The organism is uncultured Tenacibaculum sp. (genome assembly GCF_947498805.1).
In the GTDB taxonomy this organism is placed as follows: Bacteria; Bacteroidota; Bacteroidia; order Flavobacteriales; family Flavobacteriaceae; genus Polaribacter.
Genome location: NZ_CANMLT010000007.1, coordinates 115,344 through 223,129, shown reverse-complemented (window position 1 = coordinate 223,129; position 107,786 = coordinate 115,344). Strand labels below are relative to the sequence as shown.

Annotated in this window: 66 protein-coding genes (1 of these 66 only partly in view); 17 read left to right on the top strand and 49 right to left on the bottom strand. The window is 31.5% G+C overall.

Features of this window, described 5'->3' with window-relative positions; translation table 11 throughout:
• The 3 genes from Q0873_RS15225 to Q0873_RS15215 all read right to left on the bottom strand — a co-directional run.
• The coding region (locus Q0873_RS15225) for an MBG domain-containing protein (RefSeq protein ID WP_299108855.1) at nucleotides 1–5,699 on the bottom strand (5,699 nt) is incomplete at its 3' end.
• Between the two features lie 190 nt (nucleotides 5,700–5,889).
• On the bottom strand, nucleotides 5,890–6,630 hold the full coding sequence (locus tag Q0873_RS15220) for a hypothetical protein (protein ID WP_299108853.1): 741 nt from the start codon (nucleotides 6,628–6,630) through the stop codon (nucleotides 5,890–5,892).
• 107 nt (nucleotides 6,631–6,737) lie between these two features.
• Nucleotides 6,738–8,585: a tetratricopeptide repeat protein gene (locus tag Q0873_RS15215; RefSeq protein WP_299108851.1), complete on the bottom strand. Its 1,848-nt coding sequence runs from the start codon at nucleotides 8,583–8,585 to the stop codon at nucleotides 6,738–6,740.
• A 117-nt stretch (nucleotides 8,586–8,702) separates the two neighbouring features.
• On the opposite strand from Q0873_RS15215, the gene Q0873_RS15210 reads away from it, so the two are divergent.
• Genes Q0873_RS15210 through Q0873_RS15200 form a run of 3 tightly spaced genes read left to right on the top strand, consistent with a single transcriptional unit; the run spans nucleotide 8,703 to nucleotide 12,874 of the window.
• Nucleotides 8,703–9,224: an RNA polymerase sigma factor gene (locus Q0873_RS15210; RefSeq protein WP_299108849.1), complete on the top strand. Its 522-nt coding sequence runs from the start codon at nucleotides 8,703–8,705 to the stop codon at nucleotides 9,222–9,224.
• A gap of 53 nt (nucleotides 9,225–9,277) precedes the next feature.
• The gene (locus Q0873_RS15205; RefSeq protein ID WP_299108847.1) at nucleotides 9,278–10,189 is read left to right on the top strand and encodes a FecR family protein; all 912 of its coding nucleotides are present in this window, start codon (nucleotides 9,278–9,280) and stop codon (nucleotides 10,187–10,189) included.
• Between the two features lie 15 nt (nucleotides 10,190–10,204).
• Nucleotides 10,205–12,874, top strand: coding sequence for a TonB-dependent receptor (locus Q0873_RS15200; RefSeq protein WP_299108845.1), 2,670 nt, complete (start codon nucleotides 10,205–10,207; stop codon nucleotides 12,872–12,874).
• A 65-nt stretch (nucleotides 12,875–12,939) separates the two neighbouring features.
• On the opposite strand, the gene Q0873_RS15195 is transcribed toward Q0873_RS15200, so the two are convergent.
• The 10 genes from Q0873_RS15195 to Q0873_RS15150 all read right to left on the bottom strand — a co-directional run bounded on the left by Q0873_RS15195 (nucleotide 12,940) and on the right by Q0873_RS15150 (nucleotide 30,807).
• A complete protein-coding gene (locus tag Q0873_RS15195) occupies nucleotides 12,940–13,104 on the bottom strand; it encodes a hypothetical protein (RefSeq protein WP_299108843.1) in 165 nt (54 codons plus the stop codon).
• A 5-nt stretch (nucleotides 13,105–13,109) separates the two neighbouring features.
• Entirely contained in the window at nucleotides 13,110–22,580 is a 9,471-nt protein-coding gene (locus Q0873_RS15190; protein WP_299108841.1) for a T9SS type A sorting domain-containing protein, read from the bottom strand.
• A 356-nt stretch (nucleotides 22,581–22,936) separates the two neighbouring features.
• On the bottom strand, nucleotides 22,937–24,679 hold the full coding sequence (locus Q0873_RS15185) for a hypothetical protein (RefSeq protein ID WP_299108839.1): 1,743 nt from the start codon (nucleotides 24,677–24,679) through the stop codon (nucleotides 22,937–22,939).
• 280 nt (nucleotides 24,680–24,959) lie between these two features.
• Nucleotides 24,960–25,811: a prolipoprotein diacylglyceryl transferase gene (gene lgt / locus Q0873_RS15180; RefSeq protein ID WP_299108837.1), complete on the bottom strand. Its 852-nt coding sequence runs from the start codon at nucleotides 25,809–25,811 to the stop codon at nucleotides 24,960–24,962.
• A 6-nt stretch (nucleotides 25,812–25,817) separates the two neighbouring features.
• Complete coding sequence (gene yidD, locus Q0873_RS15175) at nucleotides 25,818–26,072, bottom strand: membrane protein insertion efficiency factor YidD (RefSeq protein ID WP_299108835.1); 255 nt, start codon at nucleotides 26,070–26,072, stop codon at nucleotides 25,818–25,820.
• A 1-nt stretch (nucleotide 26,073) separates the two neighbouring features.
• Nucleotides 26,074–26,589 (bottom strand): GNAT family N-acetyltransferase, encoded by a 516-nt coding sequence (locus tag Q0873_RS15170; RefSeq protein ID WP_299108833.1) that lies wholly within the window; start codon nucleotides 26,587–26,589, stop codon nucleotides 26,074–26,076.
• A 7-nt stretch (nucleotides 26,590–26,596) separates the two neighbouring features.
• On the bottom strand, nucleotides 26,597–28,078 hold the full coding sequence (cysS, locus tag Q0873_RS15165; protein WP_299108831.1) for a cysteine--tRNA ligase: 1,482 nt from the start codon (nucleotides 28,076–28,078) through the stop codon (nucleotides 26,597–26,599).
• 102 nt (nucleotides 28,079–28,180) lie between these two features.
• Nucleotides 28,181–29,701 carry an MAP7 domain-containing protein gene (locus tag Q0873_RS15160; protein WP_299108829.1) on the bottom strand — a complete coding sequence of 507 codons (1,521 nt, stop codon included), beginning with the start codon at nucleotides 29,699–29,701 and terminating at the stop codon, nucleotides 28,181–28,183.
• Nucleotides 29,682–30,263, bottom strand: coding sequence for a hypothetical protein (locus tag Q0873_RS15155; protein ID WP_299108827.1), 582 nt, complete (start codon nucleotides 30,261–30,263; stop codon nucleotides 29,682–29,684). Before Q0873_RS15155 ends, Q0873_RS15160 begins: the two co-directional genes overlap by 20 nt.
• Complete coding sequence (locus tag Q0873_RS15150) at nucleotides 30,256–30,807, bottom strand: RNA polymerase sigma factor (RefSeq protein WP_299108825.1); 552 nt, start codon at nucleotides 30,805–30,807, stop codon at nucleotides 30,256–30,258. Before Q0873_RS15150 ends, Q0873_RS15155 begins: the two co-directional genes overlap by 8 nt.
• Before the next feature lie 100 nt (nucleotides 30,808–30,907).
• On the opposite strand from Q0873_RS15150, the gene meaB reads away from it, so the two are divergent.
• The 3 genes from meaB to Q0873_RS15135 all read left to right on the top strand — a co-directional run bounded on the left by meaB (nucleotide 30,908) and on the right by Q0873_RS15135 (nucleotide 33,245).
• The gene (gene meaB / locus Q0873_RS15145) at nucleotides 30,908–31,978 is read left to right on the top strand and encodes a methylmalonyl Co-A mutase-associated GTPase MeaB (protein ID WP_299108823.1); all 1,071 of its coding nucleotides are present in this window, start codon (nucleotides 30,908–30,910) and stop codon (nucleotides 31,976–31,978) included.
• Between the two features lie 539 nt (nucleotides 31,979–32,517).
• The gene (locus Q0873_RS15140) at nucleotides 32,518–32,868 is read left to right on the top strand and encodes a tRNA-binding protein (protein ID WP_299108820.1); all 351 of its coding nucleotides are present in this window, start codon (nucleotides 32,518–32,520) and stop codon (nucleotides 32,866–32,868) included.
• On the top strand, nucleotides 32,868–33,245 hold the full coding sequence (locus Q0873_RS15135) for a hypothetical protein (protein WP_299108818.1): 378 nt from the start codon (nucleotides 32,868–32,870) through the stop codon (nucleotides 33,243–33,245). Before Q0873_RS15140 ends, Q0873_RS15135 begins: the two co-directional genes overlap by 1 nt.
• Here Q0873_RS15135 and Q0873_RS15130 read toward each other — a convergent pair.
• The 12 genes from Q0873_RS15130 to Q0873_RS15075 all read right to left on the bottom strand — a co-directional run bounded on the left by Q0873_RS15130 (nucleotide 33,242) and on the right by Q0873_RS15075 (nucleotide 49,357).
• On the bottom strand, nucleotides 33,242–34,099 hold the full coding sequence (locus Q0873_RS15130) for a mechanosensitive ion channel family protein (RefSeq protein ID WP_299108816.1): 858 nt from the start codon (nucleotides 34,097–34,099) through the stop codon (nucleotides 33,242–33,244). The two genes, Q0873_RS15135 and Q0873_RS15130, sit on opposite strands and share 4 nt — an antisense overlap.
• Complete coding sequence (locus Q0873_RS15125) at nucleotides 34,099–34,785, bottom strand: aspartate/glutamate racemase family protein (RefSeq protein WP_299108814.1); 687 nt, start codon at nucleotides 34,783–34,785, stop codon at nucleotides 34,099–34,101. Before Q0873_RS15125 ends, Q0873_RS15130 begins: the two co-directional genes overlap by 1 nt.
• A complete protein-coding gene (locus Q0873_RS15120) occupies nucleotides 34,786–37,500 on the bottom strand; it encodes a DNA gyrase/topoisomerase IV subunit A (RefSeq protein WP_299108812.1) in 2,715 nt (904 codons plus the stop codon). It abuts the gene before it with no gap.
• Nucleotides 37,501–37,588: 88 nt separating this feature from the next.
• Nucleotides 37,589–37,720, bottom strand: coding sequence for a hypothetical protein (locus Q0873_RS15115; RefSeq protein ID WP_299108810.1), 132 nt, complete (start codon nucleotides 37,718–37,720; stop codon nucleotides 37,589–37,591).
• Between the two features lie 58 nt (nucleotides 37,721–37,778).
• Nucleotides 37,779–39,635 (bottom strand): DNA topoisomerase IV subunit B, encoded by a 1,857-nt coding sequence (locus Q0873_RS15110; RefSeq protein WP_299108808.1) that lies wholly within the window; start codon nucleotides 39,633–39,635, stop codon nucleotides 37,779–37,781.
• Nucleotides 39,636–39,831: 196 nt separating this feature from the next.
• The gene (locus tag Q0873_RS15105) at nucleotides 39,832–42,273 is read right to left on the bottom strand and encodes a BspA family leucine-rich repeat surface protein (protein WP_299108806.1); all 2,442 of its coding nucleotides are present in this window, start codon (nucleotides 42,271–42,273) and stop codon (nucleotides 39,832–39,834) included.
• 94 nt (nucleotides 42,274–42,367) lie between these two features.
• Entirely contained in the window at nucleotides 42,368–43,117 is a 750-nt protein-coding gene (locus Q0873_RS15100; protein ID WP_299108804.1) for a LytTR family DNA-binding domain-containing protein, read from the bottom strand.
• A gap of 1 nt (nucleotide 43,118) precedes the next feature.
• Nucleotides 43,119–45,962, bottom strand: coding sequence for a histidine kinase (locus Q0873_RS15095; RefSeq protein WP_299108802.1), 2,844 nt, complete (start codon nucleotides 45,960–45,962; stop codon nucleotides 43,119–43,121).
• A gap of 204 nt (nucleotides 45,963–46,166) precedes the next feature.
• Complete coding sequence (locus Q0873_RS15090; RefSeq protein WP_299108800.1) at nucleotides 46,167–46,517, bottom strand: cadherin repeat domain-containing protein; 351 nt, start codon at nucleotides 46,515–46,517, stop codon at nucleotides 46,167–46,169.
• A 161-nt stretch (nucleotides 46,518–46,678) separates the two neighbouring features.
• Nucleotides 46,679–47,344, bottom strand: coding sequence for a response regulator (locus tag Q0873_RS15085; RefSeq protein WP_299108798.1), 666 nt, complete (start codon nucleotides 47,342–47,344; stop codon nucleotides 46,679–46,681).
• A 2-nt stretch (nucleotides 47,345–47,346) separates the two neighbouring features.
• Nucleotides 47,347–49,155 (bottom strand): hypothetical protein, encoded by a 1,809-nt coding sequence (locus Q0873_RS15080; protein ID WP_299108796.1) that lies wholly within the window; start codon nucleotides 49,153–49,155, stop codon nucleotides 47,347–47,349.
• A 28-nt stretch (nucleotides 49,156–49,183) separates the two neighbouring features.
• Nucleotides 49,184–49,357, bottom strand: coding sequence for a hypothetical protein (locus Q0873_RS15075; protein WP_299108794.1), 174 nt, complete (start codon nucleotides 49,355–49,357; stop codon nucleotides 49,184–49,186).
• A gap of 386 nt (nucleotides 49,358–49,743) precedes the next feature.
• Here Q0873_RS15075 and Q0873_RS15070 point away from each other — a divergent pair, with 386 nt between their 5' ends.
• On the top strand, nucleotides 49,744–50,460 hold the full coding sequence (locus Q0873_RS15070) for a hypothetical protein (protein ID WP_299108793.1): 717 nt from the start codon (nucleotides 49,744–49,746) through the stop codon (nucleotides 50,458–50,460).
• Between the two features lie 37 nt (nucleotides 50,461–50,497).
• Here the strand turns inward: Q0873_RS15070 and Q0873_RS15065 are convergent, their stop codons facing one another.
• The 8 genes from Q0873_RS15065 to guaB all read right to left on the bottom strand — a co-directional run bounded on the left by Q0873_RS15065 (nucleotide 50,498) and on the right by guaB (nucleotide 79,335).
• Nucleotides 50,498–61,210: a T9SS type A sorting domain-containing protein gene (locus Q0873_RS15065; RefSeq protein WP_299108791.1), complete on the bottom strand. Its 10,713-nt coding sequence runs from the start codon at nucleotides 61,208–61,210 to the stop codon at nucleotides 50,498–50,500.
• 12 nt (nucleotides 61,211–61,222) lie between these two features.
• Nucleotides 61,223–63,322 carry a hypothetical protein gene (locus Q0873_RS15060; RefSeq protein WP_299108789.1) on the bottom strand — a complete coding sequence of 700 codons (2,100 nt, stop codon included), beginning with the start codon at nucleotides 63,320–63,322 and terminating at the stop codon, nucleotides 61,223–61,225.
• Entirely contained in the window at nucleotides 63,315–67,937 is a 4,623-nt protein-coding gene (locus Q0873_RS15055) for a hypothetical protein (protein WP_299108787.1), read from the bottom strand. The genes Q0873_RS15060 and Q0873_RS15055 overlap by 8 nt, the downstream gene beginning before the upstream one ends.
• Before the next feature lie 29 nt (nucleotides 67,938–67,966).
• A complete protein-coding gene (locus Q0873_RS15050) occupies nucleotides 67,967–68,209 on the bottom strand; it encodes a hypothetical protein (protein WP_299108783.1) in 243 nt (80 codons plus the stop codon).
• Between the two features lie 17 nt (nucleotides 68,210–68,226).
• A complete protein-coding gene (locus Q0873_RS15045; protein ID WP_299108781.1) occupies nucleotides 68,227–68,655 on the bottom strand; it encodes a hypothetical protein in 429 nt (142 codons plus the stop codon).
• Nucleotides 68,648–75,220 carry a fibronectin type III domain-containing protein gene (locus Q0873_RS15040; RefSeq protein WP_299108779.1) on the bottom strand — a complete coding sequence of 2,191 codons (6,573 nt, stop codon included), beginning with the start codon at nucleotides 75,218–75,220 and terminating at the stop codon, nucleotides 68,648–68,650. Before Q0873_RS15040 ends, Q0873_RS15045 begins: the two co-directional genes overlap by 8 nt.
• Nucleotides 75,221–75,238: 18 nt before the next feature.
• The gene (locus Q0873_RS15035; protein WP_299108777.1) at nucleotides 75,239–77,626 is read right to left on the bottom strand and encodes a hypothetical protein; all 2,388 of its coding nucleotides are present in this window, start codon (nucleotides 77,624–77,626) and stop codon (nucleotides 75,239–75,241) included.
• A 233-nt stretch (nucleotides 77,627–77,859) separates the two neighbouring features.
• On the bottom strand, nucleotides 77,860–79,335 hold the full coding sequence (gene guaB / locus Q0873_RS15030) for an IMP dehydrogenase (protein WP_299108775.1): 1,476 nt from the start codon (nucleotides 79,333–79,335) through the stop codon (nucleotides 77,860–77,862).
• Nucleotides 79,336–79,570: 235 nt separating this feature from the next.
• Between guaB and Q0873_RS15025 the strand changes: the two genes are divergently transcribed.
• The 4 genes from Q0873_RS15025 to Q0873_RS15010 all read left to right on the top strand — a co-directional run bounded on the left by Q0873_RS15025 (nucleotide 79,571) and on the right by Q0873_RS15010 (nucleotide 81,947).
• A complete protein-coding gene (locus Q0873_RS15025) occupies nucleotides 79,571–79,975 on the top strand; it encodes a DUF1842 domain-containing protein (protein ID WP_299108773.1) in 405 nt (134 codons plus the stop codon).
• A 192-nt stretch (nucleotides 79,976–80,167) separates the two neighbouring features.
• Entirely contained in the window at nucleotides 80,168–80,965 is a 798-nt protein-coding gene (locus Q0873_RS15020; protein WP_299108771.1) for a hypothetical protein, read from the top strand.
• Nucleotides 80,966–81,087: 122 nt separating this feature from the next.
• Nucleotides 81,088–81,675: a hypothetical protein gene (locus tag Q0873_RS15015; RefSeq protein WP_299108770.1), complete on the top strand. Its 588-nt coding sequence runs from the start codon at nucleotides 81,088–81,090 to the stop codon at nucleotides 81,673–81,675.
• Nucleotides 81,676–81,677: 2 nt separating this feature from the next.
• Nucleotides 81,678–81,947, top strand: coding sequence for a hypothetical protein (locus Q0873_RS15010; RefSeq protein WP_299108768.1), 270 nt, complete (start codon nucleotides 81,678–81,680; stop codon nucleotides 81,945–81,947).
• On the opposite strand, the gene Q0873_RS15005 is transcribed toward Q0873_RS15010, so the two are convergent.
• The 13 genes from Q0873_RS15005 to Q0873_RS14945 form a co-directional block, all read right to left on the bottom strand.
• Nucleotides 81,940–82,683 carry a LytTR family DNA-binding domain-containing protein gene (locus Q0873_RS15005; protein WP_299108766.1) on the bottom strand — a complete coding sequence of 248 codons (744 nt, stop codon included), beginning with the start codon at nucleotides 82,681–82,683 and terminating at the stop codon, nucleotides 81,940–81,942. The two genes, Q0873_RS15010 and Q0873_RS15005, sit on opposite strands and share 8 nt — an antisense overlap.
• A gap of 11 nt (nucleotides 82,684–82,694) precedes the next feature.
• Complete coding sequence (locus Q0873_RS15000; RefSeq protein WP_299108764.1) at nucleotides 82,695–84,395, bottom strand: tetratricopeptide repeat-containing sensor histidine kinase; 1,701 nt, start codon at nucleotides 84,393–84,395, stop codon at nucleotides 82,695–82,697.
• Nucleotides 84,385–84,870: a hypothetical protein gene (locus tag Q0873_RS14995; protein WP_299108762.1), complete on the bottom strand. Its 486-nt coding sequence runs from the start codon at nucleotides 84,868–84,870 to the stop codon at nucleotides 84,385–84,387. The genes Q0873_RS15000 and Q0873_RS14995 overlap by 11 nt, the downstream gene beginning before the upstream one ends.
• 138 nt (nucleotides 84,871–85,008) lie before the next feature.
• Complete coding sequence (locus Q0873_RS14990) at nucleotides 85,009–85,734, bottom strand: ABC transporter ATP-binding protein (RefSeq protein WP_299108760.1); 726 nt, start codon at nucleotides 85,732–85,734, stop codon at nucleotides 85,009–85,011.
• Complete coding sequence (locus Q0873_RS14985) at nucleotides 85,734–87,350, bottom strand: iron ABC transporter permease (protein WP_363322562.1); 1,617 nt, start codon at nucleotides 87,348–87,350, stop codon at nucleotides 85,734–85,736. The genes Q0873_RS14990 and Q0873_RS14985 overlap by 1 nt, the downstream gene beginning before the upstream one ends.
• Before the next feature lie 37 nt (nucleotides 87,351–87,387).
• On the bottom strand, nucleotides 87,388–88,422 hold the full coding sequence (locus Q0873_RS14980) for a Fe(3+) ABC transporter substrate-binding protein (RefSeq protein WP_299108758.1): 1,035 nt from the start codon (nucleotides 88,420–88,422) through the stop codon (nucleotides 87,388–87,390).
• Between the two features lie 44 nt (nucleotides 88,423–88,466).
• Nucleotides 88,467–90,974, bottom strand: a complete 2,508-nt coding sequence (locus Q0873_RS14975) for a TonB-dependent receptor (RefSeq protein ID WP_363322561.1) — start codon at nucleotides 90,972–90,974, stop codon at nucleotides 88,467–88,469.
• Nucleotides 90,952–92,316 (bottom strand): HTTM domain-containing protein, encoded by a 1,365-nt coding sequence (locus tag Q0873_RS14970; RefSeq protein ID WP_299108862.1) that lies wholly within the window; start codon nucleotides 92,314–92,316, stop codon nucleotides 90,952–90,954. The genes Q0873_RS14975 and Q0873_RS14970 overlap by 23 nt, the downstream gene beginning before the upstream one ends.
• Nucleotides 92,306–93,430: an imelysin family protein gene (locus Q0873_RS14965; RefSeq protein WP_299108756.1), complete on the bottom strand. Its 1,125-nt coding sequence runs from the start codon at nucleotides 93,428–93,430 to the stop codon at nucleotides 92,306–92,308. The genes Q0873_RS14970 and Q0873_RS14965 overlap by 11 nt, the downstream gene beginning before the upstream one ends.
• 123 nt (nucleotides 93,431–93,553) lie before the next feature.
• Entirely contained in the window at nucleotides 93,554–94,873 is a 1,320-nt protein-coding gene (locus tag Q0873_RS14960) for a DUF4856 domain-containing protein (protein ID WP_299108754.1), read from the bottom strand.
• A 130-nt stretch (nucleotides 94,874–95,003) separates the two neighbouring features.
• On the bottom strand, nucleotides 95,004–96,566 hold the full coding sequence (locus Q0873_RS14955) for a bifunctional metallophosphatase/5'-nucleotidase (RefSeq protein ID WP_299108752.1): 1,563 nt from the start codon (nucleotides 96,564–96,566) through the stop codon (nucleotides 95,004–95,006).
• Nucleotides 96,567–96,599: 33 nt separating this feature from the next.
• Nucleotides 96,600–97,412, bottom strand: a complete 813-nt coding sequence (locus Q0873_RS14950; protein WP_299108748.1) for a hypothetical protein — start codon at nucleotides 97,410–97,412, stop codon at nucleotides 96,600–96,602.
• Between the two features lie 6 nt (nucleotides 97,413–97,418).
• Nucleotides 97,419–98,276: a hydroxymethylglutaryl-CoA lyase gene (locus Q0873_RS14945; RefSeq protein ID WP_299108861.1), complete on the bottom strand. Its 858-nt coding sequence runs from the start codon at nucleotides 98,274–98,276 to the stop codon at nucleotides 97,419–97,421.
• A gap of 136 nt (nucleotides 98,277–98,412) precedes the next feature.
• On the opposite strand from Q0873_RS14945, the gene Q0873_RS14940 reads away from it, so the two are divergent.
• Genes Q0873_RS14940 through Q0873_RS14930 form a run of 3 tightly spaced genes read left to right on the top strand, consistent with a single transcriptional unit; the run spans nucleotide 98,413 to nucleotide 100,586 of the window.
• Complete coding sequence (locus Q0873_RS14940) at nucleotides 98,413–98,991, top strand: sigma-70 family RNA polymerase sigma factor (RefSeq protein WP_299108745.1); 579 nt, start codon at nucleotides 98,413–98,415, stop codon at nucleotides 98,989–98,991.
• Nucleotides 98,981–99,517: a hypothetical protein gene (locus Q0873_RS14935; protein WP_299108743.1), complete on the top strand. Its 537-nt coding sequence runs from the start codon at nucleotides 98,981–98,983 to the stop codon at nucleotides 99,515–99,517. The genes Q0873_RS14940 and Q0873_RS14935 overlap by 11 nt, the downstream gene beginning before the upstream one ends.
• Nucleotides 99,504–100,586, top strand: coding sequence for a hypothetical protein (locus tag Q0873_RS14930; protein WP_299108741.1), 1,083 nt, complete (start codon nucleotides 99,504–99,506; stop codon nucleotides 100,584–100,586). The genes Q0873_RS14935 and Q0873_RS14930 overlap by 14 nt, the downstream gene beginning before the upstream one ends.
• Here the strand turns inward: Q0873_RS14930 and Q0873_RS14925 are convergent.
• Nucleotides 100,583–101,140, bottom strand: a complete 558-nt coding sequence (locus Q0873_RS14925; protein ID WP_299108739.1) for a lysoplasmalogenase family protein — start codon at nucleotides 101,138–101,140, stop codon at nucleotides 100,583–100,585. The two genes, Q0873_RS14930 and Q0873_RS14925, sit on opposite strands and share 4 nt — an antisense overlap.
• A gap of 138 nt (nucleotides 101,141–101,278) precedes the next feature.
• Between Q0873_RS14925 and Q0873_RS14920 the strand changes: the two genes are divergently transcribed.
• On the top strand, nucleotides 101,279–102,004 hold the full coding sequence (locus Q0873_RS14920; RefSeq protein WP_299108737.1) for a head GIN domain-containing protein: 726 nt from the start codon (nucleotides 101,279–101,281) through the stop codon (nucleotides 102,002–102,004).
• A gap of 73 nt (nucleotides 102,005–102,077) precedes the next feature.
• On the opposite strand, the gene Q0873_RS14915 is transcribed toward Q0873_RS14920, so the two are convergent.
• Nucleotides 102,078–104,714 carry a valine--tRNA ligase gene (locus tag Q0873_RS14915; protein ID WP_299108735.1) on the bottom strand — a complete coding sequence of 879 codons (2,637 nt, stop codon included), beginning with the start codon at nucleotides 104,712–104,714 and terminating at the stop codon, nucleotides 102,078–102,080.
• Nucleotides 104,715–104,912: 198 nt separating this feature from the next.
• Between Q0873_RS14915 and Q0873_RS14910 the strand changes: the two genes are divergently transcribed.
• A complete protein-coding gene (locus Q0873_RS14910; RefSeq protein WP_299108733.1) occupies nucleotides 104,913–105,320 on the top strand; it encodes a DUF1573 domain-containing protein in 408 nt (135 codons plus the stop codon).
• 48 nt (nucleotides 105,321–105,368) lie between these two features.
• Here Q0873_RS14910 and Q0873_RS14905 read toward each other — a convergent pair whose 3' ends face one another.
• Nucleotides 105,369–106,706, bottom strand: a complete 1,338-nt coding sequence (locus Q0873_RS14905; protein ID WP_299108731.1) for an aspartyl protease family protein — start codon at nucleotides 106,704–106,706, stop codon at nucleotides 105,369–105,371.
• Between the two features lie 172 nt (nucleotides 106,707–106,878).
• Between Q0873_RS14905 and Q0873_RS14900 the strand changes: the two genes are divergently transcribed.
• On the top strand, nucleotides 106,879–107,786 hold the 5' portion of the coding sequence (locus Q0873_RS14900) for a pyridoxal phosphate-dependent aminotransferase (RefSeq protein WP_299108729.1). The gene runs 283 nt beyond the window's last position; 908 of the gene's 1,191 nt are visible here — the first part of the coding sequence; its start codon is at nucleotides 106,879–106,881; its stop codon lies beyond the right edge, outside the window.

Genomic DNA, 107,786 nt, shown 5'->3' with positions numbered 1-107,786 from the left:
GTCTCTCCTGAAACTCTTGTTAAGTTACCTGTAAAAGTATCTCCTCCAACTAAACTTCCTGAAGTAATTTGATATGTTAAAGTTGGATCTGTTTCTCCATAAACTTTTGTTTTAGCATCCGCAGTAATTTCAATTACTCTTTTTCCTATTGTTAGGTTATTTGAAACATAGGTCAACGTATAGTTACTATTTAATGCTAAACTTCCTTGGTTTATTGCATACGCTCCTACAGACTCTCCTGAAACTCTTGTTAATGATCCTGTAAAAGCATCACTTCCTACTAAATTTCCTGTAGTAATTTGATATGTAAGTGCTGGGTCAGTATCACCGTACAACTTCGTCTTTCCGTCAGCTGTTACCTCAACAACTCTTTTGATAATACTAAAATTGGTATTTACACTACCTGTATAATCCCCATTTGAAGAGTTAACAGTTGCAAGTACCCTGTAATCTCCAGCATTTGTAGGTGGTGTTGCACTTATTGCATATACAGTTCCATTTCTACCTTCATATGTTACATCTATATCTCCAGCTGGAAGTGCAGGACTTAAACTAACATTTGGAGTTGCTGTGTAGCTTTTTAATGTTCCATCATATGTTAAATTTGCTGGTGCAGTAAAAGTAATATCTGAAGCTGTAATTGGTGTTTTATTTTCTATAACAAAAGAAGCTGTTTGACTTGTCAACCTACTTAAAATACCTTGTTGTATAGATGAACTTGAACCTTCTACAAACATTCCTGTTCGATCTACACCATTACCATTGGTTTCTTCATAGATACAAATTCCCGAACTACAAACAGTTCCTCCATTAGCATCTAGCGTCGGTTTGGTCATATCAACTGATATAGTGTATATACCTGCTGTTTCACCTGCCACTCTTTTAAGTGGAACATTGATCTTGAAGTTTCTAAAAGTAGGTAAATCTGTATGTGTATAAGTTAAAGCTGGATCTGTTGCTCCTACCGCTTTGGAAATATTATTAAGTGTAATGGTCACAGGTAATGCCTCTACTCGAATATCTCTTGCAAGGGCCGTGGGTGTGGTATATTTTGCAGGATCAGTTGGTCTGAAAGAAACACCTGCCTGATTATGATATATTGGGTTTGATACAATATTATTGGCAACAATATGAAAGTAAGAACCAGAAGTTACAGTTTGCCCTCCATATGTGTATACTAAAACTCCCTGTACAGGATTATTATTAGCATCTGTTGCGGTTGCTGAAAAGTAACTTGCTGGGATTAATCCTCCGTTAAAAATAACTTGTCCATTATAAGATAAATTCACCTGGCTTTTATTCACTACTAGGTTAAAATCCTTAGTAGTTGGATGGTAATTTTCTTGTGTTACAGTGACCCTGATTACATCAGTAACATCACCAATACCTCCAATAGTTATAGTATTACCCGAAATTATACTTCCCGAGTTATTAGAAGTAAAAGCATAGCTTATGCTAGCTCCATCTGGAGCTGTAACTGGCAGATTAAAGTTAGGGTTTATAGTTGTTTTAGTAATGTCAACAAACTGTGACAAATCGGCTGTTGCTGCATCAATTGTAAGGTTAATATCAACCGTTCTTGTATTGAAATTAACGTTTGCTGGAAGTGTAATACGAATCGTTTCTGCACCTGGTGTACCAAGCCTAAGCGTTGTACTGCTAATAGTACTACTGGTATTGAACCCTGTAGTTGCTAGGTTATTGGTATTTGTTGGATCTACAAATTGATATGTAATTGTTCCCCCTGTGTAATTGGTAGTACTCGGAGCTAGCGTAATATCTGCACTTCCAAATGTTGTATTAATATCTGCAATCGTAAATATTGGATTGGTTCTATTTATCGTAATCGTTACATCTTTAGTAGCCGCTTCAAAATTTTCATCCGCTACAATTGAAGCTCGAATGGTAACCGTTCCCACGCTTCCTGCCTTAAATTTGTTTCCGTTAAGTGTAGACCCAGTAATATCTCCAATTAACGAATATGTAATTGGACTTGTAGAATTGGTAGTAGCTCCCAAAGTAGTAACACTTAAATGCTCAACTGTTTGATTATTAAAATTAATCGTTGGCATCAATCGATCTTTAACTATTATAAAAGCTCCTTCACTTGGAGTGACAGTATTTGCTAAAATCTCTTGGTAACCTGTACCATCCGTTTTAATCTTATAAAGTGTTCCTAAATTGTTTGTGCCACCGGTAGTAGTACTTCCAAAAAGAGTTCCCCCATCAATTGTTAAAGAAGAAAAAGGTAATCTAGCACCTCCACTAAAAGGCCAATCATGGAGCGTACCATAATTAGTTCCGTTATCATTAATTCTAAAAAGAACACCAGCACTATTTGCCCCTCCTTCTCTCCAAATACCAAAAAGTTGATTTCCAACGGTTGTTAGAGTACTTAAGGATTCTCCTCCACTAAAACCAAAACGATGTACTAAGCTATAGCCTGTACCTGCTTGTGTTATCGTTGTTGGATCTATGGTAAATATTCCTCCTCCATTGGAGCTTGCAGTTCCCCATAATTTGTTATTTGCTAAAGTTAACTTAGCCCTTGGTTGTCCTGGCAATCCACTACTCGGAAATAAATAAGCCTCTGTATAACCTGTTCCATCTGAATTGATGCTATAAACACCTCCTGCAAAGGTGTGCCCTCCAAATTGTGTTACTCCCCAAAGCTTTCCGTTTGCTTCAGTAAGTCCACCAATAGGTGCAGCTAACTCTGAAAGTGTAAAATCTGTAAAAGAAAAACCACGTACCACGGTAAAATTGGTTCCATCTGTATTGATGGAAAAAATACTTCCACCTGCTGACCCACTGCCTGACCCTGGTCCTCCAGTAGACAATACTCCCCAGATTTTACCATTACTAAAAGTTAAAAAACCTGAAGGGTCGCTTCCTTCTGTTGTAGCATTGAAATCATGAACTTTGGTAAAACCTGTACCATCAGTATTTAAATTGAAGATAGTTCCTTTACCATTGGCTCCTCCTGCATTGGTTACACCCCATAATTTTCCATTTACTTGCAATAATTCACCCTTACCATCGGAACCAGTTGCAGTAGTATTTGCTGTAAAATTTACCAATGTTGACATGGTACTTTCATTTACAACTTTATATACTCCATTTGCATTGATACTTATTATTTCTGAAGGTGCAGAAACAGAAAAGAAAATGTCTTTCGTTGCTTCATTAAAATTAGCATCTGCTGCAACCGTAGCACGTACAGTTACCGTTCCTGCATTTCCAGGTGTTAAAATCTCATTATTAGTTCCTGAAAGTACATTACCATTTGCACTTCCAACAAAACTATACGAAATAGTTCCGGTTGAATTGGATATTGCTCCCAATGTCACAGCACTACTTCCAAAAGGAACTGTTTGATTATTAAATGTAATCGTTGGATTGGCTTTATTAATTGTAATTGTGGCTTGCTCTGTTCCTGAGTTGAAATTAGCTGCAGCTTCTTGATCTACACGTACTAAAACTGTACCTACGTTACCTGCTGTCATTATATTATTACCTGTTCCAGATAATGCACTTCCACCAGTAGACGTACCACCAGGCATAATAGTATAACTTCTCGCTCCTGGAGAAAGTGATGATGTAAGATTATTTAAATCAAATGCGGCAGCTCCAAAAGTGACACTAAAATCATTAAATGTTAAATTTGAAGGTGAGTTTACATTTTGTCTTGAAAAACTATATCCAGTTTGTTCATAAAATAATGCTCCACTACAATCAGTATAAGAATAGATGGTAAAGTAATACGTAGTTGCAGCACTTAATCCAGTAATACGAATATCTGGATTTGTGGATGTTCCTGCATAAACTATTTGCTCACCTCCTGTATAATTGGGATTTGAGGTTGGTAACGTATTACTTCCATCTGTTGGCGGGGAAAATGTATTAACGGTATTCATTTTTACTACATATCCTGTTACACCCGTTGCAGGTGAAAAAGATTTGAAATCCATAAAAGAATCTCCGACTTCAAAAAAGATCGCATTGCTTGCTACGTTTTGCACGGCACCACAAGTCGTGGCATTCGCCTTTACTCCAATAGCTTCAAAATAAAAGTTGGTTCCACATGGATTATATGCATACGATTTAAAAAAATATTGTGTACCTCCATTTGCATTTGTTAAGTTTGTAACTGTTAATGCGGGATTTACAGCGCTTCCTGCATAAATTACCTGTTGACCCGTACCAGAATAAGCTGCATTGACAGCTGGTAAAGTTCCAGGAACTGGAGGTGTAAAAGAATCTACTGTATTTATTAAAATTACTTGTCCTATAGCTCCACCTGCTCCTGAAGTAGAGTTTACACGCATAGAACTATGACTTATTTGGTCTATCGATAAAGCGGAAGGTACCACAGTTGGCGCACCATTACAAATCGTTCGCGTTCCTGTAGTTCCTGTATTCTCGAAAAAATTTCCTCCTAAACAAGTATTGTAGGCATATATTTTTACAAAGAAGTTTGTTCCAGCCGTAATTCCGGTTCCATTAATAGTTATATTAGGATTAACGGAAGTACCTGCATATACTACTTGTTCTCCTGCTCCTGAATTATATATCGTACTTGCGCTTGTTAAATCTGCATCTGTTGGAGCCGTAAAGCTATTGGTAGTATTGACTTTTATAACATATCCATTCGCACCACCTGTTGGAGCTGTAAAAGATGTAATACCAAAACTATCTATGGTATTATTTACCGTAACAATATTTGAAACTTGATTAGGTGCAATTAGTGCAGGATCACAAGCAAAAGTAGCTCCACTTATAGTAGCTCCATTACTAAAACTAAAATACCCATTACACTCGTTTGCAGTAGTTACTCTAAAGTAATAAGTTATGTTAGGGCTTAAGTCTGTAACTAATATATTTCCTGGTACTGTAGGTACTTCAAACCCTGTTGCTAATCTATTAGGTTTAGGAGAAGCATATATTACTTGTTGCCCTGATCCAGAATATACAGTTGATGGCGTAGTACCAGTAAGTGCATCAAATTGTGGATTTGGCAATGGATTAAATGTTGGACTATCGCTAATTTCTACTACATATCCCCCTGTAATACCACTAACTGCTGAGAAAGCATCAAATTGCAAATTGTCTCCTCCTGTAGTCGTAACATTTAAACCTGTAACATCCGCAGGGGTAGTACAAGTTGGGAAATCTTCACTTTCCAATACTATTGAATATGGTATTGGCGTACTTGATGTTGTTGTAATTTTAAGTACCATATAATTATCTGTTGTCCCTAAACTAATATTTGACATTCCATACCATCCCGCCTCAACAGATGGGTACCCTATTCCGTTATAAAAATTAGCTGTTGCTTGATTTAATAATCTAGGCGCACGAAAAGATGAAGCTACATTTCCATTGTAACCACCGGTTCTTAACTCATATTCCACTTGAATTGTTGCTGGATCATAACCGCTACTAATAAAAAGTTCTATAACATTTTGCGGATCAATACCTGGTAGTTTAGATATATTCCAATAATCAGGATCAGCATTTGAAACTGTTCCTGTAATAGTTGTTGGGCTACTCCATACAACACGTTGTGTACCGGCTTGATTTGCTTCATTATTTGGCTCTGTTTCTGTTTGTGCAAAAACGGAACCTACCATCATAAAAAACAAAAGCAACACATAATATATACTTCTATTTACCGGGGTTTTGTAATTCTGTTCCATAAGGGATTCATTAAAATTATACTTCTATTCGTATTTAATTTATTATTAAGGCAATCTATAAATTACCCTGTTAACTACTTTTCAAAACTACCTTATAAACAACCAAAAACAGTGTTTTTCATCTATACAAAGCTCTATACAAAAACACACATTAAAACACTTAAACACCACATAATTAATTAATTAACTATCAACTTAAAAACTCTACAATGGAGATACTTGCAGGAGCCTTTATTTTTTTGCGTAAACGATATCTATTTACAAAAACACTATCTACAGATATTCCCAAAACATTTGCTATTTCAGTATTGTCAAGACCTAGTTTTTCTAAAGCAATTAAACGTTCTTCTGATTTGGTAAGGTGAATATCTTTTTCTTGTATTTGCCTAAAAAACAATGGATATACCTGATTGAATTTTTCTTTGAAACTATACCAATCTTCTTGAGTTAGTATTTTATCAATGATTTTATCATGTAGTTTCTTAACTTGTTTATTAGCTCTGAGTTCTTCTTTTTGCTCATTAAGAAGTGTTTCTTGCTCTTTAACTTTAGAAGACAAGTTTTTAATGGTTTCTTTAAGTACAGCTTCTTTTTGAAGAAAGTCAAATTTATTCTTATGATTTCTTTTTTTGTAGTGAAGTTTTATAAGATAATGTGCTATAATTACTATTAGAATTGCAACTAACAATATGTATAAGAATTTACTTATAACTATTTCTGTATCCTTCTTTTGCTTTTGATTTTCTTTTTCCTTTTGAAGTACATTTGGCTTAAAAGTTTCTTGAACTATATCCTTAAACGTCGTTGTGACTACTTTCGTTTTATACTTGACAGTATTTGAATATATTTGAGCACTCTTTCCTGTAAAAGCAACACTAATCCAAACGCTACAACTTAAAATGACCAGTACATATTTACTATTTAAAAACATGTAGAGTTTTTTTAGTAAAACTATATGCTAGTACTACTAAATCTTTAAAAATAGGCTATACAATTTACTATACAAAAACAAAAAAAACTATAAATCAACTAATTAAATTAGCTTAAATATTCTGTAATAGAAACTTCTTTAGGAGCAGCTATTTTTTTTCGTAATCTATACCTACTCATAAAAATAGTATCTAAAGAAACTCCTAACATATTCGCTATTTCAGAATTATCCAAACCTAGCTTTTCCAAAGACACTAATCGTTCTTCTGCTTTTGTTAATTTGTAACCTTTGTTTTTTATATCAATAAAGAAATTAGGATATACACTAACAAATTTTTTCTTGAATATATACCAATCTTCTTTTGTTAAAATTTTTGTTGCTATTAAATCCTGAACAGAAGTTACTGCTTCTTTTTCCGTTACCTTTTCTTTTAACTCCGTTAGCTGCGATTGTAATTCATCTTGCTCTTTTCGTTTCTGAAGTAATTGATTTGTAAATTCGGTAAGTTCCTCTTTATTTTTCTTTATTTTTACTTGTAATTGCTTTCTTTTCTGTTTCCCACTCCACCAAATTCCTAATGCAATTAAAACTAATGAAAATAGGATTGCTATTAAGGAATTTCTTTTTCCTGCGGCTATTTTTTTCTCTGCTTCTAACTGTTGTATTTCATTTTCCTGTTTTAAAATCTCCTTTTCCTTTTGAGCTGTTTCAAATCTTGTTTGATGAAAAGCCAATGCATTCGTTAAGGATAATTTATTTATAGAATCTTTTAATGCTATGTAATTATTTTTATGTACCAATGCTTCTGTCTCTTTCCCCAATTTCTCATATACAGTACCTAATAGTTTTTCAACATCCAATAAATTATTATTTCTTTGGGTGTTCTTTTTAGCAAATTCTTTTGCACTTTTTAATAAGTTTAACGCCTCTTTTACTTTCCCTTTCTTTAACAAATAATTAGCCTTGTAAAGCTTAAATGACTCTATAATTTTTACATGTTTATTTTTTTCTTCAACTAGTAAAGTTGAATCATATACTTTATCTGCAGCTTTTAGATCATTTTGCGTTGTTTTTAAGCGTAATTCTAAATTTTTCAGAGTTATCTTGTTATAACTTTTCATCGAAATATCAGTAATAAACTTTTCATAATGCTTTGATGAATCTAAATATTCTTCAGCCAGCACTAATTTTTTATCATCTATTGCTTTACTTACAAGTGACAAATAAAAAAAAGTCAAACTTTTAAATGATTTATATGCTTTGCTTTTATCAATTAACTTTAAAAGCTTTTCATTCGCCAATTCTGAAAGTCCATTCCTTCTATAAACTAAATCTAGCTCTTTATTCACCAGAAACATATATTGATAATCTTTCAATATTTCATAGAGTACTGCAGCTTTTTCAAATTTGTCAATTGCTTTTATAAAATTTCCTGTATTAGAATATGCCTGACCCGCAAAAAAATATCCATCTGCCGCAAAAATGGAATCTTTAGAAACTAAAAACAGATCTGCCGATTTTTGATAATCCTTTATAGCTTTTTTATAGTTTAACTCTGAAAAATAAATACCTCCTCTTTTTAACAAAAGATGCGCTTCTGAATTTTCCTTTTTAAAATGCGGTTTAAAGTTCAACATAGAATCAATTAACCCCATTCCTTCTTTGTTTTCTCCCCTAATTAAATGCTGTTGAATCAAAAACCTTGACTTAGATGCCATTAAATCATACTCTTTTAATTCTTTAGCTAAAATCATATAATCTTTAAGCGTTGGAATTAATTCTTTATGATTCTCTCGAATCATTTGCCTAGACAACTTATCTAAAGCTTTAAGTTTTTCATTTTTATTACTCGTAATTTTAACAACTTGTTGCAGGGAATCGACTTTGGTTTGGCATTGAACTCTTGTTCCCAAAACCATAATAAACAACAAAATCAAAAAAGATAACTTACTCATATATAAAAAATTATGTAAAAATTAAGATTATATTCTATATATTGTACAGTAATCATCTGTTAAACCCTATTCTTTTTTTTATTTTTTTTTAGATTTGCCAAACAATAATTTTTGTCAATGCCCGAACAAAAAAAATCTGTTTGTGAAGAAAAGAATTTCGATTCTTTATTCACCTCCTACTACGAAACTGCTACAAACTACATTTATTATAAGTGTGGTAACTTGCAGCAAGCAGAAGATATTGTGCAAGACGCTTTTGTAAAAATTTGGAAAAAATGTGCTGAAGTTATTTATGAAACCGCACGTTCACTCCTCTATACCATATGTAATAATGCTTTACGAAATGAGTTTGCTCACAAAAAAGTAGTATTGAGACATGAAGCTATTCCAAAAAGCGATAGAGATCATGAAAGTCCAGATTTTATTTTAGAAACAGAAGAGTTTAGACAAAAACTTGAACATGCCATTGCTAGCTTATCTGAGAAAGAACGTGAAGTATTTTTATTAAGCCGTATTGACAAGAAAACCTATAAAGAGATTGCTGAAATAACTAACATTACTGTAAAGGCTGTTGAGAGAAGAATGAGTAACGCTTTTATCAATCTCAGAAAAATTTTAGGAAAAGATTTAAAATTATAATAGGGTAAATGAATAGTTAACGGTACAATAGATAAGAGCACTAAATAAAAGACATGAAAAAATACGAAACAGATACATCTTTTTTAGCCCGTTGGGCCGCAAATGAATTGAGTAAGGAGGAACTTACTGAATTCATGCAAACCGATGCCTATAAAGATTTTCAACGTATTAATGAAGTTGCTCAACAGTTTAAAGGACCTAAAATTGATACCAAGGCTGCTCTAGCTAGTACCAAAAGTAAAATGGTTAGAGAAACAGGTAAGGTTAGAACTTTAAATACTAAATTTTGGTATTCTATCGCTGCTTCAATTGCTATTCTTATTATTGGTTATTTTGCAGCCACCTCTACTAAAAACTATACTACCGGTATTGGAGAACAATTAGCTATTATGTTACCTGATGGTAGTGAAGTGCAATTAAACGCCAATTCTAGCATAACCCATAAACGTTTCTTTTGGAATTCAAATAGACAATTAAATTTACAAGGAGAAGCTTATTTCGAAGTACAGAAGGGAAGTGATTTCAAAGTAGAAACTTCATATGGTAATGTCACTGTTTTAGGAACCAAATTTAACGTTAAATCAAGAGCCTATATCTTCGAATTAAATTGTTTTGAAGGCAAGGTTCAATTTGATCAAAAAGGAACAAACAATCAAAAAATATTAACCGCTAATGATAAAATTTCAATAGAGAAAGAAATTATTTCGGAACATAAAACTAATACCACTAAACCTCAATGGATAGATAGTATTAGTATATTTAAAAACCGCCCTTTACAAGATGTTTTAAATGAGCTAAGTAGCCTATATGCTATTTCTTTTGAAATAGGAAGTATAGATACTTCTCAAACTTTCTCTGGAAGTTTTATTCATAATGATTTAGAAAAAGCCTTGAAAACAACCCTTACCCCAATGGGAATTGTTTACACTTTTTCTAATGACAAAACTATTATATCTTTACAATAGAATTTTACCCCAATCATGAACAAACTACTAAGTACAGCGATATTCCTTTTGAGTATTGTTCATCTCTCTTTTTCTCAAGAAAAGTTTAATGTTTATTATGATAATATTCCTCTACAACAAGTTATAAGTGATCTTGAATCTAAAACCAATGTTATTTTTTCTTACGCAAAAGAAGCTGTAAAGGAAAAGAGAATCAATCTCATAAAACAAGAAACTACCATTGATGCTATCATTCCTGAATTAACTCAACAAACAGGATTACTTTTTGAAATACTTTCTAAAAACCAAATTATTATTAGTAAACCTAGGAGAATTTGCGGATCTGTAATAGATAATAGTACCAATGAGGCATTACCTTATGCCAACGTATTTATCAATGCCCAATTATATACAACTACTAATGAGAGTGGTTTTTTTAGTTTTAAAAACCCACCCAACAACTCCGAAAAAATAACCATTAGTTTATTGGGTTATCAAAACAAAGAAATTACTTTAAGCACTAATGAAGGTTGCGTAAACATTCCGTTAAACACCATATCTTCTGAGCTTGATGAAGTAGTTGTTTTAGGATATATTACTTCTGGAATCGATAGAAACAAGGACGGTTCTATTTCTGTAGCCTCAAAGAAATTAGGGATTTTACCTGGTTTGGTAAGTCCTGATATTTCACAAAGTATTCAATTAATACCCGGTATTTCAACTTTAGATGAATCTGCTACAGGTATTCAAATCAGAGGTGGTTCACCTGATCAGAACTTGGTTTTATATGATGATATTAAATTATATAATACGGGTTACTTCTATGGAATGTTTTCTTTATTCAATCCTTTTGCTACTGAAAAAGCAACCATTTTTAGATCGGGTACCAGTGCTAGTTATGGAGATAGAATTTCTGGAATTATTGATATTTCAAGTGGAACCAATATTCCTCAAAAAACAGAAGGAGGGTTTGAAATAGACGGACTTTCTGTTAATGGATATATAAAAGCGCCATTATCAGACAAACTTGCGGTGTATGCTTTTGCTAGAAGGTCTTATAACAACATTGTAAAAACGCCTACTTATAATAGCTATGAAGACAAAATATTTACCAATTTCGGAGTTGTAAAAGATATTAACGGTAATACCTTAGTTCTTGAAACTGATGATGATTATAGTCCAGAAACTAGTACTAATGATTTTTCTTTTGCTGATTTCAATTCGAAATTAGTATACAAACCCAATGAAAAAAATACCATTGCAGTGAGTGGTTTATACACAAGAAATCGTTTAGACTTTGACTTTACAGGAGGTGATGAAATAGTAATTGATTCTTTAAAAACACAAAATAAAGGTTTGAGTTTCAATTGGACGCATATTTCTAGTGAAAAACAACAAGAAGAACTTACTGCCTATTATTCTGAATACAATTCTTTTTACCAAAACAATGAAATAAAAGATGAAACAGGTGATGGTATTAAAGAGTTAGCCGAAATAAGTATTAGAAAAAATGATATTGTAGATTTGGGGATTAACTTTACCTCTACCACACAAATCAAAGAGTTTCAAAAGTTAACCTTAGGATATCAACTTTCGTACACCGATTTAAATGTACTTATTAGTAAAGAAAATCCAGTAGATAATGAATTAGAACGCTCTCTACAAGATGACACCAATTTAAAAAATGCTTTGTTTGGCGAATATACTTTTAGTTTTCAAAACAAAGGTTTTATTAATGGAGGACTTCGATTGGTACATTACAATTCTTTAAATAAGTTCTTATTCGAACCTCGTATAAATTTTGAATATCCATTAAATAATCAATTGCGTATAAAAACGGCCATTGAAAAAAGAAATCAACCCATTTCTCAATTGGTAGAATTTAATCATACAGAGTTACGTTTAGAAAATGAATTATGGCGATTGTCGGATGGTGAACAGTTTCCTTTATTGAGCAGTAATCAAATTTCTGGAGGATTATTATATCATCATAAAAATTTAAGTATTGATGTTGATGCTTATTATAAAGAACTTGATGGCTTAACTACTTTTACTAGTGGATTTAGTAATCCTCTTGAAAACCTAGAAAAAGGACAAAGTACGATTAATGGAGTTGATATACTTTTAAAGTATAAATGGAATAATTATAAAATATGGGCAGGTTATACATTTAATGATATTACATTCAACTTCCCTAACTTAAAAGATACTCCAGAGAACTTTCCTGGAAACAACGATATTACCCATCATTTTAGAATTTCAAATACTTTACAACTTAAAAATTGGCAATTCTCTTTGGGATGGCAATATAGATCTGGAAAACCAATAACTCCTGTAAATAGTTATGTCATAAAAATAGATGCTGATAATGAGCCTGCTGGAGTCGTAAATTTTGGTTCTGTTAATAGCGATAGTTTACCTGATTTTCATCGCTTAGATGCTTCTATTTTACATGATTTTACTATTAATACTGGGAAGAAAAAGTTAAAAGCTCAACTGGGTGTTTCTTTCTTAAATATTTATAATCGCGTAAAGCCTTTAAATTTAATCTATAAAGCAGAACGTAAGCCCTTAGATGATGGAGGAATTGCCGTAGAAGGAACCACAGGATCAACTCCAGAAGAATTGGAGGTTATTTTAGAGCAAGTAATACAACGTTTTTCGTTAGGGTTTACACCAAACGCAGTATTTAGAATTCATTTTTAACAACTACTTTATAAAAGAAAAGCGCAAGTCGAATGACTTGCGCCGCATAAGCTCTTAGTGTTTGTTTAAAAATTATTCCCTGGTGTTTCAGGACTTTGAGCTTGTGCCTTATGGGGGGACAAGATCATGTAAGTTCCTAAGGCTGTTAATGCCGTATATTTTCCATACTTACCTAACTTCTTTAAAGCTTCTTTTCTGGTAAGTTTATCTTCTCTATCTTGGTGTTCCATTACTATTATTTCTTAAGAATTATCTTCTTACTTTTTGTTCCAATATTCGATTTAATGTTTACTACGTAAACTCCCACTTCAACTGATGGTAAAGCTATGCTATTTTTACCAATTCCTTCAAAACTATCTTTGTATACCAACATTCCTGCAGTGTTATACATCGTAACTTCAAATTCCTCTCCTTGTACTCCTTCTACAAATAGTATATTGTTTGTATTGTAGATCTTGATATCTATTTGGTTCAACTCTGGAGTTTCTTCTTGTCCTTTTGTATGTAAGTAGAATCTTCCAGCTCCATTTATAGATTTAGTTACCGTTAATGTATAGTCTTCTTCATTTAAGTTAATAACCTTCCCTAATTCTCTATCTTCTAAGTGCATCTCTGTACCCGATGGTAATGAAACCCCTTTTCCTGAAATAGTTACTGAAACTCCTTCTTTTACGTTGATTCCTATTGGAATGATATAAGTCTCTTTTGAATTACTAGGTAAAGATTGATAAGTAAAGTTCTTTTCTGAGGAACCATCTAATAACCTAGTATAAATATCCAATCCAGCTCCATCAAAATTTCCTATGTCATAACCTGCATCTAATCCGCTTGTAGCATTATTTCTATAACTAATACTAGTATTTACTTGAACTCCTTTAGAAGCTATTGATAACCCAATGGTTGGAATATTTGATCCTTTACTAAAAGTTCCTCCTGTAGCAGGTTGCACCATTCGCTGTGTTTGTTTGAAAGTCATGTTACTAGCACTACCTGTCGTTTTTACAAAGAATCCTTGTCCTGGAGCCAATGAACTCTCCTCACTTACCAAAGTTTTAGCAATGTATTTGCTTTGTCCATTATCCCAAACATACACTCCTATGTAAGCTGGATCAAAACTTGCCAAATTATCATTGATAAAGTTGGTTCCTGAGTTTTCATTGATTGGTAAAAATGCTGTATACGGATTTCCAACTGCATTCCATTCTGACACTACCACTGATTTGTTTACATCTACTGTTTCAATAGTTCCTGTAAAACTTACTGAACCATTAGTTGCTCTTGAAATCGCATAGCTTTGTCCTTTTTCGAAAGTAATACTGTTTGATGCTAAATCATCTATCGTATAATATACCCATTTGTCTCCAGTAGGTCTGGTATCATCATAATATCCTACGGCATATCTATTAGGTGTAACGGTAGTATTTACGCGAATATTATTTGCTGAATTTTCAACAAAGTCTTTTACACTTTGACCAAATACTGGTGCAGCAACAATACTCCACTGATTGGCAATCAATCCTCCACGCTCGTATGTTACTTGTCCGTTTGAAGTTCCTTTTACAACCAAACTTGCACTAGTTGATGCTATTGATTTCATTGTAAAAGTTCCATTATTCGTAAAATTACCATTCACTACCACTCCCCCGTTTTCATTGATATCAAACGATGTAAAAGCATCTGTATATAAATCATTTGTTTCTAAGGTTCCAGAATTTACCTCTGGGCTGTTTGTTCTGTATGGTACTAAAACATTTTGAGTATTTTGAGGTAGTGCATTTCCAATCCAATTTGCTGCTTCATTCCAATTGCTTCCATTTACACCAGACCAAACAACCGAATTACAATTTTCACTGAAGTTTGCGGTTGCATCTTTTTCCCATGTTGACAAATATCCTGCAGATGCATCATCTACTTCAATACAAGTCAATCCAGTATTAAAACGTCCAAAGAAGTTAGTTATTAAATGGTTGTTACCATTTCTAACATCTAATGCAACTAATAAATTTTGAGATACTGAAAGATCTTCTAATTGTACACATGAGGTTACATCAAGCGTAGTTAAATGATTCTTACTTACTCTTAGTTTCTTTAGGTTTGGATTGTTTAAAACTAAGTCTGCAATTTTATTCGAACGTAATTCTACTTCTTCTAAAGCAGTATTACTAGTAAAATTCATTGCTATTAAATCATTCTCGGCTGCATCTAAGATTTTTAAGTTGGTATTACTACTAATATCTAAACTTGTTAAATCATTATAATCAACATTTAACGATTCAAGAGCCGCAAAGGCCTCAATCCCTGTTAAATCAGTAATATCTAAACGATTTAAATCTAAGTTTATAACAGTTTTAATCTTCTCTGTATATACCTGATTATCATTAGCAATTCCGTTTCCTAAACTTGTAGTATATCCTAAAGCAACTACATTTCCATCAGCATCATGAGTTTCTAAATAATTTTCGAAATTAGTATCAGCAATATATGTTAGATCACAGTATAATGAGAAACTTGCTGTTGCATCTTTTACCCAAATGTCTGGAAATAACTGAACTACTTTATCGGCTTTTATACAGGTTAACCCAGGATTTCCTTGCCCATCAAACCAAGTGAAATTATCATTATTTCCATTAGCTACATTTAACGAAGTTAATTGATTATTAGCTATACGTAATTGTACAATACTTGGATACATAGAGATATCTAATTCAGTAAAATTATTATCATTAAGATTTAATAATCTCATTAATGGATTGTTAGAAATATCTATAGAATTAATACCTGTATTAGAAACACTAAGTGTATTTAAACTACTTAACATAGAGATATCAACATTACCTAAGTTAGAATTTCCATCTAGATATATTTTTTCCAGAATTAAATTATTACTTAAATCTAAACTTGCTAAGTTATTATTAGCCAATGTAACGTTGGTTAGCTTTGTGTTTTTACTTAAATCAATACTTGTTAAATTAGCATTATTACGACATCCTAAAAACCACATATCTCTAAAATCTTCGATACCTGTCATGTCTTCTACTAGTCCATTATGTAAGTTAAATCCTTCAGAAACTTCTACTAAAGCTGTATATACATAATCGTCCATAACTCCATTTCCATAACCATTATTTTCTAAGAACGTTTCAAAAGCATCATCTGGAACGTAAGTCATTCTACAATACTCTGCATAGTTCGCAGTTGCATCTTTTAACCAAGTTCCTAATAAGGCTGCAGCTGTTGGATCATCAACTTCAACGCAAGTTAAACTTGGATTTCCTGTAACATCCACATTGTCTAAATCTGTATTATTACCACTTCTTAAATTCAATCCTGTAAGTAGTGAATTCTTACAAGATAAGTTATCTAAGGTGTTCTGCTTTACTAAATCTAAATATGTTAACGGTGTACTATCACACTCTAATGTGCTTAAGTTTACGTTATTACTCAAATCAATTTCAGAAATACTAGTAGAACTAAACGATAAATAGCGAAGTTCAGAAAGATGAGTTATCTCTAAACTTCTTAATGGATTTACGCCACATTCTAGGTTCTCCAATAATGGATTATTTGCAATATTTAATGAAGTGATATTGGAATTCTCACAATATAGAGATGTTAAATTAGCTTGATTGCTTACATCTATTGTTCCTAATCTATTATTCGTAACTGTTAAACTTGTTAAATCATTATTACTAATATCTAAACTCGTTAAATTATTATCTCCTACATTTAAGAATTTTAATCCTGTATTTGTTGAAACATCTATAGCTGTTAAACTATTATTTGCAGCCTCTACTCCTTCTAATACTGTCAAACCATTAATATTTAAACTTGTAATTCCTGTATTCTCAAGAGTTACACTTTCTAAAAGTGTATTATTACGTAAATCTAAATCGGTATTAGTTAATGTGTTATTATCTGCCCAAAAACGAATTAAACTTTTGAAATCCTCTATTCCTGCAAAATCCTCAATCCCCTCATTTCTTGGAGTTAATAATTGAATGTTTTCAATTTTTCCTGTTGGCACTAAATTATCGTCAATAATTCCATTACCTAAACTATTTGAACTTCCTAAAGCAACCGATCCACCAAATTCATTATGTGTTTCTAAATAGGCTTCAAAGTTTGCATCTGGTATGGTTGTAAATCTACAATACTCAGCGTAATTCGTTGTCGCATCCTTTTCCCAATTAGAAGCTGATAAGTAAGCCGCATTAGGATCATCTACTTCAATACATGTTAAATTAGAATTATTTCTAGCATCCATATCTTCGAACGCATCATTGTTCCCATTCTTAAGATTTAAATACGTAAGATTGGTATTTCCGTAACACGATATATCATTAAGTTTAGTATTATTTGAAATATCTAATGAACTAATATTTAATTCGTAAGCAAATAAAGTTTCCAAATCAGTAAGCATACTAATATCCAATTCATCAATAGGATTTCTTCCGATACTTAAAGATTTTAATGCCAAATTATTTTCTAAATTTAAGTTGGTAATGGCATTATGAGAAGGTTTAAAAGATTCTAATACAGTAAGGTTACTTATATCAATGTTTGCAATATTATTCTCATGAAACTGTAGATCTTTTAATAATACATTATTACTAACATCCAAACTTGTTAAATTGTTTTCAGATAGCACTACATCATCTAAAGCAACATTGGTAGATATATCAATTGTATTTAAATCACATTCGTATAAATATATCTCTTTCAGTAAAGTTAACCCAGTTATATCAATACTTTCTATATCTAAATCGTTACACCTAATTTCATCTAGTTTTGTATTTGATGTTAAATCCAAATTAAGATTAGCTGTAGTATTATTTCTATGGATAAATCTTTCTAAATCAGCAAAATTTTCTAAACCTGTAAAATCTGCAATATTAAGATTGTATAATCTTAGTACCAATACCGAATTTATAGCAGCAGTAGTTACATAATCGTCATTTGCTATTCCGTTCCCCATACTTGTTGGATCTCCAATAGTAACAGTACCACCTGTAGCATTATGAGTTTCTAAATAATTTTCAAAATTATCATCTGGTACATACGTCCAATTACAATCGTCTCTAAAAACAGCAGTAGCATCTTTTAACCAACCAGTTAAAAAACCAGCTGTTGGATCATCAACTTCAATACAGGTTAAATTTGGACAACCATCTACCTCAAACTCAGTAAAACTACTGTTGTTCCCGTTTCTAACATTTAACGATGCTAATTCATTAATATTTCTCGCGCTAAATTCTGTTAGTTTGGTGTTTTTACTAATATCAATTGAAGTGATATTCGTTTCATCTAAATTTAAATCTTGAAGATTTGCTAAGTGACTTACATCGTAAGAACTCAAAGGGTTTCTACCTAAACTCAATGTTTCTAATAACGTATTATTCTGAGTATTTAAGGCAGTAAATTGATTTAAAGAAGCCAAAATTCTTGTCAGCTTTACATTTGCACTGACATCTATAGTACTTAAAGTGGTTTCGTGAATTTGTAAATCTTCTAATAGCACATTCGTACTAATATCTAAACCAGATAAATTATTTGTTGAAATAATTAAATCTTTAAGAGCAGTATTCGTAGAAAGATCAACAGAAGTTAGACTGTTACGCGATATTTCTAATCTTTCTAAATCAGCTAAATCGGTAACATTAATACTCGTTAATCCCATACCACTAGCTTCAATTCTCTTCAATTTTGTATTGGCTGTAAGATCTAAATCTTTATCAGTTAATGTATTATTAAAAAGAAAAACAACTTCTAAAGAAGAAAAAGCTTCTAAACCGGTTAAATCAGTAACTCCCTGAAATCCAATAAATAAATCAGTGACGTTTTCAATATTCGCAGTTTTCACATGATTATCATTGGCGATACCGTTCCCCATACTTGTTGGATCTCCTATAGCTACGTTATTATTATTCGCATCGTGAGTTTCAAGGTAATCTTCAAATCTATCATCAGGAACATAGGTCCAATTACAATCATCACTAAAATTAGTGGTTGTATCTTTTTCCCATCCAGATAAATAGCTTGCAACAGGGTCATCAACTAGAATACAAAATAAGTTTGGATTTCCAGTCACATATAGCTCTATATCACTACTATTATTACCATTTTTAAGATTTAAAGAAGTTAGTGCTCCATTTTGACATTCACCATATTCAAAATTTGGACTATTACTAAAATCTAATTCAGCTACTTGACTTCCATGGGTATAAACTTCAATTAATTTTGTTAGTCCTGATAAATCTAACGACGTTAAGGATGTATTTCCATTTACTCCTATGTCTTCTAAATTCACATTTTGAGAAACGTCTAATGATGTTAATGTTGGAGTGTCTTCAATGAACAAATCAGTAAGATTTATCAATCCACTCACATCCACAGTTGTCAATTGATTTTCTCCACAACTTAAGGTTTGTAAAAGCGTGTTATTGGATACATCTAATGTAGTCAATGCATTATCTCCACAATATAGTCTGGTTAGATTGGTATTATTACTTGTATTAAGTGCAGTTAAACCATTTTTCCTTATCCTAAAATCAGAAAGCATTAAGTTTGAACTTATATCTATCGTGATAAAGTTATTGCTATCTACATTTAAATAATTTAGGTTAGTGTTAGAGCTCAAATCTATTGTAGATAAATTATTATTTCCAAGCCATACTCTTCCTAAATTTGTCAAATTAGAAATGTTTATGCTTGTAAGTCCCATATCACTACAGGTAATTTCCGTTAAATTCGTATTTGCAGTTAAATCTAAACTAGCAACCGTATTTCTATAAGCTTGTAAGGTTTTTAAGGCTTTGAATTCCTCTAATCCTGTAAAATCAGTAATTCCTAAATTGGAAATATTTAGATAAGTTATGTTTTGAATTCTTTCTGTACCAACTTTATCATCATTTGCTATTCCATTCCCCATACTCGTTATGTCACCTAATGGCACCACTCCTCCTACTGAATTATGAGTTTCTAAATACGCTTCAAAATTATCATCTGGCACATTCGTTTCGGTGCAAAACAATTTATATTCCGTTTGAGCATCTTTTCTAGTGAATGTGGTATTAGCATAAGTCACATCATCAACCGTAACACAAGTTAACCCTGGATTATTTCTAATATCAAAATCATTTGGATTTAGATTTGTATTGTTTCCGTTATGAATATTTAAATAGGTTAACTGATTATAAGCGATAGACAAATCTTCAAGCATTGTATTTTTTGAAACATCTAAACTGGTAATATTATTACTCTCTGCAAATAATTCAACTAATTTTAAGTTATTACTAACATCTAAACTGCTTAAGTTATTTTCATAGACTTGTAACTCTAGTAATTCTGGATTTTGAGAAACATCTAAAACGGTAAGCTGGGTATCGACACAGTCTAAGTCTATCAATAATGAGTTTTGTGTTACATCTAAACTTCCTAATGGATTACTATAACAATATAAGTTTTTTAATGCCAAATTATTTGTTACATCTAAACTACTAAGTTGATTACTACTACAACTGAAAGTTTCTAAAAGCAAGTTTTGAGAAACATTTATGCTTACAATTTGATTATTTCCACACCTTAAAGTTTTTAGTGATGGATTCCCTGAAAGATCTAAACTTGCCAAGCTATTTCTACCTAACTCTATAGTTTCTAATACTGCATTTTGAGAAAGATCGATATTTGTTAATTGATTTTCATAACATCTAAAAGTTTGCAAAGCAATAAAACCCTCAATCCCTCTAGCGTCAGAAATTGTTAATCTTGAAATATCTAAAGAAGTAACACCGGAAATATTTGAAGTGTATACTTTATTATCATTTGCTATTCCGTTCCCCATACTGGTAGCGTCACCAACTGAAACTACATTTCCATCAGCATCGTGCGTTTCTAGATAATTCTCGAAATTGTCATCAGGAACGTTTGTTTCTCCACAATCCAAACGAAATGTCGCTTCACTATCCGTATTCCACGTATTTAAGTATGATGCCGTAGGATCATCAACTTGAATACATCTCAGTGTCAATGTATTTAATTCAGTATCAAAATGGGTAATATTTGCATTGTTTCCATTCTGAATATTAATTCCAGACATATCCGATTCACGAGCAGAAAAACTAGTCAATGCAGTATTATTTGATAAGTTTAAATAAAAACCAGAGGCTCTATCAATCGATAATTTTTCTAATAATACATTCTGACTAACATCTAAACTTCGTAAACTTGTATCATTAGCACTCAAATCCTTTAAATTGACTAAGGGGCGCACATTGATAGGGATAATTTGATAATTATCATCAATATTAAGAACCTCAATGGTTGTATATGCTGAAACATCAAAAGAAGTAATATTATTTCCTCCAATGTTTAATTCTTTAATAACGGTATTGTTTCCAAGATTTAGTGTTGTACTATTCGCTTTATTATAAATTAGCTTTTCTATTTTTAAATTGCTAGATAGATTTAATACTGCAAAAAAGACATCATGAATATATAATTCTTTTAATTCTGGTAGTTGAGAAAAATCAAACTCATTAAAATTATTTTCTGAACAATCTAAAACCTCTAATGATTCAAATGCTTCTAATCCATCAAGTTCTCCAATACTATTTCCTGAGATGTTTAACGAAGTAACATTCTTAATTCTTGAAGTAAGTACTTTTCCATCATTTACAATTCCATTCCCCATACTATTTGGACTTCCTACGGGAACCACATTTCCAGCAGCATCATGGTTTTCTAAATGATATTCAAAATTGGTATCTGGAATATTTGTTGTACTACAATCTTCAGCAAAAGACGCAGTCGAGTCTTTTTGCCAACTACTCAAGTAACTAGCCGATGCATCATCAACCTGAATACAAGTAAATTGATTATTTCTTACGTCAAAGGAAGTAATATTGACATTATTACCATTTTGAACATTTAAATTAGTCAAATCACTGCTATTGGCTGATAGACTAGTTAACACTGAATTATTAGAAAGATCAACATCAAAACCAGATAATCGATCAATACTTAATGTTTCTAATACTGTATTGCTTCTTAGGTTAATACTATTGATTGCCATATCATCACAAATCAAGTTTACTAAACTTGTTAAGGCTGAAAAATCAATCGTACTTATATTGTAATTCGTACTACAATTTAAATCTGTAAGATCAGATAAATGGCTTAAATCAATACTGGTTAAATTATTATTACTAAAATTTAAGTTTTCTAATGCAGTAATACTCCCTAAGTTCAATGTTGTTGTTCCATTCTTTGAAATATTTAATATCTTTAACTTGACATTAGCACTAACATCAATACTCGTATTACTATTATCAGAGCAATCTAAAGTTTCCAGATTCACATTTGCCACAACGTTTATAGAACTCATTCCATTTGTCGCACAATACAATTCTTTTAATGCTAGATTATTAGAAAGATCAAAATCACCAACACCATTGTTAGAGAAATCTAAAATCTCTAAAGCAGTAAAATCTTCAATTCCTGTAATATCAGCAATCATCTTAGAAGAGATATTTAAAGATGTTATTGAAGAAATATTCGCAGTGGTAACATAATTATCATTAGGTGTCCCGTTCCCCATTCCATTAGCTTCTAAATAAGCTTCAAAATTATCATCAGGAACATGGGTTTCCTGGGCAATTACTAAATTACTGAATAGTAAAAATAAAAATGGAAGTAATTTTATTTTCATTTGAGCGGTTTGTGAGGTTATAGTATTAAATAAAGTAGTGTTAAATGCTTTTTAGGTTAGACCAATTCTACCTTGATTATTTTCATTTTATGTCCATTGAATGCTTTCTCTAATCGAACTTTAGACAACCAAAATAATTTCCCTTTGTGAAGCAATGGTAAAATCAAAAAAATCTTTCTTCTAATTCTTACCTTATGCTTTCTCCTCCTTCTTATTTTTATTTCCATCCTTGATTAACATTTATGGTTATAAATTATAATCAAAGAAAAAAACTATTGAATAAATAATAGAGTTTTAGTCCGGACAAAAAGCGGACAAACAAGTAAAACACTAAACTACAAGGGTTTAAAAACAACCTATGAAGCTTCTAAAAACTCTAAAATAGAATGTCCTTTAGGCGCATTTATCTTTTTTCTAAGACGAGATCTACTTCGAGTTACACTATCCTGAGAGATTGCCAACATACTGGCGATTTCATTTGTGTCTAAATACAATTTCTCCATTGCAATTAAGCGCTCTTCTGACTTAGTTAAGTCATATCCTTTATTTTTGATTTTTACGAAGAAACTAGGGTATACATTTTTAAACTTCTCTTTAAACGTATACCAATCGTCGTTTGTTAGGATTTTAGTAGTAGTCAAATCTTGGAGTTTCTCAATAGATTTTTGAGCTCCAATTTCTTCTTTTAATTTTTCTATTTCTTCTGAAAGTGTTTCTTGTGTTTTACTTTTCTCAAGTAACAACTTGGTAAATTCGTCAAGTTCTTTTTTATTTTGAGCTATTTTCTTTCTTAAGGCTCTTCTCTTTTGTTTTCCTAAAAGCCAAATGTAATAGGAAATGACAATAGAAATTACCACTATTGAAAACAATAATAACCAAAGTGTTTTTCTTTTACTTTTTGCCAATTGTTGATCCTTTTCTAACAATGAAATTTGTGTTTCTTTTTTATAAATCTCATTGTCTTTTCGTTCTGTCTCGAACTGCGATTGATAATACAACAACCTATTTGTCTTTACCTCGTCTTCTAACAACTCTTTAGCCTCAATATATTTCTGCTGATGTTGATAAGCTTTAACATGATCTTTCTGCAAAGCATATAACTCTCCCAACTCTCTTTCAGCTTTTATATAGTTATTAACATCATTTATCTTTTCTTTTTTACTAATAAGTTCTTTAAGCACTTCAATAGCTTTTGAATAATCACCTATTTTTCTGTAATAAGATGCTCTAGGCAATAGCAACGCAGAATTATAATATTCTGGAGCATCCGTAAGCAACCTTTGTTCATCTGCTAGATCTAAATGCTTTTTTGCTTCTTTTAAATTATTCTTATGTAAATAATATTTTGAAGCACCCGCTTCAGCATACGTTTTAATTACTGCCTTACCAACCTTATGTTTAACGCTATCTGCATAAAACAATGCCGAATCAGCATATTTCTTTGCAATCGCGAATTCTTTTTTACTTAAATAATTCCCTGCTAACTGAATGTATACCGTACTTATCCCCTTGTATTCTTTATCTTTCCATAATTCTTTGAGTACTCTTTTTCTTTCAGAAATGGCTTTATCAAAGAACCTGTTTCTACCATAAATACTTCCAAGTTCAGAAATCGCATAATTTGCATATAGTTTGTCTCCTAAAATATCATATAGTTTATATGCTTCTTCATAACGTTCTAAAGAAACTAAGAATTTTTTTAAGTTTACATACACCTGTCCAGCAAAGTAGCGCGCATCCGCAGCGAAAATAGAATCTCCACTTTTTAAAAATAAATCTCCTGATTTATCATAATCTTTTGCTGCCTTTTCCAATAATTCCTGATTAAAATAAGCCCCTCCTCTTTTTAACAATAAATGTGCTTCTGATTTATCTTTCGTAAACTTTGCTTTGTGCTTTAGCATTTCTTCTACCACATAAATAGCAGAATCAGGCTCACCACCATAGATATGCTTTTGTGCTATAAATCTTGTTTTTGATGCTGCTAAGTCAAAATCTCCTTGTTTTTTTGCCAACCCCACCAATTGTCTTAAATAGACAAACTGCTTAGGATGCTTTGCTCTAATCATTTGATGTGTTAGTGTATCTAACAACTTCAATTTTAACCTATCATCTTGGGTGGCAGCAAATTTTTGTTGAAGAGTATCTATCTTAGTTTGTGAAAAACTAGAAACTACTATGCAGAATGTAAAAATTAAAAGGGATAAATTTCTAACCATAAAATCTATAATGCCTTTATATAGACGATTTAAAATTAAACTAATTCCTGAGATACTCCAAATTTGACTTTAGTATTTATTCTTTAAATATTAACAAAATTCGACAATAAAAAATCTCCAAGCTTTCACTTGGAGATTAATGTAATTATTTCACTTTAAATTAATCTTTCTTTTTTCTTACCATTAACCAAACTCCAATTAAAATTAATGGGATACTTAATAGTTGTCCAGTATTTAATCCTAAAACAATATCCTCTCTTCCTTCTACTTGAGGTTCTTTAAAATATTCTATTGTTAAACGTAATCCCCATAATCCAATCATAAATAATCCAAACAAGAATCCTTCTTGCTTCTTTCTATCTGTTTTCCAATAGAAATACCATAAAATAAAGAATAAAGCTAAATAACTAAAAGCCTCATATAATTGGGTTGGGTGACGCGGAACACTTTCTCCAGCTCTCTTAAAAATAACTCCAAAGCTAGACCCCGTTGGTTTACCATAAATTTCTGAGTTAAAGAAGTTACCAAAACGAATAAAGAATGCTGCTAAGGCTACCATGATTCCTAGTCTATCTAATAAGAACAAAAACTTTCCTTCAAGATGTTTCTTAGCATAAAAATACATCGCTATAATAATTCCAATAGCAGCTCCATGACTAGCAAAACCTGTATAACCAGTAAATTTCCAACCTTTCACCAATCCAAAGAGCATCTCTGCTCCTTCTTGCCTTTTCATTGGAAGTATGATTTGCCATAAATTATTTTGATAATCTGCCCAACTATAGAAAAACACTTCTCCTAAACGCATTCCAACTAGCATAGAGACAAATACATACATGAATAATGGATCTAACTTTTCTATTGAAATCTTGTCTTCAATATATATTTTCTTCATAAAATGAAGTCCAAGTAAAAAAGCTATAACGAACATTAAGCTATACCATCTCACTCCAAAACCTCCAATATTAAAAATCTCAGGATTCCAATCCCACACTATGGATAATAAATTCATGTATTCTTACTTTATATTTTTATTCTTTTTTTCTTTTACTTCTGGTACTGGATCATATCCACTTCCTCCCCAAGGATGACAGTTAAATATTCGTTTGGTAGCAAGCCAACCCCCATAAAATAGTCCATGTTTTTTAAGAGCTTCTATTGTATAACTCGAACAAGTAGGAGAATATCTACAAGATGCCGGAGTAAATGGAGATATGGCCGTTTGGTAAAAACGAACCAATAATATAAACGGATATGCTAATATTTTTTTCAATCTAATTCCAGTCTTCTTTTAACAACGTATATCTTCTATCTGTACAATTATCATACTCATTATAAAACTCCTTTGTAGGTTTTAAAAACTTCGATAAAACCTTATTAGAAGCTACATTCTCTACCCAAACATCGGCAGTAATCTTATCTAGTTTTAATTCTGAAAAGGAATAATCAATCATTCTTTTTGTTATCTCGGTTGCATATCCTTTTCCCCAGTAAGGTTTTCTAAAACGATACCCTAATTCTCTATCACCATCGTCATTGGTAAGAAATGCTACCAAGCCTATCAATTCATCTTCCCCTTCTTCAAAAACGCCAAAAATATTCAATGGATTTTTAGAGATATCTCCATCAAAACCAATTGCCTTCTCAAATTTTACATTGATATCTTCTTCAGAAGGACGTTGTTGTGGTATTGCTGTAATAATTTCTTCCGCAGTTAACAACTCTACAAACTCCTTTTTATGAGCTTCGGTAATTGTCTTCACCACAAGTCGTTCAGAAGTAAAAATCATAAGAGTTTTAATTTACCGAAAACGTGGTTCCTTCTCTTCCGTCTTTTAACTGAATTCCTAAAGAAGCTAATTCATCACGAATTTGATCAGACAATGCCCAATCTTTGTTTTCTCTCGCTTCTTTTCTCATTTGAATTAGCATTTCTACAACTCCTTCTAATTTATTAGACCCTTGTTGTGTTTCCTCTTCTACCAATCCTAAAACATCAAAAACAAACGCATCTAACGTTGTTCTTAACACTGCTAAATCTTCTTCAGAAATTTGCGCTTTCTTGTCTTTTAATAAATTGATAAACTTTACTGCTTCAAATAAATTAGCTATTAAAACTGGCGTATTAAAATCGTCGTTCATCGCATCATAACATTTCTGCTTCCATGCTAAAACATCAAAATCATTAGTAGTCTTACTTGCTTCAACTGACTTTAACATCTTTAAGGCTTCCATCAATTTATTATATCCCTTTTCTGAAGCTAATAATGCATCTCCTGAGAAATCTAAGATACTACGATAATGAGCTTGCATATTAAAGAAACGTACTACTCCTGCGCTAAATGCTTTGGGTAAAATGCTATTATCTCCTGTTAAGATTTCTTCTGGTAAGATATAATTCCCCGTAGATTTAGCCATTTTTTGACTATTTAACAATAACATATTAGCATGCATCCAATAGTTTACAGGTTGTACTCCTGAACATGTATGTGATTGTGCTATTTCACATTCATGGTGTGGAAACTTTAAGTCCATTCCTCCCCCATGAATATCTATTTGCTCACCTAAATATTTTGAACTCATTACTGAACACTCTAAATGCCAACCTGGAAAACCATCACTCCATGGAGATGGCCAACGCATAATATGACGCTCATCTGCTTTTTTCCAAAGTGCAAAATCTTGTGGGTTCTTCTTATCTGACTGTCCGTCTAAAACTCTTGTATTATGAATGGCATCTTCTATTGTGCGCCCCGATAAAATTCCATAATTACTAGACTCATTATATTTTAATACGTCAAAATATACCGAACCATTTACCTCATATGCCATTCCCTTTTCCATGATTTCTTTAATCATTTCAATCTGCTCAACAATATGTCCAGTTGCCGTTGGTTCTATACTTGGTGGTAAGAAGTTGTATTTCGTAGTTACATTATGAAAGTCTACCGTATAACGTTGTACTACTTCCATTGGTTCAATCTCTTCTAAACGTGCTTTTTTAGCAATTCTATCTTCGCCTTCATCAGCATCATTTTCTAAATGCCCTGCATCTGTAATATTTCTTACATAACGAACTTTATAACCTAAATGCAATAAATAACGAAACACCATATCAAAAGACATGAATGTTCTAATATTTCCTAAATGCACATTACTGTATACCGTTGGACCACATACATACATTCCTACACGTCCTTCAGTAACAGGTACAAAAAGTTCTTTACTTTTTGATAGCGAATTGTAAATTTTAAGTTGATTTTCTTTGTATAATTCCATAGAAAAAGTGTCTAATAACTGACGCTAAGATAGGCACTTTATAAAGAATAATGAAATGGAATTTTAGTGAAGTTTTTCAGCAATTTATTTTAACTTTTTAGCTTACTCATGTACAGCTAATTGAGTATACTTTCCCTTGATTTCTATGGTATTATTATCCGTTGATAATCTGAAGTTTCCGTTAATTTTCTTAGTCTTTTCATTTACAGAAAATTTCATCACAGAGTTTTTTGTGTAGAAAGGTGTACTATTTTCTATAGAATAGATCAATTCATCTTTAATCTTAGACAAATTAATATCTGCATTACATGAATTTAATAACACCTTTAGTGTTTTATAATTTGGACTTACATCTAAAATAGTAAGCTCTCCATACTTATTAATAACCTCTACATTATTTAAGATTTTATCTATTCTTACTTCAGATGAATTTGTATCTATTTTTGTATTGGTAACCGATGCTACTTTAGCATCGGTTACATTGTTTAATAATAAGGTACAGGCATTTAGTGATTTTATCATAACTGGTGAAAACGATACATTCAATTTTCCTCCATTAATAGCATCTGCTTTAAAAGCTCCATAACTTACCTTTCCATTTACTTTCCCTTTCGGTAATTTGATCTTACAATGACGTGTATTTAAATCAAACGTAGCATTTTTAGGTACTTTAATAATGATTTTTTTTGTCACTTTTACCTTCTTTCCATTTATAGTAAATTCATTACTATCTGATGAAAAAGAATAACTAAAACGAGTATTTTTTAATTGCTCTTGTGCTTTTGCTAAAGCTGCTTTGATTTCTTCTCTATTAATCTTTCTTAATTCATCTCTTGCTCTAGCCATTTCAGCTCTTTCTTCTTTGATAATTCTTCGTCTTTCTTCAAGCATTTTTCTTTTCTCTTCCCTTATTTTTTCACGATCTTTCCTATGCTCTTCACGTCGCTTCTTAAGTTCCTTTGCTCTTTCTTTTAATTCCTTCTTTCTCTTTTCTTGTTTTTTCTTAAACTTCTTATAGTCTTTAGATTTTTTAAATGCTTCCCATTCTTTTTTAGACTTGATCGTAATACTATTTGCTCCATCTTTCCATTCAATGAAGTAATTATCTCCATCTTCTGCATACTTGTCAAAATCAAATTCAAATTCTTCTAAGTCTGGAATTACTAAGGCATCAAAATCTATCTCTGGAATTTCTATATTCGCAACATTTGGTAGTACTATAACTTCGTCCTCTACATGAGGAGCTACTCTATATATACCTGGAACGTTATTTCCATGTTGATTGAACATTACAAAGTTATCTTTACCAAAAGAGTAGTAATTTCCTCTATTAGCGTTTATTTGCACTTTAGTCTTATTTCCTAAGGCTTCAAACTTCCAATTATTTAAATACTTTTCGGCTTCCTTTTTTTCCAGGCCATCAACTTCTATAACCGCTTCAACGGCTACTTCGTTTCTATCCCATGTGGTAACATCTATTTCAGCATTAGATGCTTTTATATCTACTACAACGTCTTTATTTGTATAGAACTTTTCACTAAATTTCTTTTCAAATTTTTGTGCAACCAAAGTTCCTGTAACGCATAATAGCAATACACTTATTTTAAATTTTTTGAATGTCATTTTGAGTTGGATTTTTAAATTCACGTAATTGTTTTTGCATACGTTTTAACAGCTGTAAACGCAATTGCAAGTTTCCAATCAATGCATTGATAGTATCGTCGTTAACACCTTTTGTATTGAGCTCTTCGGTTAACGATTTATATTCTTTTGTTAGATTTCCTAATTGAAATAAATAGCCATCAAATAGTTCTTTATTTTCTTTCGTTAGTTCTAACTGACTTAATTCATAATTAATAGAGTTGATATAATATGCTTCCACTGTTTTTAATTCAGGAGAAATACTTCCTAAACTTATATGTTGTGTTTCCGTTGAATTGCCATTCAAATCAACTACAGGTTCTACAATCTCCCCTCCTCCTTTTGGATAAAAAGTAACGGCAAGCCCAAGTAACAACACTATTGAAGCAGCAACATATAACCATTGATAATTTTTCTTTTTTACCTCTGGAGCATCATGTAACTCTTCCATTAGTTTCTGTTGAAAACGCGCTCTATGATTGGCAGATAATGTTTCTTTTTTCTCATTCTTCTGCTGTAATATTTCTCTAATATCTTTAGACATGATGAGTTGTTTTTAAGTGTTCTCGTACTTGTTTTTTACCTCTCATTAAATGGGTTCTTGAGGTTACTTCTGATATTCCTAGTATTTCAGAAATCTCTTTATGATCATACCCTTCTAATAAGAATAAAGTAAGTACTACTCTATATTTTTCTTTTAACTTTTGAATGCAGCTCACTATTTCTTGATAAGAAATAGTAGAAGCTACACACCAATCATCTTCTTCTACTATCGAAGATGTAATTTCTTCATTTATTGAAATTAGTTCTAGTTTCTTCTTTTTTAACCAGTCAATACTTTGATTGATTACTATTCTTTTCAACCATGCTCCAAAAGCAACTTCTTCTTTATAAGAATGCATATTCTTAAACGCTTTTACAAAAGCATCTTGCATCACATCTTCAGCTACAAATGAATCTTTTACATATCGTAAAGCCACATTAAACATAGCATCACAATACAAATCATACAATTGCATTTGTGCTTTTGCATCATTTATTTTACAAGCTTCAATTACCGAATGATGTAGCTGTTTGGTTGATTTCATTATTGATTTCTTACTCTAAAGACGATTGTTTTTTAATGGCGTTGCATTTTGATAAAATTTTATTTCTAAATTTACATTATTATTTGCTTTACCACTGTTAATGACGTCAAAAAACAAATCAGCACTATCAGAAAAAGACGGGGTTTCACAACCAGAAACCACGAGTAAATCTTCTGCTCAAAAAATTAAGCGTAACCGAAGAAAACAACCTTCAATAAATGAGTTTGTTGAAAAAATTTTAGGAGGTGATATTACTTTTTTAAGTAGGGCTATTACATTGATAGAAAGTACCAATGTAAAACATCAAGAAAAGGCGAATCAAATTTTAGATGCCTGCTTACCGCATGCCAACAAATCTGTTCGAATTGGTATTACTGGAGTTCCTGGTGTTGGAAAAAGTACTTTTATTGAGTCTTTTGGTAAGCACTTAACCTCTTTAGGTAAAAAAGTAGCAGTTCTAGCAGTAGATCCTAGTAGTTCTGTTAACAAAGGAAGTATTTTAGGTGATAAAACTCGTATGGAACAATTGGTTACTGATGCCAATGCTTTTATTCGTCCTTCTCCTTCTGGAACTTCTTTAGGCGGAGTTGCTCAAAAAACACGCGAAAGCATTATTTTATGTGAAGCTGCTGGTTTTGATACTATTGTTATAGAAACTGTTGGTGTAGGACAATCAGAAACTGCCGTACATTCTATGGTAGATTTCTTTTTATTATTGAAACTTGCAGGAGCTGGTGATGAGCTACAAGGTATTAAGCGCGGAATTATTGAAATGGCCGATGCCATTGTTATTAATAAAGCTGATGGTGATAATGCAAAGCCTGCCAAGATTGCCAAAGTTGAATTTAATAGAGCTTTACACTTATATCCTCCTAAAGACAATGGATGGCAACCAAAAGTTATGGTGGCTAGCGCACTACATCATAAAGGAATTGATGCTATTTATGCGATGATTAGCGATTATATAAACAATGCGAAGCAACGTAATTTCTTCAACGAAAAGAGAAAGAATCAAAATGAATATTGGTTGTTAGAAACTATTAATCAGCAATTAAAAAACAACTTCTACAACAATCCAGCAATAAAGGATCAATTAAAAATTGAGATTGAAAATCTAGAAAAAGGAACAACCACTCCTTTTAACGCTGCCAAACGATTATTAGATACATAAAGAAGGCTTAAAACGTATTATGCGAGTAGAAAGAATAGCTTTCTTCTAATAACTTTTGTATTTTAAACCTTCTTAAATCAATCAAAAAACTAAAGGTTAGAAAAGTAATTGTAAACTAACCTTTATAGATTATTACCATCCTAAGTAATAATTTTTATCTAACCATGTTGGACATTCCAGTCCATATTTTTCTCTCATAATATGTTCTGCCACACATAAAGCCTCTTCTACCCATCCTTGTTAATCTGAATAGGCTTCTCTTGTAATGAATATTTGTTCTTCTTGATATGGTTATCTTATGTATGGTATAACTTCCCAAACTTTATAATCACTCTTCCAAGCATGATATCCTCCTCCGGTAATTATAATGTCATAATCTGTTTTCTTTTTTAATTAAGTTTGGTTAGTTAACTTTTTGGTTAGCCCAATTTCTCAATTTTTAAGCATATCTATTGTATTTAATCCTCAGACGAATAATTACAGACCATAAAAGAGTCTTTTAATAGTATAAAGGTTATATTTATCGAAATTTTTGAAAAATGAGTGAAACTGAAAAGAACCTAATTTCCTGGAATGATTTTACTAAGGTTGAAATGCGTGTAGGCACCATCATTTCTGCGGAAGTTTTTAAAGAAGTGAAAAATCCAGCTTATAAAATGCAGGTTGATTTTGGTGAATATGGTATTAAAAAAACCTCTGCTCAAATAACCAAATTATATACTACCGAAGAATTAGTTGGAAAACAGGTAGTAGCTGTGGTAAATTTCCCTAAAAAACAAATTGCTACAATGATGAGCGAATGTTTGGTATTAGGTGGATTAGGTAATGACAAAGAGGTTACCTTACTTTCTCCAGAAAGACCTATTAAAAACGGTAGTAAAATTGCCTAATGAAATCTCTATCTCATAAAACATTCTTCTATATTGATGCTTTCGGTGCTCTTTTATCTAGTTTTTTATTAGGAATAGTATTAGTGAAGTTTCAAGTTTATTTTGGTATTCCGAAGTCTACATTGTACACGCTAGCCATCATTCCTTTTGGCTTCTTATTATATGACCTTTATTGCTTGGTATTTGTTAAAAACCAATTATTTAAATATTTAAAGGTTATCGCTTACCTAAACAGTATGTATTGTGTTGTTTCTTTAGTACTAGTTCTATCGCATTTCAAAGAAGTTACAACGCTGGGTTGGTTGTATATTATTATAGAAATTGTAATTGTATTAATCCTTTCTAAAGCTGAATTAAACGCTGCAAATAAGCATTAAGCTAACTTTAAAATCTTATTAATTGGAATCGGTAAATCAACTCCTTCTTTTAAGAATCGCTTATGAACAGCTTCTTTCAAAGAACATTTTGTTTTAAACTCCAAAAAGGGCTCGTTTAACCACACATAAGCTCTCATATGAATATGATCAGGATGTACGTCTATTACACGAACGTCTACTTGATTTTTATTTTCTAAAACTTGTTCTGTAGTCCTATTATCAATTACATTTGGAAGTTTTATCGCTTCTTCTTGGATTATTTTTCTTGCCAAATCTATGTCTGCTTTTATACCTATTTTAAAGTTGTTAAAACTTAAAATATAGGAATCTTCAATCGTATGATTTAAAACAGAATCGGTACTAATAACCGAGTTAGGTATGATTAAACGTTTGTTTTCAAAGTTATTAATTACCGTATGACGCAATGTAATATCTTCAACTATTCCCATACGAGTTTCATCTAATTTTATATAGTCTCCCACTCGAAAAGGTTTGAAAAGTACAATAAAGGCCCCAGCAATTAAATTGGATAAAGCAGCCTGTGCGGCAAAACCAATAATAGCTGCAATAATTCCGGCCCCTGAAAAGATTAATGTGGCTTTGCTTCGTAAAGTTGGAATAGTTAATATAATATATATCAATGCAAAAATCCCAATAAAGAACTTTACCGAATTTCTAAAAAATAAGATACTTGTTTTACCGTATCGATCGGTCTTTCTGTTTTTTATAAACAGTAAGATAATATAGCGAATTATTCTTGAAATTAACCAAGAGATAAATACAACCATTACGATATAGCCAAGGATTCCCCAAAAAGAATCTAAATCGAATTGATATTTAAAAATTTTACTCACTACTTAGATAAACTAAATGCTTTTGATGCGTGAATTGTGGTGGTATCAAATACGGGAATACTCACATCTTCTTGTTGAATTAACAATGGTATTTCTGTACATCCTAGAACAATTCCTTCTGCTCCTTGCATCTCTAGCTTCTTAATAATACGAAGGTACTCATTTTTAGATTCTTTTTTCAATTCTCCCTTTGCTAACTCCGTATAAATTACACCATGTATTATCTCTCTATCTTTAGCTTCAGGAATCAATACTTCTATTCCGTAACCATTTAAAATAGCGGTATAAAATGGTTTTTCCATCGTGTATTTGGTTCCCAATAAAGCTACTTTTGTTAACTTTTTATCCAAAATTGCTTCTGAAGTTGCATCAGCAATATGAATAATTGGGATGTCTACATTTTTTTTAACAGCATCGACTGTTAAGTGCATGGTATTTGCGCAAATTACAATACTACTTGCTCCTGCTTTTTCTAGACTTAAAGCAGCATCCACAACCATTTCATCTAATAAATCCCATCGTCCTTCAGATTGGTGTTTCGATACTACTCCAAAATCTAAAGAATGAATAAGCACCTTAGCTGTATGTTTTCCACCATATGTTTCATTTGCTAGTTTATTTAAAACTTGGTAATACATAATGGTTGACTGCGGTGTTACACCTCCAATTAAACCTACGGTTTTCATTTAAAATAATGCTGTTTGACTATCGTCGTCTTTGTTATCTTTTTTCTTTTTTATGGCCTTAGCTAATGCTTTCTTAGCCTTATCTTCTTTAGACTCTTCAAAGTCTTTTTTTACCTCGGGAACATCTAATAAAACCACTTCGTCCTCTACAATTTCCTCTTCTTCATTTACTTCAATATCTTCAACTTTTTCCTCTTCTGGTTCTTCATATGGAAGCGATTCTAGCAAATTAACAGTTCTAATTTTATCAGTTGTTAACTGGTTCCCTAATGCTTTTATTCCTTTGACTGAAATAAAATCTTCAAAATTTACTTCTATTTTTTCAAGACTACGCTTAGAGAAAATAACTTCTGCCATAGGGCGATAATCTGTTGCTATAATTTCTAACTTTGATTTCTCATGATCAGAAATAAATACTTCTTCTTTATCAACACTTTCAATTAAAAAGCGTTTTACATAATAACGCTCTTTATTTCCATCAAAATAAATTGCTGAAATTGGTTTATTTGACTTCCATTTTTCCAATACAATCATGTCATTTTCAAAATGCATTGCCAAGTCTGGAGTAACTGCTTTTATTTTTCCTGATTGTGTAGCTATTACGATTTTATCTTCTGCTTTAAACTCTCCTAATAAATCTCCTCTACCATCTACATTTAATCGTTGTACGGCATCGTCAAACCATATTTTACGTGGCTTTAAAGTAGAAGCCCCAGCTTCTTTAAATTCAACTTTCTTTATTGGATGCTTACTCACTAAATTACCTCTTACTGATCGTCCTTTTACTGCTAAATCGGCAAAATCAATATCCCATTTTAGTTTTTTAACGCTTCCTACAGAACGTAACAAAACAGTCACAACCTCTGCTTCTCCATTAGCATTTGCCGTAAAATAAAGTACTTTAGATTTAGGATTGTTATTTGCTAAGTTGTACTCCTTATCTCTGGTTACAGAAGTAACATTAAATCGTTTCATATAAGATGGTCCTCTTGCTCCATCTTTATAAATTAGATTGTAAACGGTACGCTTATCTTTTTTCTTAAATACTGCAATATGAATAATTCCTTTTCCTACAAAAGTTTTAGAGCCAACTTTGGTTACTATCATAGAACCATTATCTCTAAACACAATTATATCATCAATATCCGAACAGTCATCAACAAACTCATCTTTCTTTAACGACGTTCCAATAAATCCTTCTTCTCTATTTACATATAGTTTAGAATTACGCATTACCACTTTTGTAGCAACAATATCATCAAAAATTCTAATCTCCGTTTTACGCTCTTTTCCTTTTCCGTATTTAGATTTTAACTCTTTAAAATAATCAATAGCAAACTCTATTAAATTATCTAAGTAATTCTTTACCTCAGCAATTTTCTCTTCTAAACTCTCAATAAACTGCTTTGCTTTATCTATATCGAACTTAGATATTTTTTTAATTCGTATTTCTGTTAAACGAACAATATCTTCTTCTGTTACAGCTCTCTTTAAATGTTTTATATGCGGCTGTAAACCTTTATCTATAGCTTTAATTACTCCTTCCCAAGTTTCTACTTCTTCAATATCACGGTAAATTCTGTTTTCAATGAAAATACGTTCTAATGAAGAAAAGTGCCATTGCTCTTCAAGTTCACTTAATTGAATTTCTAATTCTCGCTTTAAGAGCTCTACTGTGAAATCGGTTGATTTTTTTAAAACTTCTGTGACTCCAATAAATACTGGTCTGTTATCTTCAATAATACAACACAATGGAGATACTGAATTTTCGCAATTAGTAAATGCATATAAAGCGTCTATGGTTTTATCTGGAGACACATTCGGTGGAAGGTGCACTAAGATTTCAACATTTGCAGCTGTATTATCCTCTATTTTTTTAATCTTAATCTTCCCTTTCTCGTTGGCTTTTAAGATACTATCAATTAACGAAGTGGTCGTAGTTCCAAAAGGTATTTCTGTAATGACTAAAGTTTTCTTATCAAACTGAGATATTTTAGCTCGAACACGAACTTTTCCTCCTCTTTTACCATCGTTATAATTGGTAAAGTCAGCTATTCCTCCAGTTAAAAAATCAGGTACGATTCTAAAACTTCTTCCTTTTAAATATTTGATTGATGCATCAATTAACTCATTAAAGTTATGAGGAAGTATTTTAGTAGATAAACCAACTGCAATACCTTCTGCTCCCTGTGCTAATAACAATGGAAACTTTACAGGCAGATTAATAGGTTCTTTTTTACGACCATCATAAGAGGCTTGCCATTCGGTTGTTTTCGCATTGAAAACTACATCTAAAGCAAACTTGGATAAACGCGCCTCAATATAACGTGAAGCTGCAGCACGGTCACCTGTAAATATATTACCCCAGTTACCTTGCATGTCAATCAACAATTCTTTTTGTCCCATTTGCACCATAGCATCCGCAATGGATGCATCACCATGCGGGTGATATTGCATCGTATGACCAACAATATTTGCTACTTTATTGTAACGTCCATCATCTAGGTCTTTCATAGAATGCATTATACGACGTTGTACAGGTTTAAACCCATCTTCTATTGATGGTACTGCACGTTCTAGAATTACATACGAAGCATAATCTAAAAACCATTCTTTGTACATCCCAGTAACCTTTGTAATGGTTTCAGTTGCTTCTTGATGGTTTTCGTTTGTTAACTCTTCGTCGTGTTCGTAATTGTTGTTCTCTTCACTCATATAAAAATGTTTAAACGACTATTCGTTTAAAAGTTTATTGATTTTACTCTTACACTATGATGATTTGAAATCATCTTCTTACTCATCTTTAGTTTTCTAACTTCTTCTTCATAAATACATAAATCACCACAAAGGCAATTGCAGAAAACAGCATACCTATATAATGACTTTCATTGTGATTCCAAGATAAATTATCAAAGTCTACTCTAAACAGGCTCACAAAAAAAAGTACAACTGCAATGATTAAATATATTCTGTATCTATTAATATTATTCATCTTACTTCTCCTCTATTAAATCTTGTTCAACTTTTAGGTTTTCGATAATAAATTTTTGTCTATCTGGTGTATTTTTTCCCATGTAGAATTGTAGCATTTGTTCTATAGACATTTCTTTGTCTAACATTACAGGATCTAAACGAATATCATCTCCAATAAAATGAACAAATTCATTAGGTGAAATCTCCCCCAATCCTTTAAATCGAGTAATTTCTGGTTTTCCTCTCAACTTATCTATTGCTGTTTGTTTTTCTTCTTCTGAATAGCAATAAATGGTTTCTTTCTTATTTCGAACTCTAAATAAAGGAGTTTCTAAGATGTATAAATGTCCTTCTTTGATTACTTCAGGGAAAAACTGTAAGAAAAAAGTAATTAATAGTAAACGAATATGCATTCCATCTACATCGGCATCGGTCGCGATTACAATGTTGTTGTAACGTAAATCTTCCAAACCGTCTTCGATATTTAATGCTGCTTGTAACAAATTAAATTCCTCGTTTTCGTATACGATCTTCTTGGTTAAACCATACGAATTTAAAGGCTTTCCTTTTAAACTAAATACGGCTTGTGTATTAACATTTCTCGACTTGGTAATTGATCCACTTGCCGAATCTCCCTCCGTTATAAATAACGTTGTATCTAAATAACCATCTTTTTTGGTATCTCCAAAATGGATACGACAGTCGCGTAGTTTTTTATTGTGTAAACTTGCTTTCTTTGCTCTCTCTCTTGCTATTTTACGTATTCCAGAAAGTTCTTTTCGTTCTTTCTCCGCTTGTAAAATTTTCTTCTGAAGCTTATCAGCAGTTTCTGTATTCTTATGTAAGTAGTTATCTAATTTTGTCTTTACAAAGTCGTTGATATAGGTACGTACCGTTGGTAAACCTCCCCCCATCTCGGTAGATCCTAATTTTGTTTTTGTTTGACTTTCAAAAACAGGTTCCATTACTTTAATAGAAATGGCTCCAATAATAGATTTTCGTACATCAGAAGCATCAAAACTTTTTCCGTAGAATTCTCTAATTGTTTTTACAACGGCTTCTCTAAACGCCGCTTGATGTGTACCTCCTTGTGTAGTATTTTGACCATTTACAAAAGAATGGTACTCTTCTGAATACTGCGTTTTACTATGTGTAATGGCTATTTCAATATCATCACCACGTAAATGAATAATTGGATACAACATGTCTTCCAGATTGTTGTTATCTTCCAATAAATCTTTTAATCCATTTTCTGAATAATACTTTTCGCCATTAAAAACAATGGTTAATCCTGGATTCAGATATACATAATTCTTTAATAAGCGTATAACATACTCTGGACGGTACTTATAATTTTTAAAGATAGTATCATCTGCTATAAAGGTTACTTTTGTACCTCTTCTACGTGATGTTTCTTCTAATAAATCTTGATTGGTTAAATTTCCTTTTTCAAATTCTGCTGAAGCTGATTTTCCATCACGTGTAGATTCTACTCTAAAAAAGGTAGATAATGCGTTTACTGCTTTGGTACCAACTCCATTTAATCCTACCGATTTTTTAAAGGCTCTAGAGTCGTACTTACCTCCGGTGTTCATTTTAGAAACTACGTCTACTACTTTTCCTAAAGGAATACCTCTACCATAATCTCGAACGATTACTTTATTTCCTTGAATAGAAACCTCTATGGTTTTTCCAGTTCCCATTACAAACTCATCAATTGAGTTATCGAGAACTTCCTTTACAAGAATATATATTCCATCATCGGGTGATGAACCATCTCCGAGTTTACCAATATACATCCCTGGACGCATTCGAATATGTTCTTTCCAATCGAGCGAGCGTATATTGTCTTCGGTATATTTTGTTTCCTGAGCCATAAAAATTGTGAGAATTTGAAGTGCTTGCTAAAATAACATTTACCGCCAAAAAACAAAAAACTCTGCCGATATAGTTATCAACAGAGTCTCATTTTTAGTATTTATTTTACTACTAAGGTCAACTTATAGCCTTATGAGTAGAAAATTTAACCTATTCTTTATTACTTATAAGAATATCAATAGCTCTTATATGCGTTTACATACAGTTATTATTTACAGTATCTCCAGTAATACTCCATCCTTTTGTATTGATTAAAAAATCTCTGGCTGTAGCGGCATCTGTAGAGTAATTTGTACAATATGTAATATTACTTGCTCCAAGAGTTACACTTGACGGCACTGTACTCAATTTACTCCAACCGATTAATGTTTTTGTATAATTACTATTATTACTCATAGCAGAAAGATTAAAAATATGGTCCATATGTGCAACTTTACTTATATTCCAAGAACCAAGGTCTCTACTAAAGTTATTTGCTGAAAAAAACAAAAACTTCATATTGGTAACATTGCTTACATCCCAATTACTAATATCTCTATTAAAGTTTGCCGCTCCTGCAAAAACACCTTCCATATTAGTAACTCTACTTACATTCCAATTCGTAATGTTTCCATTAAAACTAATCGTATTTCTAAACATATTACTCATATCTGTCACCTTACTTACATTCCAGTTGCTTAAACTTTGATTAAATTTTTTCGCCGAATTAAACATAGAACTCATATTGGTAACATTACTTACATCCCAGTTATCTAAATTTTGGTTAAAATTGGCAGCGTGCAAAAACATAAAATGCATTCTAACAACCTTACTTACATTCCATGTACTAATATCCTGATTAAAATTTGTAGCTCCGCTAAACATTCTTTCTGTAGTTAAAACATTACTCACATTCCAGTTGCTAATATTTCCATTAAAGGTTTTAGCATTTGAAAACATAGATTTCATACTCGTAACATTTCTTACATCCCAATTATTTAAATCTTGGTTAAAACTTTCTGCTTTTGAAAACATTGAGCTCATTCCTGCAACATTACTTACATTCCAATTACTTATGCTTCCATTAAAGTTTGTAGCAGAGCTAAACACATAATTCATATTGACAACCTTACTTACATTCCAATTATTTAAATCTTGATTAAATGCTTTAGCATTATTAAATAAAGAACTCATATCTGTAATGTTACTTACATCCCAATTATTCAAAGGTTGATTAAAGTTTTCTGTTAACGCAAACATCTCTTTAATTTTAGTAACACTACCAAAACTCCATGAATTTAAAGGTTGATTAAAGCTTATTGCTTGTCTGAACATTGCCTCCATATTTGTCACCTTACCTACATTCCAAGCACTTATATTTTGATTAAAACTTACAGCTTCTCTAAACATATGACTCATATTAGTAACATTATTTACATTCCAGTTACTAATATCTCCATCAAACTTTTCTGCTTTCCAAAACATAGAACTCATATCAGTAACTTTACTTACATTCCAACTACTAATGTTTCCATTAAAGTTTATAGCACTTCTAAACATACCATTCATATTGGTAACATTGCTTACATCCCAATTATTGAGATCTGCATTAAACTTACCAGCTCCTGAAAACATACTACCAGTACTTGCGACTTTTGATAAATTAGGTACATCGGTTGCATTGTAAACAAGTTCAGTTGCATTATTAAAGAAATTTAACATCGTCTCCCATTCTTGTGTACCCCATTGCTCTATTGATTTAAGTTTAGCTCCTGGATTAAACATTGTTGGAAATGTTCCAACAATTTTTACTGTATACACGCCAGCCGTTGCATACGAATGTGTTTTTGTACCTGTTTGGTTTGTCTCTACCGTACCATCTCCCCAATCTATCGTAAAATCATATGTATGATTAGATCGTGCGTTGATTTTTATTTCTTCATTTGCGCTTGTTGTTTCCCAAGTAGTAATAAAGGCTCCTACGCTTGATACTTCATTAACATCGGTTACATTAATCGTTACAGTATTGCTTGCTGTTAAACTACCATCATTTACTTCTACTGTAATTGTATGACTAGTAGCTGTTTCATAGTCTAAGTTTTTACCATTTACTAAGCTTAATTTTCCTTCTGAAGTTATTTCAAATAACCCATTATCATTGGTTACTATTGAAAAACTCAAGGTATTATTTTCAGCATCAGTTGCTACTACCGCTCCTATTTCTACCGTATCATTAATATCCTCTGCTACAGTAAAGCTTTGTGCATTTATTACTGGCGCAGTATTCTCATCAACATCTGTAACATTTATTGTAATGGTTGCTGAAGTTTTGTCTTTTCCATCTGAAGCTTCTATTGTTAAGGTATAGCTTGTAGCGGTTTCATAGTCTAATGATTTTCCGCTTTGCAAACTTAAAGCTCCTTCTGAAGTAATTTCAAACAAAGCACTGGTATCTGTTTTAAGACTAAACGTTAGGTTGTCTTTATCTACATCAGTAGCTTTTACTGTACCTATAGTAAAGGTATCAGATACGTCTTCTGAGACAGTAAAAGTTTGTGTTTCAATTTTTGGTGGTGTATTTACCACCGTATCATCTTTTGAACAGGAAATAAATTGTAGTAAAAAAATTAATACAATTAAAGAGGTTACTTTTTTCATTTAGAATTTATATTAATATTATACTACAAAAGTCTAAACTACTACTAAGTTATTTTCTACCTATCTTCTGAAACAAGCTTTTCAACTTCTTAATCTACAAACAACTCACAATTTCCAAAAATTCCTCTTTTCTATCTTTGGATATAGAAACCGTTCGATTATTGTCCATTACAATATAACCTCCTTCTTTTTTGATATATTCTTTTATATAGGAAAGGTTTATTAAATAGGAACGATGTGGCTTATAGAACATTGCTTGATTACTCAAAAGTGTTACAAAGTGTTTTAATGGTTTACTTACTAAAATTTCTGAAGTAGTATTCGTTGTTATTTTAGTATACATCCCGTCTGCTTCTAATAAAATTATATCTTCAAAATTGACAAACTTGATTCCATCGAGAAACGGCAATGCTATCTTTTTGAATTGCTTTTTACCAAAACTATTTTTTAACTCATCTAACTTAACAGCCAGTTGGTTTTTATCAATTTCTTTTAAGGCTTTACCTACTGCTTCTATTACTTTACTCGGTCTTGTTGGTTTGAGCAAATAATCTACTGCAGAAAGTTCAAATGCTTGTATAGCGTATTCATTATATGCGGTAACAAAAATAATCTCAAAAGAATATAAACTTCTATCTATAAAATCTACGATTTCTAAACCAGAATGCTCAGGCATTTCAATATCTAAAAAGACCAGTTTTGGCTGTTCTTTTTTTATCTGTTCTACTCCAGAAAGCAAGTCTTCTGCTTCTAATATTTCTGAAATTTCTTTACAATTTTCTTCAAGTAAAATTCTGAGTACATTTCTTGCTTTCCTTTCGTCATCTATAATTAACGCCTTCATACTATACTATTTTATATGGTATTTTTAATACTACTTGGGTTCCTTTTGGTTCTTTATTTTCAGTATATAAATCTATAATTTCTACACCTATCTTTTCCTTTCTCCCATAATTGAGTAAATCTAATCTATCTTGATTGGCTTTAGTTGCAAAAGATTGGTGATTAAGTCTTCTATTTTTATTTAAATCTGCCGATTTTTTTCTTCCTATTCCATTGTCTGTAATAATACATGTTAGGTAATTGAGTTCATTTTTTAATAAAAACTCAACTTTCAAATCCCTATTAGTTTTTCTATGTAACAAGCCATGCTTTATTGAATTTTCCACATAGGGCTGTATCAACATCGTTGGTATTTCTATAAAACTTAAATCCTTTATCCCCTTATATATAACTATGTACTCAAATGAATCTTCGAAACGTAATTTTTCCAACTCTAAATATTGTTCTAATGCCTCTATTTCTTCTTCTAAACTTATAAATGCTTTGGTACTATGATATAAATACATGCGCATTAAATCAGCAAACTTTCCTAAATAATCACCTGCTACATTTTTTTTGTTAAGTAATATGTAATCCTGTATTGAGTTTAATGCGTTAAATACAAAATGTGGATTCATTTGCGAACGTAAGTTCTCTAACTTCAGAAAAACTAATTCCTTCTCTTTTTCTTTTTCTTTTAATTTTTTACTGTAGTAAAAAGCTATCGTTACTATTACTAATAAAGTTATAAAAAGCATAAACCACCATTCTTTGTAAAACGGATTCCTTATCTTTATTTTAACTGATTTTATACCTGTTTCACTACTATTGGTACTCGTTGTTTTTTTTATTTGAAAAGTATAATTCCCTGCCGATAGACTATTAAACGTTATTTGATTTGAACGATCTGGTACATTTGTCCATTCATCTGAAGCTCCTAGCAAACGATAACTATATTTGCTATTTTCTTCTTCTAAAAAACCATTCGAGTGAAACTGAAATTGCACCTTATTTACATTGGACGATAAGTCGTACGATTCTTCTATTTTAACTTCTTCATCTTCAATCAAAACTTTGGTGAAATAAAAATTAGATAAGTCATTTTTTTTAAAACCTTTATTCTTATTTAACTGATATAATCCTTTGTTTGTTCCAAAATAAATTCTATCCTCATAAGTAATAATATCACACACATTAAAAGATGACAAGCCATCTTTCTTCGTAATACTTTTAAAGGCCTTTAACTTTGTATTCAGGCATTGAATTCCTTTGTCTGTAACGATCCATAAATTATCTCCATCTCCTTTTACCACCCTTGTTTGATTAGAGAGTAAGCCCTTTTCAGTAGTATAATTTTCAACCACTTTACCTTCTTTAACTCCAATTATCCCATTTGAAAAAGTAGCAATCCAAGTGGTACTATCTTTTGTATTATCAATATCTAAAGCAAAAATGGGTTTCCCTTGAAATAAAATTGGATGTGGTACTAAATCATTTTTATAAAATTCAACACCATCAACATAACCAACATAAATGGTTTTATTGTTTTTATTATAATGGGTAGTATAAGATCTTCTAAAACCTATTCTATGGGTTCCTTTTGATTTTAAATCTACAATTGTTGCATAAGCGAAAGCTCCGTAAATAAGCTTTTCCTTATTAAAAAAAGATATTTCTTTAGCACCACCAAAACCAATTGGAAAATCAGAAATTTCACTTGGCACTCCCTTTTCAAACAAATATCCTTTTCCAACATAACTTACAACAAATTTATCATGTTGATTGTATGCTATTTCATTTACCTTTTCATTTAATAATAATGGTAGTTTTACAAAACGGTTAGTTTGTAAATTATACTTTATTAGCTTGCCTTTTGCTGTACCATAAATAAAACTAGTATCGCTAATTTTTTCCAAGCTACTTATATGTTGGACTGATGAGTTTCGAAAATGCAATAAATTGATATTTGGCACAATAAAAACTCCATTTCTAAATGTAGTAAACCAATAATTACCATTTTTATCTTTAAGAATACTCGTAATAATTTTGTCCTTAAAAATATGTCGCTTCATCACAAACTTTCCATGCTCATAAACATATTCATAAGCTCCCTCAGCTGTTGCAAACCAAACCTTGTTATTTTCTACAAAAGATTTATTTATAGCAGTATCAAGGTTTAACTCCTCAGTGCTTAACTCTTTAAATTTAAAATTTCTTCTTAAAAAAAATCTTTCTATTTTGTTATTACGATCAACTGCTTGCAGAAGTATATCGTTATTCTTTCCTAGATTCTTTGCAATTAACTCTGCAGCTACATAACCTTTTGTAAATTTGATAGTATCTATAGCAGTATAGGATTCATTCTTTTTTACATAAATGGACTTTCCTTGAGAGTAAAACAAGCTATCATTATGAGAAAAATAAGCTTTGTAAGATGATGAATTGCTAACTACTGTTGTTGTCTTTCTTGTTTCTAAATCAATTTTAAATCCTAAATTCACTACATGAGCATAAATTTTATTTTTTTTAATAAAAAAAGGTGCCAATTGCCCTTTGTTTTTATTAGCTAAATCGGTAAAGAATTTAAGAGAATCATTTTCTACATAAAAAAACTGTCCTGAAATATTATTACACCATAACCTATTTTCATCATCAAATTTCAACCCAAAAACTGACAAACCCTTCTTTTCAGGATGTGTATAGTTTTTAAACGTTTTACCATCATACCTGTACAAACCTTTGTCGGCTGCAAGCCAAATAAATCCTTGATTATCTTCAGCTATATCGTAAAATTCAATATCTGGTAAACCGTCTTTTTCTGTTAATTGATAATAAACAGGGGTTTGTGAAAATGTTTTAATTGACACGAATAGGAGAACACTATACAATAAAACTCTATACAATCAGAAAATATTTTTAAATTCAAAAATAGACATTACTCTTAATTTAAGTATGTCTATTTTCTGAAACAACTTTATCAGTTTCTAAAACTAGTAAAACTCCATCGATAATTAAATCGACAGAGTTCTTTTTATTAATTAAGTGGGGCAAAAATTAATTTCTGTTTTATTCTATGCCACGCTTGTAATGTTAATAGTTACCGTTGCAGATGCTGTTGATTTTCCATCCGACACTTCAACATCAATTAAGTATTGTTGCTTTGTTCTACGTGTACCTTCTTTTAGACTTAAAGTTCCTTCATTTGTTATTTCAAACAAATCGCTATCGTGATTTTTAATAGTATAGGTCAACGTATCTTTATCCGGATCTGAAGCAATTACTTTTACTGATAGTAAAACATCCTCTCTTACCGAAAAAGTTTGTGCTTCTATAACAGGTGCATTATTTACCACCTCATCTTTTGAACAAGAAGTTAAGGTTATTGCTAAAATAAATGCTAAGAATGTAATTATTTTTCTCATTTGTACTATGTTTTATGTTTTCTTCCACAAACATATACAGCTTCCTTAATTGCATCTTTAATTTATTTCCCAACGTTATTATTTTGCTTCCAAATTATATCAAGAACTACTTATGCAACGTACTTCATAACATATTAGTAACTGTTTCAATACTTCTTCTATTAAATTAATCCGAAATCTTTGGTTATAGCTATTAATTGAGTTGGGTTATTTGCATTAAAATTTTCTTTAAGAAGTTTTAACCTTTTTTCTACAGAACTAATACTACAAGGTTTTATCTTCTTTTGTTTTAAATCTTTACTTATCTCCCTTTGATCAAATCCATCTGCGAGATATTGTAATAAACTTACATCATAATCCGTAATATCGAATGTTTCTTTATTTTTTAAAGCATGTGCTAATTTGGGAGATATAAAAAACATTTTATCATACACATTCCTTACAGCTCTTTTTAACTCTTTTTGTCCATGTATAGATTTCGATACATAGGCATTTACTTTAAGCTCGTTGCACAGTTGTTGTATCCTATAGGGCTTATCTTCAATAGAAAACACAATCGTTTTTAAGCTTGGTTGTAAGTTCTTGGCTTCTAGTATCAACTCCTCTCCCATTGTTAATCTTTGTGGGTTCGGGTTTTCTACAAATGATAAATCACTTATTAGTAAATCAAAAGGCTCACCGTTAAGAAAGGCCTTTTTAACTTTTAAATATGCCTCATCACAATACTGTGCATATTCAATTACTGGAATTTGTAAACCTTCTAAACACTGCCTTATTCCGCTAGACATAAAGTCGGTATCTTCTGCTATTAATACTTTTTGAAACATAACTACTTTTTAAATTGAAACTTTGATTGAAATCCTTTTCTTTCTTTAGTTTCAAAAGTAATGGAACCTCCAATGGATTTAATACGGGTTTCCATATTTTGCATTCCATTCTTAATTTTTATTGTATTAACTCCTATACCATTGTCCTTATATGTCACAATAATTTGATCTTTCTCTCTCTCAAATCCAATTACTACTAAACTAGCGTTACTATACTTCTTCATATTTACCAATAGTTCTTGTAGAACTCTGTACATAACAATTTGTTTTTCCTTAGCTAGTTTATTTATTGGTATAGTAGAAATATCTTTACTCATTATTCTACATTCATCAGTTGTAAAATCTTGGAACAATTGTTTTAAATATTTTTCAAATTGAAGACCTGTTAAAACAGGGCTGTTTTCATGAGAAATATTTCTTGTTTGCTCATAAATTCTTTCTAAGTTTTGTAATAAAGATTCTCCTGTATTTCCTTGTTGCACTTTACTCATGGCCAAATACACATCATTAGCCAACTCATCATGAATTTTCTTTGCCAAACGGGTTTCTGTTTTATATACTTCTATGACTTTTTCTTTTTTTGTTTTTCCTCTTTTATAAAAGAAGTAAATAATAAATCCAGCTATTGAAGCAAGTCCTATAAAGATCCACTTCTGTTTTTGAGATTTATATTGTTCAGCGTTTACTTGTGCTTTTAATTTTTGCTTTTCTAGCTCTTCATTATTATAAATTGTTTTTACAAATAGATTCTGTGAACTTTTACGAGCCTTAGCTATACTATCTCTAAAAAAACTTCTTTCATAATAAAAAGCTCTAATTTTTGACTCTTCTTCTAGCGCTACTATTTTATCCAATGCTTCAATTCTACTGTTAGGAACTTTAAGCTTCTTAGATAATTCATACATTCTATAGGCATATTCTAAAGACTTCTTCTTATCAATAGCATTATAAAACTCTGATAGGTAAGAATAATTGGTTATCAAACCTTTAAAATCATTAATCTCAATCTTTATTTTTTGGGATTTTAGAAATTCTTCTTCATTTACATTTTCTTTTGCTAAAAACCTAGCATAGGTATGATTCCCTAATATAGTTGACCTTAGTTTAGGTTCAATACTGTCAAAACTTTTACTATTTAAAATACTATCATAAATTGCAATAGCCGTATCATACTTTTTAAGATTCACATAATTATTCGCGATGTTGTTTTTGTATCTTTCCTTTTTTTCTTGATTAGAGGTCGATTTTATTGCCTTATAATACCAATCGATAGCATCCTCGTATTTTCCCTGTTCATTCGAATTTATACCTAAACAATTATAAAGCGAAGAGGCTATCCTTAATTGTTTATTTGATAAAAATCTTAATCCAGATATTGCTGTTGAGTCACTTCTATCAAATAGTTCATAACTAGATTCAATACTTGCCATACTAAACAGTCTATTTGCAATATAAATGCTATCGTATTTTTCTACATAACTCTCTTTTGATTTTTTATAGTAATTATATGCACTGTCAGTTTGTTTTAGCCTTTTGTAATTAACTCCTATTCGATAATACAAATAACCAAGCTGTCTAGGATTCAGGTTCTTTTTAGTTTTAAGTAAACTCTCTAAATGATTAATTCCGCTATCATATTTTTTTAAGCTATCATATACTTTAATAGAGGATTTAACCTCTTTAAAAAACTCTTCATTATTCTCTTTATTATTTTCTTCATTTATTAAAATGCTTTTATCTTGATTTGTAGAACAAGAAAGCGTCATAAATGAAGAAATAAAAATGAGGGATAAAATCTTAATCTGTTTCATCCCTCTAAAATATTAAATAATTATCGATTTACCCCTTTCCATTAGGGTCTTCGTCTGGATCAGGATCAGGATCTTGTTCATTCCCTCCTGTACTTTGAAGTTCTTGTGCTTGATTAGGTACTATATCTTCATTTATATCTGTACATGATGTAAATATTCCACTTGTAAATAGTATTGCTAGGGCTAAAATTATTTTTTTCATTACTTTTAAAATTTTGAGCATTAGTGTTCCTTTCCAAGCATAATTGCTCAGCTATTTGTACTGCTTGGAAAAGCCTTAAAAAATTTTAAAAGAGTCGCGCGCCTCTTTAATGGGAAGTGAAGATTAAAACCGGTTTATATTTGATAGCTTCCCCCTAAGAAAATTCACCAATATTAATCTCATCATTCTATAGTAACCGAGTTTACCTTACTAATTATCGATTACTTCTATTGCAAATATTGCTTGTTTTTCCGATTTTGTATTCATCAAATATTCATCATTTTTTGATCAATTATAGTTACGCCTATTATGGATAACCGTAATTACATGCTATACATTAAAATTAGCTTTGAAGAATTGTTTAATAATACCCTAACCTACTTACTATGCTTGAAAAACTGATTACTGATTTCTTTAATACTATTGAAAAAAATGAAGCGATTACTTCCAGACACGGGAAAGCTGTTTTTTTTGTTGAAGAAATTCTCGAGAAGAAATATGAAAAGTTTAATTATGTAAGTGTTCAAACTATTAGTCGTCTTCAAAGAAAATATATAGACAAAGAGATGAATGTTCCAGTTGGAGTTCCTAATAGTTTTATAAAAGATACTATGGCACAATACTTAAACTATCGCGACTATGAAGACTTTAAATCCATACATTCCCCAACCCCTTTTTTAGGTAAAAAAAAAATTCATTATTCAAACAAGAATCATATTTCTGAGCTAAATACTCAAAAAACACCAGTTACACTAAGCATGACTGTTACTGCAATGTTTGTTTTTGTTTTTAACTTTAACCTTTATGATTCTAAAACTAATCATTGTCATGTTTGGAAAGATGATCATTATGAAAAAGTCCCTTGCGATTATTTGAATACAGTTAATAATGCGAATAAGCCTATTGATATTACAAAGTTAAAAAAAGAGGTGATTAAAGACAGTACTTGTTTTTTAAACAATGCAAGACTTAATCATTTTCATAGAGGGAGTAAAATTCGACTCGATTATTTTTTAACTGATAATAGCTTCTATTCAGCAACAAAGAAAGAGCTAACATGTATTATGAAAACTCTAAAAGCCGAAGGCATATTAAAAGAATAAAAAAACCGTTGTACTTGATTCAACGGTTTTTCTTTTTTTAATTGATTATTATTTTCTGAATAATTCTTTGATCTTTAGTTTCTATAAGTACAAAATAAACTCCAGGTATTAACTTTAAATCGTAATCAACTTTATACTCTTTATCGCTATCCATTGTTTTAGCATCTACTATATTACCACTCAACATTTCTAAAACCTTTATACTTACAAAGCTTTCTTCTTTTAATTCTATATCTACAGCAAACTTTCCTGAAGATGGATTTGGATATATTACCAAGTTGGTAATCATTGGAGACTTGTTATCCTCTTCTTCTCCTGGAACAATGTCCGGGTCTATTTCCCTATCAATAACAATGACTCTTTTTGTTTTGGTTGCTTCACATGCTCCAATTCTAGCTATCATTGTTATTTCATACTCTCCTGCTTCTTCAAACTTCAATTCTACAAACCCTTTACTGCTTTCTTTAATTACTGCATCGTTTGGTACTATCCATTCTACTTCTTCCGGAGTAATATCACTAATATTTACTGCCACAAAATACTCATTGGTAAACACTTGTGTAGAAACCGCAAAGTCAGAAATTATTTCTCGATTTGAACGTTTAATTTCAATACTATCTTCTATTTGACAACCTTTTTTATCTGTAGCTATCACTGTATAAACTCCGGCATCTGCTACCTCAACAACAGCTTTATCACTTGTAAATCCATTTGTTGACCTCCAGCTATACCTTACTCCATCAAGTATGGTTGCATCTAAAATATAAGTTTGATCAATACATAAGGTTACATCATCTCCTAAATCCAATTGTATTTGCTCTGGATCAATTATAGTAAAAGATTTGGTGATCGAACAACCTTTACTATCCTCTATTAATACACTATATACTCCTGCAGACAATCCTTCTATAAAATCTCCTTTCATGGTGTTACTCCATGTATAATTGTATGGTGGAGTCCCTCCAGTTGTTTCAATTCTAATACTTCCATCATTACCTTGATAACAAGTTGGATTTATAAGCTCTTCATTTACGATTGCTAATGCTGGTGGAGGTGTTAGTGTTATTGCTTTAGAAACTCTACATCCATTTGCATCTACAATGGTAACTTCATAATTCCCAGCAACCATATTTTGCAGCATGGTATTATTACTTCCTGTATTCCATAAATAAGTATATGGTGCTGTTCCTCCTGTTACGGTTGTGTTTATTGTCCAGTCATTTCCTGTTGCACATAAGGTATATTCCGAACTTAAAGTTACTGCTAGGACTTCTGGCTCTCTTAATTCAAATGAAGCACTCGTTACTTTATTTGCTTTGGTATCTTCTATTTCTACATAATATACTCCATCTCCTAATCCTGATACAGACGATGATGTTCCTACCAATACTGGTGGAGTACTTGATGCCTTGTACCATTTATAGCTATATCCTGCAACTCCTCCTGTAACCTCAGCTTTTAAAGCTCCATCTTCTTCTCCATTACAACTGATCACAGCAGTTCTTACAATACTTACTTCTAGTTTTAAAGGCTCTGTTACTACATAGTCTTTTGTTAAACTACATCCTTTACTATCTGTTACCATCAATTGGTAATTACCTCCTGATATTCCTGTAATTTCATTCGCTCCTGTTAAAATAGTTACTCCTGAACCATCTTTCCATTCAAATGAATATGGCGGGGTTCCTCCTGTTAAAGCTACTGAAATTGATCCGTTTGATAATCCAAAACCTGTTACATCTTCTACAACTTCATTAGAAATGGCTAATGCAGGTGGTGGTGTTAACGTTATTGATTGTGATACTCTACATCCATTGGTATCCACAATGGTTACATCATAATTTCCAGCAACCACGTTTTGTAACTTAGTTTCATTACTTCCTGTATTCCATAAATAAGTATACGGTGCTGTTCCCCCTGTTACAGTTGTGTTTATTGTCCAGTCGTTTCCTGTTCCACATAAAGTATATTCTGAGTTTACACTTAAAGCTAAAACTTGTGGTTCTTTTAATTCAAAAGAAGCACTTGTTACTTTATTTGCTTTGGTATCTTCTATTTCTACATAATAGACTCCATCTCCTAATCCTGATACAGATGATGCTGTTCCTACCAATACTGGAGTACTTGATTGTTTGTACCACTTGTATGTATATCCTATAACTCCTCCTGTTACCTCTGCTTTTAAAGCACCGTCTTCTTCTCCATTACAACTGATCACAGCAGTTCTTACAATACTTACTTCTAGTTTTAAAGGCTCTGTTACTATATAGTCTTTAGTTAAACTACATCCTTTACTATCTGTTACTATCAATTGGTAATTACCTCCTGATATTCCTGTAATTTCACTCACACCGGTCAAAATGGTTGCTCCTAAACCATCTTTCCATTCATATGAATATGGAGGAGTACCTCCTGTTAGAGTTACTGAAATTGATCCGTTTGATAATCCAAAACCTGTTACATCTTCTACAACTTCATTAGAAATTGCTAACGTAGGTGGAGGTGTTAATGTTACTGACTGTGATACTCTACATCCATTGGCATCTAGAATTGTAACCTCATAATTTCCAGCAATCACATTTTGTAGCTTGCTATCGTTACTTCCTGTATTCCATATATAGGTATATGGAGCTGTTCCTCCTGTTAGGGTTGTATTAATGGTCCAATCATTTCCTGTTCCACATAAAGTATACTCAGAATTTAAGCCTACTACTAAAACTTCTGGTTCTTTTAATTCAAAAGAAGCGCTTGTTACTTTATTTGCTTTGGTATCTTCTATTTCTACATAAAAGACTCCATCTCCTAATCCTGATACAAATGATGCTGTTCCTACCAATAATGGAGTACTTGATTGTTTGTACCACTTGTATGTATATCCTGCAACTCCTCCTGTTACCTCTGCTTTTAAAGCTCCGTCTTCTTCTCCATTACAACTGATGATAGCTGTCCTAACAATATTTACCGCTAATATTGACGGCTCTGCTACTACATAGTTTTTCGTTAAACTACATCCTTTACTATCTGTTACTAACAATTCGTAATTACCTCCCGCTATTCCTGTAACTTCATTCGTACCTGTTAAAATGGTTGCTCCTGAACCATCTTTCCATTCATATGAATACGGTGGAGTTCCTCCTGTTAGAGTTGCTGAAATTGATCCGTTTGATAGCCCAAAACCTGTTACATCTTCTATAACTTCACTAGAAATTAATAACTCTAATGGCTCAGTAATATCAATACTAAAATCTGAGCTTCCAGATGTATGTAATGCCATACAGTTATTAGTATCTCTAACTTGTAGCGTATAGGTATTTTTCTTTAAATTACTTATAGCTATTGTATTTCCTGTCACAGAACTCCAATTAGTAAAACCGGCTGTATCTCTATATCTAAACTCATAATTTCCTGTACCTCCAACAATTGTTGCTTCAAAACTTCCATTATTAGCGTTAAAACAACTCAAATCTGTTTTCGATATTGTTAACTTAATTTCTGTTGGTTGCGAAACTGTAAAGATTGAACTCTGTTCTTCAATTCCCTCAGCATTACTTACTACTACATAATAATTACCTACAGGAATGTTTTTTAACTCTTTCTTATTTCCTACTAACAAACTTGTATCTGCATTATACCAAGCATAATTATTACCTCCAACTCCTCCAATTGTAATTACATCTAAAATTGCATTGGAAGCATTAAAACAAGTTATTTCCTGAACCTGCTCAATAGATACTAATAACTCACCTGGGTTAGCCAAATTATAAGTTTCTTCAATTACACAATTACTAGCATCTTTTATCTTAATCGTATATCTTCCTTCTGATAAATTTTCAATCTTATCATTTAAGCTACTTGATGATTTCGTTGAAATTACATTTCCATTTCCATCTTTCCATTCATATGTATATGGTGCAACTCCACCAATAATCGTTACTTCAATACTTCCATCATTAACAAGATTAGAACTTGGTCTAATTAGTTTTATCTTAGTAATATCGTACTCTATTGGTTGTGTAATATTTACTGTTCTTTCTACCGCACATCCATTCTTATCTGTGATAGTTACTGAATATTCCCCAGAAGATAAGTTCTCTATTCTATTACTATCCACGCTTGCATGTTTCCAACTATACGTATAAGGAGTTACTCCACCTGAAACTGTAACTTCTATAAATCCGTCGGTACCTCCAAAACATGTTACGTCTCCTTTAGAAACTCCAGTAATTGCCAATAACGATGGCTCCGTTAGTTCGTGTTCTTTTGTTACTGTATTGCTGTTTCTATCTGAAATTGTAACTATATAAGTTCCAGCGGCAACATTTTCTAATTTATCCGTAACACTTAACTTGCTTGAGCTTCCTTTTAATTTCCATGAATATGTATAAGGTAGTGTTCCTCCACTTACATCTGCTACCAATGTTCCTACTCCGTTTTTACATAAAATAGAGGATGTTTCTCTTACGGTTACTTCTAGTAATCCTGGTTCGGTAACTGTATATGTTGTTTCTACAAAACATCCATTTGTATCTGTCACTTTTACAGAATAATTTCCTGCACCTATTCCTGATAAGATAGCATTTGTACTACTCAATACAGTACCGCTAGCATCTTTCCATTCGTAGGTGTAATTTGGTGATCCACCAACTACATTGATACTTATCTCTCCATTTAATAAGCCAAAACCAGAGACATTTTTTATTGAATGATTATCAATAGTAACTGCAGTTAAAGGTTGATCTATAGTTACTTTTCTTGTTAGCTCACAAAGGTTTTTATCTCGAATTGTAACTTCATATTCTCCTGCCGACAATGAGCTTAAATTACTACCAGTTGCTCCATGTTTCCATGTGTAACTATAAGGAGTAGTTCCTCCTGAAACTGATACATTAATGAACCCATTAGTTCCTCCAAAACAAGATACATCTCCTTTAGATACTCCTGTTATTTCAAATAGAGATGGCTCTATTAATTCGTATTCTTTGGTAACTACATTGGTATTTTTATCTGTAATACTAACAACATAAGTTCCTGCTCCTATATTTTCTAGTTGGTTGGTTGTGCTTAATTCTGTTGCACTTCCTTTTAACTTCCAAGAATAGGTATATGGAAGTATTCCTCCACTTACATCTGCTACCAATGTTCCTGTTCCATTTTTACATAAGATAGAGGATGTTTCTCTTATTGCTACAGATAACACTCCTGGTTCGTTAACCGTATATGTTTCTTCAACTAAACATCCTTTTGTATCTGTTATTTTTACAGAATAATCTCCCGCTTTTATTCCTGATAAAACAGCACTAGTATTGCTTAACACAGTTCCACTAGCATTTTTCCATTCATAGGTATAGTTTGGTGTTCCTCCAACTACATTAATTCTTATTTCTCCATTTGATAATCCAAAACCAGAGACGTGTTTTATAGCATGACTATCTATACTCAATGCTGCTGCAGGTTCTTGAATTGTTATTTTTCTTGTTACTTCACATAAATTCTTATCGCGAATTGTAACTTCATATTCTCCCGCCGATAAAGAACTTAAACTACTTCCTGTAGCTCCATGTCTCCAATTATAGGTATACGGTGTTACTCCTCCTGAAACTGATATGTTGATAAATCCATTTCTTCCTGCATGACATGAAACATCTCCTTTATTTATACTTGTTATTTCTAATAACAACGGTTCTGTTAATTCATATTCAACTTTTGTAACATTACTATTCTTATCAGTAACAGTTACCTCATAAGTTCCTACGGAAACATTCGCTAAGCTATTCACAGTACTTAGTTCGGTAGCTGCTCCTTTCAATTTCCATGAATAATTGTAAGGTGCTACTCCTCCAGTAACATCTGCTACTAGCGTTCCTACTTCATTTTTACATAAAATAGAGGATGTTTCTCTAACAGCTACAGTTAATAAATCTGGTTCTGTAACCCTATAGGTTGCTTCTACTAAACACCCTTTTGTATCTGTTACCTTTACCGAATAATCTCCTGCTTTTACTCCACTTAAAACAGCACTAGTACTACTTAATATTGTTCCTCTAGCATCTCTCCATTCGTAGGTATAACTTGGTGTTCCTCCAACTACATTGATACTTATTTCTCCATTAGATAGTCCAAAACCAGAGACATTCTTTATCGTATGGTTGTCAATGGTTATTGCTGCTAAAGGTTGATTTACAGTTACTTTTCTTGTAACCTCACATAGATTTTTATCACGAATTGTAACTTCATATTCTCCCACCGATAATCCATTTAAATTACTACTAGTTGCTCCATGTTTCCAACTATAACTATAAGGAGTCCTTCCTCCTGAAACAGATACATTGATAAATCCATTTGATCCTCCAAAACAGGATACATCTCCTTTGTTAATTCCCGAAATCTCCAACAATAAAGGTTGTGTTACCTCGTATTCTCTTAAGGCTATATTTCCGTTTTTATCAGTAATCTTAATTTCATAAGTTCCTGCTCCAATATTATCTAAGGTATTTGCAGCACTTAATTCTGTAGCGGTTCCTTTCAGTTTCCATGAATAAGTATAAGGCATTACTCCTCCTGTTGCACTAGCAACTAAACGTACATTTTTATCACCAAAACATAAAATATTTCCTGTTTGATTGATGTTATCCACTAATAATTTTTCTGGCTGTGTAACTACATAATCTTCTGTTGTAGTACATCCATTGGCATCTCTAACTGTCAATTGATATTCTCCTGCATCAATATTTTCAAACGGATTCGTTCTTCCAATAATTGCAGTATTTCCTTTTAACCTCCATTCATAGGTATAATTTGGAGTTCCTCCTGTAACATTTACAGAAATGCTTCCGTTTTTAGTTTCAAACCCAGTTAAATTAACTATGGTATGATTGGATATTGCTAATGCTACTGAAGGTTGCTGAATTACAAAGTTTGTTGATGTTTCTTTACATCCATTTGCGTCTGTAATTTCAACATAATAAGTTCCTTCTTCTAATCCTGTAACATCTTCTGTTGTTTTACTAAACGTTGCATCTGTAGTATTTTTCCATAAAAAACTATATGGGGTTGTCCCCCCTAAAACAGTTACATCAATACTTCCATCTCCTCCTCCAAAACAATTTACATTTGTACTGGCAGCTAAACTAACGGTTATTGCTGCTGGTTCATTTATTACGATTTCTTTTTGAGTAGTAGCTCCTTTTACATCATTTACTACAACCCTATAAGTACCTGCTTTAAGACTACCTATTTTATCTTTCTTTACATCTGTATTTAATAAAACTGGCGTACCAGAAGTTATATTATACCACCTATATTCAAAATCAAGAGGGGTTGAATTTATAGGGTAACCTCCAGTTATCGCAGCTACTAATTCTGCTGTTTCTTCTCCCTTACATAAAATCGTCTTTGTGATGTTAATAGCCACCTGAATAGGTTGTGGTTCTCTAACTTCAAAAGATTGTGTTACCTGACAACCTTTTCTGTCTTTTACTACTACTTGATAGGTACCTGCATAAAGTCCGCTAATATCTTTTGTAGTTCTTGAGAAAGCCCCATCTCCTTGCTTCGTCCATTGATATATAAGTGTTCCATCACCTCCTGAAGTACTTATTGTTATCGCTCCTTCATTTCCTCCTGTTGTTTCACAATTGGTTACGTTAGAACTATCGAATACTATTTTTGTAGGTTCGTTTATGGTAACATTTGATGGAGTTGCTATTACACATCCATTATTATCTCTAATCCAAACGGCAAAACCACCTGAAGTTAATCCTTCTATAGTGTTATTTGTTAAACTGTTTACTGCTTGAAAAGATGTTTGATTATCAATTGAATATTGATAAGGAGGTATTCCTCCATTGATTGTTAATTTAATGGTTCCATCATCCGCTCCATTACAAGTAATATCTGTTTTACTTGTGCTTAACGAAACAGCACTTGGTTGCGTTAACGAAATAATTTTAGAAATGCTTGTAAACCCATCATTCACCGTAACAGAATAGTTTCCTCCTACCACATTTGATAATTGATTTGTTGTTCTTCCTGATATCAATGCTCCTCCTCTATACCACTTATAAGTATAAGAATTGGATCCACCTGATGCAGTTACTCTTAGTGATCCTAGTCCTCCATTACAAGTAATACTCTTCGTAATTGAAAGCGATGCTAAAAGTTGTGGATTCTCTCTTACTTCTATTTCGCTTGAAGTTATTTGACAGTTATTTCTGTCTCTAACAGTTGCTGTATAAAACCCTGCTCTTAATCCTGTAGCTGGATTACCTGTTTTTGAAAAAGTAGCATCTCCTCTTTTTCTCCAAGTTACAGTATAATTTGTAATACCTCCTGCAATGGATAAACGAATCTCACCAGTTGCTCCTCTATAAATTGTATTATGCTTTACAGTATTACTCACTATCTCTAAAGGTAAGGGCTCTGTTATAACTACAGAAGAAGATACATTTGATCGACATGTAGTTACATTTCTATCTCTTACAATAAACCTGTACCCAACAGCACTAGCTGGTAATGAAAATGTATTGCTATTTTGCCAAACTATTCCTGAACTTTTATATATAGCATATTGATATGAATTTGATTTTCCACCTGAAGCCGATACTCTTACGGAAGCTGACTGTCCATTACATTTTATTGGAGTTATTATATTCACTCCCGAAATAACTACTTGAGATTGTTCTAATACTTGAATTGGTTTTTCAAGATTTCCTTGTCTAGTATCTTTTATTAAAATAGTATAGTTTCCTGCTTCTATATCAAAATAAGTACTCGAAGTAACTCCTGTTTTTCTACTTAAAACAGTTCCTCCTCTTTTTAAAGTTACTGTATAGTTTGGATATCCTCCTGAGATACTTGTTACATTTATTCTTCCTTTTCCTCGATAGCAATCTGGCTTTACAGATGATACTGTAAAAGCTACTGGCTGCGGAGCTATTATTCTAGGAAGTGTATATTCTTGCGTACAGTTATTTTTATCTGTATATCTTATCTTATGCGTTCCTGCTGGTAAATTCGGAATTACAAAACCACTTATATAAGCTCTACCAGTTACGGTATTTGAACTACTTCCATTCAATAAAACCGTGTAATTGTAATAATTGGTAAAAGGAGTTCCTCCATTTACTCTAGTAATTCTTATTGATGCATCAGAGTTTCCTGCCGCACTTGGATGCGTAACCGCATTAGAAGGCAATGTATGTGTTATTCTACTCTTTGAACTTATTGTAATAGGATCTGAAACATTATCTTGATCTATACATCCTTTCGTATCTCTTATTCTAATAGTATAACCACCTGGTGCAAGTCCACTTATGGTTGTACTACCAGAAAAAGTAGATGAACTCCAAGTAGTTCCATTATTTAAACTATAATAAAAGCTACCAGATCCTCCTGCCCCATTAATTTTTATTTTTCCATCTTTACTATTATAGCAAGTTTCATCTTGAACTTTCGAGGCACTAAAAACTACTTTAGGCGGCGCTGCAATAACAAAATCATAGGAATATTTCTCACATAATGGGGAACTAGTACTTCTGTTAAACCCTGTTACTTCTACCCTATATTCTCCTCCAGCTAAAGTACCTGAAGTGGGTCTCCAATCATACATCCAATTTGATCCAGAACGCACAAAAGAAGTAATTCCTGTATTGTTATCTACTGCTACATACTGATTGGTTCGTGTTTTCTTTAAAAGGTTAAAATCAATTTTTTCGTAGCTAAAAACTTGTCTTGTAAAGAATAGTTTAAAATCTGCATTGGTACTGTAAGAACATGTTGGTTGTACAATCGTTGGAGCTCTTGCAATTTGAGGAGCATCTGGCAGGTATTGTACTGTCACTGTATTCGTTGTAAATTGGGTATTACAACTTGGTTTCATGCGCACCAATATATTTTGTGTCAAAGCACTATTTCTATCTGCTGCTGAAGAATAAATATCGCTTAATCTTAAATTTATAGAAGACTGTCCTGCTTTGTTGGAAATAGCTCTCCAAACTCCTACTTGTATCGTTTGCGGACCTGAATAATTTGCTAAGTCTCTTTGTGCTTCCATTAGGTCCATTAACATGAATTCACATCTATCCGGATCTCCCGTTCTTCGAACACAATTATTGTAAGCCGCTCTAGCCGTATTAACCGCGTTTTGCAACGCCTGATAATCTGGATGCGGTCTTGTATCTGTATTCACATTGTCAAAAAATTCCCATGTGTATACTTGCGAAGTTGGTGTAAATCCAGCCGTAGCTTTAATTCCAACCGCACTACTTAAACAAGCTGTTTTTACTGAAGATGCATTTGATCCATCACTAAAAGATAAAGAAGCATTTGGAGTGATGGTAATTTGTGCCCAACCACTCCCGATATCGTCTTTATAAACTTCACTTCTATTGTAATACTTATAAAAACATGGTGAATTAACATTTACGGTTTTCTTAATCTCCTTAGAACTTTTACATCCAAATGTTCCATTTCTTCTTGTAATTGTATGAAATTCAACTCTTGTAACTCTCTTAGAAACATTAAACGTATCGTCATGAGAATAACTTTGGTTGATAAATTTATAGTCGTAGTAAGCCAAACGTTTCGAACTTCCGTCTTGGAAATATAGTTTGATTTCTTTTAGTCCATTTTTTCTGGTACCACAAGAAGATCTACCTTGACCTATATATCCTTTTACTTCTATTTTATATGTTTGAGCATGTGATAAAATTGAAAAAAACAAGAACAATACTAGGGGGATAAATTTTTTCATATCTTTTTCTTTTTAATAGTTTACTTCAATCTTTTTAACTGGAGATTTAGCTCCTGATTCGAAAATTGCTTGAATTAAAAATGTATATTTTGTGTTGATTAATAAGTTTGTGTCTTTAAACTTATTAGTGGATGCCTTAAACATTCTATATGTTGTTGGATTCTTACCTTCTTCTGCTTTGTATAATACAAACTCTTTGACTTTCGCTTGCTTATAGTTCCAACTTAACTCAATGTATCTTGCTTCTCTATTTACATAACTTGTAAATTTCTCAATAACAGGTTTCGGTGAGTTATCCAAGACTGTTATTTTTAATGGAGCTATAGGCTTAGATTCTATTCCAGAGGTGTCTTCTGTTAATGCCGTGTATAAATAGGTATTTCCAACTGTACCCGAAGAGTCAATCAATTTATTCTCTGGTAATGGCATTCTTTTTATTAATTGCCATGGTTCTTTTTTCATTTTTTCTTTTCTATAGATTACCGTATACGCTGCATCATCACTCGTACTTGTTACCCATTCTATAGCTACTGTTCCTTTGTCTGATTTAAATGAAGTAAATACTGGAGCTGAAGGAGGAACAATATCTGGTCTATCTAGTTCTAATACTGTAGAAAATTTAGAAGGGTTGTATCTCTTATCAAAAGCTTGAACCTTGTAGTAAATTTTCTTATTCAAGGTTTTTATATTAATGGTATCGATAATCGTACTACTCGGTATTGGTTCAAAAGTGATTTGAGTAAATTCATCTGTTTTTAAATTGGCCTTAAAAACTCGATATCCTAAAAAGTCTATTTCTGAATTTTGTTTCCAGTTTAATCTAACCACTCCTAATGAGTCTATTGTTCCATTTAACATACTAGGCACCTCTGGTGGTGTAATATCATCTGGTTGTACCATTTTAGGGAAAGATTCTCGGATACCTCCATCATATCCAACTCCTACAATTTTAAAGTAATTAATTGCCTGTAAATTGGTCAATTTAATACTTCGTTGATTTTTCGAAATGTTGTCATTTACCACAAGGTATTTCCCTTTTGGAGTATTGGATCTTAGTAGTTTAAACTTACTCAATGTGCTAACTCCTTCTGACGGAAATTCCCATTTTAAAAGGGCTCCTTGGTTATCAAGATTAATATCTGTTATAAATGGTGTAAATGTTAAAGGAGTAATTCCTTTTCCTGAAACAAGATTCGAGTATGGACCTTCAATACCAAACGGAGAAACTCCTTTAATTCTATAGGTATAGACTTTATTATTTTGAAACAAGCTATCTATATACATCATCCTATTAGAAGGGTTATTTTCTCTTTCTCCTAATTTAGCAACTGGTGTTCCTAATAGTTTACTAAAAGTTTTTCCTTGATCTTCTGATCTTTCAATTACATAACTATTATAATATTTCTTTAGAATTGCTTGGTTCCAACTTAAAATGGCTGTCCTATCCTTAAAAACACCAACAAACTCTTGTGGTTTAGGTAGTGGCTTTTTATCAAGTATTCCTAAATATGCACCTCCTGGCTTTATCAAATCCTTTTTCTCCTCTGGAAGCGCTACCCGAATTGTATATAAATAACGTTCTTTAGGTTTCACACTCGTATCTGTATAGGCTAAACCAGAATATTCTGCCACTTTAAAATTTTGATCTGCTGCATACAAAGCAAATGCAAATCTTTGTTCTATTTCTTGAGCCTTATTTAGAATATTTAAAATTCCATCACCACCATTATTCATATCAATATCAAAACCTTCTCCGTATAATGCTTGCGCAGCTATTGCGGCATAATTATTTTCTTCTGAAAATTCTTTCCATTCCATCATCGGACGAGGCTTTAATGGAATTGTTGTCAATTCTTTAATTATGGGAGTAGCCAAAATTTCTTCACCAACAGCAATAGTTTTTCGTTCAATTATGTATCCATATCTATTTGCATATTTCCAGGCTGTAGGTGTTGTTACTCCCCAACGCAATAATATTTTTTCCTCAGATACTGCGGCTATCACCTTCACTTCTGCTTTTACATTCCCTAACTCTTTCTGAGCAAAGGCTTTAAATGAAAAGCTTGTTATTAATAGTGTAATAATAACTAGTATGTTCTTATTCTTAATCATTTAAAGGGTTTAGATATTTAATTGAATTTATTCTGCTTTTCTTTACCTGTCCTGGTAACACATATTGTAATGTTGCTTTGTATCTACCCTGACGCATGTAAGGGAAAGCTTTAGTTACTAATTTTACATATTGTGGATTCATTCTCCAATCAATATTTGAACTAACTAATTGATATCTCAAATCTTCGTAATCTTCTAAATAATAATGTGTCAAATTATATCTATACGGATTGTATAAATTAATATCGCTTGTATAACCATTTTCTAGATAAGTTACATACCACGTCATTGGTTCAACCCCTTCCACAGGTGGCACGCCAACTTTATTTATGTTTCTAGTTACTGATATATTTCCTTCATATGGATAGTTATTATATATCAATGGATAGATTTGGTTTCTGTAATAACTATCGTCTAAGGTTGCTCTTGAAACTACTAAAGGAGTATATGCTGTATATTCATTCCCTCTTAATTCTGTTAAGTCAAAAGCTTCTTGATAATTGATACTCGATAATAGAGTTAACCCGTATGGATATACTACATGCTGATACAAGTCTTTATCTTTGTCCATATCATTCATCTTATCTCTAAAAGTATCATATTGACTTGTTCTAAAGTCATAGACTAATAACTCCTTTTCTCCATCTTTACTTATAGTTCCTTCTGCCTTTCTAGATTTTACCTCTGCAGTATTCTCTGAACCTCCTCCTATATCTTTAGAAGTATATGTTTCGGAAACATTATTATCTAATTTATCAGACTCTGAAGTTAGTTTTATGCTTATGTCATATGCCTCTTGCTTTTGCATTTGATTAATAGGTAATGTATATACCAATTGCTTTTGCGCTGAATTATAGGTAAACTCTTTATACATACTTTCTCCCGATGCATTGGTCATAACCATTTCCTTTTTCCAATCTGGAACTGCTTGAAATAAATACGTTTGTCCTCTTTTCAATTTAACATACGCAGTATTGTATTCTTCTATATAGAAGTTTTTCTGCCCTAATACTGGGTACATATAGTCAATATTTGAAAGTGGTATTGTTTCAGGAGCGTCTCCAGTGGTAAAGTTGACTTCTTTTACCTCTGTAGCTATCTTACCATCCTTTTTAATTTTTTGCCAACTTCCATCTTTATATTCTTCAAAGTGTAATTGAACCTTTGCTTTCAATTGAGCATGTGGAGGTAATATTTCATGTGAATAAAATACTGCTACATCATTTCTGTCATTCCACTTTAGTTCTCCTACAATATTTTGTCCATTTTCAGTAACAACGAACTGATCTAATAATATTTTATACTTTCTATCTCCTGTATCATCTGGTATTTCAAAGACTTTATTGAGTTGCATATTAAATACAGCTTGTGGTGCTGCAAATACATCTACATCTGCACTTCCATCTTTTGGTGTTAAATCTCCAATTACTACAATTCCGTCTATCGGACTTCCTCCAACTACTTCACACTTTTCACCTAATTCAATTTTAAATCTAAATCGACCTTTGATTAATCCACCTAGTAAATTATAATTACCACCTAAATATCCTCTAAACCAAGCTGGGTTTGGTAATCTTGCCTGTAGTAAAACAGCTCCACCACCACTTATAATTGGTATTTTCTTTTTAGAACCAAATAATTTGAATGTCAACCCAAGTACTCCTTGTAAGTACGCATATGCTTGCCCGTTTGCATACCATCCGTTCATTCCAATAGGCTCAGAAGAGCCTTTACAATGTGCATCTCCATAATCTTTCAACATAATGTCAAAGCCAATACCTGCATCAAAACGAGCATAGAATATTAAAAAAGTAAGATCTCCTGTTGATACACTCATACTTGATCCAAAAGCAAATCCTTTTCCAGATTTTAGCATGTTTAAATCTCGTGTATATTCTAATTCAGCAACATCTACTCCTAAAATATCTGCTACAATTGACGGTGGCGGTGGACTTCCTGGTAAATCATCTCCAGTCATAAAGTAGCTATCCATTTGCATTCTTATAATTCCTAAATCTAGCTTAATACCAATACGATCTTCTGGAGTTCCAATTAATAAATGCCATTTGTCTGGAGATACATAAAAATCTAACCATCCTGCTCTTCCATAGGGTCCTATTCCTTTTAATACTCCAAAGTTTATAAATACTTCTGAAGTGGAATGGAATATGTCATTTACAAAATCGAAACCGATAAATACATTTGCAGAAATGGCTGAAGGATCTGGTTTCTCTGGTTTTATTCCTGGAGCACCTAAGTCTGATATTTGTGCTAAATTTTCATTAACCGTATCATAAAAATCAGCTGGTAAAGCAGCCATTAGTCTACCAAAACCTTTAAAGTATACTTCTTGTAATCCTCCCGATTTTCGGAAAGCCATCCCAAATTCAACAGTAGCATTAAATAATTCTTCTGAATTTTGGGTAATGATTCCTACGGAAGCTTTCATTCCAAAAGAATTCTCCGCATAAGGTTCATAAATAACACCAGATGTTGAGGCTCCTATTTCTGTAAAAGCAGCATCCTGTGCATTTGAATTACCTGCCATTCTCATTTTATTATAAAAACCACCTCCAAAAGCATTCAGAGCAAAACCAGGAAAAACTGGAATTCCTTGCGGCAAGGTTACCTGAGCATCTGCATACCAATATCTAAATGTATCTGTTCTTCCGAACAAAGCTTTCGCTTCAACTTCTAGTTTTATTCCTGTAGAAAATTTGGCTCCTACTGCACCAGCAAAACCAGTTCCGTAGGTTGGGTCTTCATCAAATAGGAAAATTGCTCCTTTTAATTGCATTCCTGCAACATCCATCTTTATATAAAGATGTTCTAAATCGACACCATCAAATTTCCATTTCCCTTTTTCTTCATTATACTTTCCTTTAATTGCCAATTTAGAAGCTCCTCCATTACCTCCATCTGATTCAGAAGTTAAATTCACCTCAAAAGAAAAAACTAGTTCAGCCTTATTATCATTGGGGGTTCTCAACCCTATTTCGTTCAAGGCTATTGGAAAATTTGCTAACTGTAATTTTCCTTTTACTCCAAAATAATCTACAGAGAATTTTGGTGATTCAGTTTGCAATACCATGTTTTGAAAAGTTACTCCTTCAAAATCTACAATACTACTTGACGAAGCGTTTTGTGATGAGCTACTATCTTTATTTAAACCAGATGCAATATTCATGGATCCATTTAAGCTAGCTTTAGGCATAAATTTGCCCTCTTTCACCTTCATTTCGACATAAGAATCTTTGGTTAAATGCACATTTGCTTTCCAAATATCAAACTTTATGTCTTTTTCTGTTTTAACAGTTAACTTATACTCGCCTGGCTGAAAAATAGCATTGTATTTTAAACTATCTAACTGAGACACTGGCATTACCAATTTACCATCAAACTCTCCCGCTCTTAGGTGGTTGGTTTCTACATCTAGCATAAAATAGTCTAACGAAAAATCCCATCCAGAAGCAGTTCCTTCACTTAAATCAATAATATTTCTTCCTGTAAATTTACCTGTTACTCCTTGCGCATCAATAATTAAGTCAGAAGCACCGAATGCTACTCTATTTTCACTATTCTTTTTCTTGAATTCTTCTGGTAATATTACCTCCAACGATTTTACATATACTCCTCTCCATAAATTAGGAACTCCTTTATAATATTTCTCTAAATACGCTTTCGGAGTGTCTTCGTCATTTCTTAAATCACTAAAGTCAAAGATGGCTGTATTTAGTTTAAACGTAGTTCCTTCTAGTCCTTTGATACCGAATTCAGGCAAGGATATATTTATCACCATATCATTCCAATCGGCTATTGAAGTTTTAAAATCAGCTTCAACATATCCTATTTTCTTTTTTCCTTTATCATCAACCGGATGTAATAGTCCGTTTGCAAACTTTATATTGGCATCAATTCCCATTTCTTTAAAACCAGAACAATCAATAATTGCATAAGTTCCTGGTTCCTCCATGCTTCCTTTTAACGTAAGTAATAAGGTTCCGCTATTAAAGTTTACGGTAAATTGTGATATTAAATGAAGTTTGGCATCCCCTATAATACCTCCTTCATGTGATAATTTAACATTAGATGCTCCTAAAATTAAAACTTGATCTCCTCTATCTGCATCGGTACTTGGTATTTCTACTTTTAAAAAGACCGTTAATTCTGTAAAAGCTGGTTTAAAAACTGCTTTGGCAATTCCAACTGTGTATTTTACATTACTAATGGTTACAGGTTTAATGGCAACTGGTAGCTCACTTAGTCCTTGCTTTGATAATAATTCGATATAATTCCCCGATTCTTCAATACTATTAAAAGTATTTGTAGCCATATCCAACCATTTTTTATTAGCAGTTGAATCTGGTGTATTGAATTGATATCCTTGCTCCGTAAAACGCTGTTGTAGTTTTGGCGTTAAGCTTTCTTCTAAATCATCAAATTTCTCTAATGAAGAAAAATTACGAAATGTTTTTACCGAAGTTGTCTTTTTAAGAGGTTTGGTGTCTGAATATGTTGTAGCTGTACTATCTTTTTTAATAGGATTTGTACTTGCTAATATTGTAGCACTAAAAAACAGTAGTATTAAAAAACTCAGGGGTAATTTTTTATTCATGTTTGTTTGGTTGTTGTTGTTTTTCTTTTTTAAACCAATTGATCTAATTGGATAGAGGAATCATATTCATCTATAAGTATCTGTAAATCCACCATGTTTTCTACAAAGTATTTCTTCTTATCCTTTATGATTATAAAATCATTCTTTTCAATCTTTTCCTTTATCAATTTAATCTGTCTTAGTCCATATGAATAACCGCTAGCAACTTGTAATGAATCTAATATCTTAATAAACTCACTCCAGTAAATTATTTCTTTTTTATTGTTCTCCATATCTTAATATCTGATTACTATAATTGTTCTCTTTTTACTCCGGTTATTTTTGAATTCTTCATATCGACAATCCAGTTAGCAAAATCATCAAAATCGTTTAAAGCTGACGACATATGAAAGCATAACTGAAAGTCAACTAATTCTTCATCTACATTAGCACTAATAATTATTCCTTGAAAGTTAAATTCTGCACCTTTATAATCTTCTCCCCAAAAGTTAATAGCCAATAATTGTAATAGCGCTTCACTTCTCTTTAATATTGTCAAAAGGGTTTCAGATTCTATAAACTTAAGGACCTTTCCAAGTTTATTTTGATCTAATGTATCCTTATAAACTTCGATACTAAAATTGCCTAACTCATTTATAATATTAGAGATCCAAACTTCTTCATAAAATTTGAACTCATAATTTTCTCTTTTCGTTTGAATGATTAATTCTTTATTCATTACCTATAATTTTAACTCCATTAGTAAGGTGATAACAATGAGGACATCTACACATGTTTCCCCAATTTCCTTTTCCTTTTACTAATATTCTAATTTTATGTAAATCTGCCCTAGAATTAAACTCACCTATTTCTCTTAGCTTTTTAATGATTTCATTCATTGCTAATACCTCTGCATGAGATGCTGCTTCCCCTGCAGCAATAAGTTTATTCTTAGGAACACCACTATACAGCTTTTCATACAATTTACCATCATTTAGTAAATCTTCTCTAATCAAATTCATGTAATCTATATGTTCTTTAATTACAGGATCTAATTGAGAATAATCAAAATCTTTCTTTTCTTTAGATGTCAAATTATACTTAACTATAACATCTCCTCCAAATGCATCAGAATATGCACCCGCCATAACCGGTTTATTATTCGTTAGTGGGTATATCTTTTCACTTTCCTCAATAGCTTCTAAAATTCTCACTTCGCTTGGAGAATTGTTATCAAGTATTTTATTTTTTGTAACATCCCATGCTATATTTGGAACATTCGGATACGAATTTCCTCTAAATAGATCAGCATTAGATTTCCAATATGCAATTAAGTTAATATTATCATCTAACGTTTTTAGTGTCTCCTCTGAAGCATCAATAAAATCATCAAAAAACTTAGCTCTTAACGATTCACTTAAATTCTCAATTTCATTGACTAATTTATCTAAGCCTAATGATTCATATTTTGATATTTTAAACCAATTAGTGTATTTTAACCAATCATCAACACTTACATTCTTAGGTTTAAAATTATTATCTACTAAGAATTTTAGTTCCTGAGCATAAGCTCCTTTTAGCTCTCCATTTGCTCCAATTAAATCAGCTTTTTTACTTGGTTTTGTAGCTAAATAGATATCATCTCCTCTATCAATAGCCTTTTTAAGCCATGGTTCATTAAATTCCGTCCACCAAGTTGCGGGGTCATAGTAATTATCAGGTCTGTTTAATAAATTTATTCCTCCCTTTACTTCACCTAATCCAATATTTTTAAAAGAACCTAAATCATCAAACAATCCTTTTATATCCGGAATAAATCGTCCTAAAACAGTTGATACTTGACTTCCAGATAATACTATTTCTTCTCCACCAATGTTTACCTTTCTTTTTGTTAACCCTGATAATCTTTGTAATTGAGCCGTTTTAGCTAAAATATAATCTTTAACCGCCTCTAGATTTCCTTGAAATGAAGGTTTAACTTTGTCAAAATCTGCAGGATTTACTTGTGCAAATGCGTGGTAATTTCCAGAAACGTCTCCTAATAAAATTCTTCCATCATTTGTGTCAAATTTTATATACAACCCTTCTTTTGTTACTAAATCATAAAGGTTTTTATCAGAATTTGGTAACTCATCTGCAAAAGATTTTGCATTGGTTTTATTCACATTATTACTTAAGTCAAACCAAACCTCAAATTGATCAATATTACTCATCGTAAGATCAATTGATTTAGCAGACGTGAGCCTATTAATTTTAGATAAATCATTAGTTACATCTGCTGCCTTTGCCGCATCTGACATTCTTCTTAAAACCTCCTTAGCTTCTGTAACTTTAGATGCTGTTTCAGACTTTACGGCATCTTTTAAATATTTTATGACAATTGATAAAGCATTATTTGCATCATTAGGATATGATTTAATAAATGCTTCCATTTCAGCTGGAGTTAACTTATGTAAAGTTTCAACAACAGCTTCTACTTTTTCTTTCGTTGGTAAGTCTTGAATTCTATCAATGTAGGTCTTTGATATATCAAAACGATCTTTTAGGCTCTTTCCTCGTATAAAAGCCAAATCTCCCATTGAAATAATTCCAGTAATGGCAGATAAACTTGAAAGAACTCTCCTTGTTTTATCATTTGCTTCTTGATCTGAAAGCATTGTAGCTGTGATGGATAAACCACTACTTGCCATATCTGCTATTAAAAAGGCCTTTCTCATCTTATCCATTGTAGAAATTCCCTTAATAGCTGTTATTGCCCCTCCTGAAGCAAGAAGTGACGCTACATCAATTACTGCACCTAATGATTGGTCTATTGTTTCGCTCGTAGCTGCATCTGAAGAATAAACTACCGCCAAGGCTGGTAAAGGCACATCTGTTAACCTAGGGTTTTGCATTAACCCTTTTACATTTGATAAATTAGAATTGTTTATAAACACTACTAAATCAAATGGTTTCAGTTTAACTGCTGGATTCGTTACTGTTTCGTACCACCCAAATTGTTTATGTTGTCTAACAGATATTTCTAAATCCGAAGAATACCAATCATAATCAATATCATAAATACTTTGCTCGCTAGTAAAATCTTTATTCCAATGTTCTCCATATGCTACATCATAAAGCAGTGTCTTTCCTAAAGATTTATAAATATTGTTATACTCTAATATAAAAACTCTTTCTCCTAAATGCTTATATGCTTCTTCTAAACGTTCTTTATATAGAGGTTGACAGTTTAACGTCATTTCTGTTAAAAGTCCCATTAATTTTAAACGATTAGGACTACCAGTTTTAAATAAAATCCAACTAGTTTCATCGTCAACAGATTTAAACATCTGCTCAAATAAATACTCTTCAGAATATTTATTCTTTCCCTCTAATCCAACTAGCACATCATAATAAACATTAGAGTTTACATCTTTAATAAGTTTTAAAATAGCTCCTTCAAAATCACTATTTGGGTAGTCACTTTCTTGAGTATAACCAAGGTTAACAAATTTTGAAATAATTCTCAAAATTGCATCAGCACTTAATTTCTGAATATCGTTTTGCGCTGCTAAATTTATGATTTTAGCAATATTATAAACGTTATCTTCTTCAACCTTATCTACCGGAGATTCTTCGTTATATTCTAGAATCGATTCTGCAACATCATTCGACAATTCATTTACATTCTCTTTCAAATAAGAATAAAAATTTCTAATCCATTCTTCTTTTGTTTTTGGAAGTTCGTTTAAAAGTTCATTTCTAAATTCATAGTTTCTAACTTGAAGTTTACAAAATTTATTTAATAAACTTCTTTCATACTTTGCACTTAAACTCCCTATACTACAAATATTATTCTTATTCCATTTTCCAAAGTTATTAGATACCTGATCTAAAAATCTTGGATACAACGATTTTAATTCAAGTATCTTATTTAAAATTAAAAACGTTTGATCTTTATGAGTATAATTACTATCAAGAAAAACCCATTTTATACCAGCCTCAGTAATCGAGCTCTGATTTAACTTAAAAGAGTTGTTTGATACATTTAGTTTTTTCTTAGCTAAAACTCCTTCATAATTATAGTTAAACTCAAGAATGTTAACCACATCAGAGTTGTTTTCAAATACAGAATGATTAGATGCAGTATTTAATTGTATTACATGATACCCTACTTCATCAAACTTTTCGACACCAAATAGTATAGCTTTCTGTGTATTCTTTTCGTTTGCAATTATGGAATGATCTTCATGTTTGTAATACTTCCCACTAGTTCCTTTATAACCCGATAACTTATAACTACCATTACTTCCTTGAATTTCTGCCGTATACTTTTCATCACCAATAACAAAAGACAATATTGTTCCAGGCACAATAGCCATGAACTTTTCAAACTTTTCTTTATCATTGTCTAATAAGCTTGTTCCATAATATCCATAATACTTAGTAACTTCTTTTACATTATTGGGTAATATTAAAACTTGATTAGAAGGTGTTAAGAAACTAAAACTTTTTGCTTCATCCTCATTTTGACCAAAATTGAGTTTCTTAAAATACCCTTGTGTAACATAATGCTCTCCATCCTCATCTCCTTGGAACCAATAAATTTTAATTCCTGGAGCATGCATTTTTTTCCAGTCTAAATGATTTAAAACAGTTCCATTACCGTAATCCATTAAGAAATTAGTTGCTCCTTGTCCGAATTTAAATTCATCCCAAGTATGCTCTAATCCAAAAACTCCATGTCCTAATTCATGTGCTAAAGTTCTTGCTTGTTTTTCTAGAGTATTAGCATTTTGCGTAAAGACATAACCAAACTGTCTTTTTAAAGGCATAAAACCAGCAATGTTTGCATCAGAAATTGGAATATCTCCTATAAATACATAATAGGTCTTATTTGAATAATAGCTTTGTTGTTTTATATAATTATTAAAGACTAATTGTTCATCTGTATAATGTGATAAAATAGAGCTATCTCCTACTTTTAATCTTCTATTACCATCTATATCCCAACCGTACACTTCTTCTGGCACGATACTTTGTCCTGTTTGAATATTTAATCTAACACCAGCTTTCTTATATATTTCAGCCGTTCTTTCTTTTAACTCATTACTTATGGTTACATTGTTTCCTAGCGGAATTAAAGTAATGTTTATAGCCTCTAATTGATTAGAAGCTAAATGTGTAGATATAAAACTTCCTGCAACATCATACTTCTCAGGATCTTCTTTTGATTTTACTACCGCAAAAATCTCCTCATCGGCATAATCAAATTTTCTCTTTAATTTTAATCTTGCTTCAGTAGCATTTGCATTCCAAGTTGCTTCTACTTTAGCTCCATCTTTCGTTTTAAAAATGATGTCTTCTTTTGAAATATCAGCATCACTAATGGTCACTTTTGCTATTATAAAGTCTTCTCCGTTAGTATCGGAAATTGCTTTATATGGCACTTTATATTTTGCTCCGTTGGTTTCTAATATTTTGTACTCTTTTTCAAAAGTTTCAGAAGTATTTTCAGGTAAAGCATCGTAATAATAATATCCAGATTCTTCAAAAACTACTGTTACTCCTTTTGCTGTAATAGCATTAACTCCTCCACTATTATCAACTCCATTCGTATTACCTTCTGTTACAGCTCCTCCTTCGGCTCCTTCTTCCTTGGTAATTGTACCATCTTCACCAACAGACCATACATCTCCATTTGATCCTTGTATACTTATATCATCATCTCCTGGAACGATTGCTTCTTCTCCTCCTGTTCCAGTAACTACAATTGCACCATTCGAATCAATATGAATACTATCTATAACGAAATCAATAACCACCAAATCATCTTTTACTCCATCATCTCCATTTATTCCTTCAGAAACATCTATATCAACATCTACCGTCATTGATGCTCCTTCTCCAAACTCAGGATCATACAAGGTTACTATTTCTCCTTCTGCTAATTGATTTTCTGTATTGATTAAAATATTGGAAAAGCTTACTCCAAATTTGGCAAACTTCAAATACGGAATTGACACAAATCCTCTTCCTGTTAGCCTTCCATTTGATTGGCTTTGAATTTCAGTAATGGTTACCTTAAAATCTCCAGCTGTAATGTCATCTCCAACATTTAATCCAGTGTGCGGGTTTCTATTCGAAATTGCAATGGCATCTGGTACAATTCCACAATTATAATTGGCATCTTCATTTTGCACTAAATCTGTAGTGACGTATTGTAAATCAGAGTACTCACTAAATTGATAGGTACACTTTCCTTTTACTTTGTACTCGTAGGTAGTACCTGGTTTTAAATCCCAAATAGTAGCCCAACTACTATTGGTTCTTTTGGTAAACCAATTCGCATTTGCTTTTCCACTTTCTCTATATGCAATTATATATTCTGAATAGATCGTTGGCTCTTGCTCCCAGAAAACATTAATTTTTGAAGTTCCCTTTGGTTCTGCTGAAATATTTTCAGGTACTTGACATGATGCAGTTCTTGAAAACCAAAAAACTTCACTGTATCCCTGGTTTTTAAACAAGCCTATTTCTTCTAAACCTTGTAAAGCTTTTGCTTTTACTCTCCAAGCATATCTTCTTCCTGATAACAACAACGGTTTATCAGGTCCATAAATTAAACTTGTTCTTCGAGTTGTTTCTTCATAAATAGGTGCTTGCGATAAAAAAGCAGTTTGTGGATCAACATTGTTATCCCAAATTTCAACAATACTAAACTCATACTCTACATTAGTAACATTAATGTGCCTTGGAGTCCATTGAAACATAATATTCTCAAAATCTTTGGGTTCAATGTTCGTACCCGTAAAAGGAATATTAAGTATTGGTGGTTCGTTTTTAAATATAAATACTACGGCACATTTTTTAGCTGATAATTTCGCTCCTGATATGTAATCATAAACTTCAAAGCAAAAATTATAACTCCCTTCTGGTATGGTTTGTCCATAAACTGAAGAACTAATTCCTTGAATATTTTCTAACTTATAATAAGGAGCAAGTTCTGTGTTTTTTAAAGTTAAAGGAATTCCTCCTTCTAAAAACAAATCTTGCGCTCCTATAACAAAGTCTCTACTTGAAAAATTGATATTACCTCCTTGAAAGTAAGTTTTCAATCGAATTTGACGATTTGATATCGTTAAGTCATTTAAAAATATTTGTACAGTTATCGGACTATTTAAAGTGGTTTCATCTGCATAATTATAAAAATTAACAGGTGCTGGAGCATTTACTCGAGGAATAATGCTAACAGGAAATTGCTGTGCAAAAACACTATTAAGAAATACCAATAAAAATGAAGCAAACAGTAGTTTTCTTTTCATAAATTTCGGGGAAAAAGGTTAGTCCATATATTTTAATTCATATTGATTTTCATCAATATGTTTTTCAGATTCTTTTGCCAAGAAGTCAATTAACAGACCTTGCAAATATAATTTTATTTTTTGTTTCTTCTCATTCATTTTGAACATCTTATAAACATTAGAAGCATTCGATTCTTTAAAATCATAAAACAACTTTTTGTCATTTTCAAGCTTATCAAAACTTTCATATTCTTCAATCTTAGAAACAATCCATCTATGAACAAGTAGCTTTTTATGCGATTTTTTAAGCACTTTATTCATTTTTATAAATTCCGTTTGTAATTCTTCAGGATAGGTGGTTCTATCTTCTTGAGTTAAATTCCACAAATCATGTTTTATAATCTCTTTTTTATTCTTTAAATAGCCTTGTTCTATTGGATAATCTAGGGCTACTGCACTTTTATGAAGATCTAAAAGAGCTTGATAAATTAATTTGTTGTATTCTTTCAATCTTTGCTTAGAAGTATATATGTCTTCCAACAACTGAATAGCTTTTATTTTGTAAGCTCTATTCTTCTTTTCTTTTGATACCTCTATTCTCTCCTCTTGAAGTTTTTTATGGACTTCTTTAGGTATATTTTTAAAAGTATTAGATTCTAATAAGGTTTTAATTTTTACATCTATTTCAGAGATTGTTCCTTCATATAGAGAGTCTTTGTAAATGAACCTAATAGGTTTTCTAACTTTTTTGACTTTATCCTTTTTCGCATTTGTCTTTGCTACTTTTTTTCTTCTCTTAAATTTTAAATCTCTCGAGTTAAAAATTCCAAAGCTATAGGTATATCCAAAAGTAATCGTAGCACTTTTATTTGAAATATTGGTAGCACTTCTAAGCTGAAAAAGTCCATTTAAATTAAAATTATGCCTTTTCTTATATACATATCTTCCACCTATTCTAAGGTTTGTTACTTGTCCTTCTCTATTACCGTTGTTAATACTTTCATTATAACTTAAAGAACCATTCAGTTTTAGTTTTTTCTCCAAAAGCCCTTTGGATACCGATAAAGTTGGGCCCAATATTAAATTATCTTCTGTAATTCCCAACTCACTATAACTAGCATTCATAGCTCCAGAAATTGTTAAATCCTTTTCTGGATAAGCAATGGTATATGCTCCCGTTAAATTGTAAAATGAAGAAGCGTCTTCTTCTCGTATTTTATTATCTATTTTATTTACAGCATCTTGAAAAGATAAACTAATATTCAAATTTTTTCTTACACTTGGTGACTCTTCTAAATTGTAATTCACATTTACATTTGCATTTTGAGAAATCTGTGTAAAATTATCTTGATCTAGTTCTTCTTCTATCTGCGATACACCATTAATAAAGTCAAATTGGTCTTTAATATTGGTAAACGATTGAAAGTTTGAGTATCCAGCGCTAATATTTAATTTTTCACTGGCATTGTATCCTAAATTAAGAGCGGTTACTAATCTACTAAGTTGGGTTGCTTTCGTATTATCTATATCATCACTTTGGAGCCCTGCGTTTAAATTTATGGATAGTTTATTGTCAAAAATTGTTTGCGATGCATTTACCGTAATATTCTCCAAATCATTATTAAAAAAATACCCTCCTAAAGTTTTGTAATTTGGATCGATACGTTCATAACCTAATCCAATAACTCCTTTTCCAACTTGATACACTAAATTCAAGTTATACGCTTTGTAATATTGAGTTGTTGGATTTGATGATAACAAGAACGATGCAAAATGATTGCTAATACCATCTACTCTAACGTCTTCTGTAAGTGCCGATAAAGCCACCTCTCCCTGCAATTTTAAATTGTCGAAAAAGTTCAACTCAGTATTAAAACTAATTACTGTATTATCTTTAGGCAACACCTCTTTATCAATTGGTATTTGATTTTTTAAGGAGGCTATTTCATCTTTAGCTCTAAAAAAGATGACACCTGCTGTTATCTTATCAAACCTATAGGATGCTTTTAAACCATATCCCATCCTTTTATAGTTTGCTTCTCCATTTAAATTCTCTTCACTAAATTCTCTTTCTTTCAATAATCGTCCATACATCAAACTAATTTTTAGCTTGTCTTTAGGAGTCAAATCAAAACCAATTCCTGTAAATTGATGTCCGTTTAAGGTATAAGGAGAAAAGCTCATGTTGACATCTCCAATATGCGCCGTTACCCATTTATAACTAGGGTGAAGACTTAATCTATTAAAAGTAAATGGTGTATTTGCTTGAAACTTACTATTGGAATAAGAGAACGAAATTGGTATGTTATAAATATCGCTAACGTTTAAATTAACATTACCAGATAAAAAATATGTAAAAGGGTCTCTTGTACCGTTTCCGTTGTAGTATACTGTGTTAACCCCAATTCCTCCGGTTAATTTGAACAATGGCGATTTGCCTATTCTATCTAAATTTTGACTGAAGATTAAAAAGGGGGACAACAATAAAAGTAGTAGTAGTGTATTTTTTCTGCTATTCAAAAACAATTTTAATTAGGGGACAAAAAAATGATTTTTTAATTAAAATTCAAAAAAAGTTTTTGATAACTTCTTTTGGATTAAATAATTAAAGAACCCTGCTGCAAAAAAACAACAGAGTTCTATGCTGTAAATATAGTAAATTATCTTCTACTATAATTTGGTGCTTCTTTAGTAATTGCAACATCATGAGGATGGCTTTCGTTAATACCACTTGCTGTGATACGAACAAACTTACCTGTGTTTTTAAGTGTTTCAATATCTTTTGAACCACAATACCCCATTCCTGCTCTTAAACCTCCTACAAATTGATGGATACTTTCTTGCAATTCTCCTTTATATGGAACTCTACCAACAATTCCTTCAGGAACTAATTTTTTGATATCATCTTCTACATCTTGGAAATAACGATCTTTAGACCCTTTTTTCATAGCTTCTACAGATCCCATTCCTCTATATGACTTGAACTTTCTTCCTTCGAAAATAATCGTCTCTCCTGGAGATTCTTTTGTTCCAGCTAATAATGAACCTAACATTACACAATCTGCTCCTGCTGCAATTGCTTTTGGAATATCTCCAGTATAACGAATTCCTCCATCTGCAATTACTGGAACTCCAGTTCCTTTGATTGCCGCAGCTACTTCTAATACTGCTGAAAATTGAGGAAAACCAACTCCTGCTACAACTCTGGTTGTACATATAGAACCTGGACCTATTCCTACTTTTACAGCATCAGCTCCAGCTTCTACTAAATACTTTGCTGCTTCTGGTGTTGCAATATTACCAACAACAACATCCAATTCAGGAAATTTATTTTTTACTTCCTTTAGTACAGAAACTACTCCTTGTGTATGTCCGTGCGCTGTATCAATTATAACAGCATCTACTCCAGCCTTTACTAAAGCTTCTGCTCTTTCTACTGCATCATGAGTAACACCTAAAGCTGCAGCTACACGTAAACGTCCATAAGAATCTTTATTTGCAATTGGTTTTTGGGTTAACTTCGTAATATCTCTAAAGGTAATTAACCCTACTAATTTATCATCATCATTAACAACTGGTAATTTTTCAATTTTATTTTCTTGTAAAATTACTTCTGCATCTTTTAAAGAAGTTCCTTCTGCAACAGTTACTAAATTCTCTGAAGTCATTACTTCAACGATTGCACGTTCATTATTCTTTTCAAAACGTAAATCTCTATTTGTAACAATTCCTACTAGTTTACCATTATCGTCAACCACAGGGATTCCTCCAATTTTATGTTCGCGCATTGCTTGTTTTGCATCTAAAACAATAGCTTCTAATGAAAGCGTAATTGGATCGATAATCATTCCGCTTTCTGCACGTTTTACTTTACGAACTTCTTGAGCTTGTTGCTCAATAGTCATGTTTTTATGTAAAACTCCTATTCCTCCTTCTCGAGCAATAGCAATAGCCATTGCACTTTCAGTAACAGTATCCATTGCAGCAGATACTATTGGAACATTTATAGTGATGTTTTTTGTGAATTTTGTTTGGATGCTTACTTCTCTTGGAAGTACTTCTGAATAGGCTGGGACTAATAATACATCGTCGTATGTTAATCCTTCTCCTACAAATTTAGACTGATGAGCGTTCATAATGCAATCAATTGTTGTGTTGTTAATTAATTGCGAGCAAATATACTATTTTTATAAATACTGGCATATTATATTAACGTTAAGTGTACCTCTACGCTTGTACTTTCTTTTAGTACACTTAGGGAATTAAAGAAAAATTCTCTTTAAGTTATCTCTAATTTTGAGAACAGATGAAACAAATTGCGCAATTAAACTCATCAAAAATACAGTACTAACCTCAAAAACTTATTTAATTATGGCTACTTTAAAAGAACCAACAACATTAATCGATTCTGCTTATTTAACAAAAGGAACTATTGGAAATGTAGGAATGCCAGGTGCCCCTATCGCTCATTTTTCATTAGTAGTTGTGCCTTCTTCTAACACTGTGTCTGGTGTAGTAGAAATTACACAAGCTATTGATAGAGCTCCAATTCAAGTACATGTAAAAGGTACGATTCGTCATACTGGATATGGAGATGTTACTCAAATCGTAAATCTAAGTGGACAATATGTAGTATCTGTTCCACCTCCAGCAATTGGTAGTTACTTAGAAAACTTTACTGCTTATATGGATATCAATAACGAATGGAACGGAACTGGTGGTTTTACTTATGGTAACAACAAAATAAACAATGTGCCTGTAAACTCAGCTAACTAATAAGCTATATTTTACGAATAAATATCTAAAATCATTCCTTTCATTAGGAATGATTTTTTTTGTGGTACCTCTCACTTATAACTTCAAAAGCTTCTTTTGTTCCATTTTTTCAAACACCTAAGACTAAAACAACATTCACAAATAAAAAGTATTATTAAATTTACATAACCAACCAAACTAACTAACCAACATATGGCTACCACAACCCCAGCTAACAAAACAATCACTAAACCAACTAGCAAATCTATTTCTAAACCAGCTAGTAAATCAATCTCTAAACCAGTTAATGAAACCATCTCTAAAAAAGTTATTGATGAACTAACTAATGAGATAAACAATATGCTTTCTTATGCTATTTACAATGGTATCACTATTAATACAGATATTAATGGTTTAATAGAAAGTAAAAATGTAGAGAATCTAATCAATGCTCATAATTTATTGGTTAAAAACATTGCTCCAGCAACTCCAAAATCAATTGAATTTACCAAAAACATTCGCGTTAATGAGAAAAATAAGTCTATTTTTAACAGGCTTCCTTTAGTGAGAAATTTGATCGTTTTATCCTTATTCTTTTTAACCATGTTTATTGCAACTGGCTTATCTCCAGATGTTAATAATAATTCTCTTGATGAAGGTGTTCTAAACAATAATGGCTGGTCTTTATTACTTAATATTTGCTTTCTAGCATCTATTTCAGGGTTAGGGGTATTGTTTTTTCTTTTGAAAAAAGTAAGTGACTCTATTAAAGAAAGCACCTTAGTTTCTGAAGAAGCAATCTCATACATTGCACAAATTATACTAGGAATCATTGCTGGTATTTTAATGTCTGAAATCATATCTTTTTACTCTAACGATCCAAAAAGCATCAATTTATTTAACAAAAGCGCTATGGCATTAATTGGAGGTTTTTCTTCTGATGCCTTGTTTAGCATATTACAAAACATGATAGATAGAATAAAATCTATATTCGTAACATCTAATACGTAAAACTTAAGGGGCTGTAATGGGAGGTGATGTGTTCTAACAACTACTACTGAAAACTACATTTACAATAGTATTCACGTTACAATGTATCTCTCCCTTACACGTCTCCTAAACAATTAAAAAACATGAAACTCAAAAATATTTTTTTTATAGCATTCTTCATCATTTTATATTCTTGTGCTAGTTTACCAAGTGCGAGCACTACACTTACTCAAGAAGTTATTGATGAAGCCAGTGATATGCATTCTTTAAACAAGTCTTTAATTCAACGTATCTTTACTGAAAAGAAGAAACAGGTAAGTTTCTTTATTGAAAAAACGTACACTCCTACTCTCATTAAAAAGTACGAAGCTTTATTACCAGACACATTAAACTATAAAAAAGAATTACCCAATATCATTCAAGGCATTGTACCTGTTATCATGCAAAAAAAGGACTCTTTGTTAACCATCATTGATAATCAAGAACAAAAGTTAATGAAGCAACTTGACGATAGTTATAATGAATATTCTAAAGCAGCTTCTTCATTGCAAAACTTAGTTAATTCAGCAGTAAAAGTTAAAACTACCGAAGAAAATGTTTTAAAAACTGTAGATAAATTAACTGGTAACAAAATCAACTTTCAAAAAATCGAATCAAACCTAGACAGTATTTTAGCTAAATCGAGCACTTTCTTCTCTAAGCTAAATACTATTGAAAAAACTTTAAAATAATTATGGCAACTATAGATTGGAATAAACTTGCAGAACAAGCAGGAAATCAAACAGACGCTGAATTTAATCAGCAAATAACCCAACTTACAAATTTAAATTTAACCGAAGTTGATTCATTTATCTCTGAAAGTAAAATAACCAATGACAATGCTTTAAAGGTTCTAAAAGTAATTGACAATGCTACTCTTTCAAACAATGAAAAAGCCAACTCAATTTCTACAATAGAAAATGGAATTGGCTTTTTAGTAAAGTTAGCTTCTAAGGTTATCTAAATATTGTGTTATCTTTTATAAAAGCATTTTTATAACGCTCGCTAAAAGGAACTTTTTCTGTATTTTCTAGAATAATTAAGTTGTCTTCAAAATAGATCTCTTTGATCTTTTTAAGATTGACTAAATAATTTCTATGAACTTGTTTAAAATTTGGATTGGAAAGCATTTCCTTCAATTTCACTAAGGATAACTTAATCAAATACCTTCCTTCATTACAGTGTAGACTGCAGTATTTTTCTTTTACTTCTATATAGTTTATAGAAGTCACATCTACTTTAGCTACACTTCTTCCTTTTTTAATAAACAAATAAGACGGACTTATAACAGCACTCTCATCGTTAAAACTGATACTATTTGATTGTTCGTAACATGACTCAATTGCTAATTCTAAAGAGTACAACAACTCTAATTTGTTATAAGGTTTCAATAAATAAACCATAGGGTTTGTCAACTTTGCTTCATCAAATATTACTCTACTTTGCATACTTGTTAAAAACAAAAACGGAAGTTCTACTCCCTCCTTATTCATGCGCTTCGCTAATTCAATTCCTTCAGGTTTTCCATCAATCATAATATCTAGAATTACAACATCAAAAAAACGATTTTTAATTTCCTTTTCAGCTTCAACAATATTTCTTACCCTAACAACTTCATAGGTATTCTCTTCTAAAAATGATATGAGCTCATTTGCTTCTCTATCTAAATCTTCTAATAATAATAATCGCAATGCATTCATTGGGAGATAAATTATACTGTTTGTAATAATATTTTCACGGTAGTTCCTTTTCCTAATTCACTATCAAAAGTTAATACTCCGTTATTCTTCTTAATAAGCGTTTGACATAAAATTAATCCTAGCCCTACCCCTTCTGATCGATCTATTTTATCAATAGATAAATCGGTAAGTGCATTAATTTTTTTCAATTGCTCTTTAGATATCCCGATACCCGTATCTTGGATTTTAATATACGAAAATTCTTCCGATTCTTTTCCGGCACTTATTTTTATCCCCCCTTTTCCATCCATATACTTAATAGCATTATCTATTAAGTTACGTACTACAATTTTAATTGACTCCTTATCTATTTTTACCAATTGATTTTCTACTTCACTACTAATAGTTATTTCTTTAGCTTCCATTAAGGTACCATAATCAAATAATATATGTTCTATCAAAGGTTTTAAGGCATGCTCACCTTGATTGAACAATAACTGGTTGCTTTGCTCCAAAGACCAATGCAATACATTATTTAATAAGTGACTGGTACTTTTTGTTACAGCAATAGCCGTGTTATTCGCTTCTTTAATTCCGACTATATCATTACCATCAATATGCTTTTTTAATTGTTCATGTTGATATTGAATGGTATTCATTGGTGAACGTAAATCATGAGAAACCACTGAGAACAGGTAATTCTTAGTTTTATTGGCAATATTTAGGTCTTCTTTTTGTTGAGTAATTAACACATTTTGTTTCTTTAATTTCTTATATAAAAAACCCAGAAATCCTAAGAAAATTAGTAATCCAGAAGCTCCTGCAATTAAACTATGTTGCACTACCCTCTGTCTTTTAATTTTCTCGTCTTGTAAAGCAATCTCACTTTCTTTTTGAGCTACTGCTAATTGCTTATCTTTTTCGGTAAGCTCCCATATTTTATCACGATTCCAAAGTGAATCTTTCCACTTAATAAACTCTCGATAATACCCAACACTCTCTTTATAGCGTTTACGGTTACGTTCTACCACCGCCATGTTTAAGGAAGAGTTTTGTTTCAATTTAACATCTTTAAATGACTTTGCTAAATCATAGGCTTCTTGGAACAAAGGAATCGCATCATCATCTAAATATTGATTATAATAGACATTGGCTAAATCCATTTTAGTTATGATTATCCTAACAGTATCTTCAGGCTCTATTAGCTTCAAAGATTTATTAAAATACTCTTTAGATTTTTTATAGTTTCTTTTATGAATATAGCATAAACCTATATTGTGAAACGCATTTCTTTTGTAATTATTCCTAGTTCTTTGCTTATCATTGTTTTCCCAATCTAAATAATGCTTAAGAGACTTATCAAACTCCTTTAACTTTAAATATACAAGCCCTAGTTTAATCTTTCGCAAGCTAGAAAACGGACCATCTTCACGTATAGACTTAATATTTATTAAACTTTTTTTGAGTAAATTTTTCTTTAGGGCACTTATACCTTGGTAATAGTTTAAAATCTCAACTTCTTCAACACTTTTAGCCTCATTTAAAGCTTTTACGCTATATACATAACAAGAGTCATATTCTTTGTTCTTGAAAAAGGTATGCACCCTCTGAAAACTTCTATTCTTCTTTGAAATTTCTATAGAATTAACTTCTAGTAATCCAACATCATCTTCTTGTGAAAATAAATTACAAGACAATAGTAATGTTAAACACAAAAAGAAATTAATCTTCATCCTCCATCGGTGTTGTTACAGTCCCTCTATCTGTTTCTGGATCATCATTTTGATCTCGAACCCAAATTACATCTGCAGAAGCTCCCGATATTACTTGATAAGTAAATTGGATATAGTATAAATCAAAAAGACTCGCTTCTTCTTCACAGTTAAACTCTACACGAAATTCTCTTCCTTGTAAGGTATCAGATCCTCCTTGCTTATTTAAAACTTTCACTGGATTGATACCATAATAATTTAGATATATTTGATTTCCTTGTAATTGCAACCCACTAGTGTTTTCTAATGGATTTAAAGGGTTATCAGGTAAATAAGCTAGTACAGTTACGGTATAAGGAGTATCATTACCTCCTTCAGCACCAGACATATTTATTAACGGCCCTGTAGGTTTGTTAGCCGCATCAATGTTAGTATCAAATTTTCTAAAATCTTTTAATGTTAATGTTACTCCATTAACGGTCACTGGGTTCCCCATAGTTGTATATTTAGTTTAGTTAGACAAACTAAATTTACAATAAAAAATGAAAGAAAAAAGAAAATGATAGAAGTTCCTAAAAATATCTTCTCTAAAAAAACTTAAGCCTCTGAATCTAAAGACACAATAAAAATTTCATTATACATTCTCAAATAACAGTTCTACATAAGCTCCTTTAGGATTCTTATACACTTCTTGTGTATTTCCTTGTTGCGATACGTTTCCATTTTGTAAGACTAAAATTTCATCAGATACTTCTAAGGCATCCTTAATATCATGTGTCACAAAAATAGCCGTGGTATTGGTTTGTTTTAAAATGCTTACAATATCTTGTCTTAATTGATTTCTTAAAATCACATCTAGATTACTAAAAGGTTCATCTAAGATTAGCAATTCTGGATTTGGAGCAATGGCTCTTGCCAATGCAACTCGTTGCTGTTGTCCTCCCGATAGTTCATGAGGATACCTTTTTTCCATACCCGTTAAACCAACCAATTCTAAAACCTCTTTAACTCTTTCTTTCTTATTGGGATGTTTAGAAATACCATAAGCAATATTCTTAAAAATAGTTAAATGCGGAAATAAAGCATAATCTTGAAAAACCATACCAACATTTCGATGCTGTGGCGCTATAAATATTTGGTTTGAAGATACCACCTTATCATTCAATATAATTTTTCCTTCATCAAGCACTTCTAATCCCGTAATTAATCGGATTAAGGTTGTTTTTCCACTTCCGCTCTCTCCTACGATGGCTAATATTTTTCCTTTTTCTAAACCTAAAGAAACATTATTTAAAGCAACGACTTCTCCCTTATTAAATCTTTTGTAGATATTTTGTATTTCTAATAATCTTGTTTGCATTAGTTTTCTTTAGAAATTAATCGGTTTAAAAATAATACTGGTATTACCCCTGTTAAGATAATAAATAATGATGGCAACGCCGCTTCGGCTATTAATTCATCACTTGCGTACTCATATGCCTTAACTGCCAATGTATTTATATGATATGGTTTTAAAATTAATGTTAGCGGTAATTCTTTCATTACATCTACAAACACCAATATAAACGCACTTAAAATAGCTGTTTTTAATAAAGGAAATTCAATTTTAAAAAAGGTTTGTATGTTTCCTTTTCCTAATGTTTTTGATGCTTCAGACAAACTCTTTCCAAACTTTAAAGAACTTGCTTCAATAGGATTGTACGCCACCGCCATATATCTTACAATGTATGCATACAGTAACGCCAAAATGGTTCCATTAATAATAAACCCTATTTTACTATCAAATACATCTCTAAAAAATAACACCAGCCATTTATCAATAAATAAAGTAGGAATTAAAACTCCTACAGCAATTACTGCTCCAGGTATTGCATATCCAAGTACCCCAATTTTTGCTATTGATTTTATAATTGATAATCGATTCCATTTAGATAAAAAGATCAGTAGTAAAGCAAAAAGCACGGTTAATAGTGCCGATAAAGTTGCTATTCCTAAACTTTGAAGAGATACAATTAAAAAATCTGTTGTAAACACTTCCGAATAGGTTAAAAATGCCCAATACACCAATTGTAAAACAGGCAATACAAATCCGAAAAATACTGGAAAGCAAACGATACTTAAAAAAAGTATTTTCAATCCTTTGGATAAGTTTTCCTTTTGAACTTTTTTATGGTTTTTTATTGCGTTGAAATAACCGATTCTTCTTCTTTGCCATTTTTCAACCATAATTAATAGAAATATAATCCCTACTAAGATTGCCGATAAATAAATAGCAGTTTCTGGTTCTTCCAAAGAAAACCATGCTCTAAATATACCTGTGGTAAACGTATTAATTCCGTAATATTTTGCTGCTCCATAATCGTTTAACACCTCCATTAAAACCAGAATTAAACCTCCTACAAAAGCAGGTCTTGCTAAAGGTAAAATCAGTTTAAAAAAAGTTCTTCTTTCACCCGCTCCAAGTAATTTTGAAGCTTCTATAATACTACTTGATTGATTTAAAAAGAACGCTCTTGAAGCTACATATACATAAGGATATAATGATACACTTAGCACGAAAATCAATCCGAAATGATTCATTACATCAATCTTTAAATGAAATAGTTTTTCTATAACACCTCCATAATCAAAAACTCCTGCATAAGCATATGCAGTGATATAAGAAGGAATTGCCAATGGAAGTATTAACAACCACTCTAATTGTTTTTGAAAAGGAATATGATAGCGAGATACAATCCAAGCAGAAGAGATGCCAAATACTAATGTTAAAATACTTGTGCCTACAATTAACAAAACAGAGTTTTGAATGTAATTCGGTAATAAGGTAGTAACTAGATGACTCCAAGTTTCCCCTGGTCCATAAAACAAATTGATAAAAATCGTTACAATGGGTATGGCTATAAACAAAACAATGGTCAATAAAAATATTGACCATTTATTTGTATCTCTTTGTATGTTTTGTATATACTTTATCACTTAAGTTCCATACATTAATGGATTACAAAGATATTGATTATTTCCATGCTGCTTTATCAAAAACTAATACTGCATTTTTATTGTTTTCTCCCAGCTTAGTTAATGATAAGGTATCTTCTTTAAAATCTCCCCATGACTTTAATAAATCAGATGGTTCAACTTCTTTATTTACAGGATATTCATAATTAGCTTTTGCAAAAACCTCTTGCGCTTTTTTGCTTGCTAAAAACTCAATAAACTTAATAGCATTTTCTTTATTTGGTGCATATTTAGCTACTCCGGCTCCACTTACATTAATGTGTGTTCCTCTATCTTCTTGGTTAGGAAAGAATATTTTTACTCCTTCTCCTGCTTTTACCTCTTCAGGGTTTTTAGAGTTTACTAACTTCCCAATATAATAAGTGTTTACAACTGCTACATCTCCTTCCCCAGCTACCACAGCTTTCACTTGATCTCTATCATTTCCTTTTGGAGAACGTGCCATATTGGCAACCATTCCTTTTGCCCATTCAGTAGCTTTTTCTTCTCCATTATTTGCTATAATAGAAGCTAACAATGATTGGTTATATATATTCCCTGAAGAACGAATTAATATTTTATTCTTCCATTTATCTTCAGTTAACGCTTCATAAGTAGACAAGTCCTCTAATTTTACTTTTTCTGGATTGTATACAACTACTCTTGCTCTTTTAGTTAATGCGAACCAATTATTATCAACATCTTTTAAATGTGTAGGAATCGTTTTATCTAAAAACTCAGAAGTTGCCGATTGTAACAATCCTTTCTTCTTAGCTCTAACTAAACGACCTGCATCCACAGTGATTAAGACATCTGCCGGAGATAATTCTCCTTCTGTTGTCATCTTTTGCATTAACTCATCTGCCTTAGCATTTACCACATTCACTTTAATTCCAGTTTCTTTTTCGAACTGTGCAAACAATTCTTGGTCTGCTTTATAATGACGATGTGTATATACATTAACAACCTCCTCCTTTTTCTCTTCTTTCTTTTGCTCTGTTTTACAAGCTGCAAATGCCACTAATAAAACGAATGCTGATATTATTTTTCTCATGATTATTTAATTCTAAATTGTTACTATAATTATTTCGAATAATTCTAAAGCTTAAATTGTAAAGTCGCATAATAACTCCTTGGAGCTGACGGTATAATTCCAGGTCCTGGATACCCTGTTGCTCTACGAGTAAAATAGCTATTATCTAATAAGTTATTCACCCCTGTTTCCAACTTAATATTCTTTGAAAAAGTATATGATAAGGAAAGGTCTAAAATATCATATGAAGGAATAGCTCCATCTACTCTAATCGTATTATTAGGGTTATAAGGCGAATTGGTTGCGTCTGTAAATTGTTCTGATAAATATGAATATTGTACAGAGGCAATTAAGTTTTTGTATCCAAAAGAGGTTCCTGTTTTAAAGTTAACTTCTGGAATAAATTCTACTTTATTACCATTTACACTCGAGTTCAAACTACTTGAATATTCAGAAGTGGTAAGCGCTAAATTGGTAAACACATCAAATTTAATGTTGTCATTTCCTTTAAAAAATGTTTCCTTTAAATTCCATTGAATTAATGACTCTAACCCAAAAATAGATGCTTTTCCTATATTTCCTCTTACCCATTTTCCTCTAAAAGGTGCATCTCCTCTATATACTTGTCCGATTCTATTATCATATAATAATGAAAACACATTTACATCATATGATATTTGTTTTTTAATAGAACCTCTTACTCCTAAATCTATGGTATATCCCTTTTCATCATTTATGTTTTCATCAATAATAAATGATGGGTTAATTGTTCTAATATCAGAAAAAGTAACTGATCTATAATTTTGTGAAAAATTAAAATACGTTTCAATACTAGGAGTAGGTTTATAACTAACTCCAACTCCTAACAAAAGAAAGGTTCTTTCTTTTTCATTATTATCAGCAATAAACAATGGCGTTGGATTGCTACCTTGTATGCTTGGTCTGCTTAAATATGCTCCTTTTGATTCTGTTTTAATATACTCTAAACGAAAACCTGGAGTAATAGATAGTTTATCATTAATATTAAAAATATTCTCTCCAAACAGTGCTACATTTAAATTTGGGAATTCAAATTTGTTTTGGTTTGGATACAAAGGAAAATCATTGGTGTAAAAATTAAAATCTGCATCTGAACCCTTACTTCCTGGTCCTTGTTGAGATTTGTTTTTTGCTTTGTAAAATTTTGCTCCTAATAATAATACAGACTCTTGTTCTTTGATATTATAGTTGGTAATTACTCTTGCTTCTGCTCCAAAGTTTTGGAAGTTTCCTACCAATAAATCTCTTTCAAAATCAAAATTTCCTGATCCATCTACATCATCATTTATAAATACATCCGAATTCTCATTCAATAATATAGTTCCATCGGATTGTGTAATAGACTCTATTCCTCTAAAACCAATAGCTTTTCTAGATGCATCCAATCCAAATATACTTAAGGTACCGTTTACCTTATCTGAGAATTGGTGTTCTAATTTTAGATTAAACAAATTCCAATTAACATCAAACCAGTTTCTACTTCTATTACTCTGTGTTGGATCTTGAAGAAATTGAACATCAGATAAACCACCTGGCTGCTGCGCTAAATAGTTTAAATGTGTATATTCCAGTTCTAATTTTGTTTTATCGTTAAATTGATACCCTACATGTGCATACGCATTTTTTGAGTCAAATTCTGAATTTGGTCTAAAACTATCTCCTTGCTTGTAGTTATAATAGGCATAGTAGCTTAGTTTGTTAGAAGTTCCTCCTACACTTGTAAAATTGGTAAATAGATTAAAACTACCTATGGTATTTCTTGAAACTATTTCAAGTTCTTTTTCCGGATTAGGTTTTTTCATTACAAAATTAATCAATCCTCCAAATTGAGTACCGTATTGTAATGAAGCAGCCCCTCTAATAACTTGAATCTTTTGTAAAGCTTCAGTTGGTGGTGTATAGTAGCTTTCTGGATACCCTAAAACATCCGCACTTATATCATAATCATTCTGACGAGTATTAAAATTGGCCGTTCTATTTGGGTCTAATCCTCTTCCTCCAATACTTAGCTGTAATCCTCCATCATTATTGTCGTAAATATTTAACCCAGCAACTTTTGCATAAATTTGTCTTGCATTATTAGTTGCTTTATTAGCCATATCTTGATCAATTAAGACAACTTCTGACTTTTTACCTGCATAAATATGTGTTCCTTCAACTGGCTTTAATTTTGTTAAACCAAAAGCTTGCTTTTTCTTGTAATTTAAAATTACTTCAGACAAAACATTGTCTAACAAACTTAACTTCACTACCACATTTGTACCGTTGGTAATTACATCAACCTCATGTGTTTTATAATTATATTCAAAAAAGACTAAGCGGTATTCTTTATTTGATTTTAAACCAGTTAATTGAATTTTACCACTACTATTGGTGGTTCCTAAAAATTTACCCAATTTAGTATAAACTTCTACATCTGAAATGGGTTTATTTGTTGTTGCATCAACCACAGTAATTTCATTCTGTTGAAAAGCATAGGTTGATACTGTTATTAGTAATAACAATAATAAATTATAAGCCTTTAATTTCATCATTTAATGGTAATATCCAATTTTTATGTTTAAAACTATCTTCTACTTTTAGCAAATCAATTTTGGGGTCTATAAATGGTTTTCCTAACCTTCCATTAAGCGCAACATAACCTTCAACAAAAACTCCAATATTTTCATTATTCAGTTCTTTTTTATAGTGCTCACCTAAAAAATGTGCGTACTCTACGATAAAATCAGGTTGTGTTGACATTTGCTTGATTTGAAAAACATTTAAAAAATGTTTATTCTCTACTTTAAAACTGTTTCCTGTATCATACTTAACAATTCTAAATGAAGTATCTCCTGCCTTTTCCATCAACATTACTCTCCAAGAAAAGCGATACCCCTCTTCTGTCCAAAACAATTCACCAGGATATAACAAATATCTAAACGGAATTATTAGTTGTAGTAGTAGAAATAAACTGACAATTAAAAATGTCTTTTTATAAACTTTAGGCAAATATACTTCTCTTACTGTATTTATTGTTGTTTTCACAGCTAATAACTGCTTAATTTTATTAATAAATTTTTCATGAAGATTAGCATCAAAAAATATCAACGTTGCAACAATCATTATAAATGGAAACATTCCTATTGGAAACAAGATTCTTGTAAACACATGGAATACTACTACTAAAACAAAAGCAAAAGGTCTTGTTTTACGCATTAACAATAAAAATGGTATGGTAAGATCATACAAGGCTCCACTCCAACTCATTGCATAATGAAACCAAGTATCATTCATAAAGCTACCTACTAGGGGTAAATCTGTTTTTGAAGAAAGCCAAATTTTTAAGGGTTGTGCTCGAAGTAACCAATCTGAATTTAACTTTGCCAAACCTGCATAAAAATATACGACCCCTAATAAGAATTTAATAGCATCTACAGTCCAAGCTGGCACGTAGTAATATTCTTTTTTCTTTTTATAGGCATCTAAAGAAAATGCAGCATTTAGAGGTAAAAAACATAGTAGAAAGCTTAATAAGCTAATAAAGTAATAATGGTTTAAATAAGTTGTTTTATCTATTAATTCTATATATGTAAAACTTAAGAAAAACACAATCATTGCTAAACGATACTTAAATCCGAGAATGATTGCTATACATGCCATTATTACAATTCCAAAAAGTACATAGGTATATTCTCCCCAAGTTTCTACCCATGAAAAACCATAGTATTTAAAGTGAAACTTAGGCTCTATATAAAATTTATATACCCAACCTTTTGCTAAAAACCTTATCATACTGATAAGCATTAATAGACCAAATAATATACGAAAAGCGGCTAATGTAGCCGCTCTCGATTTTTTACTTAAATATGATTGAACTATTTTATTAATCTCCATCATTATCTGCAAAGTCAATCGTTAAATTGAATGCATTGATCATATTAGATTTTGCTGCAACTACAAACTCTTGAATAGCGTCAAAAACCGCATCAAAATTTGAGTTATAATTTTGTGTTTGCGCATTAAAGTTATTTGTAATATTACCATTAGCAGTATCAATTTTATCAAATAATTGCTTGATATAAGCATCTAATAAAATATCATTACCACTAACCAAAACAGTTGTTTTTAATGCTTGTAAATATTCTTGTAGTCCTACCGTGTTAGCTCCGCTTGCATAACTTCTACCGTAATAAAAATCTTGAATAGCGTCATAAGCCTCTAAATACAATGCTTTTGAATTTTCTGGACTGTATAATGATTCTACAAAATCTGGACTTGCTGACACTGAAATGGTAGGGAAAATATCTCTATTTCTTGTTCCTGAAGGGATTGCTATTTTTTTCTCTCTAAACGATTTTTCAGTGTACTGAATAAAATCATTTACTTGTCTACTAAAATATGAACTAATTGTATTGTCAACACTTTTGATGTTTTCATTCTTTTTAGCTTCGAACTCTGTTAAGTTATCGGTTGTCAACGTAAGCATACGCTCCGTTAATAACTTTAAATAGTTTTTGTTTTTTGCTTCTCCATATAAGGTTATGATTTCATTATCTGTAGCTGCAAAACCATTTACTAAATAATCTACGGCCGGTAACCCTTGAGAAGAGTTTAAAACTGTTCTGTTTAAATCAACTGAAACTGCATTAATGTTTTCCTTTATTTTAGTTACGTCTGCTGGATATGAATTCATATCTAAAGCATAACCTCCTCCGTAAAAAAACATTTCAACATGCTGCCATACTTTATAAGCTTCAAATAAATCTGCTCTAACTTTATTTAAATTAGTTACATCAGGTGTAGTTGTAAAAGTAGCTACACTTGAATTTAAGGTTGTAAGCTTGGTTTTTAAATCGTTTGTTGCTGGAAGTAATAAATTGTCTACCCAACTAGTAGTTAAACTTTCTCTATTGAAGTCATTTCCTGGATCGGGTGTATTATCATCACTCGAACATGAAAAAAAATAAAGAATTGTTAGTAATGGTAGTATATATATACTTTTTCTCATAATTATTTGATTTAAAATCTGATTTGACTGTGCAAAAATAACAAATACAAAGGGATAACTTAGAAGTAATCCCTTTGTAATATATTTTTTATAATAAAATTAAATTCTATTATACGATTCTTATTAAGGATTTACGTCATCTAACGTCCAAGATAATCCTCCAACACCTTTAGCTGCAATTTTATCAGCAGTATCTCTTAATTGAGTTGAAGTTACATCCCATAAACCATTACCAGCATCTAACGTAGCTAAATAACCATCTACTTCTGCATCTGTAAAATATCTTGTAGTTCCGTCTCCTTTAACTAAATAACGTAAACTGTTTACAAAACCATATCCTTCACAAATATCGTGAAATGCGTCTGCTCTTTTTCCTGTTCCACCAGCAGCTGCATCAATAATCTTAGCTCCTGCACTTAAATAATTTACTGCTCTTACTGCGATAATTAAACCTAATTTTTCACGTAATGTAGCTACTTGAGCATCTCTTACAGTATAATCTTTATTTGCAATCGCAATTCTTCCTGTAACAAAAGCTTCAAAAATATCTTTTTCAACACCTGAAAATTTAGTTAACCCATCTACATTATCAATGTACTTATAAATTAAGTTTTGACCTCCTGTATTTCCGTAGATATAACCAAAAGCCTCATCCCAATGGTGCTCCATTGTAGTATAAGTTTTTCCTTTTACAACTAAACCATCGTTATTGAATTTACGATAATCTTTAGTACCACCAGCAACATCACCATTTTCACTATCTAAACGATTAAAATATTGGTTTACTGTTTGATCATAAGCTAAAGCTCCTGCTAAAGACTTTGTAAATAATTGATCTAATTCACGTCCTTTTGCATCTACATATCTATAGCTTGTACTACCTGTTTCTTGGAATCTACCTGCCTGACCAGACGCAGCCGCAGTTGTCCAATCTGAAAGAACTGCTTGGTGTCCAGAAATAAATGCATCAATCGCATCTACATTTGCTTTTCCTTGACCAGATGTATTTTTGCTAGACCCAAATAAACCAATTGAAGAAGATGATTTTGCTCTTACTACCTTTGTAGTACCATTTAAATTAGCATCACTAAAACCAGCACTTTGTAATTCTCCTCCTACTTCTCTACCTTCAAACATTAACTGAATATCAGCTACACTAGTTTCACTTTTTAAGCTACTACCAATAATTTTAGCTTGCTTTAATCTTGTAGTTTGTCCACCATAGCTTACGGTTGATTTCCCATTTCTTGTAAATAAGGTTCCGTAGTTACTAATATAATTATTATTGTAATCTCCATTACTTGCTCTAGTAAAGTCGCTACCAGTAACAACTTGACCTAAAGTTGGTGTATAAACAACAGGTCCTTGTGGTGTATCATCACTTGTACATGATGTAACTACCAAAGTAAAAACTGCTAACATTGAAAGAATTACTCTTTTCATTTTTATTTAGATTTAGTTTTAATAAATTTCCGCAAATTTATAGAACTAAATTGGTTCAGCAAACTTTATTAAGATTTATTTTAAATAAAAATTAAGAATTCAAATTATCTTTTAATTATCAAATAGTTACCTATTTAATACTCTTAAGGTATTCAATAACAGCTTTACGAATATCGTAAGCCAACTCCTCCGATGTAGGACGATAAACAGAGATAACTCCTTCCGCTTTATCTGAAAGTATTGGAATATCTAATCCTTTTAATAAGTAATCTGAAAAAGCAACTTTATACACTTTATTATTATCAATTGACTGACCATTAACCAGCCACTCTCCGTTTACTTTAGCAGCATTATAACGTTGTAAATAAGCTCCTGTTCCGGCAGCATTTAAGCCATATTCTAAAACCTCTTTTAATAAACGTCCTTTGATATCAACTTTTAATACAGCCCCACCATAAGGCAACACTCTAAAAATATCTACAACATTTACATCTCCCGAAAGTTCATCATCAATTCTTACTGAACCTCCATTTACTAATGCACAATCAACAGCATCATTATAAGCTAAGCTCATTCCTTTGGCTATGATCGTTCCCATATTTGTTTGTGTGCTTCGAATTGGAGTTTCTCTAGCATCTAATGGTTCTTTAGCATGATAAATGATTTCATATGGATTCGAAACAACGTCTTGTATCTTCGCTTGAAGTACCTGCTGCCATTTGTTCACAACTTCATTCACTTTACTTTCCTCTGAGATTTTATCATTAATCTCTTTTAATTGAGATTTAAATTTCACTTTTTTAGTAGCAGGATCATATTCAAACCTATGTATATAAGCTGTTTTTGCATTGGCATCTGCTTTAGCTATAATCACATCTCCAACTTTATCATAACTATTTGTATGTTCATGTCCTCCCATAATTAAAGGAACATTTGGTAACAATTCTGCTACTTTTTTATCTTGTGCCAATGATAAGTGTGTCAATCCTAATACAACATCTACTTTATCCTTAATCTCATTATACGATCGTTGTATCTCTTTATACATATCTCCATAATGTACATAACTTACAGGATTTGAGGGAATACAAACACTTATAAACCCAACTTTTAAAATAGATCCATCTGGGTTTTTAAATTCCTTTATATACGAGTCTTCCAAAGAATGTTTTGTTCCGTTCTTTTCCTTAAAAAAATAACTTTGTGTTCCATTTGCATTATGTAAGATATTGGCTGAAATCCAAGCGAAATTACTTTCATTGATTCTTTTTTGAAGTTGGCTATAGCTTAAATCAAACTCGTGATTTCCAAATGCAACAAGGTCAAAATTCATCGCATTCATTACCTCAACCATTTGTTTTCCTTTTACGCGCTCTCCATTAACTTTCATGGTTCCTAGTAAAGACGGATTCAAAAAATCACCCGCTAAAACAAGCATTACATTTTTGTCTTCTTTCAATAAATTTTGATGAACAGTTTCAACTCTAGCCATACCACCAAATTTTCCTCCTTGGATAGGTGCTATTTCATAAACATCGTTTAATTGTAAAATAGAAAAGTACGTTTTAGAAGCTTCTTTTTTAAACTTAAAAGCTCCATCAACTGAATTGGTAGAGGTAGTGTTTTTTACTGTCCCACATGCAAGAAAAAATGCAAGTAGTAAAAAAGAAAATAAATATTTGAATTGTTTCATTATGTAATTTTTAGCAAGCCAAAATTACAAATTCTAATGAAGGTATCTACGTGTATTTTGTTTTATTTGAGTTCTGATTCGAACTAATTCAGGGAATTGATAAAAAAAGTTAATTTTCTTTTGAGCCGTTGTTCTTGGCCTCTTAATCTTAGGTCTCAACACAAAAGCAGTCCAGCTTTCAACAATATCTTCCTCTGGACTTTCAGCAGCATAATCTGTTATAAATTCAGAGAAATTCTCCATATATAAATCAGAAAGCTTATCAACACAGTTTGCTTCAGTATAACAGTGTTCTCTTTGAATATAATCCCACTCTTCTAATAAACCTTCCTTCTTCCAAAATAAATTAACAAACCTATTAATATAGCTGTTCTTATAAGCTTCTCCTTCATGCGTTAGATACAAGCCATTCCTCTCAGTCTTTTGTTTAGTAGGCCTAATTTGTTCTTTATTTAGTGTTATTAAATGACCAAATTCATGTACTAAAGTATACACAGATTCATACAATCTCTTTCTATCTTTAGAATTAAAGTTTACATCTTCAATATCAATAACCAATTGCCACTTATCATTTCCTTTACTTAATGATACTAATGCTCCTGTTTTTTCATCCGGACCATCCGTCATTAAAACTAAGCGTTTAATGTATTTTTTCAAAACAGGTTTTGGAAAAATTTTATTTAACTCTCCCCAATACTTAGCAGCCAAATCATTATTAATAGAAGAATTTTTAATTAAGTACCCATTATATATTCTCCATGTACCTATCCTCTTCTCTATTTCTTGAGAAAAAGATAACATTGAAATAGAAAATGCCAATAATGTTATTAAAAATTTAACTCTCATAATTTATTAAAAAACTTCCAGTGCCTTGTTATAAGCACTTTCGAAACTCATTGGTTTAATATTGGTCTCAACATTATTACTGGTAAAATACGACAACATTTTTTCTGTTGGCATATTTCCAGTTAACTCATCCTTTGCCATAGGGCAACCTCCATATCCTTTTATAGCACCATCAAAACGTTTACATCCTGCTTTATATGCACTATCTACCTTTTCGTGCCAGGTAGTTGGCGTTGTATGCAAATGAGCTCCAAACTCAATTTGCGGATACTTAGGTATCAAATTTGAATACAAATATGTAATCACTTCAGGAGTAGAACTTCCAATAGTATCCGATAAAGATAATATTTTTACTCCCATATTCGACAACCTTTCTGTCCATTCTGCTACAATATCAACATTCCAAGGGTCTCCATACGGATTTCCAAATCCCATAGACAAGTAAGCAACTACTTCTTTGTTAGCTCTACCAGCAATGGTCAATATTTCTTTTAACGTATCAATAGACTCTTCTATTGTCTTATGTGTGTTTCTCATCTGAAAATTTTCAGAAATAGAAAACGGATACCCTAAATAATGTATCTCTTCAAATTGAGCAGCATCGTTAGCTCCTCTTACATTAGCTACAATAGCTAATAATTTACTAATTGTTGACGACAAATCCAACTTTTTTAACACATCTGATGTATCTTTCATCTGTGGAATTGCCTTAGGCGAAACAAAACTACCAAAATCGATAGTATCAAATCCAACTTTCAATAAAGCGTTAATATATTTTGCTTTTGCTTCTGTTGGTATAAAATGACTTTTAATACCTTGCATAGCGTCTCTTGGACACTCTATGATTTTGACTTTCTCAACCATTGTGCCAAATATAAGTAAAATCATTAAAAACTTTAAGCTTTATACCAGGTTAATTCATAACAGAATATATATTCATTTTTAGTTATTTTTATACCAAAGTGTCACACATCAAAAAACCATTTGTCTATTATATAGAATGATTTCATTAGAGTCAAAAAAGACACATATCAATCAACTAATCGAACGCTGCAAACTAAACGACCAAAATGCACAAATGCAGGTGTACAATAGCTATTATAAGGCTATGTTTAATACCTCATACCGTATTTTGAAAGATGAATTTGAAGCAGAAGATATTATGCAAGAGGCTTTCTTAACTGCATTTACCAAATTAGAAACTTTTAAAGGTGAAGTTACATTTGGAGCATGGTTAAAAAGAATTGTTATTAACAAAAGTTTAACTCAGTTAAAAAAGAACAACCGCTATGACGAAGTAAAAATGGAAGTAATACCTAGTGATGATTTTCAAGAAGATTCAAATATTGATTACAGCACTATGGATGTAAAGTATGTTTTAAGTACCATTCAAAAATTAAAAGATAATTATAGAATTGTACTTAATTTAAACTTAATTGAAGGTTATGATTATGAAGAAATAGCTCAAATACTTAATTACACAAATGAAAATGTGCGTACTACAGTATCGAGAGCTAAGAAAAAATTAAAACAAATACTTTTATCAAACACGAATAAAACACAAGTATATGGAAGATAAATTACATACCTATTTTTCTGAAAATGATTTTGATATACTTGAACCGCATTCTGGGCATATAGATCGTTTTCAAAGAAAACTAGCGCTTCAACAACAAAATAAACCTAAGAAAATTTCTTGGAAATGGCTAAGTATTGCCGCTTCAATTGTATTATTGTTAGGTTTCTACTTAGGAAGTATGCAAAAAGATGACGCTTCGGTATTAACCAAAGTATCGCCAAAAATGGCAGAAGCTGAAAACTTCTTTGTTTCTACAATTAATCAAGAATTAAAAGAAATTGAAAAATTTAGAACATTAGAAACCGAAGTATTAATTGAAGATACACTAGATCAAATCGAAGAACTTGAGGAACAGTATAAAATTTTTATTGAAGAGTTAAAATCTAACGAAAATAAAAAACAAATTATCAAAGGTATCATTAACAATTACCAACAACGCTTAACCTTGCTTGAAGAGCTTTTATCTCAACTAGAAGGCAGTGAAAACAATAACAATTTTGAAATTAAATACGATGAAATCATTTAATATAATATGCTTACTTTTTTTAATTCCTTTCTTATCATTTGCCAATGATAAAGAATTAAGAAAACATGAAAAAACAAAAACAATCAAGAAAAACTTTACTGTAAACTCTAATGCGACAGTATTTCTTAAAAACAAATATGGAAACCTTAGTGTTACCACCTGGGACGAAAACACTGTTGATATTACTGTAAAGATTACAGTTAAAGGAAATAGTTTAGATAAGGTGGAAAGCAAACTAAACAGTATAGATGTGCTTTTTGAAGCTTCTAAAGATTTAGTGGAAGCCCGCACTATCATTGAAAAAACAAAATCTAATTGGTCTTTTTGGGGAAATAGTAACAACATCAATTATAAGATTAATTACTACGTAAAAATGCCAAAAACTAACAATGCTGATTTTCATAACAAGTATGGAAATATTGAGTTAGATGAAATTGAAGGAAAAACAAATATTAATTGTGATTATGGAAAGATTGAAATTGATAAGCTTTTTAATAAAACAAATACTATTGACTTAGATTACTGTTCTTCTTCTGAAGTTAATTTTATGGAGTCTGGAAATGTAAACATTGATTATTCTAAGTTAAAAATAAACACCACTACATCTGCAAAAGTAAATGCAGATTATTCTACCGTTAGAATTGGAAAATGTAATACTGTTGATTTTAACTGTGACTATGGTAGTATTATTATTAATGAAGCTACTGATATTAATGGTAATTCTGATTATGCTGGAATGAAAATAGGTACTTTAAAAAAGAACCTTAAAATAAATACTGATTATGGTGGTTTAAAAGTTTTAAATCTTGCAAATGGTTTTGAAAATGTAACGATTGATGGTAGTTACGCAGGAATTAAAATTCTTACAGATGCTACTAACAGTTTTAACTTTAAACTCGATTTAGGCTATGCTGGTTTTAGTTATCCAGAAGAGCATGTAGATATGACTAAGAGCATTAAAAAAACAACAAAGAAGTATTACGAAGGTAATTTTGGAAAATCAAACTCTAACTCTTCTATTACTATAAAGTCGAGATACGGTGGGGTTTCTTTAAAATTAAACGACTAATTTTTTTCGAGAATCATAGCTCTACAGATTAAATAGCGCGCTACATAGTATATTGTAGTATACACAATTACATAAAATAATTGATAATCTAAATACTTGTTATATGCTATTAATATATCGGCTACTACAATAAGTAAAATACCCAATAAAAAGTATTTGTTTTTGGTATTCATTTTATTCAAATAGTTTAAAAATGAAAACAAAATCATAGTGGCAGAAGTGAGCCCAAGTAATAAAAATGAAGATGATATTTCTTCTAAAAAAGGTTTCATTAGTACATAAAAAATAATGAACATTCCTAAACTTGGCACCAAATAAAGTAACAGCGTTTTTATATCGGTTTCTTTAAGAGCTCTTCTAGAAATAATTATATATAAAAACCTATTTAACAATAAAAGTAACACCCCTATTATTAAAAAGCTGTCTTCAAAAATTAAAAAAGTATCTGAAGCTATTGAACTAAGTAACAATAACAAATACCAATAATTAATTTTTTTAGCCGCTGTTAAATACCAAAAAGACAAAGACAATAATGCGAATACTTTTATAGTCATTTCAACGAATTGAAACCCTTTATCAATAAAGAATAAAGACACAAAACAAGCTATAAAATATATAGCACTATATGTTCTAAGGAAGGAAGGCATAGACCTTATAAATATAAAATATAATTTAACATAATTTACATAAAAATGAAAAAACAACTGCTTACACTTATTTTGGTTGCTACCACAATTACCATGAACTCTCAAAGCTGGTGGAGTTCAAAAAAAGTAAAAGGAAATGGTAAAGTAACTACAGAAACTAGAACAATTGATGAGTTTGATAAAGTATCTATTGGAGGTTCTTTTGACGTTGAACTTATTGCGGGTAAAGAGGGAAAAATTACTATAGAAGGAGAAGAAAATGTAATTCCTTATATAGAAACGGAAGTAAAAGGTAATAAGCTTAAAATTCAATTTAAGCAAAACACCAATGTTAGAACTACAAGAAGATTACTGGTTACAGTTCCTTTTGAAGATATAGAATCAATTTCTTTAGGTGGTTCTGGAAATGTTACTGTAAATAAAGTAATAAAAGCCAACGAAGTAGCTCTTAATTTAGGAGGGTCTGGTAATATCATTGCAGAAGTTAGTGCAGACCAAACAAAAGCTTCTATCGGCGGTTCAGGGAATATTAAATTAAAAGGTAGATCTAATAATTTTAAATGTTCTATTGCTGGGTCTGGTAGCGTAAAAGCTTATGGTTTAGAAACCGAAAATTTAAAAGCTAGTATTGCTGGGTCTGGTAGCGTGCAAACAACCGTTAACACCAAAATTAAGGCTTCTATTGTAGGATCTGGTAGTGTATATTACAAAGGAAACCCTAAAGTAGATACTAGTACTATTGGTTCTGGAGATGTAATTGATAAGAATTAATATTTTTTAAATCTTATATAAAAAAAACTCCAACTTATCTAAGTTGGAGTTTTTTTTATACAACTTTATTACTTTATAATAATGAAGCTAAACTAGATTTAATAGTTTCTATTTTAGCCAAGGTATCTGATTCTTTCTTTCGCTCTAAAGCAATTACTTGCTCTGGTGCATTACTAACAAAACGTTCATTAGATAACTTCTTCTGAATTCCTGTTAAGAAACCTTCAGCTCTTTTTAATTCTGCATTTAACTTTTTTGTTTCAGCTTCTACATCTATATTTCCAGCTGAAATTGGAATAAAGTATTCATTTGACTTTACTCTAAACGAGGCTCCGTCAACCTTTTCCGAAACATAATTTATCACAGAAGCATTGGTTAACTTTTGAATTACTACATCAAAGTCTTTGGTAAACTCTTCGTTGTTTACAACAAACAATTCTACCGTTTCTTTAAATGAGATATTCTTATCTTTTCTTATGGTTCTAATACCAGAAACTACACCTGTTGCAAATTCAAACTGGTCAATAATTGCCGTATCTACCTTCTTTAACTCCGGATATTTAGCAATAATTAAGGCTTCTTCTGGTGTTCTTTCTGTAATATGCTGCCAAATCTCCTCTGTTAAGAAAGGCATGAATGGATGTAATATTTTTAAGTTATCCTCAAAAATACTAATTACCGCATCATAGGTTTTCTTATCAATTGGTTGTTGGTATCCTGGCTTTACTGTTTCTAATAACCAAGATGAAAAATCATCCATGATCAATTTATAAATTGCCATTAAAGCATCTGACAAACGGTATTTTGAGAAATGATCTTCAATTTCTGCCAACACTGTTTGGAACTTTGCATTATACCATTCTAAACCAATTTTAGACGATTCTGGTTGTTCTATAGAAGCATCAACTTCCCAACCTTTCACTAAACGGAATGCATTCCAAATTTTATTAGCAAACCCTTTTCCTTGCTGACATAAGGCTTCATCAAATAATAAATCATTACCAGCAGCAGAACTTAATAATAAACCTACACGAACTCCATCTGCACTATAATCTTCAATTAATTTTAATGCATCTGGTGAATTCCCTAAAGATTTAGACATTTTTCTACGTTGCTTGTCACGTACTAAACCTGTTAGATATACATTTTCAAACGGACGCTCATCTTTGTACTCATATCCAGCAATTACCATACGCGCTACCCAGAAGAATAAAATATCAGGTCCTGTAACTAAATCGTTTGTTGGATAGTAATACTTGATTTCCTCATTTTCTGGATTACGAATTCCGTCAAAAACACTCATCGGCCATAACCAAGAAGAGAACCATGTATCTAAAGCATCTGGATCTTGTTTTAAATCAGAAGCTGATAATGATGAATTCCCTGTTTTTTCCTGTGCTAATTTTACAGCATCTTCTATATTCTCTGCAACTACAAAGTCTTCCTTTCCATCTCCATAATAGAATGCTGGAATTTGTTGTCCCCACCATAACTGACGAGAAATATTCCAATCACGAATATTTTCCATCCAGTGGCGGTACGTATTTTCAAACTTCCTAGGGAATAACTTTACCTCTCTATCTTCTCCTAAAACGGCTTCAATAGCTGGCTTTACTAACTCCTCCATTTTTAAGAACCATTGATCTGATAATCTTGGTTCAATAACCGCTCTGGTTCTTTCTGAAGTACCTACTTTGTTAGTATGTTGCTCTACTTTTAATAAAAAGCCTTTCTCTTCTAATTCTTTTGAAATTTCTTTACGAACCACAAAACGATCTTTTCCTTCATAATGTAATCCGAAAGAGTTTAAGGAAGCATCTTCATTAAAAATATCAATTACTTCTAAGTTATGCTTATCTCCTAAAACCTTATCGTTCTCGTCATGTGCTGGAGTAACTTTTAAACAACCAGTACCAAACTCTACATCTACATACTCATCTTCAATAATTGGAATTTCACGATTACATAAAGGAACAATTACTTTCTTCCCTTTTAAATGTGTATAACGTTCATCATTTGGATTGATACAGATAGCAGTATCTCCTAAAATTGTTTCAGGACGTGTAGTAGCAATTGTTACTTTTTCGTCTGAATCTACGATACTATATTGTAAATAATACAAATTACCTTGACGTTCTTCGTAAATTACTTCTTCGTCTGAAAGTGTAGTTTTTGCTTCAGGATCCCAGTTTACCATTCTAAAACCACGATAAATGTATCCTTTGTTAAATAAATCAACAAAAACTTTAATTACAGCTTCACTCATATCAGCATCCATGGTAAACTTTGTACGTTCCCAATCACATGAAGCTCCCAACTTTTTTAACTGCTCTAAAATAATTCCTCCATACTGATCTTTCCATTCAAAAGCATGCTTTAAGAATTCTTCACGAGTTAAATCACTTTTATTAATTCCCTGCTCCTTTAATTTTGCAACTACTTTAGCTTCTGTTGCAATGGAAGCGTGATCTGTTCCAGGAACCCAACAAGCGTTTTTTCCCTGTAAACGAGCACGACGAATTAATACATCTTGAATTGTATTATTTAACATATGCCCCATATGAAGTACTCCTGTGACGTTTGGTGGCGGAATGACTATTGTATATGGTTCTCTTTCGTCAACTTCAGAATGAAAATAATTGTGTTTCATCCAGTAATCATACCATTTTCCTTCTACCTCTTTTGCACTGTATTGTGATGGAATACTCATGTGTTAATGTTATTTATTTTTTCTATATTTTTACAATTCAAAAAACGCCAATTTTCATTTTGGCATCATTTTTGAAAAATGATTAGCAAAAATACAACTATCTTTGAGGTACAGAAAATCTGGAGGTTGTTTTTTTATTAACTAAAAAATAATATTAAATTTGTAACGGTTTATAACCCCTAAATTAATTTTAAGATTATGAAAACATTATTATCTTTTGTAGCTATTTGCTTATTATCTTTAAGTATAAATGCTCAGGAATTTAAATTTGAAACGGAAACTATTGATTATGGTAAAATAGCATATGGTTCTGAAGGAAAGCGTACTTTTGAATTCACAAACATTGGTGATGCTCCTTTAATTATTAAGGATATTAAATCTACTTGTGGATGTACAGTTCCTAAAAAACCAGAGAAGCCAATTATGCCAGGAGAAAAAGGACAAATTGAAGTTTCTTACGATACAAAGAGACCAGGAGGTTTTTCTAAAGCAATCACAATCATGTCGAATGCTAAGAAAAAAAGAAGAATGTTAAAAATTAAAGGATTTATTACTAAAGATGCTGCGCCAGCTAAAGCAAAAAGCGTTGTAAATGATAGTGAATAATAATTCTTAACGATATAAAAAAAGCCTGCAAAAATTTGCAGGCTTTTTTTATATTCTTTTTTCAAGTTTAAATTCAAATTTTAAAGGCGTAACACCCCTTTCTACTTTCATCCTTACTTTTCTATCTGGTCTTGAATGGAAAATTGCTACGATATCACTTAAAGAATAGGTATGAGCTGGTTTCCCATTTAGGTATTTAATCACATCTCCTTCCATTAACCCAGCTCTTTCTGCTGGAGACCCAGGTACTACTTTATCTATCTTATAAGATGGTTTAAACCTATAAAAATAAGTCGTCACTAACGAAAGCGTATTGTTTTTACGACTTTCAGTTCCATAGTTATCTGTAAATTTAGATATAGCTTCTTCCTTTATTAATTCTTGACCATTATATACTACTTGTAAACCACTCATATTATAATAGAAGCCTTTCTTTAATGAACCTGCTTTCTTTAAGGTCATTTTTTTATTAGGATAGTCTACCCATAACTTAAATCTCTTTAAAACCTCTCCACCAATACTTCCGTTACGTTTTTTAAACTTACGTGCATTAAACGTAGACACCGAATCTAAAAAAGAAGTAGTGGGTTCTATCAATTCAAACTTCCCTAATTTTAGCTTAGAAATTCTACTTCTCTTTCCATAAATAGTTCCGCTAAAGCCCTCACCTAGTATATCGTCAAAATACTTTTCTGGAGTGAGAATCTCTTCTCTTGAGTTTTCAAACAACCATACAGCATCACTTCCTCCAGAATCAATGAGTAATTTTGTAGGAACATCTTTTAAACCATTAATCAAATCTACTTTTACATCAACATAGGGTTTGTTTCTATAAAATTGAAGTGGCAATACTTCACATTTCCTGCACTTCCTTTTAGGATATTTATAAGTTTTTGGATTATAAAACGTAATTTTCCTATTACTATAGTCAACTTTAGCAATTACATCTTTTAATAAATCATACCCTAGTATACCATGAATGGTAGTCCCCATTCTAGCCGATACATTAAAGGCATCTTTTAATATTACATACAAACTCTCATTTGTATTTACCAATCCCTTTACTCTAAAAGTATTTTTTCTAGATTGTAGTGCCTCTACAGGTTCTCCATCTCCTAATCCATAAATATATACTTTCTTTATTTCATTTAACCCTATACTATCACTTTGAGTTAAATTAAATAAAATGGTTTTATTAACTCCTGTATCTAAAATAAAAGACAATTCTTTACCATTTATTTCTAAAGGCATGATTATTAAATTATTAATCAATCGAAAATTAACTTCTTGTTTATCAGAGTTCTTACCTATAAAGTGAAATTTTCCTTGTCCAAAACTTGCAAAACAAAAATGAAGGACTAAAAGCGTGAGTATTTTTTTAATCAAAAGGGAATTATTTAGATATTAATATTCAATTTACAATTAAATTTCATTTTTTTTAACTTTTTATGAAATTTTTAACCTTATAAATTTTACTTTTTTGATTGTATTATCACTATTAAATTCAATAATATTTTGCAAATTTGCCTTTCAAAACAACTAAACATTTATATATAAAATGCCTTCTATTTCTAACAAGGGAAATTCAATGCCTCAATCGCCAATTAGAAAATTGGTACCATTTGCTGAGGCTGCTAAAAAAAATGGAACAAAAGTATTTCATTTAAATATTGGTCAACCTGATATTAAAACACCTCAAGTTGCTTTAGACGCTGTAAAAAACAATGCTATTAAAGTATTATCGTATGCACGTTCTGAAGGTTCTGAAGAGTATAGAAATAAATTAGCAAATTACTATGCTAAAAACGACATTCATGTAGCAGCTAATAATATTATTGCTACTACAGGTGGTTCAGAAGCATTGTTATTTACTATTGGTAGTATTACAGATCCAGGAGATGAGATTATTATCCCAGAACCTTTTTACGCCAATTATAACGGATTCTCTACTGCTTCTGGAGTAAATGTTGTGCCAGTAATTTCAAAAATTGAAGATAACTTTGCGTTACCAGCAATTGAAGATTTTGAAAAGTTAATTACACCGAAAACTAAAGCGATTTTAATTTGTAATCCTGGAAATCCAACAGGATATTTATATAGCAAAGAAGAGATTGAAAAATTAAAACAAATCGTTCTTAAACACGATTTATTTTTAATTGCCGATGAAGTATATCGTGAGTTTGCTTATGATGGTGAAAAACACAATTCGGTAATGGCTTTGGAAGGATTAGAGCAACATGCTATTATGATTGACTCTGTTTCTAAGCGTTATAGTATGTGTGGTGCAAGAATTGGATGTATTGTTTCTAAAAACGAAGATTTTATCAATACAGCTATTAAATTTGCTCAGGCTCGTCTTAGCCCTCCTACCTATGCTTTATTAGCTAGTGAGGCTGCTTTAGATACTCCTCAAAGCTATTTTGATGAAGTAATTGAAGAATATCAAGAAAGAAGAGATACGCTAAT

What these genes read in the sequence shown, in the direction of transcription:
- Q0873_RS15220 (WP_299108853.1), bottom strand. Translation starts at nt 6,630, where the DNA reads ATGTTTTTAAATAGTAAATATGTACTGGTCATTTTAAGTTGTAGCGTT.
- Q0873_RS15215 (WP_299108851.1), bottom strand. Translation starts at nt 8,585, where the DNA reads ATGAGTAAGTTATCTTTTTTGATTTTGTTGTTTATTATGGTTTTGGGA.
- Q0873_RS15210 (WP_299108849.1), top strand. Translation starts at nt 8,703, where the DNA reads ATGCCCGAACAAAAAAAATCTGTTTGTGAAGAAAAGAATTTCGATTCT.
- Q0873_RS15205 (WP_299108847.1), top strand. Translation starts at nt 9,278, where the DNA reads ATGAAAAAATACGAAACAGATACATCTTTTTTAGCCCGTTGGGCCGCA.
- Q0873_RS15200 (WP_299108845.1), top strand. Translation starts at nt 10,205, where the DNA reads ATGAACAAACTACTAAGTACAGCGATATTCCTTTTGAGTATTGTTCAT.
- Q0873_RS15195 (WP_299108843.1), bottom strand. Translation starts at nt 13,104, where the DNA reads ATGGAACACCAAGATAGAGAAGATAAACTTACCAGAAAAGAAGCTTTA.
- Q0873_RS15190 (WP_299108841.1), bottom strand. Translation starts at nt 22,580, where the DNA reads ATGAAAATAAAATTACTTCCATTTTTATTTTTACTATTCAGTAATTTA.
- lgt (WP_299108837.1), bottom strand. Translation starts at nt 25,811, where the DNA reads ATGAATTTATTATCCATAGTGTGGGATTGGAATCCTGAGATTTTTAAT.
- Q0873_RS15170 (WP_299108833.1), bottom strand. Translation starts at nt 26,589, where the DNA reads ATGATTTTTACTTCTGAACGACTTGTGGTGAAGACAATTACCGAAGCT.
- cysS (WP_299108831.1), bottom strand. Translation starts at nt 28,078, where the DNA reads ATGGAATTATACAAAGAAAATCAACTTAAAATTTACAATTCGCTATCA.
- Q0873_RS15160 (WP_299108829.1), bottom strand. Translation starts at nt 29,701, where the DNA reads ATGACATTCAAAAAATTTAAAATAAGTGTATTGCTATTATGCGTTACA.
- Q0873_RS15155 (WP_299108827.1), bottom strand. Translation starts at nt 30,263, where the DNA reads ATGTCTAAAGATATTAGAGAAATATTACAGCAGAAGAATGAGAAAAAA.
- Q0873_RS15150 (WP_299108825.1), bottom strand. Translation starts at nt 30,807, where the DNA reads ATGAAATCAACCAAACAGCTACATCATTCGGTAATTGAAGCTTGTAAA.
- meaB (WP_299108823.1), top strand. Translation starts at nt 30,908, where the DNA reads ATGACGTCAAAAAACAAATCAGCACTATCAGAAAAAGACGGGGTTTCA.
- Q0873_RS15140 (WP_299108820.1), top strand. Translation starts at nt 32,518, where the DNA reads ATGAGTGAAACTGAAAAGAACCTAATTTCCTGGAATGATTTTACTAAG.
- Q0873_RS15135 (WP_299108818.1), top strand. Translation starts at nt 32,868, where the DNA reads ATGAAATCTCTATCTCATAAAACATTCTTCTATATTGATGCTTTCGGT.
- Q0873_RS15125 (WP_299108814.1), bottom strand. Translation starts at nt 34,785, where the DNA reads ATGAAAACCGTAGGTTTAATTGGAGGTGTAACACCGCAGTCAACCATT.
- Q0873_RS15120 (WP_299108812.1), bottom strand. Translation starts at nt 37,500, where the DNA reads ATGAGTGAAGAGAACAACAATTACGAACACGACGAAGAGTTAACAAAC.
- Q0873_RS15110 (WP_299108808.1), bottom strand. Translation starts at nt 39,635, where the DNA reads ATGGCTCAGGAAACAAAATATACCGAAGACAATATACGCTCGCTCGAT.
- Q0873_RS15105 (WP_299108806.1), bottom strand. Translation starts at nt 42,273, where the DNA reads ATGAAAAAAGTAACCTCTTTAATTGTATTAATTTTTTTACTACAATTT.
- Q0873_RS15100 (WP_299108804.1), bottom strand. Translation starts at nt 43,117, where the DNA reads ATGAAGGCGTTAATTATAGATGACGAAAGGAAAGCAAGAAATGTACTC.
- Q0873_RS15090 (WP_299108800.1), bottom strand. Translation starts at nt 46,517, where the DNA reads ATGAGAAAAATAATTACATTCTTAGCATTTATTTTAGCAATAACCTTA.
- Q0873_RS15085 (WP_299108798.1), bottom strand. Translation starts at nt 47,344, where the DNA reads ATGTTTCAAAAAGTATTAATAGCAGAAGATACCGACTTTATGTCTAGC.
- Q0873_RS15080 (WP_299108796.1), bottom strand. Translation starts at nt 49,155, where the DNA reads ATGAAACAGATTAAGATTTTATCCCTCATTTTTATTTCTTCATTTATG.
- Q0873_RS15075 (WP_299108794.1), bottom strand. Translation starts at nt 49,357, where the DNA reads ATGAAAAAAATAATTTTAGCCCTAGCAATACTATTTACAAGTGGAATA.
- Q0873_RS15070 (WP_299108793.1), top strand. Translation starts at nt 49,744, where the DNA reads ATGCTTGAAAAACTGATTACTGATTTCTTTAATACTATTGAAAAAAAT.
- Q0873_RS15065 (WP_299108791.1), bottom strand. Translation starts at nt 61,210, where the DNA reads ATGAAAAAATTTATCCCCCTAGTATTGTTCTTGTTTTTTTCAATTTTA.
- Q0873_RS15060 (WP_299108789.1), bottom strand. Translation starts at nt 63,322, where the DNA reads ATGATTAAGAATAAGAACATACTAGTTATTATTACACTATTAATAACA.
- Q0873_RS15055 (WP_299108787.1), bottom strand. Translation starts at nt 67,937, where the DNA reads ATGAATAAAAAATTACCCCTGAGTTTTTTAATACTACTGTTTTTTAGT.
- Q0873_RS15050 (WP_299108783.1), bottom strand. Translation starts at nt 68,209, where the DNA reads ATGGAGAACAATAAAAAAGAAATAATTTACTGGAGTGAGTTTATTAAG.
- Q0873_RS15045 (WP_299108781.1), bottom strand. Translation starts at nt 68,655, where the DNA reads ATGAATAAAGAATTAATCATTCAAACGAAAAGAGAAAATTATGAGTTC.
- Q0873_RS15040 (WP_299108779.1), bottom strand. Translation starts at nt 75,220, where the DNA reads ATGAAAAGAAAACTACTGTTTGCTTCATTTTTATTGGTATTTCTTAAT.
- guaB (WP_299108775.1), bottom strand. Translation starts at nt 79,335, where the DNA reads ATGAACGCTCATCAGTCTAAATTTGTAGGAGAAGGATTAACATACGAC.
- Q0873_RS15025 (WP_299108773.1), top strand. Translation starts at nt 79,571, where the DNA reads ATGGCTACTTTAAAAGAACCAACAACATTAATCGATTCTGCTTATTTA.
- Q0873_RS15020 (WP_299108771.1), top strand. Translation starts at nt 80,168, where the DNA reads ATGGCTACCACAACCCCAGCTAACAAAACAATCACTAAACCAACTAGC.
- Q0873_RS15015 (WP_299108770.1), top strand. Translation starts at nt 81,088, where the DNA reads ATGAAACTCAAAAATATTTTTTTTATAGCATTCTTCATCATTTTATAT.
- Q0873_RS15010 (WP_299108768.1), top strand. Translation starts at nt 81,678, where the DNA reads ATGGCAACTATAGATTGGAATAAACTTGCAGAACAAGCAGGAAATCAA.
- Q0873_RS15005 (WP_299108766.1), bottom strand. Translation starts at nt 82,683, where the DNA reads ATGAATGCATTGCGATTATTATTATTAGAAGATTTAGATAGAGAAGCA.
- Q0873_RS15000 (WP_299108764.1), bottom strand. Translation starts at nt 84,395, where the DNA reads ATGAAGATTAATTTCTTTTTGTGTTTAACATTACTATTGTCTTGTAAT.
- Q0873_RS14995 (WP_299108762.1), bottom strand. Translation starts at nt 84,870, where the DNA reads ATGGGGAACCCAGTGACCGTTAATGGAGTAACATTAACATTAAAAGAT.
- Q0873_RS14990 (WP_299108760.1), bottom strand. Translation starts at nt 85,734, where the DNA reads ATGCAAACAAGATTATTAGAAATACAAAATATCTACAAAAGATTTAAT.
- Q0873_RS14980 (WP_299108758.1), bottom strand. Translation starts at nt 88,422, where the DNA reads ATGAGAAAAATAATATCAGCATTCGTTTTATTAGTGGCATTTGCAGCT.
- Q0873_RS14975 (WP_363322561.1), bottom strand. Translation starts at nt 90,974, where the DNA reads ATGATGAAATTAAAGGCTTATAATTTATTATTGTTATTACTAATAACA.
- Q0873_RS14970 (WP_299108862.1), bottom strand. Translation starts at nt 92,316, where the DNA reads ATGGAGATTAATAAAATAGTTCAATCATATTTAAGTAAAAAATCGAGA.
- Q0873_RS14965 (WP_299108756.1), bottom strand. Translation starts at nt 93,430, where the DNA reads ATGAGAAAAAGTATATATATACTACCATTACTAACAATTCTTTATTTT.
- Q0873_RS14960 (WP_299108754.1), bottom strand. Translation starts at nt 94,873, where the DNA reads ATGAAAAGAGTAATTCTTTCAATGTTAGCAGTTTTTACTTTGGTAGTT.
- Q0873_RS14955 (WP_299108752.1), bottom strand. Translation starts at nt 96,566, where the DNA reads ATGAAACAATTCAAATATTTATTTTCTTTTTTACTACTTGCATTTTTT.
- Q0873_RS14950 (WP_299108748.1), bottom strand. Translation starts at nt 97,412, where the DNA reads ATGAGAGTTAAATTTTTAATAACATTATTGGCATTTTCTATTTCAATG.
- Q0873_RS14945 (WP_299108861.1), bottom strand. Translation starts at nt 98,276, where the DNA reads ATGGTTGAGAAAGTCAAAATCATAGAGTGTCCAAGAGACGCTATGCAA.
- Q0873_RS14940 (WP_299108745.1), top strand. Translation starts at nt 98,413, where the DNA reads ATGATTTCATTAGAGTCAAAAAAGACACATATCAATCAACTAATCGAA.
- Q0873_RS14935 (WP_299108743.1), top strand. Translation starts at nt 98,981, where the DNA reads ATGGAAGATAAATTACATACCTATTTTTCTGAAAATGATTTTGATATA.
- Q0873_RS14930 (WP_299108741.1), top strand. Translation starts at nt 99,504, where the DNA reads ATGAAATCATTTAATATAATATGCTTACTTTTTTTAATTCCTTTCTTA.
- Q0873_RS14925 (WP_299108739.1), bottom strand. Translation starts at nt 101,140, where the DNA reads ATGACTATAAAAGTATTCGCATTATTGTCTTTGTCTTTTTGGTATTTA.
- Q0873_RS14920 (WP_299108737.1), top strand. Translation starts at nt 101,279, where the DNA reads ATGAAAAAACAACTGCTTACACTTATTTTGGTTGCTACCACAATTACC.
- Q0873_RS14915 (WP_299108735.1), bottom strand. Translation starts at nt 104,714, where the DNA reads ATGAGTATTCCATCACAATACAGTGCAAAAGAGGTAGAAGGAAAATGG.
- Q0873_RS14910 (WP_299108733.1), top strand. Translation starts at nt 104,913, where the DNA reads ATGAAAACATTATTATCTTTTGTAGCTATTTGCTTATTATCTTTAAGT.